Annotated in this window: 90 protein-coding genes, 7 tRNA genes, 3 rRNA genes and 1 pseudogene (2 of these 101 only partly in view); 58 read left to right on the forward strand and 43 right to left on the reverse strand. The window is 37.8% G+C overall.

Annotated elements, in window-relative coordinates:
• The 7 genes from HW279_RS08745 to HW279_RS08775 form a co-directional block, all read right to left on the reverse strand.
• Positions 1–298, reverse strand: partial view of a DUF4136 domain-containing protein gene (locus tag HW279_RS08745; RefSeq protein ID WP_009411802.1) — the 5' portion only. It extends 233 nt beyond the left edge of the window; 298 of the gene's 531 nt are visible here — the first part of the coding sequence; the start codon lies at positions 296–298; the stop codon falls past the left edge of the window.
• Positions 299–358: 60 nt separating this feature from the next.
• Positions 359–1,324 (reverse strand): polyprenyl synthetase family protein, encoded by a 966-nt coding sequence (locus HW279_RS08750; RefSeq protein ID WP_178958695.1) that lies wholly within the window; start codon positions 1,322–1,324, stop codon positions 359–361.
• Positions 1,325–1,367: 43 nt separating this feature from the next.
• Positions 1,368–3,026: a DNA repair protein RecN gene (recN, locus tag HW279_RS08755; protein WP_178958696.1), complete on the reverse strand. Its 1,659-nt coding sequence runs from the start codon at positions 3,024–3,026 to the stop codon at positions 1,368–1,370.
• Between the two features lie 5 nt (positions 3,027–3,031).
• Entirely contained in the window at positions 3,032–3,913 is an 882-nt protein-coding gene (locus HW279_RS08760) for a DUF4835 family protein (protein ID WP_178958697.1), read from the reverse strand.
• Positions 3,914–3,967: 54 nt separating this feature from the next.
• Positions 3,968–5,092, reverse strand: a complete 1,125-nt coding sequence (ribB, locus tag HW279_RS08765) for a 3,4-dihydroxy-2-butanone-4-phosphate synthase (protein WP_178958698.1) — start codon at positions 5,090–5,092, stop codon at positions 3,968–3,970.
• Positions 5,093–5,175: 83 nt separating this feature from the next.
• On the reverse strand, positions 5,176–5,721 hold the full coding sequence (locus HW279_RS08770) for a hypothetical protein (RefSeq protein WP_009418708.1): 546 nt from the start codon (positions 5,719–5,721) through the stop codon (positions 5,176–5,178).
• Entirely contained in the window at positions 5,721–7,256 is a 1,536-nt protein-coding gene (locus HW279_RS08775; protein WP_009411808.1) for a helicase HerA-like domain-containing protein, read from the reverse strand. The genes HW279_RS08770 and HW279_RS08775 overlap by 1 nt, the downstream gene beginning before the upstream one ends.
• Before the next feature lie 523 nt (positions 7,257–7,779).
• On the opposite strand from HW279_RS08775, the gene murB reads away from it, so the two are divergent.
• Positions 7,780–8,763: a UDP-N-acetylmuramate dehydrogenase gene (gene murB, locus HW279_RS08780; RefSeq protein ID WP_178958699.1), complete on the forward strand. Its 984-nt coding sequence runs from the start codon at positions 7,780–7,782 to the stop codon at positions 8,761–8,763.
• Positions 8,764–8,846: 83 nt separating this feature from the next.
• Complete coding sequence (locus HW279_RS08785; protein WP_178958700.1) at positions 8,847–9,854, forward strand: aldose epimerase family protein; 1,008 nt, start codon at positions 8,847–8,849, stop codon at positions 9,852–9,854.
• A 78-nt stretch (positions 9,855–9,932) separates the two neighbouring features.
• Here HW279_RS08785 and HW279_RS08790 read toward each other — a convergent pair whose 3' ends face one another.
• From HW279_RS08790 to clpB, 7 genes are all read right to left on the reverse strand, one after another.
• Positions 9,933–10,991: a nucleoid-associated protein gene (locus tag HW279_RS08790; protein WP_009418343.1), complete on the reverse strand. Its 1,059-nt coding sequence runs from the start codon at positions 10,989–10,991 to the stop codon at positions 9,933–9,935.
• A gap of 30 nt (positions 10,992–11,021) precedes the next feature.
• Entirely contained in the window at positions 11,022–11,531 is a 510-nt protein-coding gene (locus tag HW279_RS08795) for an IS1096 element passenger TnpR family protein (protein ID WP_178958701.1), read from the reverse strand.
• A 108-nt stretch (positions 11,532–11,639) separates the two neighbouring features.
• A complete protein-coding gene (locus HW279_RS08800) occupies positions 11,640–12,770 on the reverse strand; it encodes a peptidylprolyl isomerase (protein ID WP_178958702.1) in 1,131 nt (376 codons plus the stop codon).
• Positions 12,771–12,795: 25 nt separating this feature from the next.
• The gene (gene gldI, locus HW279_RS08805) at positions 12,796–13,368 is read right to left on the reverse strand and encodes a gliding motility-associated peptidyl-prolyl isomerase GldI (protein WP_178958703.1); all 573 of its coding nucleotides are present in this window, start codon (positions 13,366–13,368) and stop codon (positions 12,796–12,798) included.
• A 6-nt stretch (positions 13,369–13,374) separates the two neighbouring features.
• Positions 13,375–14,382: a DHH family phosphoesterase gene (locus HW279_RS08810; protein WP_178958704.1), complete on the reverse strand. Its 1,008-nt coding sequence runs from the start codon at positions 14,380–14,382 to the stop codon at positions 13,375–13,377.
• A 354-nt stretch (positions 14,383–14,736) separates the two neighbouring features.
• A complete protein-coding gene (gene dnaK, locus HW279_RS08815) occupies positions 14,737–16,641 on the reverse strand; it encodes a molecular chaperone DnaK (RefSeq protein WP_178958705.1) in 1,905 nt (634 codons plus the stop codon).
• A gap of 113 nt (positions 16,642–16,754) precedes the next feature.
• Positions 16,755–19,343 (reverse strand): ATP-dependent chaperone ClpB, encoded by a 2,589-nt coding sequence (gene clpB, locus HW279_RS08820; RefSeq protein WP_178958706.1) that lies wholly within the window; start codon positions 19,341–19,343, stop codon positions 16,755–16,757.
• Positions 19,344–20,255: 912 nt separating this feature from the next.
• On the opposite strand from clpB, the gene purE reads away from it, so the two are divergent.
• The 12 genes from purE to HW279_RS08880 all read left to right on the forward strand — a co-directional run bounded on the left by purE (position 20,256) and on the right by HW279_RS08880 (position 33,797).
• Entirely contained in the window at positions 20,256–20,741 is a 486-nt protein-coding gene (gene purE / locus HW279_RS08825; RefSeq protein ID WP_178958707.1) for a 5-(carboxyamino)imidazole ribonucleotide mutase, read from the forward strand.
• Positions 20,734–22,281, forward strand: coding sequence for a glutamine-hydrolyzing GMP synthase (gene guaA / locus HW279_RS08830; protein ID WP_178958708.1), 1,548 nt, complete (start codon positions 20,734–20,736; stop codon positions 22,279–22,281). Before purE ends, guaA begins: the two co-directional genes overlap by 8 nt.
• 60 nt (positions 22,282–22,341) lie before the next feature.
• Positions 22,342–24,270: a LysM peptidoglycan-binding domain-containing protein gene (locus HW279_RS08835; protein WP_178958709.1), complete on the forward strand. Its 1,929-nt coding sequence runs from the start codon at positions 22,342–22,344 to the stop codon at positions 24,268–24,270.
• Positions 24,271–24,289: 19 nt separating this feature from the next.
• Positions 24,290–25,279 (forward strand): aspartate-semialdehyde dehydrogenase, encoded by a 990-nt coding sequence (locus HW279_RS08840; RefSeq protein WP_009411842.1) that lies wholly within the window; start codon positions 24,290–24,292, stop codon positions 25,277–25,279.
• Between the two features lie 333 nt (positions 25,280–25,612).
• Positions 25,613–27,128, forward strand: a 16S ribosomal RNA gene (locus tag HW279_RS08845).
• Between the two features lie 142 nt (positions 27,129–27,270).
• Positions 27,271–27,344: transfer RNA gene (locus HW279_RS08850), tRNA-Ile, on the forward strand.
• Positions 27,345–27,415: 71 nt separating this feature from the next.
• Positions 27,416–27,489, forward strand: a tRNA-Ala gene (locus tag HW279_RS08855).
• A 208-nt stretch (positions 27,490–27,697) separates the two neighbouring features.
• Positions 27,698–30,540 (forward strand): 23S ribosomal RNA (locus tag HW279_RS08860).
• Between the two features lie 226 nt (positions 30,541–30,766).
• Positions 30,767–30,876 (forward strand): 5S ribosomal RNA (rrf, locus tag HW279_RS08865).
• The 16S, 23S and 5S rRNA genes sit together here with 2 tRNA genes alongside, the layout of an rRNA operon.
• Before the next feature lie 542 nt (positions 30,877–31,418).
• Entirely contained in the window at positions 31,419–32,255 is an 837-nt protein-coding gene (locus tag HW279_RS08870; RefSeq protein WP_178958710.1) for a tetratricopeptide repeat protein, read from the forward strand.
• Between the two features lie 53 nt (positions 32,256–32,308).
• Entirely contained in the window at positions 32,309–33,169 is an 861-nt protein-coding gene (locus HW279_RS08875; protein ID WP_178958711.1) for a DUF805 domain-containing protein, read from the forward strand.
• Entirely contained in the window at positions 33,144–33,797 is a 654-nt protein-coding gene (locus HW279_RS08880; RefSeq protein WP_178958712.1) for a hypothetical protein, read from the forward strand. Before HW279_RS08875 ends, HW279_RS08880 begins: the two co-directional genes overlap by 26 nt.
• A 21-nt stretch (positions 33,798–33,818) precedes the next feature.
• Here HW279_RS08880 and HW279_RS08885 read toward each other — a convergent pair whose 3' ends face one another.
• From HW279_RS08885 to HW279_RS08910, 6 genes are all read right to left on the reverse strand, one after another.
• Positions 33,819–34,766 carry a DUF4421 family protein gene (locus HW279_RS08885; RefSeq protein WP_178958713.1) on the reverse strand — a complete coding sequence of 316 codons (948 nt, stop codon included), beginning with the start codon at positions 34,764–34,766 and terminating at the stop codon, positions 33,819–33,821.
• Positions 34,767–34,867: 101 nt separating this feature from the next.
• Positions 34,868–36,259 (reverse strand): decarboxylase, encoded by a 1,392-nt coding sequence (locus HW279_RS08890; RefSeq protein WP_009422080.1) that lies wholly within the window; start codon positions 36,257–36,259, stop codon positions 34,868–34,870.
• A 421-nt stretch (positions 36,260–36,680) separates the two neighbouring features.
• Positions 36,681–37,136, reverse strand: a complete 456-nt coding sequence (locus tag HW279_RS08895; protein ID WP_009750439.1) for a DUF1569 domain-containing protein — start codon at positions 37,134–37,136, stop codon at positions 36,681–36,683.
• A gap of 89 nt (positions 37,137–37,225) precedes the next feature.
• On the reverse strand, positions 37,226–38,431 hold the full coding sequence (locus tag HW279_RS08900; RefSeq protein WP_178958714.1) for an acetate/propionate family kinase: 1,206 nt from the start codon (positions 38,429–38,431) through the stop codon (positions 37,226–37,228).
• A 62-nt stretch (positions 38,432–38,493) separates the two neighbouring features.
• Complete coding sequence (pta, locus tag HW279_RS08905) at positions 38,494–40,569, reverse strand: phosphate acetyltransferase (protein ID WP_178958715.1); 2,076 nt, start codon at positions 40,567–40,569, stop codon at positions 38,494–38,496.
• Positions 40,570–40,690: 121 nt separating this feature from the next.
• Positions 40,691–40,858, reverse strand: coding sequence for a hypothetical protein (locus tag HW279_RS08910; RefSeq protein ID WP_178958716.1), 168 nt, complete (start codon positions 40,856–40,858; stop codon positions 40,691–40,693).
• Between the two features lie 307 nt (positions 40,859–41,165).
• Between HW279_RS08910 and HW279_RS08915 the strand changes: the two genes are divergently transcribed.
• The gene (locus HW279_RS08915) at positions 41,166–42,140 is read left to right on the forward strand and encodes a deoxyhypusine synthase family protein (RefSeq protein ID WP_002671829.1); all 975 of its coding nucleotides are present in this window, start codon (positions 41,166–41,168) and stop codon (positions 42,138–42,140) included.
• Positions 42,141–42,252: 112 nt separating this feature from the next.
• Here HW279_RS08915 and HW279_RS08920 read toward each other — a convergent pair whose 3' ends face one another.
• Complete coding sequence (locus tag HW279_RS08920) at positions 42,253–42,774, reverse strand: hypothetical protein (RefSeq protein WP_178958717.1); 522 nt, start codon at positions 42,772–42,774, stop codon at positions 42,253–42,255.
• 100 nt (positions 42,775–42,874) lie between these two features.
• Between HW279_RS08920 and HW279_RS08925 the strand changes: the two genes are divergently transcribed.
• The 9 genes from HW279_RS08925 to HW279_RS08965 all read left to right on the forward strand — a co-directional run bounded on the left by HW279_RS08925 (position 42,875) and on the right by HW279_RS08965 (position 49,521).
• On the forward strand, positions 42,875–43,474 hold the full coding sequence (locus HW279_RS08925) for a SprT-like domain-containing protein (protein ID WP_178958718.1): 600 nt from the start codon (positions 42,875–42,877) through the stop codon (positions 43,472–43,474).
• 27 nt (positions 43,475–43,501) lie between these two features.
• Entirely contained in the window at positions 43,502–44,575 is a 1,074-nt protein-coding gene (locus tag HW279_RS08930) for a mannose-1-phosphate guanylyltransferase (RefSeq protein WP_178958719.1), read from the forward strand.
• Positions 44,560–45,012 carry a retropepsin-like aspartic protease gene (locus HW279_RS08935; RefSeq protein ID WP_002671846.1) on the forward strand — a complete coding sequence of 151 codons (453 nt, stop codon included), beginning with the start codon at positions 44,560–44,562 and terminating at the stop codon, positions 45,010–45,012. The genes HW279_RS08930 and HW279_RS08935 overlap by 16 nt, the downstream gene beginning before the upstream one ends.
• 67 nt (positions 45,013–45,079) lie before the next feature.
• Entirely contained in the window at positions 45,080–45,598 is a 519-nt protein-coding gene (locus HW279_RS08940) for a hypothetical protein (RefSeq protein ID WP_178958720.1), read from the forward strand.
• A 2-nt stretch (positions 45,599–45,600) separates the two neighbouring features.
• Complete coding sequence (gene dnaX, locus HW279_RS08945; protein WP_009418257.1) at positions 45,601–46,692, forward strand: DNA polymerase III subunit gamma/tau; 1,092 nt, start codon at positions 45,601–45,603, stop codon at positions 46,690–46,692.
• An 11-nt stretch (positions 46,693–46,703) separates the two neighbouring features.
• Positions 46,704–47,309 carry a DNA polymerase III subunit gamma/tau gene (locus HW279_RS08950; RefSeq protein ID WP_178958721.1) on the forward strand — a complete coding sequence of 202 codons (606 nt, stop codon included), beginning with the start codon at positions 46,704–46,706 and terminating at the stop codon, positions 47,307–47,309.
• 195 nt (positions 47,310–47,504) lie between these two features.
• Positions 47,505–48,269, forward strand: coding sequence for a DeoR/GlpR family DNA-binding transcription regulator (locus HW279_RS08955; protein ID WP_002671857.1), 765 nt, complete (start codon positions 47,505–47,507; stop codon positions 48,267–48,269).
• A gap of 27 nt (positions 48,270–48,296) precedes the next feature.
• Positions 48,297–48,638, forward strand: coding sequence for an arsenate reductase (glutaredoxin) (arsC, locus tag HW279_RS08960; protein ID WP_016479622.1), 342 nt, complete (start codon positions 48,297–48,299; stop codon positions 48,636–48,638).
• Between the two features lie 7 nt (positions 48,639–48,645).
• Positions 48,646–49,521: an outer membrane beta-barrel protein gene (locus HW279_RS08965; RefSeq protein ID WP_178958722.1), complete on the forward strand. Its 876-nt coding sequence runs from the start codon at positions 48,646–48,648 to the stop codon at positions 49,519–49,521.
• 349 nt (positions 49,522–49,870) lie between these two features.
• On the opposite strand, the gene HW279_RS08970 is transcribed toward HW279_RS08965, so the two are convergent.
• The 6 genes from HW279_RS08970 to HW279_RS08995 form a co-directional block, all read right to left on the reverse strand.
• Positions 49,871–50,707 (reverse strand): hypothetical protein, encoded by an 837-nt coding sequence (locus tag HW279_RS08970; RefSeq protein WP_178958723.1) that lies wholly within the window; start codon positions 50,705–50,707, stop codon positions 49,871–49,873.
• Between the two features lie 214 nt (positions 50,708–50,921).
• On the reverse strand, positions 50,922–51,413 hold the full coding sequence (locus HW279_RS08975; RefSeq protein WP_178958724.1) for a hypothetical protein: 492 nt from the start codon (positions 51,411–51,413) through the stop codon (positions 50,922–50,924).
• An 85-nt stretch (positions 51,414–51,498) separates the two neighbouring features.
• Positions 51,499–54,144: a hypothetical protein gene (locus HW279_RS08980; RefSeq protein ID WP_178958725.1), complete on the reverse strand. Its 2,646-nt coding sequence runs from the start codon at positions 54,142–54,144 to the stop codon at positions 51,499–51,501.
• Positions 54,145–54,220: 76 nt separating this feature from the next.
• Positions 54,221–57,073, reverse strand: a complete 2,853-nt coding sequence (gene carB, locus HW279_RS08985) for a carbamoyl-phosphate synthase large subunit (RefSeq protein WP_178958726.1) — start codon at positions 57,071–57,073, stop codon at positions 54,221–54,223.
• Between the two features lie 186 nt (positions 57,074–57,259).
• A tRNA-Gly gene (locus HW279_RS08990) sits at positions 57,260–57,332 on the reverse strand.
• A 201-nt stretch (positions 57,333–57,533) separates the two neighbouring features.
• Positions 57,534–58,268 carry a biotin--[acetyl-CoA-carboxylase] ligase gene (locus HW279_RS08995; RefSeq protein WP_178958727.1) on the reverse strand — a complete coding sequence of 245 codons (735 nt, stop codon included), beginning with the start codon at positions 58,266–58,268 and terminating at the stop codon, positions 57,534–57,536.
• A 93-nt stretch (positions 58,269–58,361) separates the two neighbouring features.
• On the opposite strand from HW279_RS08995, the gene HW279_RS09000 reads away from it, so the two are divergent.
• The 3 genes from HW279_RS09000 to HW279_RS09010 all read left to right on the forward strand — a co-directional run bounded on the left by HW279_RS09000 (position 58,362) and on the right by HW279_RS09010 (position 63,721).
• Positions 58,362–58,435, forward strand: a tRNA-Met gene (locus HW279_RS09000).
• A 398-nt stretch (positions 58,436–58,833) separates the two neighbouring features.
• Positions 58,834–61,593 carry a sodium-translocating pyrophosphatase gene (locus HW279_RS09005; RefSeq protein ID WP_178958728.1) on the forward strand — a complete coding sequence of 920 codons (2,760 nt, stop codon included), beginning with the start codon at positions 58,834–58,836 and terminating at the stop codon, positions 61,591–61,593.
• Between the two features lie 85 nt (positions 61,594–61,678).
• The gene (locus tag HW279_RS09010; protein ID WP_178958729.1) at positions 61,679–63,721 is read left to right on the forward strand and encodes a M3 family metallopeptidase; all 2,043 of its coding nucleotides are present in this window, start codon (positions 61,679–61,681) and stop codon (positions 63,719–63,721) included.
• 52 nt (positions 63,722–63,773) lie between these two features.
• Here the strand turns inward: HW279_RS09010 and HW279_RS09015 are convergent, their stop codons facing one another.
• The 10 genes and pseudogenes from HW279_RS09015 to HW279_RS09060 all read right to left on the reverse strand — a co-directional run bounded on the left by HW279_RS09015 (position 63,774) and on the right by HW279_RS09060 (position 79,512).
• Positions 63,774–65,312 carry a YifB family Mg chelatase-like AAA ATPase gene (locus tag HW279_RS09015; RefSeq protein WP_178958730.1) on the reverse strand — a complete coding sequence of 513 codons (1,539 nt, stop codon included), beginning with the start codon at positions 65,310–65,312 and terminating at the stop codon, positions 63,774–63,776.
• Positions 65,313–65,868: 556 nt separating this feature from the next.
• Positions 65,869–65,942, reverse strand: a tRNA-Arg gene (locus HW279_RS09020).
• A 67-nt stretch (positions 65,943–66,009) separates the two neighbouring features.
• A tRNA-Pro gene (locus tag HW279_RS09025) sits at positions 66,010–66,084 on the reverse strand.
• Positions 66,085–66,113: 29 nt separating this feature from the next.
• Positions 66,114–66,197, reverse strand: a tRNA-Ser gene (locus HW279_RS09030).
• A gap of 147 nt (positions 66,198–66,344) precedes the next feature.
• Entirely contained in the window at positions 66,345–67,478 is a 1,134-nt protein-coding gene (locus HW279_RS09035) for a DUF1735 and LamG domain-containing protein (RefSeq protein WP_178958731.1), read from the reverse strand.
• A 12-nt stretch (positions 67,479–67,490) separates the two neighbouring features.
• Positions 67,491–70,373, reverse strand: a complete 2,883-nt coding sequence (locus HW279_RS09040; RefSeq protein WP_178958732.1) for a SusC/RagA family TonB-linked outer membrane protein — start codon at positions 70,371–70,373, stop codon at positions 67,491–67,493.
• A gap of 103 nt (positions 70,374–70,476) precedes the next feature.
• A pseudogene (uvrA, locus tag HW279_RS09045) lies at positions 70,477–73,349 on the reverse strand (excinuclease ABC subunit UvrA).
• Between the two features lie 66 nt (positions 73,350–73,415).
• Positions 73,416–76,745 (reverse strand): transcription-repair coupling factor, encoded by a 3,330-nt coding sequence (mfd, locus tag HW279_RS09050; RefSeq protein ID WP_178958733.1) that lies wholly within the window; start codon positions 76,743–76,745, stop codon positions 73,416–73,418.
• A gap of 41 nt (positions 76,746–76,786) precedes the next feature.
• Positions 76,787–78,688: an ATP-dependent DNA helicase RecQ gene (locus HW279_RS09055; RefSeq protein WP_178958734.1), complete on the reverse strand. Its 1,902-nt coding sequence runs from the start codon at positions 78,686–78,688 to the stop codon at positions 76,787–76,789.
• Between the two features lie 5 nt (positions 78,689–78,693).
• Positions 78,694–79,512, reverse strand: a complete 819-nt coding sequence (locus HW279_RS09060; RefSeq protein ID WP_009420261.1) for an endonuclease I family protein — start codon at positions 79,510–79,512, stop codon at positions 78,694–78,696.
• A 214-nt stretch (positions 79,513–79,726) separates the two neighbouring features.
• On the opposite strand from HW279_RS09060, the gene HW279_RS09065 reads away from it, so the two are divergent.
• The 8 genes from HW279_RS09065 to HW279_RS09100 all read left to right on the forward strand — a co-directional run bounded on the left by HW279_RS09065 (position 79,727) and on the right by HW279_RS09100 (position 86,497).
• On the forward strand, positions 79,727–80,008 hold the full coding sequence (locus tag HW279_RS09065; RefSeq protein ID WP_178957495.1) for a hypothetical protein: 282 nt from the start codon (positions 79,727–79,729) through the stop codon (positions 80,006–80,008).
• Between the two features lie 437 nt (positions 80,009–80,445).
• Positions 80,446–81,153, forward strand: coding sequence for a UMP kinase (gene pyrH, locus HW279_RS09070; RefSeq protein WP_002671891.1), 708 nt, complete (start codon positions 80,446–80,448; stop codon positions 81,151–81,153).
• A gap of 76 nt (positions 81,154–81,229) precedes the next feature.
• Positions 81,230–81,784 carry a ribosome recycling factor gene (frr, locus tag HW279_RS09075; protein WP_009750469.1) on the forward strand — a complete coding sequence of 185 codons (555 nt, stop codon included), beginning with the start codon at positions 81,230–81,232 and terminating at the stop codon, positions 81,782–81,784.
• A protein-coding gene (gene prfB, locus HW279_RS09080; protein ID WP_157453576.1) for a peptide chain release factor 2 occupies positions 81,781–82,885 on the forward strand; the annotation gives its coding sequence in 2 pieces (ribosomal slippage) (positions 81,781–81,840 and positions 81,842–82,885; 1,104 coding nt in all). The genes frr and prfB overlap by 4 nt, the downstream gene beginning before the upstream one ends.
• A 41-nt stretch (positions 82,886–82,926) precedes the next feature.
• Positions 82,927–84,672, forward strand: a complete 1,746-nt coding sequence (locus HW279_RS09085; protein WP_178958735.1) for an alpha-amylase family glycosyl hydrolase — start codon at positions 82,927–82,929, stop codon at positions 84,670–84,672.
• A gap of 3 nt (positions 84,673–84,675) precedes the next feature.
• Entirely contained in the window at positions 84,676–85,434 is a 759-nt protein-coding gene (locus tag HW279_RS09090) for a Mur ligase (protein WP_178958736.1), read from the forward strand.
• A 27-nt stretch (positions 85,435–85,461) separates the two neighbouring features.
• Entirely contained in the window at positions 85,462–86,022 is a 561-nt protein-coding gene (locus tag HW279_RS09095; RefSeq protein ID WP_178958737.1) for a hypothetical protein, read from the forward strand.
• A 4-nt stretch (positions 86,023–86,026) separates the two neighbouring features.
• Positions 86,027–86,497, forward strand: coding sequence for a hypothetical protein (locus tag HW279_RS09100; RefSeq protein WP_178958738.1), 471 nt, complete (start codon positions 86,027–86,029; stop codon positions 86,495–86,497).
• On the opposite strand, the gene mnmE is transcribed toward HW279_RS09100, so the two are convergent.
• Together mnmE and HW279_RS09110 are read right to left on the reverse strand one after the other, a co-directional pair.
• Positions 86,459–87,877 carry a tRNA uridine-5-carboxymethylaminomethyl(34) synthesis GTPase MnmE gene (mnmE, locus tag HW279_RS09105; RefSeq protein ID WP_178958739.1) on the reverse strand — a complete coding sequence of 473 codons (1,419 nt, stop codon included), beginning with the start codon at positions 87,875–87,877 and terminating at the stop codon, positions 86,459–86,461. The genes HW279_RS09100 and mnmE overlap by 39 nt on opposite strands.
• 56 nt (positions 87,878–87,933) lie before the next feature.
• Positions 87,934–88,380 carry a helix-turn-helix domain-containing protein gene (locus tag HW279_RS09110; RefSeq protein WP_178958740.1) on the reverse strand — a complete coding sequence of 149 codons (447 nt, stop codon included), beginning with the start codon at positions 88,378–88,380 and terminating at the stop codon, positions 87,934–87,936.
• A 388-nt stretch (positions 88,381–88,768) separates the two neighbouring features.
• On the opposite strand from HW279_RS09110, the gene HW279_RS09115 reads away from it, so the two are divergent.
• From HW279_RS09115 to HW279_RS09215, 21 genes are all read left to right on the forward strand, one after another.
• The gene (locus HW279_RS09115) at positions 88,769–89,824 is read left to right on the forward strand and encodes a M14 metallopeptidase family protein (protein WP_178958741.1); all 1,056 of its coding nucleotides are present in this window, start codon (positions 88,769–88,771) and stop codon (positions 89,822–89,824) included.
• Positions 89,825–90,149: 325 nt separating this feature from the next.
• A complete protein-coding gene (locus HW279_RS09120) occupies positions 90,150–90,656 on the forward strand; it encodes an Lrp/AsnC family transcriptional regulator (RefSeq protein WP_178958742.1) in 507 nt (168 codons plus the stop codon).
• Between the two features lie 96 nt (positions 90,657–90,752).
• On the forward strand, positions 90,753–92,951 hold the full coding sequence (locus HW279_RS09125; RefSeq protein WP_255495811.1) for an McrB family protein: 2,199 nt from the start codon (positions 90,753–90,755) through the stop codon (positions 92,949–92,951).
• A gap of 33 nt (positions 92,952–92,984) precedes the next feature.
• Positions 92,985–93,680, forward strand: a complete 696-nt coding sequence (locus HW279_RS09130) for a class I SAM-dependent methyltransferase (RefSeq protein WP_178958743.1) — start codon at positions 92,985–92,987, stop codon at positions 93,678–93,680.
• Between the two features lie 191 nt (positions 93,681–93,871).
• Positions 93,872–95,494 (forward strand): ABC-F family ATP-binding cassette domain-containing protein, encoded by a 1,623-nt coding sequence (locus tag HW279_RS09135; protein ID WP_178958744.1) that lies wholly within the window; start codon positions 93,872–93,874, stop codon positions 95,492–95,494.
• Complete coding sequence (locus HW279_RS09140; protein ID WP_218975866.1) at positions 95,494–96,768, forward strand: DNA methyltransferase; 1,275 nt, start codon at positions 95,494–95,496, stop codon at positions 96,766–96,768. Before HW279_RS09135 ends, HW279_RS09140 begins: the two co-directional genes overlap by 1 nt.
• 3 nt (positions 96,769–96,771) lie before the next feature.
• Positions 96,772–97,470: an MjaI family restriction endonuclease gene (locus HW279_RS09145; RefSeq protein WP_178958745.1), complete on the forward strand. Its 699-nt coding sequence runs from the start codon at positions 96,772–96,774 to the stop codon at positions 97,468–97,470.
• Positions 97,471–97,498: 28 nt separating this feature from the next.
• Entirely contained in the window at positions 97,499–97,939 is a 441-nt protein-coding gene (locus tag HW279_RS09150) for a hypothetical protein (RefSeq protein WP_178958746.1), read from the forward strand.
• Between the two features lie 197 nt (positions 97,940–98,136).
• Complete coding sequence (locus HW279_RS09155; protein ID WP_178958747.1) at positions 98,137–98,790, forward strand: hypothetical protein; 654 nt, start codon at positions 98,137–98,139, stop codon at positions 98,788–98,790.
• 36 nt (positions 98,791–98,826) lie between these two features.
• Complete coding sequence (locus HW279_RS09160; protein WP_178958748.1) at positions 98,827–99,273, forward strand: GyrI-like domain-containing protein; 447 nt, start codon at positions 98,827–98,829, stop codon at positions 99,271–99,273.
• 43 nt (positions 99,274–99,316) lie between these two features.
• Complete coding sequence (locus tag HW279_RS09165; RefSeq protein WP_178958749.1) at positions 99,317–100,666, forward strand: tetratricopeptide repeat protein; 1,350 nt, start codon at positions 99,317–99,319, stop codon at positions 100,664–100,666.
• 3 nt (positions 100,667–100,669) lie between these two features.
• Positions 100,670–102,124 (forward strand): lipopolysaccharide biosynthesis protein, encoded by a 1,455-nt coding sequence (locus HW279_RS09170; protein ID WP_178958750.1) that lies wholly within the window; start codon positions 100,670–100,672, stop codon positions 102,122–102,124.
• A gap of 371 nt (positions 102,125–102,495) precedes the next feature.
• A complete protein-coding gene (locus HW279_RS09175) occupies positions 102,496–102,939 on the forward strand; it encodes a hypothetical protein (RefSeq protein WP_178958751.1) in 444 nt (147 codons plus the stop codon).
• Complete coding sequence (locus tag HW279_RS09180) at positions 102,936–103,457, forward strand: hypothetical protein (protein ID WP_009750493.1); 522 nt, start codon at positions 102,936–102,938, stop codon at positions 103,455–103,457. The genes HW279_RS09175 and HW279_RS09180 overlap by 4 nt, the downstream gene beginning before the upstream one ends.
• 81 nt (positions 103,458–103,538) lie before the next feature.
• Entirely contained in the window at positions 103,539–103,817 is a 279-nt protein-coding gene (locus tag HW279_RS09185) for a SemiSWEET family transporter (protein WP_009750494.1), read from the forward strand.
• Positions 103,818–103,982: 165 nt separating this feature from the next.
• Positions 103,983–105,458 (forward strand): SLC13 family permease, encoded by a 1,476-nt coding sequence (locus HW279_RS09190; RefSeq protein WP_015782940.1) that lies wholly within the window; start codon positions 103,983–103,985, stop codon positions 105,456–105,458.
• A gap of 1 nt (position 105,459) precedes the next feature.
• Complete coding sequence (locus HW279_RS09195) at positions 105,460–106,137, forward strand: SDR family NAD(P)-dependent oxidoreductase (RefSeq protein WP_015782941.1); 678 nt, start codon at positions 105,460–105,462, stop codon at positions 106,135–106,137.
• Positions 106,138–106,170: 33 nt separating this feature from the next.
• Positions 106,171–106,458, forward strand: coding sequence for a YciI family protein (locus HW279_RS09200; RefSeq protein ID WP_178958752.1), 288 nt, complete (start codon positions 106,171–106,173; stop codon positions 106,456–106,458).
• A gap of 15 nt (positions 106,459–106,473) precedes the next feature.
• A complete protein-coding gene (locus HW279_RS09205; protein ID WP_178958753.1) occupies positions 106,474–107,103 on the forward strand; it encodes a class I SAM-dependent methyltransferase in 630 nt (209 codons plus the stop codon).
• Positions 107,104–107,339: 236 nt separating this feature from the next.
• The gene (gene corA, locus HW279_RS09210; protein WP_178958754.1) at positions 107,340–108,428 is read left to right on the forward strand and encodes a magnesium/cobalt transporter CorA; all 1,089 of its coding nucleotides are present in this window, start codon (positions 107,340–107,342) and stop codon (positions 108,426–108,428) included.
• Positions 108,429–108,459: 31 nt separating this feature from the next.
• A complete protein-coding gene (locus HW279_RS09215) occupies positions 108,460–109,611 on the forward strand; it encodes a class I SAM-dependent methyltransferase (protein ID WP_009419742.1) in 1,152 nt (383 codons plus the stop codon).
• Here the strand turns inward: HW279_RS09215 and HW279_RS09220 are convergent.
• Positions 109,559–110,443: a DUF4421 family protein gene (locus HW279_RS09220; RefSeq protein ID WP_410493749.1), complete on the reverse strand. Its 885-nt coding sequence runs from the start codon at positions 110,441–110,443 to the stop codon at positions 109,559–109,561. The two genes, HW279_RS09215 and HW279_RS09220, sit on opposite strands and share 53 nt — an antisense overlap.
• Positions 110,444–110,570: 127 nt before the next feature.
• Between HW279_RS09220 and rsmG the strand changes: the two genes are divergently transcribed.
• Complete coding sequence (gene rsmG / locus HW279_RS09225; RefSeq protein WP_178958755.1) at positions 110,571–111,188, forward strand: 16S rRNA (guanine(527)-N(7))-methyltransferase RsmG; 618 nt, start codon at positions 110,571–110,573, stop codon at positions 111,186–111,188.
• Positions 111,189–111,244: 56 nt separating this feature from the next.
• On the opposite strand, the gene HW279_RS09230 is transcribed toward rsmG, so the two are convergent.
• Genes HW279_RS09230 through HW279_RS09240 form a run of 3 tightly spaced genes read right to left on the reverse strand, consistent with a single transcriptional unit; the run spans position 111,245 to position 113,915 of the window.
• A complete protein-coding gene (locus HW279_RS09230) occupies positions 111,245–111,769 on the reverse strand; it encodes a DUF2892 domain-containing protein (RefSeq protein ID WP_178958756.1) in 525 nt (174 codons plus the stop codon).
• A gap of 59 nt (positions 111,770–111,828) precedes the next feature.
• The gene (truA, locus tag HW279_RS09235) at positions 111,829–112,617 is read right to left on the reverse strand and encodes a tRNA pseudouridine(38-40) synthase TruA (RefSeq protein ID WP_178958757.1); all 789 of its coding nucleotides are present in this window, start codon (positions 112,615–112,617) and stop codon (positions 111,829–111,831) included.
• A gap of 38 nt (positions 112,618–112,655) precedes the next feature.
• The gene (locus HW279_RS09240) at positions 112,656–113,915 is read right to left on the reverse strand and encodes a tetratricopeptide repeat protein (protein ID WP_178958758.1); all 1,260 of its coding nucleotides are present in this window, start codon (positions 113,913–113,915) and stop codon (positions 112,656–112,658) included.
• Between the two features lie 741 nt (positions 113,916–114,656).
• Here HW279_RS09240 and HW279_RS09245 point away from each other — a divergent pair.
• A protein-coding gene (locus HW279_RS09245; RefSeq protein WP_009417753.1) for a M48 family metallopeptidase crosses the window boundary here: on the forward strand, positions 114,657–115,343 show its 5' portion. Its footprint extends 129 nt past the window's final position; only the first 687 of its 816 coding nucleotides appear in the window; the start codon lies at positions 114,657–114,659; its stop codon lies beyond the right edge, outside the window.

Consider the following 115,343-nt stretch of genomic DNA (forward strand, 5'->3'; position numbering starts at 1 on the left):
GAGAATTGTTATATACATCTACATTTTCTTGTTCACGAGTAAAGATATTTACTAAAACGTCTGGTTTTTCAGAAAGTGTTATTCCTTTAGAAGTTAAATTACGCTCAATAGCTCGTAAAATACGTTTCTTATCTAAATCTGAGATAGGAACTTTATCAATACCTTCTTTAAAGAAAGCAAATGATTTGTATGCAGAAAAATCGGCCTGTTGGTCATAATCTGTAGCTACATATACACTAGCACAAGAACTAAGAACAACAGCCATAATTAGGAGTATAAAAACAGTTGTTTTTTTCATATCATAAGTTATTTAAAAGGTTTTGAAATCTTGTTTTATAAGCACAAAATCTATACCGTTTTATATTTTTCTATTCATTAATTGTAGGGCAAAAGTTCTGAGGTATTCTCGTTTATCATCTCCTATAGTTATTTTCTCTAATATCATAAGAGCTTTTTGAGTATAATTTTCTATCAGCTGGCGAACTGCTTTGTCCGCATTTGTTATCTGAAAAATCTCACTTACTCTTGCTATTTTATTATCAACTTCATTTAAAGCATATGCTCTTAATAGTTCTTCACGTTGTTTTTCATTGCTTAGTGCTAAAGATTTTAAATAGAGTATAGTTTTCTTATTCTCTATAATATCACCTCCTATTTTTTTACCAAATGAAGCATCTCCAAAAGTATCCAAATAATCATCTTGTAACTGAAAAGCTATTCCTAAATTTAAACCGAAATTGTACATATTTATTTGGTTTTCATTAGTAGTTTCAGAGATAATACTACCCATTTGTAAGGCAGCTCCTATAAGAACTGAAGTTTTGTATGAAATCATTTGCATATATGCCTCAATACTTACCTCTTGTAGCTTTTCAAAATCCATATCCATTTGCTGTCCTTCACATACTTTAAGGGCTGTTTCACTTAATGTTTTTACTAATTCTTGAAATATTTTTGAAGGATAATCCTCTAATAATTTATAGGCAATGATAAGCATAGCATCTCCTGAAAGTATACCTACATTTGTATCCCATTTTTGATGTACAGTAGGTTTGCCACGCCTTAGAGAAGCATTATCCATAATATCGTCGTGGATAAGTGAAAAGTTGTGAAAAACCTCTATAGCAGTAGCTGCATTAAGTGCTTTGCGATAGTCTTTACCAAAAATATCGGTTGCAATAAGGGTAAGTATAGGGCGAATACGCTTTCCCCCTAAGTTAAGAATGTACTGAATAGGTTCATAGAGGTGAATAGGCTCTTTGGGAGTAAAAATTTTTTCTATATGCTGTAAAAAAGCTGTTTTATACTCTTCAATGGGAAGCATAATAATTTATTATTAGTTTAGAAAGTTAATACTTGTCTGTTTTTTATCCTTTTCTTAAAAGCTCTATTGCGTGATTACGAGCTGATTCGCCACTATTTTTTCCTTCAAGCATTTCTGAGAGTTCTGAAATGCGTTCCTGTTCGGTGAGCATTTTAAGATGGGTAGTTGTCTTACCTGTTATATCTTCTTTAAACACTTTAAAATGATAAGCACCCTTAGCAGCTATTTGCGGTAAATGGGTAATAGCAAATACCTGTCTGTTTTTACTCATTTGTTTCATTATATCACCCATTTTTTGAGAGATTTCGCCTGATACTCCTGTATCAATTTCGTCGAACATAATAGTAGGGAGTGCTGTATGTGCTGCCATTATAGCTTTTACAGCTAACATTATACGCGATAATTCTCCTCCTGAAGCTACTTTCTTTAATGGTCCAAAATCTCCTCCTTTATTGGCAGAAAATAAGAATGAGAGCTCATCATTTCCGTTATTAAAAAAATGTGAAGTAGGTGTTAGCTTGATATCAAAATGCCCATTAGGCATTCCTAATTCGTGCATAAAGTCCTCTAATTGTTTAGTGAGAGTAGGAACTACTTTTTCACGAGTTTTGTGTAACTCAGTTGCTTTTTTAGAGGTTTCTGCTTGTTGTTTTGCAACTAACTCTTGTTGTTCTTTAAGGTCGAAATCTGCGCTTTCAGTTTTAGAAACAGCCTTCTCTAAACGCTCTTGAATACTCATCAACTCTTCAACAGTTGTTACTTTGTGCTTTTGCTGAAGTGAGTAGATTTTATTGAGTTGCTTAGATATTTCCTCTAAATTTTCTGGGTCTGTTTCTATGTTTTCATCAATCTCAGCTACATCTCTACTCAAATCTTCTAAATCTAAGAAAGCTGAGTCAATGCGTTCGTATAATTCGCGGTATTGCTGTTTGTATTCTGTAAGATTTGAAAAAGCGCGACGCAGTTCACGCAAATTATTCAAGATACCTATGTTCTCATCGTTGAGCAAATATAAACTTTCAGCTACATTTTCTTTTATCTCTTCGATGTTAGAGGCTTCTTCATAGCTTTCTTCCAATTCCTCCAAAATGCCTTCTCCTAAAGTAACCGATTTCAGTTCTTTGAGTTGGTGCAGATTGTAATCGTATTCTTTATTAGCTGTCTGTTGGAAATCTATGAGCTCTTGTAGTTTTTTTTGTTCGTTTTTAAGTAGTACTAAAAGACGTTGGTATTCCTCTAATAAAGATTTATTTTCAGCCATTGCATCTATAATTTCAAACTGAAAAGCTGTGTCACTTAAAGAAAGCGTCTGATGCTGAGAATGAATATCTACGAGTACTTCACCTAAACGTGAAAGCACGTCTAATGTTACAGGAGAATCATTCACGAAAGCTCGAGATTTTCCCGAAGGAAGAATTTCACGACGTATAATAGTTTGAGGGTCATAATCTATTTCCAGCTCATTGAAGAGAGATTGAAATTCATAATTTTGCAAAGAAAATTCGGCTTCAATTACGCATTTTTCATCTTTATTCCTCAAAGCAGACATATCGGCACGTTTCCCCAATACTAAGGAAAGAGCGTCAAGCATTATAGATTTTCCTGAACCTGTTTCGCCTGTGATAATAATAAAGCCTTTAGGAAAGTCAACTTTTAGGTCATCAATTAATGCATAATTTTTTATAGAAAGAGTGTTGAGCATATTCCTTATTTTATTTCATTCCACTTAGTTACTTGGGTGGGAGCTAATTTCATTAAGGCTTCTTTTAGCATTTTGGTATTAAAAATCATTCCACCAGAGTAGATAGAGGCAATTTCATCAGTTTTTGCATTAAAAAACAATATCATCGCATAGGAGCTCAACCGTAGGCTCGGTATTTTTTCAAGTAAAATAATAGCATTTTGGATAGCTTCTTTTCCGCCTTTCTCATCGGTGCTCATTATATCTAAGCCCAAACGATGGTATTGGTATAAAGCTTTGTGATAATCAGTGTAATTTTCTGAAATGAGCTCATTTATTAACAAGAATCGGTTGTTTTTACCATTATCAGCCCAACCTGTATAACTACTGTTTTGTGCTATATTAGCAATTTGTTGTGCCTTTAAGAAATAAGGTCTCCCTGCATTTTCAGCAAACGTATCAGCATCGAACCCTAATAGCAAATAGGCATAATAAGCTATTACCGACGTGAGGTTCGACTCAAAGGCATTTTCATTGAAGGTAAGAGGGGCAAACTCTTGATAGTCAAAAGCTACTTCTTTATCTTGCAAGTTAAATACAGGAGATTGATAAGCTGAATTGTATACAGGACGAGAAGATTGCACCAAAAGACTTGCTTCATAGTGCGAATTTTCAAACTTATTAATCACCAGAGTAAAACTACAACGGATACGTTCGTTTTCGCGCACTTTCAAATCTGTCCAACGGGTTTGATTGATAAATTCTTGTAAAGATTTTTCTAAGGTCTTAAAGACTGAGCGATTACTTAAATTTACCTGTTGTGTATTGACCGTTACCACGGCATTCAACTCTTGTGAGAAAGAAAATGAGCTGGCAATTAGGGCTAAAAAAAGTATTATTTTTTTCATAATGATATGTGATATGTGTCATAGGTTAATTATTTTCCTATCTCCCCAATCTAATTAATATGGTATCTCTTCCGTAATTTCAAGACCGTAGCCCGACATTCCTACGTAATTAGAGGCATTTTTAGAGTTGGTAAGCAATCGAAGTTTTCTAATACCTAAATCGTTGAGTATTTGAGCTCCCATCCCAATATCTTTGGTATCTTTACCTACTTGAGGAAGAGGGTGCCCTGTTTGGTGTTCTTTGATTTCAGTAATGTGCTGTAACAACGTTTTCGAATAACCTTCTTTATTAATTACTATCACAGCTCCTTTGCCTTCCTCATTAATTTTTCTGAAAATGCGTTCAAGAGGGTTGTCCTTATCTCCTGCTATAACTTCCAGAATATCATTACTGATAAATGATGAATGAACGCGCGTAAGCACAGGTTCATCTGCTTTCCAAGTGCCTTGTGTAAAGGCTAAGTGTATTTGCTTGTTAGTAGTTTGTTCATAAGCGCGCAAGCGGAATTCTCCATAAGGGGTTTGCAACAAGAAATCTTCTTTCTTTATCACAAGTGTGTCTTTGCGCATACGATAAGCAATAAGGTCTTCAATAGAAATGATTTTAAGGTCGAATTTCTTAGCTACTTCCACCAACTGAGGTAATCGTGCCATCGTACCATCTTCATTTAAGATTTCTACTAAAATACCGGCAGGTTTTAGTCCCGCAATACGAGTGAGGTCAATAGTTGCTTCTGTGTGTCCTGTACGGCGAAGCACTCCGCCTTCTTTAGAGCGTAAAGGGAATATATGTCCAGGACGCCCTAAGTCGAAAGGAGTGGTCTTTGGGTCTACTAATGCTTGAATAGTTTTAGCTCGGTCGAAAGCTGAAATACCGGTAGTACAACCCTGACCTTTCAAATCTACTGAAACAGTAAACTGAGTTTCGTGCAGTACGGTGTTGTTTTGCACCATCATCGGAAGGTCAAGCTCAGCACAGCGTTTTTCAGTAAGAGGAGCACAGACTAACCCGCGACCGTTGGTAATCATAAAATTAATCATCTCAGGAGTTACCTTTTCAGCAGCAGCAATAAAATCGCCTTCATTTTCGCGGTTTTCATCATCTACTACTATAACGACCTTTCCTTTTTTTATGTCTTCAACAGCTTCTTCAATGCTGTTTAGTTTAATATTGTTCATCTTTATCAATTGATTTTATACAAAATGAACACGAGTGTATCACTCGTGTTAAAATTATAAATAATTATTAATCTTCGTTCAACTTAAAAATTAACTGTAATACGAGCGATTTTGGCACTTTCCTCAATATCTCCTTCTGAGATATTATCGGTAAGGTCAAAAGCTGTTTTAAGAGCCGATTTGTCGAAAGTAAAGTAGTAATTCTTTCCTTTTGGAGTAACCATTACGCTACTGATAGAGGGCTCAATTTCTAAATCGGGGTATTTGCTCTTTACGTCTTTAAAAGTACTCTGTAACGAAATCCCTTTTTCGGTAGCGTATTTATCGCACAATATCAATACACTTTCTACTATTTTATCCCCCTTATCATTGGTAGTGGGAGTAATTTCAAGAAGCTCTTTACCTTCTTTGTCTAAAATAGTAATGCGCTCAGCACTTGCATAACGCAACTCTCCTTCCATAGTCGAGTTTACTATAGAGTCCTTAGCAAAGATAGAATCTAACTTTTGTATGGGAGTGTCTTTTTGGAGCACTCCTACACTGTTATTAGTGATGAGGAACTCATTCTTTTTATTGTTACACGCCACAATAGTTAAAAGAACAGTAATGATGATAAAGTATTTTTTCATTATTTCTTGATAATTTTATTTAATATTCCTAAAACTCCTCTTACGAACGATGCACTTGTAACCATTTTTATCAAAGGATTAGTACCCGAACGCTTAGTAGTGGTTTTTTGTGTAGTGGGCTTAGGAGCAGAAGCTTTTTCGGCTTCCTTAGCTTCTTTTTGCTTCTCTTCCTCTTTCCGCACGTCCTCTATTTTCTTATTCAAGATTTCATAAGCACTTTCACGGTCGATAACTTCGTTGTATTTGCGCACTAACTCCGAACGCCCTACCAACGCTTCAATTTCACTATCACTAAGGATATCCATTCTACTCATTGGTGCGCGCATCATTGTGTCTACCAATGGAGTAGGTATTCCTTTTTCGTTCAGTACTGTTACGAGTGCTTCTCCTGTTCCTAAGGAAGTAAGCGTATCGGTAGTGTCGTAAAATTCTGATGAAGGATAGTTCTCTGCAATCAGCTTAATGGCTTTACGGTCTTTAGCAGTAAAAGCACGCAGAGCGTGTTGTACCTTCATACCCAGCTGAGAAAGTATCGCATCGGGGATATCGGTAGGGTTTTGAGTACAGAAAATAAGCCCCACACCTTTTGAACGTATGAGCTTTACAATGTTCTCTAATTGGTTGAGAAGCGTTTTGGAAGCCTCATTGAAAATAAGGTGCGCTTCGTCGATAAAGATAACCAACTTAGGTTTCGACATATCGCCTTCTTCGGGGAAAGTAGTGTAAATTTCAGCCAAAAGACTCAACATAAAGGTCGAGAACATCTTAGGACGGTCTTGAATGTCCGTAAGGCGAATGATGTTTACATAACCTTCGCCCTGTGCATTGGTTCTCATTAAGTCAGCTGGTTCAAAACTGCGCTCGCCGAAGAAAAGCTCAGCACCTTGATGCTCTAATTCCACAATTTTACGCAAGATAGCACTTGTTGAGGACTTAGAAACCGCTCCGTACTCTTTCTCGAAGTCGGTCTTTCCTTCATCAGTGGCATATTGAAGTATTTTCTTTAAATCTTTTAGGTCTAACAAGGGTAGTGCGTGGTCATCGCAGTATTTGAAAACCACTGCCAAAACACCTTCTTGCACATCGCTTAGGTCTAAGATGCGTGAAAGTAACACAGAGCCAAATTCTGATACAGTAGCACGCATACGCACACCCTTTTGCTCCGAAATGGTCAGTAGTTCGGTGGGGAATGCCTGTGGTTGAAAGTCTAAGCCTATCTTACCTAAACGCTCTAAGATAAAAGGCTTTACTTCACCAGATTCAGCAATACCACTGAGGTCACCTTTCAAGTCCATTAGCAATACAGGAACACCTTTTTTAGAAAGGTTTTCGGCGATAACTTGCAGAGTTTTAGTTTTACCTGTACCCGTAGCTCCTGCGATAAGCCCGTGGCGGTTAAGTGTTTTTAAAGGTAAATTTACCAATACGTTTTCAATAGGTTGCCCTTCGTAGATAGCCCCTCCTAAGGTAATGTAATCACCTTTAAAGGAGTATCCAGCGAGCATTGTTTCTTTAAAAGAATCTATTTTAGCCATTTGTTATTAGTTTTAAACTGTTAGTAGTGTTTTACTTATTCGATAGGTAGTTGGCATTTTCAAGGCACAAAGGTAGAAAAAAAAGTTGAAAACCCAAAATTTATTAGGTAACAAATTTATTTTTAGTGTAATAAAAAGGTTTGTTAATAACCTTATGAGGTTTACAGACTAAGAGCAAATAACGGTCTTTCCTTTCGTTTTACGTCGCTTTATTTCCCTCAAAACTACGGTTTTTCATTAACTCTTAACTCCTCATTTTAAATTATTTACATAGCTATTGTATACCAATCGTCCAAGATTCGTATAAGCTTCCTATAAGCTTCCTATAAGCTAAGCATACCCTCCTAATAACCTTTTTTCACCAAAATTCCCTTCAACCATCTTCCGAACCTCTCCGTTATATTCCGTTTCTTCGTGACCCTACTACTAAGCCATCAATCTCCATTTGCTAATTTACTAATTTTTCACATTTGCTAATTCATTTTTTTTGCATACCTTTGCACTTGTAAGTAGACCGTAAGTTATGCAAATACCTAACACTTTTAACCTTAAAGTTCAAGCTGAAAAATATATTCCTATCCATAGCGAGAAGGAACTCATCAGTGCGTTACAAGAGTATCACAATCCATTTGTTTTAGGGGGTGGAAGCAATATGCTTCTCACTAAAAATATTACGCAACCTGTGTTTCACATTTTGCTTAAAGGCATTAGTACTGTAAAAGAAACTGATGAATACATATGGCTTAAAGCACAAGCAGGAGAGAATTGGCACCAATTTGTGCGTTATACTTTACAACAGGGCTATGGCGGACTTGAAAATCTTTCACTGATCTACGGCAATGTAGGTACTACTCCTGTACAGAACATAGGGGCTTATGGGGTGGAAATAAAAGATGTGATGGAGAGTTGTGAGACTATTGAGGTTCATACACTGCAAAAACGCATATTCACAAATGCAGAATGTGCTTTTGCTTATCGAGAATCTATTTTTAAGGGGAAAGAGAAGGGCAATTACATCATTACTTCGGTTACTTTTAAACTTACTAAAAAAAACCACCAATTGCACACGCAATACGGAGCTATTCAGCAAGTCCTTTCAGAGCGAGGAATTACCAAACCTACCCCCGAAGAGTTGTCCGATGCGATTATTACCATTCGCGAAAGTAAATTGCCTAACCCTAATGTTTTGGGTAATTGTGGCAGTTTCTTTAAAAACCCAATTATTCTAAAAACTGATTACGAAAAGCTACAACAGCAATATCCTGAAATTCCTTGTTATCCAGTGAATGAAACCGAAGTGAAAGTGCCAGCAGGTTGGCTTATAGATCGCTCAGGACTCAAAGGTTATCGGAAAGGAGATGCAGGAGTGCACAAGCATCAAGCGTTGGTATTGGTAAATTATGGTGAAGCTACAGGTGAAGAAATTTTAGCAGTGGCTAATTACGTAAAAACTCAAGTGCAAGAAAAGTTTGGCATTGACTTGGAGTTTGAAGTGAATATATTTTAATGGATATACTTTATTTACATACAACTCAATCCAACTCTTGATTCGCATTATTTCAATATCTTTATCTAAAAAAATAATTATTGATGAAAAAAGAATATCATAAAGAAAAATTACAAACTATTGTACTTTCTAATAAGGGAGGTATGGAAGTAACTGTACTTAATTTTGGTGGTGTGATTAGCTCTATTAAAGTGCCTGTAAAGGGGAAAAAAGTAGAGTGTGTATTGGGCTTCGACACGTTTGAAGAGTACGTAAGTGAGGCTTACCGCAAAGAGTATCCGTATCTTGGTGCGATTATAGGGCGTAATGCAGGGCGTATAAAGTATGGAAAAGCTATTATCGATGGCAAGGAAATACAATTGAACTGCAATTTGGGAGAAAATCAAATACACGGAGGCTCAGTAGGCTTTGATAGTGTCTTTTGGGACGTAGTGGCAGTAAATAGGGGAGATGATAATTCTTCAGTAATCTTACAATATGTTTCTAAAGACGGCGAAGAGGGTTATCCAGGTGAGGTAACGGTGCGTGTAACCTATACGCTTACTTCCGATAACCGTTTGCGCATTGATTATCACGGCACCACCGATGCACCTACTATTTTAAATCTCACGCAGCATACGTATTTTAACCTCAATGAAAGCAATACCGATGTGCTTAACAATACCTTACAAATAAAAGCCGATAAGTACGTACCGTTAGAAGAAGGGTTCTTTACCCCTACAGGTGAACGCCCTCCTGTGGCTGGCACACGTTTGGATTACCGAAAAGGGCAAAAGGTATATGCTCATACTGATAACTCTTTTGTACGTGAGATTGCTCCTGAGGAAGTAATGGCTACACTTACTAACGGAGAAGGTTCATTGGCAATGGAAGTGCGTACCAATCACCCTGTGTTACATATCTATGCAGGATATTATTTACCTAAGTTGCAACCACCTCATCGCAAAACTATAGGGCAAAGCAGAGGGATTTGTTTTGAAGCACAAGGTTATGCCGATGCTACTAAACATCCACAGTTCGATAATGTAGTGTTAAGACCTAAAGAAGAATACAATTTCTTTACCGAATTTAAGTTTATACACCTTTCGTAGAAGGAATATAAGATACATAGAAACATAAAAAAAGAGTCTGTATTCAGACTCTTTTTTTATGCTATTGCCATTTAAAATCTAGCTTTTTTGTTCTTTATTGAAGTATACCAAATAGTAATACATTTGTTTTTCTTCGTCCCAACCTTTCTCAATAAACTTATCAGCTGATTCTGGATTGATAAAGTCCATACGTATCTGGATATTAGTGTCTAAATCAATCACATTTTTAATTTTTTTGCGTACGTCCGATACAGCCTTATTAACAATCGGAAAGGTTGATACATCTTCTATTTGGTACTTAGGTCCTTTCTCTACTTTGTAGTGCTTAAACTCTGGTATCAATTCAGGATTTTCAAACACTTCATTCATAAACGAGGTTTCTTCAAAATCATCATTCTTAGCGAAGTAATTAATCGCACGGTTCATAAATAAAACCTCTTCTTTTTTATCTTCAGCAGGCAAGATTACATCTTTGGCAAAGTCTTGGCTGAATTTTAAGTACTTTTTAGTATAGAAATTATCGTCTATTAACGCATCGACATTTAGAAAGTTCTCCAACCAATACTTAGTGTCATAACGATTGCTGTCGATGGAAAGTATTTTGTATCCGTCCTCTTTATTCACATTAAAGATAATACAACCTTTATCCAATCGGTGAATGTTCACTCCCTCTTGGATAATCATCTCCAACTGGTTAGCCTGTTCTTCAAACTGCAAAAAGCTGTTCCTCATCTCCGATTTGAAGATACCTACTGCTTTTACCTTTTCATTATCTAAATAACTATCGTGAAGAAGCGCTACATACACCTCTCCGCTTTTGATATGTGGGTGATTAGACTGATTGTACAAGTGTTGCGCAATCTTCTTAGATTGCTCGTGAATAGAGCTCTCGTCCTCAAAAATAGGAGTTACCAGCTGGTAAAGTTCATTGAACTCAACATCGGTATCGTGTACTAAGTGAAAGTAGTTTTCTTCTTTTTCACGGAAAGGTTTAAAGAAGTATTCTTTCAGCAGCCCTATAATCTCATCGTTTAGTGCATAAGGTTTTTCTGAAAGAAATAGAGGTTCTCCTTTGCTTAGATTACCTACCCTGTGAATAGAAAGTGTTTCAATGTTTGTTGTATATAAATTTAGCATAGTTACTTGTTATCTGTTACTATTACGTAATTAGTAGTATTCTTCTTCACTGAAACTTCCATAATCGTCTTCGTCGAGGTCAAAATCGTTAAATTCATCTTCAAACTCATCAAAATCATCAGCTACGAATGATTTCTCGGGAGCTTCAGCAGGAATAGAACCGTGAGCGTATATCAAAGCAGGATAAGAGGCGCCTGTTTCTTCTTCATCAATCTCTACTAATTCTACGAAGAACGTCCACATCGACATAAAGTCGTATACGTACAACAGTTTAGGATCTTCTTCACTTACTACCGATTCGATGGTTGTCTCTTCCATCAAGCGCATTTCTCCACTTTCTGATACATCAAAAAGGGTGATTTCCTCTCCCTGATTCCAATCCTCGTCGGTAAGATAGAAAGAAGCCATTTCGTCACCAGCAAAGCCAAATGATTGGTTGATTACATTGTGTAAATCTTCCAAAGTAGCTTCTCCTTGAATGATAATATCTCTAAAAACGTCTTCTTTAACGTCGAGTATCACTCTGAATTTGTATACCATTTTTAGTTTTTAGTTATTTTAGTTGTTAGTAAAAAACTTTGTCAAAGGTCTTAGCACGACAGACTGTTAGAGACTTTGACAAAGTTTGTATATCCTTATTTTTTATACTTATTTAGCTATATCTGTAATTTCAATATCGAAAATAAGATCGCTATTAGGTGGAATCACATCGCCAGCACCTCTTTCGCCATACCCTAAAGCAGCAGGAATAAATACGCGTATTTTATCACCTACTTTCATTGTAAGCAAAGCATCTCTGAAGCCTGGTATAAGTTGCGCAGAAGTGTTATAAGGCATAGGGAAGGCTTGGTATCCTCCTTGTTGTTCACGTAATGAGTTGTACTTACCGTAAGCCTCTTCAATTTCTTTTACGTTAGAATCGAAAAGGGTTCCGTTTTTCAAATAACCTGCGTAGTTTACCATTACTTGATGTGTGTGATTAGGTTGTTTGCCTTTGCCATCAACTAACTTAAAGATTTTTACTCCTGAAGGAAGTGCTTTAGCTTGTGGTTCCTGTACTTTTACTTCTTCTAAAAACTTAGCGGAAGCGGCTTTCGTCTTAGCTTCTTTTTCTCGCTCTCTCTTGTTGATTTCTTTGAAGTAATCTTCAAAAACTTTTACAGCATTGAAATTTTTAGCATCTTTACCATTGGCAATAATAGTAATCTTATTGATTTTGATATCCTTTTCAGGCTTGTCGTTCATTACTGTTTTAGTATTAGCAATAGCATCTATTACTTCTAAACCTTTCACCGTTTCGCCGAATACTGTGTGGCGACCATCTAAATGAGGAGTAGGCACTTGGGTAATAAAAAACTGACTGCCATTGGTAGCTGGACCTGCGTTTGCCATAGACAAGATTCCTTTTTTATCGTGTCTTAAAGTAGGCACTATCTCATCTTCAAATCGGTAACCGGGTTCTCCCATTCCGGTGCCGGTAGGGTCACCTCCTTGTATCATAAAATCCTTGATTACTCGGTGGAAAATTGTTCCGTTGTAAAACGGTTTACCTTTGTATTCAGCTTTTACGAAAGTGTTTTTACCTTCTGCCAAAGTAACAAAGTTGGCTACTGTTACAGGAGTTTCTTTGTAGTTTAGTTTTACAATAATATTTCCTTGAGTAGTTTCAATATCCGCAAATAAGCCATCGCCTAAATCTTTATAGGCTTTCTTTTGCGAATTGCAACTGAAAAATACAAACATTGCAGAAAGCAATGCGATAAAATTGAGTCGTCTCATATATAAAATTAATTAAAATTTCTACTTATTCAGGTCGTGGTTCTATTTTCTCTTTGTTCTTTTCAATTTTAAAAACCTCTATCTTGGCAATAATAGGCTGGTTGAAAGTTATTTTATCTTTATCACCACGATAACCATAGGCTACACTCGAGGGGAAAAAGAAAACACCACTTTCTTTCTCTTTTAACAATTTTAGTGCTGAACGCAACCCTTGGAATACCTCTTCTTTATCTACATTATACTTATAATCACCATCGGGTTTCTCTTGGTAGAGTTCGTTACCCCGCAAATCCGAAAGACTGTAATCATAGGTTACGATATCGCCAAACTGTGCTGTGTAGTCAGCATTAGGATTTTGGTTTAGGTAATAGAATTTAAAACCGTGTTGTGAATCTATAAAGGTGTGGAGTGTATCTTTTTTGATAATAGAATCAATAAGAGCTTCTTCTGAAGCTAATAGCGCTTTGTTTTTCTTAGCCGATTCCTTTAAAAAGGTACTTGTTTTCTTGGTTACAGGGTGGCGTGCTTGTCGGTCGGCACAGCTTATGAAAACTATGCCAGCTACCATTATTATTGCTATTTTTTTGAGTATATTCATTGTATTTTAAATATTCTTGTGAATAAAATCTGGCAAAACTTGTTTAAAATAAGTTACTGCTTCTTCCATTGTACCGTCAAATCTACCTCCTGCAGCATTGATGTGTCCTCCGCCGTTGAAATATTTGCGTGCAAACAGATTTACATCGTTATTACCTTTGGAACGCAACGACATTTTTATAAAATCGCCTTCTTGAATGAAGATTACTGCCAGCTTAGTGTTCTTAATGGTAAGCCCATAATTTACGAAACCGTCAGTATCTCCTTTTTGGCAGTCGTATTGTTGTAGTTCCTCGGAACTAAGCGTTGTGTAAGCCGTGTCGTACTCTTTTAAATACGTCATATTTTTCAGAACTACACTCAGTAATTGCAATTTGTTAAATGAATTATTATCAAACACATTACTGTTAATCTGATTGTTTTTAGCTCCTTTTTCGATAAGAAAAGCAGCTATTTTTAGCGTATTGCTAGTAGTGGTGGGGTATTTAAAATTTCCCGTATCGGTCATTATTCCTGTGTACAAACAAGTAGCTATTTCTCTATCTATTTGGTTTTTATCGCCCATTGCATTAATAAACGAATATACCATTGCGCAGGTAGAGCTGGCATTGGGGTTAGAGAAAGTTACTTTGGCATAAGCCTCAGGCGCCTGATGATGGTCAATCATCACAAATGTAGCTGCCGAGCTTTCTAATAAAGGTGTGAGTCCATCAGCGCGTTTAAGCGAATTGAAATCAAGCGTAAAGATGAGCGTAGAGTTTTCTATCTGTTTTTTTGCCCTTTCAGGAGCATTGTCATAGATGAGAATCTCATCGGCTGAGGGTAACCATTTTAAATAATCAGGAAAATCATTGGGCGACACCACCGTTACATCTTGGTGCAATTGCTTTAAATACAAGTATAGCCCCAAGCAACTCCCTATGGCATCTCCATCAGGGCTTTTGTGAGGAATAATACTTATTTTCAGCTGTTTTTTAAGTAGTAGCTTAACGTTTTCTATATCATATATATTCATAGGGTGCGAAAGTACGACATTAATTTGTTCTTAAAATTTTTCAGATATGAAAAATTTTAAAATTGAAAAAGAAATGATTAATTTGCAGGACAAAAGTAGTAATTAATTTTTAATGACAAAAAAATAATTTTGTTTTTTAATGGATATTCGTTGATAATGAACTCTTAGCGATAATAAGTAATTATCAATTGATGATAAAAAGAAATGGAGTGGGGGATAGGATTATTGCAGAATTGCAAGAATATTACACGAATAAAACTATTATATAGTATTTTTTCTGCAAAAGCTATATAAAGAACCCCACCTAATTATTTATTAGGTGGGGCTGTTATTCTTGCCTGCGGAGGCTCTCCGCTATTTTACTTCTTCGAAATCTACGTCTTGAACATTGTCTGTATTGACGTCTTGTGCTCCACCAGTGTTAGGTTGCTCTTGTGCGGTAGAGCTACCGCCTCCCTGTTGGGCTTTGTAGATGTCCTCAGAGGCTTGTTGCCAAGCAGTATTGATTTTGCTCAAAGCAGTTTCAATAGTGCTGAGGTCTTTGCCTTCGTAAGCTGTTTTAAGTTCGCTAAGAGCAGTCTCAATAGCGCCTTTCTTGTCGGCTGGAATTTTATCGCCAAACTCTTTGAGTTGTTTTTCAGTTTGGAAAATCATCGCATCAGCTTCGTTGAGTTTATCTACTTTTTCTTTGGCTTTCTTATCAGCTTCGGCATTGGCTTCGGCTTCGCGTTTCATCTTCTCGATATCTTCTTTTGAGAGTCCAGAAGATGCTTCTATACGGATATTGTGAGACTTGCCTGTACCTTTATCAGTTGCCGATACGTTGATGATACCGTTAGCATCGATATCGAAGGTAACCTCAATTTGTGGTACGCCACGTGGGGCAGGTGGAATGTCATCTAAGTGGAAACGACCGATAGTCTTGTTGTCGTTTGCCATAGGTCTCTCACCTTGCAATACGTGAATTTCCACACTCGGCTGATTGTCGGCAGCAGTTGAGAACACTTGCGATTTTTTAGTAGGGATAGTGGTATTGGCTTCTATCAGTTTAGTCATCACACCTCCCATAGTTTCGATACCCAAAGAAAGAGGAGTAACGTCCAAAAGCAATACATCTTTCACATCACCAGTAAGTACGCCCCCTTGAATAGCGGCTCCAATGGCTACTACCTCATCAGGGTTTACGCTCTTATTAGGTTTTTTACCAAAGAATTTTTCAACGGCTTCTTGTACGGCAGGAATACGAGTAGACCCACCTACTAAGATTACTTCGTTGATATCACTTACGCTGAGACCTGCATTTTCTAACGCTTTTTTGCAAGGTTCAATTGTGCGTTTTACTAGGTCGTCGATGAGTTGTTCGAATTTAGCACGGCTGAGCTTGCGCACCAAGTGTTTAGGACCTGAAGCTGTAGCAGTGATATAAGGCAAATTGATTTCGGTTTCAGTAGTTGAAGAAAGTTCAATCTTAGCCTTTTCAGCAGCTTCTTTAAGACGTTGTAACGCCATAGGGTCTTTACGAAGGTCGATTTGTTCTTCTTTTTCAAACTCTTCAGCCAACCAGTTGATGATTTTTTCATCTACATCATCACCTCCTAAGTGGGTATCACCATCAGTAGCGAGTACTTCAAACACGCCGTCGCCAAGTTCCAAGATAGACACATCGTGAGTACCACCACCAAAGTCGAATACAACAATCTTATGGTCGCTATGGTCTTTATCCAAGCCATAAGCCAATGCAGCGGCAGTAGGTTCGTTGATGATACGTTCTACTTTTAAGCCTGCGATTTCACCTGCTTCTTTAGTAGCTTGACGTTGAGCGTCGTTAAAGTAAGCTGGTACAGTAATTACCGCGCTTGTTACGGGTTGTCCTAAGAAGTCTTCTGCAGTTTTCTTCATCTTTTGAAGAATCATAGCTGAGATTTCTTGTGGAGTATACAAACGTCCGTCTATATCCACACGAGGAGTATCGTTGTCGCCACGTACTACTTTATAAGGTACACGAGCGATTTCTTTTTCCAATTCAGAAAACTTGTTCCCCATAAAACGCTTGATAGAATATACCGTGTTTTTAGGGTTGGTAACTGCCTGACGTTTAGCAGCGTCACCTACTTTTATTTCGCCACCTTCGGTAAAAGCTACCACTGAAGGGGTTGTGCGTTTACCTTCGGCATTGGTAATCACCACAGGGTCATTACCTTCCATTACAGAAACACAAGAGTTTGTGGTTCCTAAGTCAATACCTATAATCTTACTCATATTAATATTATCGTTTTTTTAAGTTCAACATTATTTTTGTAAGCCTTATGCTTACGTAGTTAGTAGCAGTCAATGATTGTGCCAAAGAGTTAAAAACTGACAAATTGTCATTTTTAACTATTCCTAAATACCAATTGGTTATCGAAAGCATCTAATAAGATGACAGCATCGCGTTGTACTGTGCCACTCAAAATTTCTTTAGAAAGCTTGTTAAGCACTTCTTTCTGAATGATACGTTTCACTGGACGAGCACCAAACTGAGGGTCAAAACCTTTTTGTGCTAAATAATCAATAGCTTCATCGGTAGCATCGAGCAAGATACCTTCTTTGGCAACCATACGGAACACTGATTGCAATTGCAAACGCACAATACTACGGATATCCTTGGCGTTGAGCGGTGTGAACATTATAATGTCGTCTATACGGTTCAAAAACTCAGGGCGTACAGTTTGTTTGAGGAGTTGTAACACCTCGTCACGTGACTCGTCGATAGCGCGCTCGGTATCCTTAGGATACTTCTCAAAAGTTTCTTGAATGATGTGGCTACCCATATTGGAGGTCATAATGATAATCGTATTCTTAAAGTCGGCGGTACGACCTTTGTTGTCAGTAAGCCTACCTTCGTCGAGTACTTGCAACAAGATGTTGAAAGTATCGGGGTGAGCTTTTTCGATTTCGTCTAAAAGGATTACAGAATACGGACGGCGACGCACAGCTTCAGTAAGCTGACCACCTTCGTCATAACCTACATATCCTGGAGGCGCACCTACTAATCGGCTAACAGCGTGTTTCTCTTGGTATTCACTCATATCTATACGCGTCATTGCATTTTCATCGTCGAATAGATATTCGGCTAAGGCTTTGGCAAGTTCGGTTTTACCTACCCCCGTAGTTCCTAAGAAAAGGAAAGAACCTATAGGACGACGTGGGTCTTGCAAACCAGCACGACTACGGCGTATGGCATCGGAAACAGCCTCGATGGCTTCTTCTTGACCTACTACACGGCGGTGCAATTCTTTTTCTAAGTTCAACAGCTTTTCGCGTTCGCCTTGTAACATTTTAGCTACAGGTATACCTGTCCATTTTGCTACTACTTCAGCGATGTCTTCGGCAGTTACTTCTTCTTTTACAAGAGCATTTTCGTGTGACTTGCTGTCTAAATTCTTTTGCAATTCCACTAACTTGTCTTCCGCTTCTTTGATTTTGCCATAACGCAATTCGGCTACTTTACCATAGTCGCCTTCACGTTCAGCTCTATCGGCTTCCAAACGGTATTTCTCAATAGCTTCCTTAGTGGTTTGCACTTCATCAATTACGCTTTTTTCACTCTGCCATTTAGCATTGATAGCGTTACGTTCTTCTTTAAGATTTGCCAAATCTACATATAGCATTTTGAGCTTATCCTCGTCTTTCTCACGTTTGATAGCCTCAATTTCTATTTCGAGTTGCATTATCTTGCGGTCGAGTACGTCTAACTCTTCGGGTTTAGAATTGATTTCCATACGGAGCTTGGCAGCTGCCTCGTCCATTAGGTCTATTGCCTTATCGGGTAAGAAACGATTAGTGATATAGCGTTCAGAAAGTTCTACTGCTGCGATAATCGCCTCGTCTTTGATACGTACTTTGTGGTGTGTTTCGTACTTTTCTTTGATACCACGCAATATTGAGATAGCACTTTCGGTATCAGGTTCGTCTACCATTACCTTTTGAAAACGACGTTCGAGAGCTTTGTCTTTTTCAAAGTACTTTTGGTACTCATCGAGAGTAGTGGCACCAATAGCACGAAGTTCACCACGCGCTAAGGCAGGTTTTAAAATATTAGCAGCGTCCATAGCACCTTCGCCTCCTCCTGCTCCCACAAGGGTATGGATTTCATCTATAAACAGAATGATATTGCCATCGGATGAGGTTACCTCTTTCACTACTGATTTGAGTCGTTCTTCAAACTCACCTTTGTACTTCGCACCTGCGATAAGGGCACCCATATCGAGGGAGTAAATCACCTTGTCTTTTAGGTTTTCAGGCACGTCACCTTTTACAATACGGTGTGCTAAGCCTTCGGCTATAGCCGTTTTACCTACCCCAGGTTCACCCACCAACATAGGGTTGTTCTTGGTACGACGTGAAAGAATTTGCAATACACGGCGTATTTCCTCATCACGACCAATCACAGGGTCGAGTTTCCCGCTATCAGCTAACTGATTGAGGTTTTTGGCGTATTTGTTGAGCGAATTATAAGTATCTTCAGCTGAAGCCGAAGTTACGCGTTCGCCTTTGCGCAATTCTTGAATGGCTTTCTCCAACTCTTTTTCACTCACACCTTGGTTTTTGAGGGCTTGGGCGATTTTACTGTTTGATTTGAAGATAGCCAATATAAGGTGTTCTAAGGATACATATTCGTCGTTCCATTTTTTAGCGATGTTAGCAGCTTCGTTGAGCATAGTGTTTGCTTCGCGTGAGAGCCCCATATCGCCACCGCTGACTTTGGCAAAGCCTTGCAAAGCAGTTTCTAACTGTTTATTTAATTGTTCGCGGTTGATATTCAATTTTTTGAATAGGAAAGGCAATACGTTCTCATCTACCTGCTCAATAGCTTTGAAGAAATGTTCGTTTTGCAATTCCTGGTGCCCATATTGTTGGGCAATTTGCTGAGCGGTTTGTACCGCTTCTTGTGCTTTGATAGTAAAGTTATTAAAATTCATATATTTTCAATTTAGTGTGTTCAACATTTTATGATTTGTTCACTCCCAATAGGGCAAGAGTTATGCCAACAGCTTTTAACTGACAAAAAGACAGTTTTTTAAAAGGATTTTTATACCAAATGTAATATTAAATAGAAATCTAAAAATAATTAACAATCTGATTATTATTTAATAATAACTACTTGATAAGAAATGTGTAACAAGTGACAAAATGTCGGTGACTAATTGAATCTCTGTTCATTAACGGTTAGGTGTTGATACCTATCTATTTTTGAGGCTAAAGAGTAATAGATCATCTGCTCTAAAACACTTACTGAAAATATGAGGTGGAATGAAAAAAGTTACTTGGCAGGTTGGAGAGTTCGGAAGATAACGGAGAGATTCGGAAGAGAAAATTTAGGTAAAAGGTAAAAAACAAGAGGTAAAGTAGCTGTTGAGAGGGTGGTGGTAGCTTATAGAGAGCTTATAGGAAGCTTATACGAATCTTGGAAGATAGATATAGAAAGGGTATATAAGTAGTTAATAATGAGGGGTTAAGAGTGAGTAGAAAAAAGAGATTTAAGCGGATTTAAAGTAGAAGAAAAACGAAAATAAGAGAAAGAAGTAATCTTTTTAAAAGGGGAGTGTGGCGATACAAAAATGTGAGATGAGCAAAGGTAAATAGAAAAATAAACATTCTTCAAGAGGAAAAAATATAGATAGCTATTAGGCTAAAAGACAAGGCTTACTAGAAGAAAGTACGAAGACGAATTTAATATTACAATACCCAAAATACTAATAATACCAAATTAATGACGAGTTGCGAATGGCGAATGACAAGGTTGCAGGGAAGTAGCACGGGGGAACAAAATATAAAGCCTTTATATTGCGAATTGATATTTTTTTGTACCTTTGCACCAAAATATAGACAAAATGAAAGTAGCTGTGGTAATGGGAAGCAAGAGTGATTTGCCTGTGATGCAGGGCGCTATTGATATCCTCAAGTCCTTTGGTATCACAACTGTGGTAGACATCGTATCGGCGCATCGCACGCCTGAAAAGCTGATGGAGTTCAGTAAGAACGCTCATAAAAAAGGCATTCAGGTAATTATTGCGGGAGCAGGAGGTGCAGCTCATTTACCTGGTATGGTCGCCTCGATGTCGCCTTTGCCTGTGATAGGTGTGCCGGTGAAAAGCAGTAACTCTATCGACGGTTGGGATTCTATCCTTTCTATCTTACAAATGCCTGGCGGAGTGCCTGTGGCTACCGTAGCTTTAAATGCTGCTAAGAACGCAGGTTTATTAGCCGTACAAATATTGGCAAGTGCCGACGCTGAGCTCTTGCAAAAAATGATTGATTATAAAGAAAATTTGAAACAAGCGGTGCTTACTGCCGCAGCAACCCTCGACGATGAATAAAGATACTTTTCAGGGCTCACGTCTTTTATTATTAGACTTTGGCTCGCAATACACCCAACTTATTGCACGCCGTGTGCGCGAATTGAACGTGTATTGCGAAATGCACCCCTACAACCATTTGCCTGAGAACTTAGAAGACTTCTCGGCAGTGATACTCTCAGGTTCGCCTTATTCGGTGCGTAGTGCAGAAGCCTTGCACCCAGACCTATCAGCACTGAAAGGTAAAAAGCCTCTTTTGGCAGTATGTTACGGAGCGCAGTATTTGGCACACTTTGGCGGTGGTGAAGTAGCCCCTTCGAACATACGAGAGTACGGGCGTGCTCACCTTACCTATATTAAGCCTAATGAACCTCTTTTTGAAGGGATTGCAGAAGGAAGTGTAGTGTGGATGAGCCATAGTGACACTATCAAACAATTGCCTACTGGGGCGGTTTGTTTGTCGAGTACTCCTGATGTAGTGAATGCGGCTTATCGCATAGAAGGAGAAGAAACCTACGCAATTCAGTTTCACCCCGAAGTGACCCACTCAGCCGATGGAATGAAGCTATTAGCTAACTTTCTTTTCAAAATAGCAAAACTTACCCCTAATTGGACGTCCGACAACTTTGTAGAGATGACGGTTGCCCAGCTAAAAGCACAAGTGGGTAATGAGAAAGTGATATTAGGCTTATCGGGAGGAGTAGACTCTACGGTAGCTGCTGTATTACTTAACAAAGCGATTGGCAAGCAATTACATTGTATTTTTGTAAATAATGGACTCTTGCGCAAAAACGAGTTCGAAAACGTACTGAAACAATATGAGGGTATGGGACTGAATGTGAAGGGTGTAGATGCCTCAGCGCGTTTCCTTACTGCCTTAGCAGGCAAAACCGACCCCGAGGAAAAACGCAAAACCATAGGGCGTGTTTTTATTGAAGTGTTTGATGGTGAAGCTCATAAAATTACTGATGCTCAATGGTTGGCGCAAGGCACTATTTATCCTGACGTGATTGAATCACTATCAGTAAAGGGACCTTCAGCGACTATCAAATCACATCATAATGTAGGAGGCTTACCCGACTATATGAAATTGAAAGTAGTAGAGCCTTTGCGTATGCTCTTCAAAGATGAAGTGCGAAGAGTAGGACGCAGTTTAGGCATCAGCGATGAACTATTAGGCAGACACCCTTTTCCAGGACCTGGATTGGCTATCCGCATTTTGGGAGATATCACTGCCGAAAAGGTAACTATTTTGCAAGAAGTAGATGCTATATTCATCAACGCTCTGAAAGAAAATAACCTATACGACAAAGTGTGGCAAGCAGGAGCTATTTTACTGCCTATCAACAGTGTGGGAGTAATGGGAGACGAACGTACCTACGAGCGTGTGGTAGCCTTGCGCGCTGTGGAAAGCATAGACGGTATGACGGCAGATTGGGTAGACTTACCTTATAAATTTCTGCAAAAAGTGTCTAACGATATTATCAATAAGGTGAAAGGCGTAAACCGTGTGGTGTACGATATCAGCAGTAAACCGCCTGCCACGATAGAATGGGAATAGACAATAAACAATTTTAGAATTATCAATTAACACTAAAAAATTAAATCATAAGACAATATTATGAAACAACTTTTTACATTAGCTTTGTTATTGTGCTTAGGAGTTGCCTATGCACAACCGCAAACGTACACAGCAAATAACTATGAAAGTATTGAAAATATAGCTAAGACCTATCGCTTTTCGCCCGCTGACATCTTAAAACTCAATCCAGGGCTTAAAGATGGAGTACAAAAGGGAATGACTATCAATATTCCTATCAGTAAAGTGAAGCATTACAATACCCAACGTCCTGTAGGGTTTACGACTCACTTGGTAAAAGGAGGTGAGACTTTCTTTGGTCTGTCGCAAAAATACAACATCACTATTGATGATTTAAAGCGTTATAATTTAGACCTCTATATAAGAGAGTTACAAGAGGGTGAGCGCATTACTATTCCGCTATTTAGCAAAACAGCTGAAATGGTACAGAAAAGCGTACAAGGACAAAAACGGTACGTAGTAAAGCCGCAAGAAACACTTTGGCGCATTGCTAAAAACCACAATGTGAGTGTAGAGGAATTGGAAAAGCTGAACAAAAACGAAAAAGGTTTCAACCCTAATAGTATAAGAGAAGGGCAAGAAATCTGGGTGCCAGCCTCTTCTACCGATAGTACAGAGCCTGAACCACCAGCTCGCCCTAATACTAAGAAAGAAGTGGTGCTTTACCTTGTGGAAAGAGGGGAAGGATTTTACAGCTTAGAACGTAAGTTTGGTTTATCGGAAGCTGAACTTGTGAAACTAAATCCTAGTCTTAAAGATGGATTAAAAAGCGATGCTCAAATATGGATACCCAAAGAGAATTACGAACACTATAAAAGTGCTTCGCAGAATAATACAGCAAACTACAACTTTCAGAATTCTAACAATACCTTGCGTTCAGCATCTTCACCAGCCAATGTGAAGGAGATATCTTATATTTTACCTTTTAAACTATCGGATGTCAGCACTGGGCAAGTTGCTATTATAAAATCTCGACTTACTGAAAACAAACTAACTCCTGTGGCTACCGATTTCTATTCAGGAGCTCTAATAGCTTTGGACTCTCTTCAAAAAATGGGATATAAGTTTAAAGTGAACGTATACGATAGTGAAGGTGACTTAAAGAAGATAGCTTCTAATGCCTCAGTACAGAACTCACAAGTGGTAATAGGTCCTTTTACCACCAAATCGTTTAATACTTTAGCGTCATTGGTTACAAGTAACAATACGATATTATTAGCTCCTTTATCTAATAAGAATATAACTCTCAATCCTAATGTGTATCAGACCTTACCGAACGATGAGGTGTTGCAAGCACAAATGATTGACTATCTTAACAAAAACTATTCAGATGAGAATATGATTATCTTAGCTGATAGCAAGAATAGTTCTTTGCGTGAGAAATTAGAGCGTTCATTCCCTAATGCTAAGGTAGTAACTGAAATGTCGGCTAATGGATTTGTTAATGCATTAAACTACAACAAGGAAAATGTGGTGTTATTACAGTCGAATGATATAGGTTACGTGTCGATGGCAGTGCGTTTGTTGCACAATGCGCTTAAATCTAAAAGGAACAATACCTTCCCTAAGATTATGTTGGCGACTGTGGATAGAGGTTCAGTATACGATTCTAATAATCTTTCTAACAACCAGCTATCCGATTTACGTTTTACTTATCCTACTGTAAATAAATATTCTAATGGTACAGATAGTTTTTCTGCGCGATATTTAAAGACTTATGGTATTCTACCTAATAAGTATGCTATTCGCGGGTTTGACCTTACTATGGATGCTGTATTGCGTTTGGGAGTATCGGGCAATCTTACTAGTGCCAATACACGTATAGGAGAGACTTCTTACTTAGAGAATAAATTTGCTTACCTAAAAAATTTCTATAAAGGTGGTGGCTATGAAAACCAAGGCGTATATATTGTACAGTATGACAATATGGAAGTAAAAGAATTAAAATAAAACAAAATTATAATTAAAAATGAGAGTAGCAGTAGTAGGCGTTACCGGAATGGTAGGTAACGTGATGTTAGAAGTACTTGCAGAACACAAATTTCCTGTAACCGAATTAATTCCCGTAGCATCAGAGAAGTCAGTAGGGAAGAAAATTACTTTTCAAGGAACTGAATATACTGTGATAGGCTTACAACAAGCCGTATCGCTCAAACCCGATTTAGCTCTTTTTTCAGCAGGAGCTACCGTCTCTAAAGAATGGGCACCTAAGTTTGCCCAAGTAGGGACAACAGTGGTAGATAACTCATCGGCGTGGCGTATGGACGACACTAAAAAGTTGGTAATTCCTGAAATCAATGCCGATGTGCTTACGAAAGACGATAAGATTATTGCAAACCCTAATTGTTCTACGATACAGATGCTCGTAGCTTTAGCTCCTTTACAAAAGAAATACGGTATCAAGCGTGTGGTAGTCTCTACTTACCAGTCGATTACAGGTACAGGAGTGAAAGCCGTACGCCAGTTAGAAAACGAATACAAAGGAGAAAAAGGCGAGATGGCTTATCATTACCCAATACACCGCAATGTGATTCCTCATTGTGACGTGTTTGAAGATAATGGTTATACCAAGGAAGAAATGAAATTGGTGCGTGAAACTAAAAAGATACTCCGAGACGATAGTATTGCAGTAACAGCTACAGCGGTGCGCATACCGGTAGTAGGCGGACATAGTGAAGCGGTGAATGTAGAATTGAAAAAAGATTTTAATATTGATGAAGTACGTGCGCTCTTAGCACAATCACCTGGAATTAAGGTACAGGATAATACTGATACGAATACTTACCCTATGCCACTGTACGCTCACGGCAAAGATGACGTATTTGTAGGACGTATCCGTCGCGATGAGTCGCAACCTAATACTCTTAACTTATGGGTAGTAGCTGATAACCTGCGCAAAGGAGCTGCTACTAATACCATACAGATTGCTGAGTATCTCATCGCACATAAACTGTTGTAGTAATGATGTATTTGAAAAGTATTAATGCTTAGAAAATATTAAAAAGTGTTACATTGATAATAAGAAAATAAAATATATAAAATTTTACAAATCTTATAATCAACCACTTACCAAAATACATAAAACTTTTTCAAAAAAAAGTATATAAAAATTTTGGAGGTAAAGAAAAAGGTTATACCTTTGCACCCGCAAAAGAGGAGAGTAGTGCCTTTGGAGCGGAAAGAACAACACGTACCTTGACATAATGTTGTACAGCACAAAGAAGATTTAAAGAATTGAGTGAAACCTGAAGTCAATAACTTAAGAATCGGTTAGAAGATATAAAAGATTTTAACGATGAAGAGTTTGATCCTGGCTCAGGATGAACGCTAGCGGCAGGCCTAACACATGCAAGTCGAGGGGGAAGTTACTTTCGGGTGACTGAGACCGGCGTACGGGTGCGTAACGCGTATACAATCTGCCTTTCACTGGGGGATAGCCCGAAGAAATTTGGATTAATACCCTATGGTATAAGAGCACGGCATCGTGCACTTATTAAAGCTACGGTGGTGAAAGATGAGTATGCGTTCTATTAGCTAGTTGGAGAGGTAACGGCTCCCCAAGGCTATGATAGATAGGGGTTCTGAGAGGGATGTCCCCCACACTGGTACTGAGATACGGACCAGACTCCTACGGGAGGCAGCAGTGAGGAATATTGGACAATGGTCGGAAGACTGATCCAGCCATGCCGCGTGCAGGATGACGGCCTTATGGGTTGTAAACTGCTTTTGTAAGGGAAGAATAAGGGCTACGCGTAGTTTGATGACGGTACCTTATGAATAAGCATCGGCTAACTCCGTGCCAGCAGCCGCGGTAATACGGAGGATGCGAGCGTTATCCGGAATCATTGGGTTTAAAGGGTCTGTAGGCGGGCTTGTAAGTCAGAGGTGAAAGCGCTTAGCTCAACTAAGCAACTGCCTTTGAAACTGTTGGTCTTGAATGGTTGTGAAGTAGTTGGAATGTGTAGTGTAGCGGTGAAATGCTTAGATATTACACAGAACACCGATAGCGAAGGCATATTACTAACAATTAATTGACGCTGATGGACGAAAGCGTGGGGAGCGAACAGGATTAGATACCCTGGTAGTCCACGCTGTAAACGATGGATACTAGCTGTTTGGAGTAATCTGAGTGGCTAAGCGAAAGTGATAAGTATCCCACCTGGGGAGTACGTTCGCAAGAATGAAACTCAAAGGAATTGACGGGGGCCCGCACAAGCGGTGGAGCATGTGGTTTAATTCGATGATACGCGAGGAACCTTACCAAGGTTTAAATGGGGACTGACAGGGGTAGAGATACCTTTTTCTTCGGACAGTTTTCAAGGTGCTGCATGGTTGTCGTCAGCTCGTGCCGTGAGGTGTCAGGTTAAGTCCTATAACGAGCGCAACCCCTGCCATTAGTTGCTAACGAGTTAAGTCGAGCCCTCTAATGGGACTGCCGGTGCAAACCGTGAGGAAGGTGGGGATGACGTCAAATCATCACGGCCCTTACATCTTGGGCTACACACGTGCTACAATGGCCGTTACAGAGAGCAGCCACTGCGTGAGCAGGCGCGAATCTATAAAGACGGTCACAGTTCGGATCGGAGTCTGCAACTCGACTCCGTGAAGCTGGAATCGCTAGTAATCGGATATCAGCCATGATCCGGTGAATACGTTCCCGGGCCTTGTACACACCGCCCGTCAAGCCATGGAAGCTGGGAGTACCTGAAGACGGTCACCGCGAGGAGCTGTTTAGGGTAAAACTAGTGACTGGGGCTAAGTCGTAACAAGGTAGCCGTACCGGAAGGTGCGGCTGGAACACCTCCTTTCTAGAGACGACCGATTTAATTAGCAAATTAGAAAATTTGGTAATTAGCAAATTGATAAAAAGGAGCCTCATTCTTTAAATCTTGCTGACAACAAAATAAAATTTGCAAATTTGCTAATTTACAAATTTGCTAATTAGAACAAAGTCTCATAGCTCAGCTGGTTAGAGCGCTACACTGATAATGTAGAGGTCGGCAGTTCGAGTCTGCCTGGGACTACAAAGCAGAGAAAAAAGAAGTTAGAGCTACGGGTGCTAACACCTAACCCCTAACCCCTAACACCTGAAAATGGGGAATTAGCTCAGCTGGCTAGAGCACCTGCCTTGCACGCAGGGGGTCAAGGGTTCGAATCCCTTATTCTCCACAACAGTTTCCCCACAAACACCCCTCCTTGGGAGGGGAAGGGGGAGGAAACCGTACATTGACATATTGGGATAAAGAGCATAAGAGATCAATAAGGATTTATTGATAATCTAACGAAAAAATATTAAAAAGAATCAAAGAGAACGAGAGGTACCTAGATAATTGTCAATTATCAATTGTTAATTGTCAATTGACTAGGACTACAAGCGCGAAAAGTTATGTAAGGGCGTATGGGGGATGCCTAGGCTCTCAGAGGCGAAGAAGGACGTGATAAGCTGCGAAAAGTTGCGTGGATTGGCACATACGAGTTGATACGCAAATATCCGAATGGGGCAACCCAGTACATTGAAGATGTACTACATCGTAAAGATGGGCAAACCCGCTGAACTGAAACATCTAAGTAGGCGGAGGAGAAGAAAACAAAAGTGATTCCCAGAGTAGTGGCGAGCGAAATGGGATTAGCCCAAACCCACTTTGTTACGGCAGAGTGGGGGTTGTAGGACCCAGATATAGGTTGTAAAGCTGGATTAGAAGTGTTTGGAAAGACACACCACAGAGAGTGAAAGTCTCGTATAGGCACAGTTTTATAAATCTTATGGGTATCCTGAGTAGGTCGGGGCACGAGGAACCTTGACTGAATCGGCCGGGACCATCCGGTAAGGCTAAATACTCCTGAGAGACCGATAGTGAACTAGTACCGTGAGGGAAAGGTGAAAAGAACCGTGAATAACGGAGTGAAACAGACCCTGAAACCATACGCCTACAAGCGGTCGGAGCAGCTTTAGGCTGTGACGGCGTGCCTTTTGCATAATGAGCCTACGAGTTACTGTTACCAGCGAGGATAAGTATTTCAGATACGAATCCGCAGCGAAAGCGAGTCTGAATAGGGCGTTAAGTTGGTAGTAGTAGACGCGAAACCTGGTGATCTACCCTTGGGCAGGTTGAAGCGCTGGTAACACAGCGTGGAGGACCGAACTGGTTGTCGTTGAAAAGACTTCGGATGACCTGAGGGTAGGGGTGAAAGGCCAATCAAACTGGGAAATAGCTCGTACTCCCCGAAATGCATTTAGGTGCAGCGTTGATTTGAGTTTAATAGAGGTAGAGCTACTGATTGGATGCGGGGGTTTCATCGCCTACCAATTCCTGACAAACTCCGAATGCTATTAAATGCTCATCAGCAGTGAGGGTATGGGTGCTAAGGTCCATATCCTAAAGGGAAAGAACCCGGACCATCAGCTAAGGTCCCCAAATATATGCTAAGTTGACCAAACGCGGTCTGACTGCACTGACAGCTAGGATGTTGGCTTGGAAGCAGCCATACATTTAAAGAGTGCGTAACAGCTCACTAGTCGAGCGGTTGGGCATGGATAATAAACGGGCATAAGCATATTACCGAAGCTATGGGGTAGTACAGAAGTACCTACCGGTAGGGGAGCATTCTATAGGCGTAGAAGCTAAAGTTGTGAGACATAGTGGAGCTTATAGAAAAGAAAATGTAGGCATAAGTAACGATAAGGCAGGCGAGAAACCTGCCCGCCGAAAGATCAAGGTTTCCTCAGCTATGCTAATCAGCTGAGGGTTAGTCGGGGACTAACGCGTACCCGAGCAGGGGAAGTGGATGTACAACAGGTTAATATTCCTGTACCATTAATCTGATAAAAGTGACGGAACGAGATAACTACCGCGTACTGACGGAATAGTACGTTAAAGGAGCTGTTATAGCTTTGATAGTACACTGAGGCTTCGGCCGAGGTGATAGAGTGGTGACAACGTTTCCAAGAAAAGCGAAGATTAATGCCCGTACCGTAAACCGACACAGGTGATTGGGAAGAGAATTCTAAGGCGCTCGAGAGATTCATGGCTAAGGAACTAGGCAAAATAGACCTGTAACTTCGGGAGAAAGGTCGCCTATCGTAAGATAGGCCGCAGTGAAAAGGTCCAAGCGACTGTTTATCAAAAACACAGGACTCTGCAAAATCGAAAGATGAGGTATAGGGTCTGACACCTGCCCGGTGCTGGAAGGTTAAGAGGAGAGCTTAGTGGCAACACGAAGGTTTGAATTGAAGCCCCAGTAAACGGCGGCCGTAACTATAACGGTCCTAAGGTAGCGAAATTCCTTGTCGGGTAAGTTCCGACCTGCACGAATGGTGTAACGATTTGGACACTGTCTCGGCCATGAGCTCGGTGAAATTGTAGTATCGGTGAAGATGCCGATTACCCGCAGTGGGACGAAAAGACCCTGTGCACCTTTACTATATCTTCGTATTGGTCTTGGATAAGTGATGCGTAGGATAGGTGGGAGACTAAGAAGTGGCTATTCCGGTAGTTGTGGAGTCATTGTTGAAATACCACCCTTTGCTTATCTGAGGTCTAACCCTACAAAGAGTAGGGGACAATTCGTGGAGGGTAGTTTGACTGGGGTGGTCGCCTCCAAAAGAGTAACGGAGGCTTCTAAAGGTTCCCTCAGCACGCTTGGTAACCGTGCGAAGAGTGCAATGGCATAAGGGAGCTTGACTGAGAGACCTACAAGTCGATCAGGTACGAAAGTAGAGCATAGTGATCCGGTGGTTCCGTATGGAAGGGCCATCGCTCAAAGGATAAAAGGTACGCCGGGGATAACAGGCTGATCTCCCCCAAGAGCTCACATCGACGGGGGGTTTGGCACCTCGATGTCGGCTCGTCACATCCTGGGGCTGGAGAAGGTCCCAAGGGTTGGGCTGTTCGCCCATTAAAGTGGCACGCGAGCTGGGTTCAGAACGTCGTGAGACAGTTCGGTCTCTATCTACTGTGGGCGTTAGAAATTTGCGTGGATCTGACTCTAGTACGAGAGGACCGAGTTGGACGCACCGCTGGTGTATCTGTTGTCTTGCCAAGGGCATAGCAGAGTAGCTAAGTGCGGATGGGATAAGTGCTGAAGGCATATAAGTACGAAACCCGCCACAAGATGAGATTTCTTTTAAGGGTCGTGGGAGATGACCACGTTGATAGGTTACAGGTGTAACGGTGGTAACATCATAGCCGAGTAATACTAATCACCCGTAGACTTTTCGCGCAGCATTCTTTTTTATAGATAAGAGTTAAGAGATAAGAAGTAAGAAAGTGTAATACTACTTATGTTTTATCAATTATCAATCTCTTAAGAAGTTGTTAGTTAAAAATATGTTTTTTATCCCTATATGTTAAAAATATGATTAGGAATTGGTATTTTAGGTTAAGATACAAAAAGGAGTTTTAAAAAGCTCTTATCTTTTACCTCTTACCTCTTACCTAAAACGATTTAAGGTGGTTATAGTCAAAGGTCTCACCTCTTACCATTCCGAACAGAGCAGTTAAACCTTTTAGCGCAGATGGTACTACGGTCACGTGGGAGAGTATGTCGCCGCCTTCTTATAAAGAGCAATTCTGATAAAGAATTGCTCTTTTTTATTGTTTGAAGTTGTGGGACTGCTTGGAAGGGGAAAGACTACTTGGAGGGAAAGTAGGAGAATTAACAAAGCTGTTGGAAAAGCTGAGAGAGGCTTAGCTTATATGAACCTTATATGAATCTTGGACAATTGTTATATAAAGAATATGTAAAAAGTTAAGAGTGAAAAGTTTTTGATTGAGTAGGGAAAAAAGCTTGTGAGGTAAGTGATATACTTGAAAATTAGGGTTTATTCGAAGGAAGAGCGAAGCTAAGATGAAGAAAAGACGAACAATAAACGAAGAATGAACGAAGAATGAACGAAGATTTAATAAAGATAAAATATACTAAAAAGATTCCTTTATTTTATATGTTATGATATATTGCCTATTTTTAAGAGGTGTGTAAGAAATAATCAAAAAAACTTGTTTTGTATAAAATAATGTTTTATCTTTGCCATCGAATAAAATATAATGTAAAACTGACTTCTTCACTATCATTATTATTAACTTTTAATTCGCTGACATATGAATATAATATTCAACTCAAAAGTATTAAAAAAACTGAACAAACTTTGCTTTAAAGCTTGGTTTGTGTGTTTGCTATTTTTCTTTGGTATGAGTCATGCTCAACGGGAAGACTTTAAGACTTTGGTAGAGAAAGCCACAAAGGGCGATATGGAAGCTCAGGTGCGTTTGGCAACTAATTATGAAAAAGGTATTGGAGTACCTCAGTCCTTTCCTAAAGCTGTTTCTTGGTATGAAAAAGCAGCAGAACAAGGTGATGTAAAATCACAGACGAAATTAGGACTTTGTTATTACTATCGGAAAGGAGTTGTACAGTCTTATGAAAAAGCAGCTTATTGGTTTCAGAAAGCAGCTGAACAGGGGTATGCTGAAGCTCAATCGAAATTAGGTGTGTGCTATCACAAAGGGCAAGGAGTAAAACAATCGGATGAACAAGCTGTATTGTGGTTTCAGAAAGCAGCTGATCAAGATTTTGCAGAGGCACAGAGTTTTTTAGGATATTGTTACTATAAAGGTTTAGGAGTGGCACAATCGGATAGTGATGCGGTATTTTGGTATGAGAAAGCTGCTAATCAAGGTGATGTTGAGGCACAACGCAATTTAGGTTCTTATTATTTCAAGGGGCAGGGAATACCTCAGTCGTATACTAAGGCTATCTTTTGGTTTGAAAAAGCAGCTAACCAAGGAGACAAGGAAGCTCAAACTATTTTAGGATTTTGCTATTATGCCGGTACTGGTGTGGATAAATCACAAAAAAGGGCTATTTACTGGTTTGAGAAGGGATGTAGGAATAATAGTCCTAAAGCTTGTGAGTATTTAAATGCTATTCAGCAGTAATAACTATAAAGTTAGGAATAAGAAAGATAAGGTAATTATAAAATTAGTGATATATGTTTAAGAATATCTTTCTTTTTGAAGGACGTATTAGGCGAACAGAGTTTGGACTATCTATTATTATAGATTATTTTGCTCTTATATTTTTGGGTGTAATAGATGCCGTAGTAACTCTAGGAATAGTGATAAAGTTTTTATTCTTTACATTATTGTTTTGGTTTATTTTAGCTCAATCAGTGAAACGCTTACACGACTTGGGACAAAGTGGCTGGTATGTGTTTTTACCTTTCTATAATCCTTTCTTTTTACTTTTTTCAGAAGGTGTATTGGGAAAAAATGAATACGGAGAAGATCCTAAAAAGAGAGTAAATTTTTTCAATGCATCAACCTCTTCTTCATCTATTTTACAACCGCCCTTAGTTAGAGCATATCAACCCATAGTAGAAGATATTTCTGAGGGTAGTACTTCTTGTAGGTATCATTTTGTAGTTACAAAAGATGATACTGTTTTGAAGAAATGGCTTGATACTGAGGTAGAGTCTATCAATATGCTTGCTGACCCAATACTTAATAAAGTGAGTATTATAGGAAGAGATGTATTTTATGGTTGCAATAAGCTTATTTATATTATTTTCTCAGAACATCTTAACTTTATTAGTGATTTTGCTCTTGACGATTGTGAGCATTTGCGTTCAGTGACTTTCCCCAGTGAATGTTTACATATAGGTAATTGTATTTTTGGTAAGAATTGTCCAGAAAGTATAACACTTGAGGCTAAAGAACCTCCTATATTGGATGGTTATTTGGCATATGATGATGAGAAATTGAAAGCTATTTATGTACCTATTGAATTTGTAGAAAAATATAGGGTAGCTAGAGCTTGGGATAAATATGCAGATATTATTCAAGGACATTAATCAAACAACAATAAAGATTATGAAACGAGTTTTATTATATTTATGTATATTTTACTTTTGGGAAGTAAACGCACAAAAGACAAGAGAGGTTTATAAGGACTTAGATTCGTTATATTTGTTAATTCAAACAGAGTACGATTTAATTACCAAGGATTATGAAGAACACATTGCTGAGTTCGACTTCAATAGAGTGATCAGAATAAGAGAACAAATAGCTTATTATCTCTCTCATATTGATAAAAGAGCAGATTTAAGTAATATAAAATTATTGAGTGATTCATTGAAATCATATCCTGATACTGAAGAAATGTTTTTAAGTATTCGCTCTCAAAAAGCAAAACAACATCAGCTGACCACTTTGAAGCAGGCTTTTGACGCATTACAATTTGAAAAGGTATTAAACTTAGTAGCAATATATAGTGAAAATGGTTATATACCTTCTTATGAATTGGCGTATTATAAGGTTATGTCAGAATATAGATTGTTTTTAAAATCTTCTAATAATAAGCAAGAGAAAGAAGCACTAATACAACATTTGACTACTTATCAAAAGGAATATTTAGGTAAGAGTAAAATTTATGACCGAGTAATAGATGATACTATAAAAAATGTGAAAAGAAGAAGATAATCTTCTACTCTTAAATTAATTTTACATTCCTAAATAGCGAGTTACTTTGTTACTACGGCGAGTAGAGAATTTGATTTGTTTTATGTATGTAAGTTTAAAATTCGCAGTATTGATACCCAGTAAATCAACATCTTTAAAGTACAAATTCTTGTTGTTGTAAAGAATTGAAAAGGCAAGCGACCAGTCTTTTTGTGTATAAGACAAAGAAGTATTAAGCCTAAAGTTTACGTACTGATTAAACTTCATTTTGCTTAGTGGATTAACTTCACCTCCAAAATAGAATCCCATACCAGCTAAAGCTGTAAAGGTAAAGCGTGGCAATATTTCAATACCTCCTGAAACGCCTCCACTGAAGCCTCCTTGTATATGTCTAAAAGTATCCTCATCAAGTGAAATAGCAGGAATTGCTACTTTGTGATAATAGACCCCAGCTCCTGCGTACCAAGTAAAAGTAGGTTGCAATGGGTCTCCATCGGGGTTGAAAATATTCTTTACTGAAAAGTTTTTTAAGTTGAAGAAATATAACATTTCAGAACCTATTTGTTGTATACGAGTATCTGCCAATATCTGAATATTATTCTTGCCTTCTTCATAGTAAAAACCCTTATAACTTTGATAATAGAAATCAAGTAAAATCTTTTGACTTATAAATGAATGTAATTGAAAATCGAAATATCTTGTTTTTCCGTATTTGCTCTCATTGCGCAAAGGGGCAACACTCTGAGCATAATCAAGGTTAATATAAGTATTGTGGATACCAAATCCTAACCCAACCGTAAGTGGGTAGTTGGGCAATAACGACTTATTTTTCAAAGCAGGATTTAATGGTTCATCTTCTATATCTATTGATAGATAATTGATACTTAAAGAAGGTTTTATCCACATTTTATAGTAATGCTTCTTAGTGGAAGTGGTATCTTGTGCCCATAGAGTAGTGATTGATAAGAAAAATAATATTATGTATTTCATTTTGTTAGATATTTAGATTTTAAGAACTAGGAGTTAAATGTTTAGGTATTATTAGAAATACTTTGTCAAAGTCGTAAGACTTTGCAAAGTATATACTGCATTTAGTAGCCTAAAATCTTTAGCATTTCGTCAGCTTTTTGTTGCTCCATAAAGAGACGAGAGGTTAGGTTCCCATTTTTATCTTTATCAATAAGTACTATTTTAGGTTGTGGAATCAAACAGTGTTGTAAGCCTCCTACTCCTCCAATACTATCCTGATAAGCCCCTGTGTTGAAGAAACCTATATACAATGGCTTATTTTTGTTGTATTTTGGTAAATAGATAGCGTTCATATTCTGTTCGCTGTTGTAATAATCGTCACCATCACAAGTGAGTCCACCGAGCAGTACGCGTTCGTATTCATCGTTCCAGCGGTTAATAGGCAATAGTACAAAACGCTTGTTGATAGCCCAAGAGTCAGGTAAGGTAGTAATGAAAGAGGAGTTTATCATATCCCATTTTTCACGATCGTTTTGTTGCTTTTGATACATTATCTCATAAATAGCCCCTCCAGCTTCGCCTACTGTAAAACTACCAAATTCAGTAAAGATATTTGGTACAGGCACTTTTTCTTGATCACAAGTGATTTTTATCTGACGGATAATCTCGTCTACCATATAAGCATAATCGAATTCAAAAGCCAACGAGCTCTTGATAGGAAAACCACCGCCTATATTGAGGCTATCGAGTTCTGGAGCAACCTTTTTGAGTTGGATATACACACGTAAACACTTGAGGAGCTCATTCCAATAGTAGGCATTGTCTTTAATCCCTGTATTGATAAAAAAGTGCAACATTTTGAGTTGTACTTTAGGGTTGTCCTTAATCTCACGGTTGTAAAAAGGAACAATGTTTTTATAACCAATTCCCAAACGACTGGTATAAAACTCTGAACGAGGGTCTTCTTCAGAAGCAATACGAATACCTATACTGTATGAACCTTTTATTTTTTCTTCAAATAAATTAATTTCCTCATAGTTATCAATGATAGGAATACAGTTGTGGTAGCCACGATTGATAAGGTCAGCTATGCCATCGATATAAGCATCGCGCTTGAAACCGTTGCATAGAATGTGAGTCTCTTTACTAATAAGTCCGTCATTGATAAGATTATTGATGATATTGATATCAAAAGCTGAAGAGGTTTCCATATGAATATCGTTCTTCAATGCTTCTACCATTACGTGTTTGAAATGCGAACTTTTAGTGCAATAACAATAGTTGTATGCTCCTTTGTACTTGTGCTTCTTGATAGCCTTTTCAAACCATCTTTTGGCGCGCTGAATATTCTCGGATATTTTCGGAAGATACATAAATTTAAGCGGTGCTCCATACTTGCGTACGAGCTCCATTAAATCGATATTGTGAAAGCGAAGTTCATCACCATCTAAGGTAAATTCGTCTTGTGGGAAGTAATAGGTTTGGTCAATTAGGTCGATATATTTATTTTTCATTTGTACAGTGTAATTTAAATAATGAGTAATTTTTTAGTGAAAAAATATTCAGATAACATCTTGGCTATCTATCCATATTACCTAATTACACCTGATTCAAATACGAAGCGGTGAAAGGCTCTTAGCCTTAAACTTAATTTGCAAGGAATGAGTACGTGCAGAGTGAAAATAACTTAAAAATAAGATGTTCATTTTCAGCAACCAAAGGTTTTTAGTAATTAAATTATTTTATAGTTCGGTGATAGTGTATCATTACTTATCAGAATGCAAAAGTAATTATTATTTTTAAATTACAAATACATTCGATGGAAAAAAGTATTGTGAACCCATTCTAGAACCGATTTCTATTTTTCTATTTTTATATATCCTTCATCGGTATAAAAAACATTTTACCATAGTTTGCGCTTCTCTACCATTGATTTTATACTCCAAACTGTCTCAAGTGGTGGTCGAAGTGTTTCCATTGAAGAATACCCCATTCATCAGGAGAAAGTTTTCCAAAAAAAGAATGTGGGTGAGTGCTACATTTTTCTTTTCCATTGGTGTAGAAAAGGGTGATGAGTTCTTTAGTTTTTTGCTTTTCCCTGTCAAAATCATCAATAGAAATATTGGTAACGACATACATTTTATCGGTTGGAGCGTTTTTTGCCATTGGTTGGTCGTTTAGAAACTTTTTCTTCATCAATTTTCCTATGATTCTACCAATGAACATTCTCTTCGGAAAGTTCTTACCTAAGGGTGTTTCTATAGAGGCGTTCAAATGGGCTAACATCTGTACAATGTTCATTTTTCCCCATTGACGCTCAGCATCTACTTTTAAATTTTCTAAACGATGTAGTATTTCGTTTTTATCGACTTCGTTATATAAGTTTTTCATTACTGAGAGTTGTTTTAAAAAGCTTTGCCAAAGACACGAATTGCCTATGCGACTCGTTCCTTTGGCAAAGTATATAGTCTAATTATTAGTTATTTTACCAAATCTACTATCTCATTTACTATTTGTAATTCTTCATTAGTAGGGATGATAAGTATCTTTACACGGCTATCAGTAGCTTGAATCTCTACGGGTTTAGTAGGATGATTGAGCTCTTCGTTTTTCTTCTCATCGAGCTTGATACCAAAGAAATCTAAGTGCTTACAAGCAAATGAACGTGTAAGAGCATCGTTTTCGCCCAAACCTGCGGTAAATACAATGCTGTCTAAACCGTTAAGTGCTGCTGTGTAAGCGCCTATAAACTTCTCAATGCGGTAGCCGTACATCTCGTAGCAAAGGGCTGCGTTGGCATCACCTGAACGATATAGAGCTGCCACATCGCGAGCGTCAGAGTGCCCTGTAAGTCCAAGCATACCACTCTTCTTGTTGAATAGTGTTTTCACTTCTTCATAACTCATACCTAATTCTTGCCCCAAGAAAAAAGCTACTGAGGCATCTATCTGCCCAGTACGCGTTCCCATAATGAGTCCATCGAGTGGTGTAAGTCCCATTGAAGTGTCTACACATTGTCCTTTTTCGTTTACAGCAGCCATACTTGCCCCATTGCCCAAGTGAATGGTAATGTTCTTGATATGTTGATTATTAAGGTGTTTACGAGCCTGTGCATCTACGTACTTATGACTAGTGCCGTGGAATCCATAAGCACGCAATCCGTATTTTTCATAGTATTCATTAGGAATGGCATAGCGGAAAGCTTTGGCGGGCATTGTTTGGTGGAAAGCAGTGTCAAAAACGGCTACGTGAGTAGCTTTATTAAACAGTTTTTGTGCTACGCGTATCCCTTCTAAATGTCCTGGGTTGTGCAAAGGCGATAGCGGAATGAGGCGTTTGATTTCGGCTACTACCTCATCAGTAATTACAGTAGGTTGTACAAACTTCTCACCTCCGTGTACTACGCGGTGTCCTACCCCTTTAATATCGCTAGGGTTGTGGATAACGCCTACTTCGGGGTCTGTAAGAAGTTCAGCTACCAAATTCATACCCACTTCGTGAGTAGGGATAGGTTGTTCTTTCTTCACTTCTATCTCTTTGCCGTTTTTTACAGCCACATATTTCACATAGCTACCGTCAATATTTATGCGGTCTACAATTCCTTTTGCTTTTGATTCTCCTGTTTTAGAGTCGATAAGCTGATATTTGAGAGATGAACTCCCTGAATTAATGATTAATATTTCCATTTTAGTCTTTTGTTATTAGTCGTTAGTTTTCCCCTCCTTGGGAGAGGGGGTAGGGGAGGATACTAAAACTCTGATTGTATCGCAGTGATAAGTACAGTGTTGTAAATATCCGGGATAAGAGCCCCACGACTGAGGTCGTTTACGGGTTTCTTTAATCCTTGTAGCATAGGACCTATGGCTAAACCGCCTGTTTCGCGTTGCACCGCCTTATAGGTGTTATTACCGGTGTTAAGGTCGGGGAAAATAAGCACATTGGCTTGTCCTGCCACAGGTGAATTTGGCATCTTTTGTTTTCCTACTTTTGGGTCTACCGCAGCGTCATATTGTATAGGTCCTTCTACGAGTAACTCTGGGCGACGCTCTTTTACAAGTGCTGTTGCTTCACGCACTTTGTCTACATCGGCACCACTACCTGAGTCTCCAGAAGAGTAGGAGAGGAGTGCTACCTTAGGTTCAATACCAAAAGCAATAGCTGAGTCCGCAGAGCTAATAGCTATATCGGCTAATTGTTCAGCAGTAGGGTTAGGCACTACGGCACAGTCGCCATATACTAGTACGCGGTCGTGCAAGAGCATAAAGAATACTGATGATACCGTGTTCACCCCTGGTTTGGTCTTTACAAATTGCAAAGACGGACGGATAGTGTGGGCAGTAGTATTTACAGCACCTGATACCATACCATCAGCATCGCCTAAGAATACCATCATTGTACCGAAATAAGACGAATCAAGCATTAAGTCTTTGGCTTGCGAAAGCTCCAATCCTTTGCTCTTGCGCAATTCGTATAGTTTTTCGGCATAAGCCTCATATTTATCACTCTCGGCGGGATTGATAATACTGATACGTTCTTCGTTCCATTTCAAGCCCAAAATGTTCTTAGCTCGTGTTTTAATCGCTTCGGGTTCTCCCAAGATAGTGAGGTAAACGAGTTCGTCCTCTGCCAATTGAGAAGCCGCAGTAAGAATACGGTCGTCAGTACCTTCTGGTAACACAATGCGTTTTTGTCCTGCACGTGCTTTTTGTACCATATTGTATTGAAACATACGAGGGGTAATAGTTTCCGATTTAAAAGAGGCTATACTGCTGTTGAGTTTCTCAGCATCTACATTTTCATCAAATAGTTGAAGAAGCATTTTTACCTTTTCAGTATTTTCAGGATAGATGCTTGATTTTGTATTCCCAATGATATTAGCAGTTTCAAAAGTATCTGTTTTAGCTATCATTATAGGAATGTTCTTTTGGATACCATCTAAAATCTTACTCATTGAAGGGTCTGGGGTTAAGTCGCCGTATAGTACTACCCCTTTGATATTAGAGAAATTGGAATAGTTAGCCACCAAAGAACCTGCTATGAGGTCAATACGGTCAGTAGGGAGTACAGCCAAAGTATCTTCGTTTAGTTTGGCTAAATAGTTAGAAAGTTGCATAGCTCCCACAATGGTACGTTTGGTGGTAACGTCTATATTGTCGCCTTTGTAAAGAAATTCAACGTTGAGTGCATTGGCTATCTCGCGGATAGTAGGGCGTGAAAGCTCTTCTTTGCGCGGAATCAAAGTGAAGGTTATATCTTTAAAGCGTTGTTCTAATTTGCTAAGCGTATCAGCAGTGGCATTGGTAGCCTTGTTTACAAATACGCTAAGTACGCGCAAATCTTTTTCCAAGAAGTTGTTAAGATCTGCCTGTACTTGGTTCACCAATTCTGCTTCTGATGAAAAGTTGTCTTTAAGTACTATCAAAGCAGGAATGTTGAGACTTTGTGCTACCGAAGCGTTAAAGTTTGGGTCGAAATAGCTATCGTCTATAGTACTTGAACTATCCACTAAAACAAAGTCGAATTTGCTTTCTAAGGCTTTGTATTTTTTGATGATAGTGTCGTATACTTCCCCTATATTGCCTTCGTTTTTAAGAGCGATAACCTCCTGACGTGTGTAGGCATAGGCTTCATCGTAACTCATATCGAGCTGAAAGTGCTCCAAGACAGTCTCGATGAAAGTGTCTTTTTTAGATTTACTTTCTACAATAGGTCTAAAATAACCTACCTTAGCAGTGTTGCGCATAATCATTTGCAACACACCCAAACTCACCACCGACTTACCGCTGTGTGCATTGGTAGCGATGATATAAACAGATTTATTCATTTTTTTATTTACTTTTTAGTGTTTATATATTAAGTTGCAAAGGTAACAATATAATTTAAGAAAGCAACATAAAAAAGATATTTTTATTTTTAATACCTCAATAATCAATATCTATTCTTCTTTATACTCCTTGCTGTTGTTCGGTGTACAAATCCTTGTCTATTCTGCTTTTAGAAATTCCCAAAGTCTTAATTACTTGATTATAAGCCTGCACGTTCTCTTGAGCTTTTACAACATAAAGAGTAAAGTAGTAGACTTCTTTGTTTTTCTTTCGTTTTATTACCCTCAAAATTACCTTTTTTCTTCACTCTTAACTTCTTATTATCAACTATTTACATACCCTTTCTATACCAATCGTCCAAGATTCGTATAAGCTTCCTATAAGCTCCCTATAAGCTAAGTATAAGATTTTTTCTTCCAAAAGTACATTTCCTTGTTATTTATAATTTCGTTTTCTTTTCTTATTTCTTATGCCTAATTTTGCCCTATACTATTAAGCTCGTTTTCATCATTATAATATTTTTGTGCGTGATAATTTGTCAGTAAATTTAAATGTATTATCTTTGCACCAACAATTTAGATTTTAAAGTAAAGAAATGAGTAAAGGACCTATTTCTCAATTTATCGAGAAAAACTTTTTACACTTTAATGCAGCAGCTTTAGTTGATGCTGCCAAAGGATATGAAACCCATATCACTGAAGGCGGAAAAATGCTCGTAGCACTTGCTGGAGCAATGAGTACGGCAGAATTAGGTATTTCGCTTGCCGAGATGATTCGCGCAGGAAAAATAGATATTATCTCTTGTACAGGGGCGAACCTCGAAGAAGATGTGATGAATCTTGTAGCACACTCTCATTACAAGCGTGTTCCTCATTACCGCGACCTCACTCCTGAGCAAGAAAGAGAGCTCCTCGACGGTCATTACAACCGTGTAACCGACACTTGTATTCCTGAGGAAGAAGCTTTCCGTCGTTTGCAAAAACACTTAGAAGACGTATGGCACGCAGCCGAAAGTAAAGGTGAACGTTATTTCCCTCACGAATATCTATATCAAGTAGTGAAATCGGGGGTATTGGAGCAATATTATGAAATCGACCCTAAAAATTCTTGGATATTGGCAGCAGCCGAAAAGAACTTGCCTATCGTATGTCCAGGTTGGGAAGATTCAACTACCGGTAACATCTTCGCCGCCAATGTAATCAAAGGAAACTTGAAAGCCTCTACTGTGAAAACAGGTATCGAGTATATGATTTATCTCACCGAATGGTATCGTGCCAATTCAGCGGGTAAGGGCGTAGGTTTCTTCCAAATAGGAGGCGGTATTGCTGGTGATTTCCCTATCTGCGTGGTACCTATGATGTATCAAGATTTGGAATGGGAAGGCGTACCTTTCTGGTCGTATTTCTGTCAGATTTCCGATTCTACCACCAGCTACGGTTCTTATTCAGGAGCAGTGCCTAATGAGAAGATTACTTGGGGTAAATTAGATATTGACACCCCTAAATTTATAGTAGAATCCGATGCTACCATTGTAGCACCTCTTATTTTTGCTTATCTTTTAGGTAAGTAATTTAAACTAAAAGGTAAAAGGGAACAAGTGCCGCTATACTTGTTCCCTTTTACCTTTTACTCACATATCCAGCTATGAGCCCTCGCTGGCTTTACCTTTTACCTTTTATCTTTTATCTTATATAGAACCCTTCTTTCCCTTGTTCTCTTCTTATGAAAATATAGCCTTGGGAGTAGACGTCTATATACACCGTAACCCTTTCATTAGCAGTAAGAGCTTGCCATAGAGAGGCTTTTCCTTTTTGGTAAATATTGTTGATGATAAGAATACTATCGTTGTGCATATAATTTAGATAAATACTTAAATCTTCTTTGGGGTAATTGATAAAAAGCAAGTCGTATGTAACAGATAGTTGCAACTGAAAGCTAATGTTACAGGTTTCTTTTATAGCAGTTATACTATTTAGCATATCTTCATCAGTGAAAATAGTTTTTACCTCTAAATAACGAATAATCTTCAATAATAACACCAATTGTCTTTTGGATAGGGTAGGAGGAAAACCCTTGATTTCTTGACGATTTACTAATTGTTTATTGTACAAGCAACGAGTTACAAAGTTGTAGACAAAAGGAGAGTGTACCCCGTGCTCATTAGTAGATTTTAGAAGGAATTTTAAATAACTCTTAAATTGCATTTTTTCTTTTCTTCAAACAAACACGGCAAAGGTAGAGAAAATTAGTAAATTGGCAAATTTTATTTGTGGGTATAAAATATTATTTGTACATTTGCAGGCTATGAGAGAAATTCTTGTTAAATATTTACCTGATAACGCAGTAACACCTTGTTTTGAACTGATAAAAGTAAACAACATCTATTTGAGAATTGTAAACGAACGAAAAACAAGGCACGGCGACTATCGGCAACTTCCTAACGGGCAACATCTCATCACAATGAATGCTACTGCTAATAAGTATCGTTTCTTGATAACTTTTATTCACGAAGTGGCTCATCTGGTAGCTTTTGAACGCTTTGGACGGCTTATCAAACCTCACGGTAACGAATGGAAATACACTTTCCAACAACTGATGAAACCTTTTATCATCCCTGAGATATTTCCTCAGCAATTATTAGGAGTATTACAACGGCACTTTCTCAACCCTATGTCTACTAGTGATGTAGACCCCGCATTGACAATCGCCCTAAAACAGTTTGATATCAATGAAAATATGAGCTTTATTTATGAGATTCCTTTAGGTAGTACGTTTCGTATCAAAGACGGACGCATATTTCGCAAAGGACAACGCCGTGTGAAATGTTATGATTGTGTGGAACTCGGCTCAGGCAAGAAGTATATCTTTCAACCTCACGCCGAAGTAGAGCTCATAAAAACTTAAAATCTTGAATTAAAATATTACAAATATATGGTGAACAATTATTATGCAGTGATTATGGCAGGAGGCATAGGTTCGCGCTTTTGGCCTGTAAGTACAACTGAATATCCTAAACAATTCCACGATATGCTCGGTACAGGGCAAACGCTTTTACAGCGCACTTATTCCCGCTTGCAGAAGTTTATTCCGCAAGAGAATATTCTCATTCTTACTAACGAACGTTACAAAGAGATTGTAGAGGAACAAATTCCTAATATATTGCCTAAAAACTTGGTATTAGAGCCCTATATGCGCAATACAGCTCCGTGTATACTCTATGCCGCAATGAAAGTGAACAAACGCAACCCCAATGGCGTAATGATAGTAGCCCCCAGCGATGCGTGGATTGAAGACGAAAAAGCTTTTATGCACAATGTGATTACTTGTTTTAATGCTGCACAGAAAGCTGACAATATTCTTACTTTGGGTATAGTACCTACTTTCCCTAACACTGGTTATGGTTACATTCAGTATGACAAAGACGATAATACTAATATCAAAAAAGTAAATCAGTTTCGTGAAAAACCTGATTACGATACCGCCAAAGAGTTTTTAAAACAAGGTAATTTTTTGTGGAATGCGGGTATCTTTATATGGAGTACACAAACGGTACTTACCGCTTATAAAACCTATCAACCGGTGATGTATGAACTCTTTGAGAAAGGTAAAGCTACTTATAATACTGAAAACGAAGTCGATTTTATAGCCAAAGCCTATCCGAAAGCCGAAAATATATCGGTAGATTACGCTATTTTAGAGCCGTCTACTAACATTTATGTGCTCCCTGCTAATTTCGATTGGAACGACTTAGGTTCTTGGGGCTCTCTACACGACAAGACCCCTAAGGATAGTGCCCAAAATGCCGTAATTAATGCAAGAGTATTACTCAAAGATGCCGAAAACAATATTATCCGCACCGAAGGTGATAAATGTGTGGTAATAGATGGGCTCAAGAACTACATAGTGGTAGATAGAGACGATGTATTGTTGATTTATCCCAAGGCAAAAGAGCAAAACATTAAAGAGATAGTAAACGAAGTAAAGAATAAATGGGGATTACATTAAAGAAGTTACTCACCGAGAAGGGATACACCTCTGTTCCTCTTGAATTTACGCTTACCAAACACTTTGTTCTACAAGCTAAAATCAATGGAGTAGAAGGACGTTTTATTTTGGATACGGGGGCTTCTAACACCTGTGTAGGAGTAGAGTGGATAACCTATTTTAATCTGCAAGCCGAAGCCTCCGAAATAAAAGCAGCAGGAGCAGGAGCAAGTGGTATGGAAACACAAGTTGCCGCAAAAAATCACTTAGAGATAGGAGGAATGAGTATGCACAAACTTCCTTTAGTACTTTTTGATTTAACTCACGTAAACGAAGCATTAGCAGAGTTTCAAACACCCCCTGTTCACGGTATTATAGGAGCTGAAGTACTCCAAAAGAGAAAAGCTGTGATAGATTATGCAAAGAAAAGGCTGTATCTCTATTTCGCTCCTAAATAGCAAAATGTATTACCTCTTGTTGTAGGTTCATATTTTTTTCGTACATTTGCAAAAACATTTATACTTGATGAGTAAAAAAACACTTTATTTAGCCTTTATGATAGGTTTATTTGCAATAGCTTGCAATGATGGTAATTTGGAAGTAGATACCATTTCATTTGAAAATTCTGATGTGCTATCTTGTACGACCAATGATACTACGGCTACTTTTTTATTCAAATATAGTCAAAAGCAAGCACTTATTCTTAATTTACCTGCTAATATTTTAGAAAATAAAGAAAAGACAGTTTCAGGCACTATACCCACTAATTTTAAACTTTATTACCGTACTTTCAGCGATGCGGTAAATACCAATTATTTTTGTAATACTTATCCTCCCGCTACCCCTAATGTTACTTCGCAAATTGAAGCCACAGGAGGTACTGTTACAATTGTCTCACGTCCCATTTATAATGAAACAACAGGTGCTTTGTTGCGTTATGACCATCAAATAAGCATCACTGATTTGGTACTCGTAAATCAAGAAGGCAATAAAATAGTAGATTCTAATTTTGTTTTTGGGACTTATCAAACTAACAAACAGTAGAAATGAACCACTTTGTAGTATCAGCACGCAAATATCGCCCACAATCATTTCGTGATGTAGTAGGACAGCAAGCTATTACTAATACCCTACTCAATGCCATTGAAAATAATCACTTGGCACAGGCACTTCTCTTCACAGGTCCTCGTGGAGTAGGAAAAACTACTTGTGCCCGTATTTTAGCGAAAAAGATAAATGAACAAACTTCTGGGGTAGAAGATGAAAACGATTTTGCTTTTAACGTCTTTGAGTTAGATGCTGCCTCTAATAACAGTGTAGATGATATTCGCAAACTAATTGAACAAGTGCGTATTCCGCCTCAAGTAGGCAAATATAAAGTGTATATCATCGATGAGGTGCATATGCTGTCTACAGCGGCTTTTAATGCTTTTCTCAAAACATTAGAAGAACCTCCTAAACACGCTATCTTTATCTTAGCAACTACTGAAAAGCATAAGATTATTCCTACCATATTGTCACGTTGCCAGATATTCGATTTCAAGCGTATTACTATCAATGACATTCGAGAATACCTAAAATATATTGCAGAACAACAAGGAATTGAAGCAGAAGATGAAGCTTTGCAAATCATAGCACAAAAAGCCGACGGTGCAATGCGTGATGCCCTTTCTATCTTCGACCGTGTGGTGAGCTTTTCAGGAGAAAAAATAACACGACAAGCTACTTCCGAAATACTGAATGTGTTAGACTATGAGGTCTATTTTAAAGTAACTGATCTTATTTTAGACAATAAACTCCCTGAACTATTGATAGCATTTAATGATAGTATTGCACAAGGTTTTGACGGTAATCATTTTATTGCAGGCTTGGCAAGCCATTTTCGTGATTTAATGGTATGCAAGAATCCTACAACCATTTCCTTAATGGAAGTAGGGGAGGAGACCCAGAAGAAATATGCTGAACAGAGTGTTCGTGCTACTGTACCTTTTTTAATGGAAGCTATCGCTATTGCCAATGACTGCGACCTAAAATATCGTACCAGCAAAAATCAGCGTTTGTTAGTGGAGGTTGCCCTAATGCAACTCGCTTCTCTGACCTATGAGGGGGATAAAAAAAAAATGATGGACGCTTCATAATTCCTGCTTATGTGTTTAATGGGCAAAGTCATACAACAGAAGTACAGCTCAACTCACAAACACCTATTGTTGCCTCTCCTATAAATTATAAAAATACTACAACAACTACGCTTAATCCTAATATACCTATTATTAGTAAAACGGAACGTACAGAGGCTGTTTCTAATTTTTCAATTAAAAGTGTACATCTAAAAACAGAACATCAAAGGAATTTCAAAGAGGTGGTAATAGATCCTAATACGCTACCTCGTGAGAGTTTTTCAGAAGAGACCTTTAATCAGTTTTGGGAACGTTATATAGATGAATTACTTGTTAAAGGTGAACGCATACAGGCATCTATTCTTAAAATTGCAATATTAAGATTAGAAGGAACTACTATTCATTTGGAAGTATCAAGTAATACAGCTAAAAATGATATTGTTCAGATGGAGCATAAACTTTTAAATTATTTGCACAAATCTTTGCAGAATTATGATCTTACTATTGAGATAAGTGTAAATGAAGAAATAGCTAAAAGAATAGTAGTAACTCCCGAAGATAAATACGAGAAATTATTAGAAGAAAATCCTATCTTACAAGAGTTTAGAAGAGCTTTTGAACTAAATTTAAAAGGATAGAAAAACAGTATTTTTAAAACTCAGTGCTACATAATTTATAGTTAGTAGTGTTTTTTATTTTCTAATTCTTTTGTTTTTTTCAATATAATGCCTAATTTTGCCGAAAATAATCTTAATAAGATGTTTTGTCTATGGTTAGATAAGTATAGACAAGAGGTACATTAAACAGTTGAATATTAATAAAATTAATAAAATATGAAAGTACTTAATGAACGACAATCAAAGATTTTAGAGAGCTTAGAAACTAAAAAGTACGTCAGTGTAAATGAATTGAGTGATAAGCTTAAAGTTTCGGTAGTTACTATACGTAAAGACCTTAATCTCTTGGAACAGGAAGGCTATTTGCATCGTACTCACGGTGGAGCTAGTAAGCAAATGCGTTATGTGTTTGAGCAAACAATAACTGAGAAAGAAACTCAAAACGTAGAAGAGAAAACGCGTATTATTACTAAAGCGTTGGACTTTATTAAAGAAAATGAGTTTATCATACTTTCATCAGGAACTACAGCTAATCTTTTAGCTCAAAAAATTTATGGTATACGCAACCTTACAGTACTTACTCCTTCCCTTAGAGTAGCTTTAGAGGTCTGCAAAAATCCTAGTGTAAATACTATTCACTTAGGAGGAGAAGTTCGTAAAAACTCTACCTCCACTATTGGCGTACTTGCTGAAGAAACTCTTAGTAACTTCTCTTGTACTACTTTATTTTTAGGAGTTGAAGGTATTGACCTTGATTATGGATTAAGTTCTACCAATGTAGGAGAAGCTCATCTAAATCGGAAGATGATGGAACGTGTAGATAAAACTATTGTTTTAGCCGATTCCTCTAAGATTCACAAACGAGGCTTTGGTTTTATCTGTTATGTAGAGAAAATAGATATGCTTATCACTGATGCAGGTGCTGACCCTGAGTTTGTAGAAGAACTTGAAAAACGCGGTGTAGAAGTAATTATTTGTTAATTATCAAAATGATTGACACATATAAGAATGATAACTATATATCACAATCCTAAATGCTCCAAATCACGTTGTGGTTTGGAGCTTTTAAAAGATTCGGGGAAAGAATATCAGATAGTAGATTATCTTAAAAAAGGTATTTCTAAAGAAGAACTAAAAAATCTCCTCACTAAGTTACAGATGTCTCCTATTGAATTAGTGCGTACTAAAGAAAATATTTGGAAAGAGCAGTTCAAAGGAAAAACGCTTACTGATGATGAGGTTATAGAGGCAATGATACAATATCCTCAACTCATTGAGCGACCTATCGTAATAGTCGGTGATAAAGCTGTGATAGGGAGACCTACTGAAAGAATAAAAGAAATTATATAAAATAAGAATGAGAAGAACGCTATTAGGCGCTATTGCTTTCATTTTTGGAGCAACAGCTATGTACTCGCAGGCATATCTGTCTGTGAGTGGAGGGTATGGTTTTAAAACCCACCAGAAAGTATTGGGTAGAGATGCTACTGACCCAACAGCTATAACCGACCTAAAAGGGAGTTATGGAGAAGGATACCAAGCACAATTACGAGGAGGATATTTTTTTCATAAGCGTTGGGGAGGTGAATTAGCTTTAGGATATCTTCATGGTGAAGATATGGACACTAATAAAAACCAAATATTGAATATGAAAGGACATGGGAGGGCTTTTGGAGCTTCTCTTTCGTTAGTATTTAATATTACTGATAATTTATATCTGCGTGCTGGAGGTGTTACCAAAATAGGGGGCAGAACAGAAATACAAACAGAGCTCAATGCTTTTGGTTTACCCTTGAGCTTGTTTAATCCAACAGCACCAGCTGGGTCAACTGTAGATATAAAAGCTAATTTTCAAAACAATTTTCACGGTAAAATTCCCTTTGGTTTTATAGGAGGGATAGGCTACCGCTTTAAGGTTAGTGATAAAGTAGCTTTTTTTATAGAAGGTGAATATCTCAATATTAATGTACCTCGTAAGGAATCTAAACTTAAGGATTTTTCGGCTACTCGCACAGTAGCGGGAACATCTGTAGCACTTACACTTCAAGAATTTAAAAGATATATGTTAGCCTTACAAAATGTACCAGCATCCCCTAGAACAGAACGCCTTAAACAATTGGCTACTCAAGTAGCACCATTACTTGAAGATAGTTATAGTTGGGAAGGTAAAGGAGCTCCTGATGCCCCTTATTCTTCTATAGGGTTTCACTTTGGAGTTACTTATATGTTTTAAAAATATAACTTTTCTAAAAGAAAAAAAACAAATTATAGATAACAAAAGGAACTCCTCTTTTTATTTAAAGAAATCTTATATTTAGCTTATACAAACCTTATACTAGTCTTTGATGATTGTTATGGATGTATGTGTATGATTTATTTATGGATTACACTTTAAGGAAAAGACAATGTAATACAAAATAAAGCAGTCGTAACACGACAGATATAAAAGCGTACTTGTACTGCCGTAGGAAATGGAAGAATAATTAATATTTTGTTATATCGAACTTGATATTAAATAATTAATATTGCCCCAAAACTTTTGGGGCAATATTATTTTATGCTCTTATTTCTTCTTTTATTAGCTAAAATCTAAAAGTTCCTCCTATACCTAAAACAGTTTCAAAGAAGAAGAAATCATGTTTGGCTTTATCGGCAATATCATAAGTAGTTCGAACGTCATACATATTAATATAACCTCCTTTGAGTTCACCAACTATAAGGAAGTATTTAAAAAAAGTGAGGTGCAAACCTGCTTTAGCATTTACGCCTGTCCCTGCAATGTGAAACTCGTCATAACGCTCTTTATTAAGTAACTTAGTATTCGTTTTTGGATACAGTGCTCCAAAACCAAGACCTTCAGTAAGATTTACCTGTAATATATCGGTGTTGCTAATACCAAATAAACGAGAAATATCGTCTATACGAGCTCCTTCAACTACTACATAGTTCAGACCGTCAGTATGCTCAAAGGTGAGAAAATCTTCGCTAAGTAACTTGTCAGTATTGTTATAAGTACCATCATGAGAAGTGTTAGAACCATTGATGTAACCGTTCATTTTTACAGTTTGTCCATTTTTCATTACGTATTTCATATGGTCTACGCCTGCAGAAATCGTATAATGGTCGGAAATATGGTAACCAATATGGAAGTTAGTTTGAGGAATGGTCATCCGCAAAGGATTAATATAATCTATATGCCAACCTTTCGGTTTATCTACAGCCTCTACATCTTTGATGGTAAAGTTGTAATTGTTACCCGAAAAAGTAATATCGGAATTGGTATAATAGGCACGATTACCGCCCCAATAGAAGAAAAATTTACCCTTATTGTGGGTAGTGTAACGCTCAGTAGAAGCGTTTTGTGCAAAAGTAGTTAGTGTGCTAATGCCTAACAACATAGTGATAAAAATTTTTTTCATTAGTGATTATTTTTTTAGTTTTGAGGGCGCAAAAGTAACTATTAATTTTTTATTCACCAAGTTGTGTTTATTTTTTCTTTTCTATTTATCTAATTCTTCTTAGGGTTAAAAAAAATCTCTCCAAAAATGCAACTAAAAACAAAAGAGCAAGTTCACACTTGGTTTGGCTTTTTTTGCTTGCATTGACTGCTTGTAAAGAAATACTGCTATTTTTCTAAATCTCCTCCCATAGGATAAAGAAATTCATATACAGTTCCTTAGCAGAAAGTTTAGGATACAGATAACAAATGAGCTTTTTAGTAAGTTTCCCTTTGCTCATTCCTGCAAAAATAAGTTCATCACCCTTATAGATTGTCAGTTGCTTGGTTGCTGTTGAAAAATGCAAGGTAAGCATTTCATTTCCGTTTGCATAGAAAAGGAAACTACTTACTACATCGTTCAATAAAGGATATTCTTCTTTATAAACTGTTTTATCTTGCAATATTTTAAACAATCGTTTTCCTTTTGATAGAGTGAGAAGTTTTCGTTCTTCAGTGATATGTTCTTCTTCAGGAGCACCAAGCCACGAAGTTTCTTTTGTCCAGCCCGTACGATGTATAACTGCGACACTATCTATTTTACCCTGATAGAGTTTGCTAAAATCCATCGCTTTAGGATATTGCGCTAATGCGAGACAAGGAAGGAGAAATAAGAATAAACGGAGCATAATAATTATATTTTTATCCTATTCTACTTTTAAGTTTTAAGGGGTTTATAACTTGATAGGTAGGTGATATAGTTTGCTTTCTCTATTATATCTTTCCAAATAACTGTAATTTTTCTTTTAATATTTTCTCAAATTCATCCTTTAATGCTGTTTCAAACTTTTGTAAATTAGAAACTTCTTCTTTATTTTTATCAATAGTATATTTCCTCTTATAATTAAATACTCCATCAGGAATAGGTTTATTAGTTAAGGCACCTGAAAAATTCATTGTAACTTCATAAAGCCCTGATATTTTCTGAAATACATATTTATATTCTATTACAATTTCTTCTCCAAGTATTATTTCTTTTATATTATCTTCTTGTACTTCTTTTATTCCCTCTAAATTTGTCCCTTTAAAACGTATAGTGCATTCTTTCCCTTTCTTATCCAGACATTCAAGAGGAAGTTCTTGTGTTTCATCATACATATATTTAAAAGATTTTACATTAGAAGCTTTAAATATATTTGATGAATCTGTATCAATAAAACTAAATAGGAAATTTATTCTATCTTTATTTGCAAAATCTGAGAATTTAATTTCTATAGCTTCTTTTTCAATTTTATTACGTTCAAGCAGTTTTTCATATAACTGTTTGACAATTCTTTGGGCTAAAACTCTAGCAGGAGTTGAATTATATTCTTTATTAATTTCTATTTTTTTTGTCTCTGAATTAACTTTAGCTGAAACTTTAGCTGTACTAAATGTAGTACTGACCAAAGCTTGCTTATTAGGATTTTCTTCTTCTAAATTTAAAAGATATTCATAAATTCCTTGATTATTATCTGGCAACTTTTGCTCCACAGAAACTATTTTAGCCTTTAAATCTTTTTCTAATAAAGTTCTATTAATCATATTATCAGAAAAAAGATTTACTATTTCTTGATTTTCATTTGTTAAAGCAAATTGCACAAAACTTGAGCTTGGAAGATTTTCAGAAATATTAACAATTTCAATAATAGATTCCATATCAGTAGGACTAAACAACATACTTGTCATCAATTGTACTATTTTTGTTTTATCTGCTGTTTTAAATAAAACACCTTTGCTCTTTAAAAAAGTTTTTAAATCTTCTGATTTAATAGCATCTGAATTTAAGAAAGGTTTTATTGAATCTCCATATGGAAGATATTCAGTAAGATAAGATTGAATTTTTAGAGAACTTGCAGTAGCTTCTCCAGCATTCTCATTTATTATAGTTGAAGACTTTTCAGTTATAAAAGAAATTTTTCTTATAGAATCACTTAATTCTAATCTTCTTACTTCCAATCGTTCTCTCAATTCCGCATTTTTATAACTACGAATTATTTCAATTACTTCATTATAATGAGAATCTTCTTCGTAATCTGGAAAATATATCTTATATTCATTAGCCAGTCCGCTTGTTAATCTTATTAATAACCATATTATTTTTTTTAATCTTTCGCGATTATAAGAATCAGAGCAAAAAAGTAATACACTTATTTTATCTTTATCTTCCTTAATAATAGGTAGAATAGAAGAATTAATATATTGAGGAGGTAAGTATGTTTCTCTTTTTCCTATTTTATCATTTTTTGAGTTATCTTCTGTTATTGGGTATAGAAACTTTGTTTCTATACCCTCTCTATATGCATTTGCAGTAAGGACTGAACTTATTATAAATAAAATTTGTTTATTATCAACTGTATAATAGATTATATCCTTATTTAGATTAGCCCTTTTAAAATTATCTGATAAATTAGGCATTTTTATACCTTGTTCAGATTCTTTGAATGATAGCACAAACTGAATGTAATGCTCTATAAGCTTCTTTGTTGATATTTCTTCATCTTCAATAAGTTGTTCTCTTACTTTTTCAAAAGCATAAATATCCTTTTTTAGTTCTTTCTGATAGTCTACAATGGGATATTGATTATATATATCATAATTAATATATATAACATCCTCCATATTGTTTTTCAAAGGACTTTCTCTAGTTCCCCAAAAATCTATTTCAAACTTTTCATAGCTATCTAATTTTTTATTAAAAACACTTACACTTTTCTTTGAAGTAAGTAGATTCTTCCAACCAATCAATTTTAATATATTTTTAATAATAGTATTTTCTATAGTATCACTATTATTTTGAGTAGGTAGAATTATATGAGAATATAAGTTATTTTCTGAATATTTTTTTAAGTTCTCAAGTTTTTTTAATAATTTAGATTCAAATTCTTCTCTATTAACCTCTTTTCCTTTTATAGAGTCCTCTAATATTTCATGATTTAAAGAATTAATAAATAAAGTTCCTGTATTTGAATCAATAGGGGATATATTTTTTGTTTGAAAAAAAGAATTCAATCTACTATAAATAATATCTTTAAAATCACTAATACTATATGATTTTTTATTTATAGTAACTCCTTCTACTTCTTTTTTTATATTATTATCAATTTCACCTATGAGAAAAAGCTCGTATTCCTTTGCATCTAAAGTTCCTAATCTTAGTTCTCTTGCCCATTTTCTAATTTTTGACAGAGTCATTCTATTTATAGAGGACTTAACTTGCACAACTTTTTTACTCCCATCAGCATAAGTCCATCTGATGTCAACTTTTTCAGATTCATCATTAGGTTCAACACTAATCGTTAACCAATCACCATTGAAAGACTCTAATAAAGCAACTAATGATTGTAATATATATCCTTTTATAGCAAATTGTCCACTCATATTTTTAAATCTAAATTTTCTGCAAATATACAACTAAAAACCAAAAAGGCAAGCCCGTGCTTGCCTTTTTAATTCTTTATTTTGAAAGATACATCTTCCTCCTCGTATAAATCTCATAGAAAGCATCATCTTTAAGACTATCTATAAACAAGATGCTTTCGCCGGTAGATTTCATTTCAGGGCCTAGTTTCTTATCTACATTCGGGAATTTGTTGAACGAGAACACAGGTTGCTTAATAGCAAAGCCCTCTAAGTGCGGATTGAAATGAAAATCAGTGAGCTTCTTCTCGCCCAGCATTACCTTGGTAGCATAGTTCACATACGGCTCTTGGTAGGCTTTAGAGATAAACGGCACTGTACGAGATGCTCGTGGATTTGCCTCAATAATATACACTACATCGTCTTTTACGGCAAACTGCACATTGATAAGCCCTACCGTATTGAGTGCTAAGGCTATTTTATGAGTATGGTCTTTTATTTGTTGGAGTACAAACTCACCCAAGTTGAACGGCGGTAAGGTAGCGTTACTGTCGCCTGAGTGAATACCACAAGGCTCTATATGCTCCATAATACCAATGATATACACATTTTCGCCATCGCATATCGCATCGGCTTCAGCTTCTATGGCACCATCAAGATAATGGTCGAGTAGGAGTTTGTTATTAGGTATCTTGCGCAATAGGTCTACTACGTGGGCTTCCAATTCTTCTTTGTTAATAACAATCTTCATTCCTTGTCCGCCTAATACATACGAAGGACGTACCAATAGCGGGAAATCCAATTCATCAGAGAGTTTGAGCGCCTCATCGGCCGTTTCAGCTACTCCAAAACGCGGATAAGGAATGTTATTCTCTTTCAGCAGAGTTGAAAAACTACCTCTATCTTCTGCCAAATCCAATGACTGGAAGCTAGTACCTATAATTTTAATACCGTATTTATCTAATTTTTCAGCCAATTTCAAGGCTGTTTGTCCGCCGAGCTGTACAATAACTCCCTCTGGTTTTTCGTGCTGAATGATATCATAAATATATTCCCAGAATACAGGCTCAAAATAGAGTTTGTTAGCCGTATCAAAGTCGGTGGAAACGGTCTCAGGATTGCAATTAATCATTATGGTTTCATAACCGCACTCTTCAGCAGCTAATACCCCGTGCACACAGCAGTAGTCGAACTCAATCCCCTGCCCTATACGGTTAGGGCCTGAACCGAGTACTACCACCTTTTTGCGGTCGGTTACTACACTGTCGTTGGCTACGTATTCCTTGCCGTCAGCAGTGCGGATAGGCGCCTCAAAAGTAGAATAATAGTAAGGAGTTTGCGCCTTAAACTCAGCAGCACAAGTATCTACTAATTTAAATACACGGCGTATATTCAGTTCCTCGCGTTTTTTGTGTACTTCACTCTCCCAACAGCCCAGCATATAAGCAATTTGTCGGTCGGCAAAGCCTTTTTGTTTGGCTTCAAATAGGAGTTCTTTAGGTAGAGTATCTATTTTATAGCGCGATATTTCTTTTTCGAGCGCACATAATTCTTCGTATTGCTTGAGGAACCACATATCTATCTTGGTAATTTCGTGTATACGACTCAGCGGAATACCCATCTGTATCGCATCGTATATCACGAATACCCTATCCCAGCTCGGGTAAGTAAGTTTCTCGATAATCTGTTCGTAATTTTTATAGCCTTTGCCATCAGCTCCTAAACCATTGCGCTTGATTTCGAGCGATTGGGTGGCTTTCTGCAATGCCTCTTGAAAAGAACGTCCTATACCCATTACCTCACCTACCGACTTCATTTGCAAGCCAATAGTGCGGTCAGAGCCTTCAAACTTGTCAAAGTTCCAACGCGGTATTTTCACAATCACATAATCTAACGTAGGCTCAAAGAAAGCAGAGGTAGATTTGGTGATTTGGTTTTGCAGTTCGTCTAAATGGTAACCGATAGCCAGTTTGGTAGCAATCTTAGCGATAGGATAACCTGTAGCCTTAGAAGCCAAAGCCGAAGAACGCGATACACGTGGGTTGATTTCAATAGCGATAATATCTTCTTTTTCATCAGGCGATACCGCAAACTGCACATTGCAACCGCCGGCAAAATCGCCTATACTGCGCATCATCTTAATAGCCATATCGCGCATACGTTGGAAAGTGCGGTCAGATAGAGTCATCGCAGGGGCTACGGTGATAGAATCCCCTGTGTGGATACCCATAGGATCCATATTTTCAATGGTACAGATAATCGCCACATTGTCGTTTTTGTCGCGCAAAAGCTCAAGCTCATACTCCTTCCAGCCTAAAAGCGCCTTATCAATAAGCACCTCGTGGATAGGCGAGGCTTCCAAACCGCGATTAAGGAGCATATCAAAATCCTCTTTTTTATAGACGATAGAAGCTCCTGTACCGCCCAAAGTAAAGGACGGACGTATTACGAGTGGAAAACCAAAGCGTTGCGCGATTTCTTTCCCTTTGAGGAAAGAAGTAGCTGTTTCAGACGGTGCCATAGGGATACCAATTTCATCGAGCAGCACGCGGAACTTCTCGCGGTCTTCAGTGATTTGTATGGCATCAATATCTACCCCGATGATTTCTACCCTAAAGTCTTTCCAGATACCTTTCTCATAAGCCTCAATACAGAGGTTAAGGGCTATTTGTCCGCCCATTGTAGGGAGAACAGCATCTATTTCGGGGTGAGCTTTTAGAATTTCCACTAATGATTTAGTGGTGAGAGGTTTCAGATAGACCACATCCGCCATAGAAGGGTCTGTCATAATGGTAGCAGGGTTAGAGTTAATAAGTATAGTTTTGATACCATCTTCGCGCAAAGAGCGCAACGATTGCGAGCCTGAGTAGTCAAACTCGCAGGCTTGTCCGATGATAATAGGTCCTGATCCTATGAGCAGAACACAATGTAGGTCGTTTCTTTTAGGCATTTTTATATAGATATTGTGTGTTTCATTAAAAAAAAAATAGCTACATTTTTCAAAAGAAAAACACAGCTATTGTATTATTAGAAAAGAATATCCTATTGTATCTCTTGAGAGTACTGCTTAAAGGGGTACAAGGGAGGGCTTGTGGCGTGATATTCATTTAACAATTAATAATTGGAAATTAAAAAGAGCGAAAAACGGGTCTCGAACCCGCGACCTCAACCTTGGGAAGGTTGCGCTCTACCAGCTGAGCTATTTTCGCTTATCTTGTTTTAGTAAATTTGCAACTGATTTGTTTTTCATTTACGGGGGCAAAGGTACAAATTATTTTAAGAAAAGCAAAAAATAGGTAAGAAGAGGATAACAAAAAGGGAAAAACTGCTAAACTATGATAAAATTAATGTTAAATCAAGTAAAGCTATTGTCACTCTCATATATTTTATTTGTTAGAAGTAGAAAGAATTTAGTATAATAAAGTTATTTCTTTAAGAGAAAAAGTCTTTATAATTCTTTGTTCCGTTTCTACAATTAATTTTCCAGAAGGTTCCACACCTCTTATAATGCCTGAAAAGTTCTTTTCTTGGCAAGAACGGAAAACGGATATTCTATTTAGTTGGAATAGGTACTTCTGGTAAATAGTATAAATGCTTTCGAAAGACTGTTGAGGAAGTGTAAAAAGGTTTGATTTTAATTCAGAAAAGATTAGTTTCATCACTTGTTCTACTTGAAAATCTTTGCCAGTTAATTTTTTTAAAGAAGAGGCTTTAGGTAAGCCATTGAAATTTGTTTGGTTAAGATTGATCCCAATACCGATTACACATTTCTCAATTTTAGTTTTTTGAATGGTATTTTCTATTAATATTCCGCCTATTTTGTAACGTTGAGAAAGGATATCATTAGGCCATTTAATATTTATATTAGGAATGTTTAATTTCTCTAATACTTTCATTATTGCAATAGGTACAAGCATATTGAGCAAAAAAGCATCTTTTAAATCTAAATGCTCAGGAAGGAATAAAACACTAAAAGTAAGATTCTGATAGGGTTCACTTGTCCATTTTGTTCCATATTGTCCTATACCTGCAGTTTGTTGAGGAGTCCAGACTACTAAAAAATTAGGAAGAGAATCCTGAATATGTATTAAATCTTTTAAGTACTGATTAGTAGAATCAACACTTTTTAAGGTAATGATGTTCATAAAAAGTAAAAAATAGTTATAAAAATTTGGTAGTATAAAAAAATGTAGTACATTTGCACCCGCAAAGTCAGAATAAGACATAACAAAATAGATGGCGAGGTAGCTCAGGTGGTTAGAGCGTTGGATTCATAACCCAAAGGTCACGGGTTCAAATCCCGTCTTCGCTACTAAGATTAAACAAAAGAAAATGAGTGGTTTAATTTATAAATCACTCTTTTTTATGTCTGAATAATTTAGTGAAAATTAAGAAAAAAAGCTCTGAAAAACAAAAGTCTCTACACTAAGACCTGAATTTACAATGCTAATAATGATGCAACCACTTTGGTAGTGGGCGGAATCAAAAATCGTGCCATCCAAGTAGTTACGAAAGAGTATGATGATTAACTTTCTTAATGATATTCTGCAGACTATGTTTTATATGATGCTATGAAACAAAAGAACAACTAGATTATAGGAGCAGTATTTGATAGTAGACCAGGTGTACTAAAAAAATCCTTTTTTATTTTTTCGTTACAATTATCTTTCGTACTTTTACGCCCTAAATTTAACTAATTATAATATTTGTATGGATAAAATGATGTTATATTTACCGTTAGTCCTTGCAGTTCTTGGACTTATCTTTATGATTGTGAAGGCTTCGTGGGTGAACAAACAAACCACAGGCAATGAGCGAATGCAAAGTATTTCCAAAAGTATCAAAGAAGGGGCAATGGCATTCCTCAATGCTGAGTACCGCATTTTAGGTATTTTTGTGATTATTGCTTCTATTGCTCTGTTTATTGTTTCTCGTATGGTTGAAACTTCTCACTGGCTCATTGTTGTAGCTTTTGTGTGTGGGGCTTTTTTCTCTGCTTTAGCGGGAAATATAGGAATGCGTATTGCTACCAATGCTAACGTACGCACTACCGAAGCGGCTCGCACTAGCTTGCCAAAAGCTTTGAAAGTGTCGTTTGGAGGTGGTACTGTGATGGGATTAGGAGTGGCAGGTTTGGCAGTATTAGGCTTGAGCTTGTTCTTCATCCTCTTTGTAAACACTTTTGTAGTAGGAGGCAAATCGTTTTATGACGAAATGACTCTTGTACTCGAAGCCTTAGCAGGTTTCTCACTCGGTGCTGAGTCTATTGCTCTTTTTGCTCGTGTGGGAGGGGGTATTTACACCAAAGCTGCCGACGTAGGAGCTGACCTCGTAGGTAAAGTAGAAGCTGGTATCCCTGAAGACGACCCTCGTAACCCTGCTACTATTGCCGATAATGTAGGTGATAACGTAGGTGACGTGGCTGGTATGGGTGCTGACTTGTTCGGTTCGTATGTGGCTACTGTACTTGCTTCAATGGTATTGGGTAACTACGTGATTAAAGATATGGCAACTGCCAATGGTGGTACATTTACTGATGCCTTTGGTGGTTTAGGACCTATCTTATTACCATTAGTAATTGCCGGTGTGGGTATTATAGCTTCTATCATTGGTACTTTCTGTGTAGGCATTAAAAACAACGATGCTAAAGAAAAACAAGTACAAAGTTCACTAAATACAGGTAACTATGTAGCTTTAGCTCTTACTTTAGTAGCTTGCTTCTTCCTTATTAAATATATGTTGCCCGAAACTATCCAAATGAGTTTCTTTGGAGAAGGAGTAAAAGAAATTGCAAGTATCAATGTATTCTACGCAACTATCGTAGGTTTGGCAGTAGGCTTGCTCATTTCAGCTATTACTGAACACTTTACCGCTTTGGGTAAAAAACCGGTATTGAATATCGTACGCAATTCATCTACTGGAGCTGCTACCAACATTATTGCAGGTTTGGCAACTGGTATGAAATCAACTTTTGGTTCTGTACTGCTTTTTGCTGTAGCTATTTGGGGTTCTTATGCCTTAGCAGGTTTCTATGGTGTGGCGATTGCAGCATCAGCAATGATGGCAACTACAGCTATGCAATTGGCTATTGACGCTTTTGGTCCTATTGCTGATAATGCTGGGGGTGTAGCCGAAATGAGTGAATTGCCAAAAGAAGTGCGTCAACGAACTGATATTTTAGACTCAGTAGGAAATACTACTGCTGCGGTAGGTAAAGGATTTGCTATTGCATCAGCAGCTCTTACCGCCTTAGCCTTGTTCGCTGCTTATGTGACCTTTACAGGCATTTCTGGTATCAATATTTTCAAAGCAAACGTATTAGCTGCCTTGTTTATCGGAGGTATGATTCCAGTAATTTTCTCAGCCTTGGCAATGCAATCAGTAGGGAAAGCTGCTATGGATATGGTGAACGAAGTACGTCGCCAATTCCGTGAAATTCCTGGTATTATGGAAGGTAAAGGTACTCCAGAGTATGGTAGATGTGTAGATATTTCTACCAAAGCTGCTTTGCGCGAAATGATGTTACCTGGTGCCATTACTATCATCACTCCTATAATCATCGGTTTTGTGATGGGTGCTGAAGCTCTTGGCGCTTATATGGCTGGTGTAGCTGTATCAGGGGTTGTATGGGCTATCTTCCAAAACAACGCTGGTGGTGCTTGGGACAATGCTAAGAAATCATTTGAAGCAGGTGTTGAAATCAACGGACAAATGACTTACAAAGGTTCTGACGCTCATAAAGCTGCCGTTACTGGTGATACTGTAGGTGACCCATTCAAAGATACTTCAGGCCCTTCAATGAATATCCTTATCAAACTCACTTGCTTGGTAGGTTTGGTAATTGCTCCTATCTTGGGTGGACATACTGCCGATGCTTCAGGTACTCCTATAGAAGCTCAAATTCGTCAAGGTGAAGGTGAGGGAGTGATGCCTGTGGAAGAAGTAGTAGTTATTGAAGAAGGTAAGCTTAACGCCGATGGTGACTTCGAGTACAATGTAGGTGATTTATTCCAATTGAGCCTTTTTGACAATACAATGTTAGAAGTAGGAAAGAACTCATCTGAAGCACACCTCGTGAAATTGATAGAAGATAAAAACCTTACTACTCCAGAACAGTTCAAAGATAACTGGATTACTTTGGATAGAACTTACTTCAAAACGGGTAGCGATGAACTTACTGAAGGTTCAGAACAACAATTAAAGAACATTGTAGCTATTTTGAAAGCTTATCCTAAAGCTGCTATTCGTTTAGGAGGTTATACTGATAATACGGGTAGTGTTGAAGGTAACAAAAAACTTTCAGAAAGACGTGCTAATTCAGTGCTAAACAAATTGGTAGCATTGGGTGCTAACAAAGCTCAATTGAGCGCTCAAGGTTATGGTGCAGAACACCCTCTTTGTCCTGCTAACGATACTCCTGAGTGCAAAGCTAAAAACAGACGTATCGACATACGTTTGACTGCTAAATAACAGTATTTTAGTTACTATATAACCTCAAAAGGGGTGTTTGAGGAACTTCTTCCTCGAACACCCTTTTTATAATCATCTAAAAACTATGAAATTACCTTTATTTTCAGCAGCTATATTGCTCACTGCTTTGGTAGCCTGCAACGACTCAAAGACTTCAAAAATGACAGAAAACACAGAGAACAATCCGCTATTGGTAGAAAGTACTTTGCCTTATGGAGCTCCCGACTTCTCAAAAATTAAAGACGAGCATTACCGTCCCGCCCTGCTCAAAGGAATGGCTTTGCAAAACGAACGTATTGCAACTATTGCTAATAGCAACGAAGCGCCTACTTTTGAGAATACAATTATCGCTTTAGAAAAAAGTGGAGTAGAATTGGAACGTGCTTCAGTGGTATTCAATGCCTTAACTGAGGCAAATACTAATGATACCTTAAAAGTATTGCAAAAAGAATTATCACCTAAGTTTGCCGAGCACGCCGACGGCATTCACCTGAACGAAAAACTCTTTGCGCGTATCAAAGCCTTATATGATAAACGTGATAGCTTGAATTTAGATGCTGAATCGCTTAAATTGTTGGAAAATTACTATGAAGATTTTGTAGTAGCAGGTGCTAACCTATCGGCTACTGATAAAGAAACTCTTAAAAAGTACAATAGTGAGTTAGCTTCTTTAGAAACTGATTTCAACCAAACGCTTTTAGAAGGTTCATTGGCAGCCGCTCAAACTATCAATGGTCAGAAAGTAGAGATTGTGAATACTACCCAGCAACCGCTTCTTAGTGAATTGGCTGATCGTAACGCACGTAAACAACTATTTGAAGCAAGCTGGAATCGCACTGATGGGGGAGCCCATAACACTAATGATATTCTAAAACGTATTGCCATACTCCGCGCTAAGAAAGCTGAGCTTTTAGGCTTTAAAAATTATGTCGAATGGAGTTTGCAACGCACTATGGCAAAAACACCTGCTGCTATTGCTCAATTCTTTAAAGATTTAGTGCCTGCTTCAGTAGGTAAAGCCAAAGCAGAAGCTAAAGAAATACAAGCACAAATCACTAAAACGGGAGGTAATTTTACTTTAGAGCCTTACGATTGGAACTTCTATGCCGAACAAGTTCGCAAAGCTAAATACGACCTCGATGAGAATGAAATCAAACCTTATTTCGAACTGAAAAATGCTCTTGAAAATGGTGTATTCTATGCAGCTACAAAACTTTATGGCATTACCTTTAAAGAACGCAAAGATATACCCGTATATCACCCCGATGTATTGGTGTATGAGCTTTTTGAAGAAGATGGTACGCCATTAGGACTCTTCTATGGTGATTTCTTTGCTCGTGAGAGCAAACGCGGTGGTGCGTGGATGAGCAACTTTGTAAACCAATCGAAGTTATTAGGCACTAAACCTGTTATTTACAATGTGTGCAACTATGTAAAACCTGCCGAAGGCAAACCTGCTTTACTTACTTACGACGAGCTTACAACGCTCTTCCACGAGTTTGGTCACGCATTGCACGGTTTCTTTGCTAACCAACAGTATGCAAGTTTATCAGGAACAGCAGTAGCACGCGATTTTGTGGAGTTTCCTTCACAATTCAATGAACATTGGGCTTTGTATCCTGAGGTACTTAAAAACTATGCAGTACATTACGAGACCAAACAACCTATTCCACAAGCACTTATTGATAAGATAAAAAAAGCGAGTACCTTCAATGAGGGGTATGCTTTTACCGAAGTTTTGGCTGCTGCCAATTTAGACTTGCAATGGCATACTATTCCTTCGGATACTATCATCAATAATGTAAGTGATTTTGAGAAGACTGCTTTACAAAATACAGGCTTATGGGTAAAAGAAGTACCTCCAAGATATCGATCATCTTACTTTGCTCATATTTTTGGCGGAGGCTATGGAGCAGGTTATTATTCTTACCAATGGACAGAGATGCTTTGCCACGATGCCTACCAATGGTTTGAAGAAAATGGAGGGCTTACTCGTGCTAATGGACAACGTTTCAGAGATTTGATACTCTCCAAAGGCAATACAATGGATTACGAAAAAATGTATTTAGCCTTCAGAGGGAAAGCTCCTGCTATTGAACCATTACTCAAAGCACGAGGATTGAAGTAATAAAAAAGCAGGTTACAATAACCTGCTTTTTTGTTTTTTTATAATACTACTTTTATCCTCCAAACCAACCTTCACGGTCTAAACTGCGATATTGAATAGCTTCGCCTATATGATGAGGTTGTACTTCTTCTGACTTTTCTAAATCGGCTATTGTACGCGCTACTTTTAAAATACGGTCATAGGCACGTGCAGAAAGATTGAGACGCGTCATAGCATCTTTTAGTAGGGTTAAAGAATCTGTATTTACTTTACAGAATTTCTGTATTTGTTTAGTATTCATTTGAGCGTTATAGTGAATATGTTCATATTCTTTAAAACGTTCTGTTTGGATATTTCGAGCATCTATCACCCGTTTGCGGATATCACGACTACTTTCACCTTTTCTATCATCTGAAAGTTTTTCAAAGGGTACAGGATTTACTTCTATATGAATATCTATTCTATCTAATAGAGGTCCTGAAATTTTACTTAAATAGCGTTGCATTTCAGCAGGTGTAGAAGTAACAGGAGCATCGGGGTCGTTAAAATACCCGCTTGGACTTGGATTCATACTTGCTACCAACATAAATGAAGCGGGGTAAGTAACTGAAAACTTTGCTCTAGAAATAGTAACTTCTCTATCTTCTAAAGGTTGTCGCATTACCTCGAGAACAGCTCTTTTGAACTCTGGTAACTCATCAAGAAAAAGTACTCCATTATGTGCGAGAGAAATTTCACCTGGTTGAGGATAAGTACCTCCTCCTACGAGAGCTACATCAGAAATGGTGTGATGAGGACTACGGAAAGGACGATGGCTCATTAAGCCTGTGTCCTTAATGCGTCCTACTACACTGTGTATTTTAGTAGTTTCAAGAGCTTCGTGAAGTGTCATCGGAGGAAGAATGCTGGGTAAACGCTTAGCGAGCATTGTTTTTCCTGAACCAGGAGGGCCTATTAAAATAACATTATGCCCACCAGCAGCAGCTATTTCCATACAACGTTTTACAGTTTCTTGTCCTTTTACATCAGCAAAGTCAAATTCAGGAGATTCTAAATCTCTGTAAAACTCTTTGCGCGTATCTATTTCGATAGGTTGTAATTCTTTTTCTCCATTAAAAAAATCTATAACTTCTTTTATATTCTCCACACCATAAACGTCTAAATTATCTACTATAGCAGCTTCTTTAACATTTTGCTTGGGGAGAATAAATCCTTTGAATCCTTCTTTGCGTGCCTGAATAGCAATGGGTAGCGCCCCTTTAATGGGTTGCAAACCGCCATCTAAGGATAGTTCTCCCATAATGATATATTTTTCTAATTCTTCACTTTGTATTTGCCCGTTAGCTGCTAAAATACCAACTGCAAAACTTAAATCATAGGCAGAACCTTCTTTGCGCATATCGGCAGGAGCCATATTGATGGTTATCTTTTTACCTGGAATTTTATATCCATTGTTTTGCAGAGCAGCTGCTATACGATAATTACTTTCTTTAATAGCTATATCGGGTAATCCAACCAAATGATAGCCAATACCTTTATCGATATTTACTTCAATAGTAATTGTGCTGGCTTCTACACCAAATACAGCACTTCCGTAAATCTTTACTAACATTTCTGTGGCTAATTTTTGCACAAAGGTAAAACATTCTTTGTAAATGAGCAATTTTATTTCAAAAAATAATCTGCAATATAGTTAACAAAAGTTCGAGATAAGAGAGAGTATAGCTCTTGCACTACAGGAAGCAGTAGCATGGCAAGGAATTACAAGGTAGATTAGAACTTTTACCAAAGATAAGAAAACGAAAATATAAACAACAGAGAAAGACGCTTTTTGGTTGATGGAATCTTATGGTTAGCTTATACAAAGCTTATAGGAACCTTGGACGAATCTTGGAAGATTGGTATACAAATACTATGTAAGTGACTAAAAATGAATAGTTAAGAGTGAAGAATTAGTGGTGATTTTAGAGTAATAAAACGAAATAAAAGCAAAGAAAAGATGAAGGAAGATTTCTTAGATGAAAATTGTAGCAACGCAAAGGAGATTGAAAAATAGTAATTTGTTGTTTAGAGCTGACGTTAAGTAAGTATATAAACAAAATAACGCAGGAGGTAAATCCTGCGTTATTCCGAACATAAATTTTAATACAAAATGAAACAAATTCTCGTGATCACGACAGGATTCGAACCTGTGACCGTCTGCTTAGAAGGCAGATGCTCTATCCAGCTGAGCTACGTGACCTCTATTCCAAAAAAAATATTTCAAAAATGCCACACAAAAGGAAACATTTATGAAATACCTTATTTTGTCGGGGCGGCAGGATTCGAACCTGCGACCTCCTGGTCCCAAACCAGGCGCGATGACCGGACTACGCTACGCCCCGAATTTATATCTAACAATTTGTATTAGATGCGGAGAGACTGGGACTCGAACCCAGGCGACGGTTACCCGCCGACAGATTAGCAATCTGCTCCGTTACCACTCCGGCACCTCTCCAATTTTGAAAGCTCCTTTGCTTTTGCGGTTGCAAATGTATAACATCTTTTTATTATGCACAAATATTTTAGAAACTTTTTTGCACATTTTTTATCAATCTAATAATTATCAAACACTTAAAAATAGTAAAATCTTCTTTATATCCGTTTATCTAGGAGGAAAAACAATACCATAACCTGTACCGTTATTAAAAGTTGCTCCTGAGGGAAGTTCCATTGAGGTGCCTGTGGGAGACCAATCCCATAGTTTTGTTTCATCATCTGTAATGGTGTTAGAAGTTTTATTATATTTCTTACCATTGAGAGGATAATAAAGCAGTAAATCATTTGTAGGTTTAAGAGTACTCCACAACTGTAATTGTATTTCTTTTTGGGTTAGGGCTCGTTTCCACAAACGCACCTCTCTGAGAAGATCATTAGATCCCGCAAACCATAAATCTTTTACATAAATTCTACTATTAGTTTTTGCTGTTTTAGAACCGACCTCTTTTCCTTCTACATATACACGCAGGGTATTGCCATCACAGGTTACTGCAATAGGATACCATTTATTAGTTTGTGCCTTAAATACCTCAGCAGGTATTAATATTGAAATACCCGAAGTTTTTACGTCTAATTGATTGTTTGTAAAGCCTATTTCAACTTGATGAGTATTAGATGTCACTCCTACTATTGGGTTGCTTCCTATGAGATTTGAGCAATTAATTGTAGCTTCAAAAGTCCATTGAGGAAGCTCGTTATTAGATAAAACTTCTCCCGTAGTAGCTTTTGTGGTTGCTATACTCAATACCTTTGTCCTTGTTTCTTTATGTACTACTAATAGCAAACGGTCTTGTCCTGCAATAGCTTCAATATTATTTCTACCTCTTATTTGTATAGGTAACGCATACACTTCGTTGTTAGGAAACGTTAGTTCACTAATGGTAATATCAATAGGAGTTTCTGTTTCATAAGTATTGAAGATAGCATTTTCATCAATACTATACTTATCAGTAGGTAAGAGTTTGTAGTCCGTACCATATTGTGCATTATAGTCGGCTAAGGTTTGAGCATCACCTGTAATAAGCTGAGCTGATACTATCTTACCAGCAGCTCTTATCAGTTTCACCTTTAAGTTTTGAATCTTGTTATCTTGGTATTCTTGTACGTACACTTCAACGACGTTATTGCCATCGAGAAATACTCCCTGATATACATTAGGAGCTTGAGGCGTTTTGTCGGTAGTTTCCTCTTGGCAAGCTATTACACTTAGTAAGCCAAGTATTAAAAGTATCTTTTTCATCTTTGTAGAATTTTAGAATTGCATTTTCACACTAAGTCCATAGCTTCTTACGGAAGGCAACATAAACTTGTCGTACCCACTGCCATAAGTACCTACAGAAGGCACTATTTCGGGGTCAAAAGGTGCTTTGTTATAGAGCATTAGCAGATTATTACCTACTAATGATACACTGAGGTCTTTTAAGCCTTTTACAATGAATCCTTCCCTAAAATGATAGGTAAGAGCGACTTCTTGTAAACGAATATTGGTAGCCGAATACTGATAATCAGAAGCTGTTCTATTAGCTATGAAAGTAGCGTAGTTAGCTCGGTTATCGGCAGAGGCTTTAGACACTCCATAGCGATCGAAATAGCGTTCAGTATCTGAGAAGGCAATACCTCCGAGACGAGCTTTGAACAAGAAATTCAAATCGAAATTCTTATAGCTCATCTTTCCTTGCCAACCTAATAGCCAATCAGGATTGGTAGAGCCTAATTTGTTGCCATTCGCATCGTATATATCGCCTATTTCACCACCTTCACGTAAGGTATACATACCGTTGGCTATCTCGTGAGGTAAACTCACAATCTTGTTCTTATTAGTAGAAACAACAAGCTGAGTTTCCCAATTTACCCCTTTAGAAGTATTAGGATAAGTATACCTTAAAGCAACTTCTGCTCCTTGATTTTGCACTTCACCTGCTTGTTGCCATACAACAGGTACTAATTGATTATTAGTACGAGTATGATAGAAAGTAGCGTTAAAAGAAAGATTGTTAAACCATTGGGTATCTAAGCCTACTTCATAAGAAGTAGTACGTTCTAACTGTAAATCAACAGGGTAGTTAGGCAAACTATACGCATCACCTAACCAAGCGCGAGACGTTTCAGCTACCCCTAAGCCCGCATAACTCATAGGTGCTGCTACTTGGCTGTAACCACCACGCAATTTTGCAAAACTTAATATGCTTTTATCTATACCTATAAATTGATGTAGCAATACCGAAACACCTACTGATGGACTGAAGACCATATTTTTACTTGTAAAGGGATAATCGGACGGTTTATCGGAACGACCAGAGAGGGAGAGATAAACCTTAGATTTCCAATCTATTTGCGCCATTGCAAAGAAAGCCGTATTGCTTCTTTTTCCCCATAATGGATGGTTTATTGCTGCAGGAGTAGAAATATTACTTTGGGTAAAATTGTTTACATTTATCAAATTACCTCTATAACCCTCTACTTGAGTATCATAACCTTCATAAGAAGCTCCTATATGAGTATCTAAACCAAAATCAGAAAATCTTTCATTATAATGTACAATTACATCGGCATATTGCTGTTTGAAAGTTTCTTTCCAATGTGCATAATAGCCATTAGTTCCTGCATAAACAGGAAGTGTAGAAGCATAACGCTTGTCGTCCATAGTAGAAGAAGTATTATCCATACGGAAACGAGCCGCTACTTCTAAATTATCTACAATTTTATAGCTCGCTTTAGCTGAAAACATATAGCGATTTTTTGTAGCTGGACGCAAATTGCGATACGCAATCCAATAAGGATTTTGGATATTCTCACCTAAGTTAGCAGGGGTATCAGGGGTACCAGAACCTGCGATCCAATATTGTTTAGCATAACCTGCAGCAGCATCATAGCGTTCAAAATAACGCTCTTGAGCAAATTGTTCACCTCTTGGATATAAATATAAACCTACTATAGGATTGAAAGCAATACCCGAAGCAACCTGATTACGCTCATACTGGTGAATGTAGTTACCTGAAAGGTCTATCCGTAAAGCATCATTTAGCAAAGATGTGTTATTGTGCAAGTAAGCGTTATAGCGGTTGTATACACTATTAGGTACTATACCTCCTGATTGTAAAGAAGCTAATGAAGCATAAGTTCTATTATTACCACCTTTAAAATTCAATCCGCCTGAAACATTTAGTGCATTTTGGTATATGTGACCAGTTCTATAAAAATCATTGATGTTAAAAGAAGTACCATTAGGTAAGGCACGAGTAGAGAGGGAAGTGTATTGACCTAACTCATTGCCATAAGTTTCTTGAAACTCAGGTTTTGTTAGTTTATCTACAAACTCTACTGAGGAAGATAGGTTAATATTGAGTTCATTGTTATTAGCCTTTTTAGTACGAATGAGTAGTACTCCATTGGCTGCCGATGCTCCATAAGGAGCAGTAGCTTGTGCTCCTTGTAATACCACTACCTCTGCAATGTCTTCAGGATTGAGGTCAGATATACCTTCGCTGGTATCTCTGCCATTACCCCAAAACCCTCTTTCAGCTTGGTTAGCTATAGGCATTCCATCCACCACGTAGAGCACATTGTTATCGCCAAAAAGCGAACGAGCACCACGTATAGTAGCTTTAGTAGCCCCACCGATGCCCGTAGCACTGCGCTGAATATGCAAACCTGCAATTCTACCATCAAGACTATTTACAAAATTTGCTTGTTTGACTTGGGTAAGATCTCTATCTAAAACTTTTTGTTGTTGATAAGATAAAGTTTCTTTTCCTTTGTATATTTCTAAAGCAGTAGGTTGAAGAATGGGAACGTACATAGTACATACTATTAGTTCCTCTCTAGGTTTTAAGACTACCTTAAAATTGATGTTCTTATTTTTACCCTCTACTTTTCTTTTTTGGGTTTCATAGCCTAAAAAACTAAACTCAAGTACATCACCTACTTTGGCTTTGAGTTCAAACTTACCATCGATATCAGTTGAAACACCTTTAGTAGCTTTTGTTGAACGTGTGTTTTTAATAATTACTGCAACCGATGGCATAGGTTGATTGTTCTCATCGAGAACTTCCCCTGTAATGTTTTTCATCTGGGCGTGAACCACTCCTGCAAATAAGAATAGCAAGACTAACACAAGTTGTATTTTCTGTTTCATAGCGTTTACATATAAATATACCCCGCAAAGGTACAACTTTTATTCACTTATACAAAAATTTTACACATTTTTTTAATATAAGTTCTATTGCTAAATACGATTTTCAGAGGTAGAATAAAGAAAGTAAGAGAGTAAGAAAACTAATCAGATACTCGGCAGTGAAACTCTTCTTATTTTTAGCCACTTCTTCGGGAGTACCAAAGGCTATCACTTCACCTCCTGCCTTTCCTCCATCGTGCCCTATATCTATGATATAATCTACTTTTCTGATAACATCGAGGTTGTGCTCTATCACCAGAACAGTATTGCCTTTATCTACCAAACGGTCGAGTACTTCGAGGAGTACCTTCACATCGTCAAAATGTAGTCCTGTAGTAGGTTCATCTAATATATAAAAAGTATTACCTGTGTCTATTTTAGAAAGTTCTGTAGCTAACTTCACCCGTTGGGCTTCCCCTCCTGAAAGGGTAGTAGATTGTTGCCCTAAAGTGATGTAGCCTAAACCTACCTCTTCAATAGTTTTTAGTTTGCGGTATATTTTAGGGATAGGTTCAAAGAATTTTACTGCCTCACTTATGGTCATATCGAGTACATCAGCAATAGATTTCCCTTTGTATCTCACTTCAAGCGTCTCGCGGTTGAAGCGTTTTCCTTTACAAGTTTCGCAAGGCACATAGACATCGGGTAGGAAGTTCATTTCAATCACCTTTAAGCCTGAGCCTTCGCAAGTTTCACATCTACCGCCTTTCACGTTGAAACTAAATCTACCTGGTTTGTAGCCACGTATTTGCGCTTCGGGTACTTGGGTGAAGAGGTTGCGTATTTCACTGAAAACACCTGTGTAGGTAGCGGGATTTGAACGTGGAGTACGTCCAATAGGAGACTGGTCGATGTCGATTACCTTATCAATATGTTCTAAGCCCTCAATGCTTTTATAAGGCATCGGTTTTTTTACGCCATTAAAGAAGTGAGCGTTTAAGATAGGATACAGTGTCTCGTTAATAAGCGTTGATTTTCCACTTCCCGATACACCTGTTACCCCTATCATTACTCCTAAAGGGAATTTTACGGTTATGTTCTTCAAGTTGTTGCCCGTACAGCCTTTTAAGATAATTTCTTTGCCATTGCCTTTGCGCCTTTGGGTAGGTATTTCAATCTTCTTTCTCCCACTCATATAGTCGGCGGTGATGGTATTTGCTTTTAGCAACTCTTTAGGCGTTCCTTGGAAGATAATATCCCCTCCATTTACGCCCGCTTTAGGTCCTATATCTACTACATAATCGGCTTCTTGTATCATTTCTTCATCGTGTTCTACCACAATTACTGAGTTACCAATATCTCTAAGTGATTTTAGAGAGTTGATAAGCCGTTTATTATCTCGCTGATGCAAACCAATACTAGGTTCATCGAGTATATAGAGTACTCCAGTGAGTTGTGAACCTATCTGTGTTGCCAGTCTGATACGCTGTGCCTCCCCTCCAGATAACGATTTAGAACTTCTGTTAAGAGCTAAATAAGTAAGCCCTACATCTATGAGGAATTGGAGTCGGGTGGTGATTTCTTTGATAATTTCTTCCGCTATTTTGCGTTGTTTGGTAGAGAGATGCTCAGGTAATGATTTGAACCACGCCAATAAATCTGTAATATCTAAGGCAGATAGTTCAGCTATATTTTTATCAGCTATTTTAAAGTAAAGCGCCTCTTTGCGCAAGCGAGTGCCGTGACATTCCTCACAAGGAATGGTATCCATAAACTCTTCAGCCCAGCGCTTGATAGCTGCCATATCAGCATTTTTGTACTGACTTTTGATGAAGTTGATGATGCCTTCGAAATCAATTTCAAAATTGCGCGTAATGCCTAATACATCCGATTTGATAGCGTATTTATCTTTACCACCATAGAGAATAATATCCATCGCTTCTTTAGGAAGTGTTTCAATAGGGTCAGAGAGTTTATGACCGAACTTTTGTACAATGAGCTCTAATTGTTTGAATATCCAAGTGTTCTTTTGCTCTCCTACTGCTGTAATCCCGCCGTTCTTGATAGAGATAGAAGGGTCGGGGATAATTTTTGAGAGGTTGATTTCTTGTACTTCACCCAACCCATTGCAGTGCGGGCACATTCCTTTAGGAGAATTGAAAGAGAAGGTATTAGGTTCAGGAAGAGGATATGAAATGCCCGAAGAAGGACACATCAAATGTCTGCTGAAATAGTGAGCTTTCTTTTGATCGTGTTCTAAAACCATTAGCACATCGTCGCCGTAGTTCATTGCAATTTTGATACTTTCTTGCAGGCGTTTTTGGGTGTCGTCAGTATCATCAATTTGCATACGGTCGATCACAATTTCAATATCGTGTGTTTTGTATCGGTCGAGCTTCATACCTTTTTCGATATCACGAATTTCGCCATCGGTACGCACCTTTACAAAGCCTTGTTTAGCAATCTGCTCAAAGAGCTCGCGGTAATGTCCTTTTCTCGATTGTACCACAGGAGCTAATAGGTTAATGCGTTTGCCTTTGTATTCTTTGGTAATGAGTTCCTGAATTTGGTTATCGGTATAACTTACCATCTTTTCGCCCGTTACGTAGCTATAAGCATCGGAAGCACGGGCAAATAGCAGGCGCAAGAAGTCGTAGATTTCGGTGATTGTACCCACTGTAGAGCGCGGTGATTTGGAAGTAGTTTTCTGTTCGATAGCAATTACCGGCGAGAGCCCGTCGATTTTATCCACATCAGGTCGCTCTAATCCCCGAGAAACTGGCGAGCATAAGCCGAGAAAGTCTCGATATAACGGCGTTGTCCTTCGGCATAAATAGTATCAAAAGCCAATGAAGACTTGCCACTACCTGAAAGCCCTGTGAAGACTACAAGCTTTTCGCGAGGTATGGAAAGGTCTATATTTTTGAGGTTATGCACCCGTGCGCCTTGAACTTCAAGTACATCAGTGGGAGCTACATTATTCGTTTTCTTTTTCATTTAGTGACTGTTATAGAGGCTACCATAAGTAGCCTATGATTAAATAATTAGGTGATACTAATCTTTCTATGCATCTAATAACTGCATTACTTTTAAGGCTTGATACACAGTATTGATTCCTTCAAAAATAAGGAGCAAACGCAACCCGTTACGGGTTTCTTTCTCTTGCATACGACACTTGTTAGGGTAACGTTGTACAAAGAGTAGCACCTTTTGAAAACGCTCACTTTGGTAAAATGGACTGTTTTGGTCGGAGATAAAATAGCCTGTCATCTTACCGTTTTTCATCACGAGCTTTTCAATTCCCATACGAGTAGCTATCCATTTCACTCGCACGCTGTTGAGTAAGTCGATAGCTTGGGGAGGAAGTTTGCCAAAACGGTCGGTAAGATTGTGTTGGTACTGCTGTAAAGCTTCCTCATTGGGTAAATTACTCAGTTCGTTATAAAGATTGAGTCGTTCTGCCACTCTATTGACATAGGTATCCGGAAAGAGGAGTTCAAAATCAGTGTCTATTTGAGTATCGGTGAGGTAAGTTTTATCTTCTTCGGAAGTGTGATATAGTTCTGAGAACTCATTTTCTTTGAGCTCTACTATAGCTTCTTGCAATATTTTCTGATAAGTTTCGAAGCCTAACTCATTGATAAATCCACTTTGTTCCCCGCCTAAGAGGTCTCCAGCTCCACGAATTTCTAAATCCTTCATAGCAATATTTAACCCGCTTCCCAAATCAGAGAACTGAGCTATAGCTTCAATACGCTTGCGGGCATCATCACTCATCGCTACCAACGGAGGGGTGATGAAGTAACAAAATGCTTTTTTATTACTTCTACCTACACGTCCACGCATTTGGTGTAAATCGGATAAGCCGAAATTATGAGCGTTATTGATGAAGATAGTATTAGCATTGGGTACATCTAAACCATTTTCAATGATAGTAGTAGCTACCAATACATCGTAAGCACCATCCATAAAGGCTAACATTGTTTCTTCTAATTTTTTTCCGTCCATTTGTCCGTGACCAATGGCTATACGAGCATCAGGTAATAGGCGTTGAATCATACCTGCTACTTCCTGAATATTCTCTACACGGTTGTGCATAAAGAACACTTGTCCACCTCGCTGGATTTCATAACGAATGCCATCGCGTATTATCTCTTCGCTGAAAGGAACTACCTGAGAATCGATAGGGTAGCGGTTAGGGGGTGGTGTATTGATTACTGATAGGTCGCGGGCTGCCATTAAGCTGAACTGTAAGGTTCGGGGGATAGGTGTAGCAGTGAGGGTGAGCACATCGAGGTTTTCTTTGAGGGTTTTGAGCTTATCCTTTACGCCTACACCAAACTTTTGCTCTTCGTCTACTATCAGTAGACCTAAATCTTTATAAGCTACTTTTTCGCCTACTATCTGATGAGTTCCGATGATGATATCTAACTGACCATTTGCCAGTTCTTCTAAGATGATCTTCTTTTCCTTAGCTGTGCGGAAACGGTTAAGATAATCGATGCGCACAGGGAAGTCTTTCATACGCTGGCTAAAGGTTTGAAAGTGCTGAAAAGCGAGTACCGTAGTAGGTACCAATACCGCTACCTGCTTGCCGTTGTCTACCGCTTTGAAGGCAGCGCGAATAGCTACTTCGGTTTTTCCAAACCCAACATCGCCACACACCAATCTGTCCATAGGTTTTGGGCTCTCCATATCAGCTTTTACTTCGGCAGTAGCTTTGCTTTGGTCGGGTGTATCTTCATATAGGAAAGAGGCTTCCAGTTCGTTCTGCATATAGCTGTCGTGAGAGTATGCATATCCTTTAGATTCCTTACGTTTAGCATACAACTGAATTAAGTTGAAGGCTATTTCCTTCACTCTTGTTTTTGTCTTCTGCTTGAGCGCCTTCCAGGCTCCAGAACCTAATTTGTATATCTTGGGTGGCTTGCCGTCCTTACCGTTGTATTTAGTGATTTTATGTAGGGCGTGAATGCTTACGAATAGGACATCGCGGTCGCCGTAAATCAGTTTGATTGCCTCTTGTTGCTTGCCTTCAACCTCTATCTTCTGTAATCCAGCAAACTTACCAATACCGTGGTCGATATGGGTTACATAGTCGCCTACTTCTAATTGCATTAACTCTTTGAGCGTGATAGCTTGCTTTTTAGCATATCCGTTCTTCAGCTGGAATTTGTAGTAACGCTCAAATATTTGATGGTCAGTAAAGACATTCAGCTTGTGCTCATTATCTATAAAGCCTGCGTGTAGAGAAAACAGTAGCGTTTGGTAATGCACTTTTTGTTCCATCTCCTCAAAGATGTCGTGGAAGCGTTTGGCTTGTTGCTCAGTGCCACAGAGGATATAGTTTTGGTATCCCTCAGTATGTTTATCGTTTAAATAACTGATAAGAAGTTCGAATTGCTTGTTGAATGAGGGCTGTGGTGTAGTGCGGAAAACAATCTCTTTTTCACCTTTGGAGAAAGATGAGGGAAGATTTATATTTATTTGCTGAAATCTCCCCATTTGGTTTAATAAATCTTCTGATTGACAATACAGCACATCGGGTGTACTGTGTTTTACTTCATTAGAGAGCTTTTCGTAAATGTCAGTAGCTTTAGTGAAGAGCTTGTCAATTTTTGCTCCAAAAGTAGATGTTTCCTTAGATATTAAAAGAGTCTGTTCGCTGATATACTCTAAAAATGATTGACGTACCTCATTACCTTCTTTGTTTTCGACGTTAGGGATAATAGTAATCTTAGAAAGCTGTGTTGTTGAGAGCTGTGTTTCGACATCGAAGGTGCGAATACTTTCTACTTCATTGCCAAAGAATTCAATGCGGTAAGGTTCGTTATTTGAGAAAGAAAAAACATCAACAATCCCTCCGCGTACTGAAAACTCGCCAGGTTCGGTTACAAAGTCAGTACGATTGAAATTATAGGAGAAAAGCACTTCGTTCAAGAGCTCAATGGTTAGCTGGTCTCCTTTGCTAATCTTTAAGGTATTTTGCTCTAATTGCTTACGAGTGATAACTTTCTCGAAGAGCGCTTCGGGGTAGGAGACTACTATCAGTGGTTGCCCACTATTGCTCAGCTGATTGAGTACTTCAGCACGTAGTAACACGTTGGCGTTATCGGTATCTTCAATTTGATACGGGCGGCGATAGCTATCAGGAAAGAAGAGAACTTGTTCGCCTACTAAGGTCTCTAAGTCGTTTAACAAATAGGCACTTTCTTCTTTGTCGGGCAAGAGCACCAATAGCGGACGCTTGGTATTATTATAAACATTAGCTATGAGTAAGGACAGAGAAGCCCCTGCCAAACCATTGGCAACGATACTATGATGTGCTTTAATTTCAGTTAATAAACTTTTATAAGTACTATTTTCTGCGAATAATTGTAATAACTCTTTCACAAATAGGGATTATGATTACAAAGTGCAAAGGTACGCATAAATTAGGAATTAACAACTAATTCATTACAGTTGTTATAAGCTATTTTTTGCATATACAAAAGTTCTTCCAAAACCTTATTGATATCTTTTGCAGGGAAAGGCAATGCGATAAGGAGCTCATTGGGAGTTATAGGTTTAGACTTCAATAAACTCCAAACTGCTTCTTTAACCTCTTTTTTATCAACTTTTGGAGGAGGTAGTTTGGCAATACAATTTGAACATACTCCACAAGGCTTTTCGGATTTTTCACCGAAGTATTCTAAGAGCTGGATGTTGCGACAAGTATCCTCATTTTGAAGATAGCGGAATACTGCTTCTTGCAAGGTTAGCTTGGTGTGATTGTACTCTTTTAAGTTTTTAGAAATACTATTAATAGTGCGGTCATCATCACGAGGCACATTAAAGACAATTTGAATATCAGAAGCTTCGTTTTTTAAGATAGCCATTCCATCGTTGTGCAAATGTTCCAAATTCTTGATGATATCACGATAGTCGAGCTCTGTGAGTTCAGTGATTTTTTCCATCTCCAAAGTTATAGGTTGACTGTAGATAAGAGGATAAGACCTTATGAGATAGATAACAAGGTTTTTTAGATAACGATGCGTTTGTAAATAAGTAATAAGTTGAGGGGCAGGTGCTGTAATATGCAAAGTAACCTTCTTGTAAAATTGCTGGCTGAGTGAAATAATAGACATTCGGTCTAACACTTGCAAACCATTATAAGACTTTATGGGTGATAGCTGATAACGCTTCCAGAAGTCGGGGAAGAAGAAACTGAATACCCCTTCTTGTCCTTCACCTATTGCTATTTGAAAATAAGCATTAAGTTTCGCATAAAGTAGCTTGAGAAAAGGAATGTCTACCAAGTAATCTTTTAGCAGTTTATTAGCATTTTCAACGTCGATTTTACCATAGAATAGGATAGCTTCGGCTGGATTACCATCGCGACCTGCACGTCCAGCCTCTTGAAAATAGTCCTCTAAGGTTTGAGGTATATCCCAATGAATTACAAAGCGCACATCAGGTTTGTCTATCCCCATTCCGAAAGCATTGGTAGCTGCCATTACACGCACATCGTTCAGCAACCACATACTCAGCTTTTGATTCTTTTCTTCAGCAGGAAGACCTCCGTGAAAATAGGCTGCTGAGATACCGTGATTCTGCAATAGTTCAGCCAATTGTATGCAACCATTTCTGCTGCGCAAGTATACGATAGCACTCCCTTCGGTCTTTCTTAACAGTTGTAGTAACTCGTGCCATTTATCGGAAACCTTATACACTTTGTAAGCGATATTAGGGCGTGCTAGAGAAGTACTGATAATAGTAGCATTTTCTATACCTAAATGATATAAGATATCTTGCTGTACTTGATGCGTTGCCGAAGCTGTGAGTGCCAATAATGGGACGTTAGGGAATTCTTCTTTCAGCCATTTACACTGTAAATAAGCAGGACGAAAATCTTTACCCCAATGTGATACACAATGTGCTTCGTCTATCACTATTAAGTTAATAGACATTGCTTTGAGATAGGAGCGCACCAATTCCTGTTGCAGACGTTCAGGGGACAGGTATAAGAATTTATATTGCCCATAGAGAGCATTGTTTAGCAAGCGTTCCAACTCAGGGTAGGGGAGACCTCCCGATAACGATAGTGCACGTATTTCTCTATTTTTAAGCGCCTCTACTTGGTCTGTCATTAAGGCTACTAAGGGAGAAACAACTATACAGATGCCTTCTTTCATCATAGCAGGCACTTGAAAAGTAATAGATTTTCCTCCACCCGTAGGTAATAAGGCTAAGGTATCTTTTCCGGATAATACCGAGTTGATAACAGCTTCTTGAGAGTTGCGAAAACCGTCGTAACCCCAATACTTTTTGAGTATGTACAGAGGTTCATTCTCCATAAATACTACTGCTTATAACCTTTGTATGCTGGACGCACCAATTGAGGAAAATCAATAAATGGATTACGGTTGCCTTGTGCCTTTTCAATCACATTGTTACGCTGACGTTCAAGGTCAGAAACGGGATCTTCGTCATTCCATTTTAGGAGAACTTGAAGTCCTCCTAATACAATAACATCGTCTATTCTGTCGTGATATCGTAAGTTGATATACATAATCATTCGTGCAACATCTCCTTTCCATTCGTCTCCTGGATACCAAGCGCCTTTTGTACGACCAGCTTTCCCTTTACCATCGGTAAAAGGAATATTTCCTCTACTACCATTTAGTTTACTATCACAAGCTTTTAGATGATGTAAATCACCTTTAGCATCTCCCTTATACTTTGATTGTGGATAGATGTGTTCTGTATTGAATGTTTGGGGTTTATAAGTGTTACTTCCACTATTGTACTCTCTCCAGAAACGTTCTTCTCCTGTATAAACCAGTACAACATTTTGTGGATTTTTAAGGCTTGCATCGGCTTTATAAAGATATTTATGGCGCTCACCATAGCCTAATTGATTTTTATGCTTAGCGATAGTAAGAGCTGCCAAATCATCATACAAAGCTGTCCCCGTTTTAGTGAAATCAAACCCTTTATAGTAAGTTTTTAACTCCTCGGGTACTGTAATCTTTACAGGAGGAATGGGCTCCTCAGTAGTGGGAGTAGTGGTGGTAGGAGGGTTAGGAGCAGGAGGTACAGCAGGGAGAGGTTGTGCTTGGTCATCATTCTTGCAAGCTAACAAGAGCATTACGAATAATAAAACATAAATTCTTTTCATATGTATTTAATTTTTAGTTATTTGTTTACACGAAAAAGCTAACTTTAGCATTAGTAACGTTTTTCAATAGTACATTCTCATCTTGATGTATAATATCAGTACTGAAAACAGACTGTTGCATTATACTTCTTTATTTCTTATTTTCATTAAATGATAGTGCAAAGGTACGAAGTAATTATTAAATAAGCAAATATTGATTAATGGTTAATGGTTAATGATTAATGGTGAAATTAAGAAGGCTTATAGGATAAACGAACAACAGGCGAAGGGAGAGTGGGTCTACAGTGGCTCTACAGTGGCTCTACAGTGGCTCTACAGTGGTTCTACAGTGGCTCTACAGTGGCTCTACAGTGGCTCTACAGTGGCTCTACAGTGGCTCTACAGTGGCTCTACAGTGGCTCTACAGTGGCTCTACAGTGGGTCTACAGTGGGTCTACAGTGGCTCTACAACGAACAAAAGACGAACGATGAACGAAGGAACAACGAACCTAAATAGAAGGAAAGTTGAAGCTAAGGCAGAGATAAAAAGAAGGTTATTAGTGGATTTCAACTTTGCCAAAGATTTGAAACTTTGGCAAAGTTTATACAAATGACAGTACGAGCCACACGGGCACATAAAATTAGTAGATGAGTTAATTAGCAAATTAGCAAATGAGGGCGGGAGAATAAAATAATGTAGATATAGAGAGATTATAGGAAATACGAACAAATAACGGTGCGAGCCACACGGGTAGATAGAGGAAAGACGAAGAAAAATTAAGAATAAGAAGGGGACAAAGTGGAAATGAAAGAAAAAAAGAACGCATTTTGCAAATTTAATTCTTAATGGTATGTTGTTAATTGTTAATTAATCATTATCTTTGCCCCCAAAATAAGTACGTATATACGATTTGTTATAAAACAGACTCTTTAGATAAAATACATTTTTCATATATGAAATACAAACGAATTTTACTAAAACTCAGCGGGGAAGCCCTTATGGGAAGTCGCCAGTACGGCATTGACCCCGCACGTTTAAAAGAATACGCTGCCGAAATTAAGGAGGTAGTGAACCAAGGCGTGCAAGTGGCCATAGTAATTGGCGGGGGGAATATCTTCCGCGGGGTAGCTGGTGCCAGCAATGGTATGGATAGAGTGCAAGGCGACTATATGGGTATGCTGGCTACCGTTATCAACTCGCTTGCCCTACAAAGTGCCTTAGAAGACGAAGGACTTTTTAGTCGCTTGCAAACAGCTATCAAGATGGAAGCTATAGCTGAACCTTTTATTAAACGCCGTGCAGTACGCCACTTAGAAAAAGGACGCGTAGTGATTTTTGGAGCGGGAACGGGTAATCCTTACTTTACGACCGATTCGGCAGCGGTACTTCGTGCTATCGAAATCAATGCTGATGTAATCCTTAAAGGTACTCGTGTAGATGGTATCTACAATGCCGACCCTGAAAAAGACCCTAATGCGGTGAAGTTCGACCATATCTCTTTTAATGAGTGTATTGATAAAAACCTTAAAGTGATGGATATGACGGCTTTTACCCTTAGCCAAGAAAACCATTTGCCTATCATCGTATTCGATATGAACAAAAAAGGCAACCTCGCTAAAGTAGTAGCAGGCGAGAACGTAGGAACGACGGTCAATGATTAATGGTTAATGGTTATATTGCGATGCTTCTTTAACAATTGAAGGCTAACAACTAACAAATAATTAAAAACAATATACAATGAACGAAGAAATTAATATTATCTTAGAAACTACAAGCGAAGCGATGCAAGAGGCTTTGCAACACTTAGATAAGGCTTTAGCCAATATCCGCGCTGGCAAGGCGAGTCCGCAAATGGTAAGCAGTGTAATGGTGGACTATTACGGGGCGCAAACTCCTCTTAGTCAGGTAGCCAATGTATCAGCTCCCGACTCACGTACTATCTCTATTCAACCTTGGGAAAAGAAAATGATTCAGCCTATTGAGAAAGCTATCCAAATAGCTAACTTGGGCTTTAACCCAATGAACAATGGCGAAATGGTGATTATCACCGTACCACCACTTACCGAAGAACGCCGTAGAGAGCTCGTGAAACAAGCCAAAGGTGAAGGTGAAGACGCTAAAATAAGTGTGCGCAACGCTCGACAAGACGCTAATAAAGAGATTAAAAAGGTAGAAGCTTCGGACGATGTGAAGAAAGAAGCTGAAGAGCGTGTGCAAAAGCTCACCGACAAATACATCAAGAAAGTAGAAGAAGTATTAGCCGTAAAAGAAGCTGAGATCCTAAAAGTATGACAAACAACGAACAAGTAAAGGATTTAGTGAATCGCCTGGGTGCGTTAAGGAGGTATCTTTGACGTAGATGCCAAACGCATTGAAATAAGCAACGAAGAAGAAAAGACTTTTGCACCTGATTTTTGGGATAATGCCAAAGAAGCTGAGAAAGTGATGCGCGAGCTTCGCACTAAAAAGAAATGGGTGGAAGACTATGAGGAAGCCGAAAATCTTACCTCGGATATAGAAGTTCTACTTGACTTTTTTAAAGAAGGTGAAGCTACTGCGGAGGATGTAGACCAGCAATACGCCCAAGCCTTACACGCTATTGAAGCATTGGAGTTCCGCAATATGCTTTCGGACGAGGGCGATACGATGAGTGCGGTATTGCAAATTACGGCAGGTGCAGGTGGTACTGAAAGCTGTGACTGGGCATCGATGCTACTACGTATGTACACGATGTGGTGCAATAACCAAAAATATAAGGTGAAAACACTTAACTTCCAAGAAGGTGATGTGGCAGGAGTAAAAACGGTTACCATAGAGATTGAAGGCGAATACGCTTTTGGCTACCTAAAAGGTGAAAATGGCGTACACCGATTGGTACGCATCTCACCTTTTGATAGTAATGCTAAACGCCATACTTCTTTTGCCTCGGTATACGTGTACCCTTTAGTAGATGATACTATTGAAATAGACATTAATCCCGCTGATATTACCTTTGAGACGATGCGCTCCAGTGGTGCTGGCGGGCAGAATGTAAACAAAGTAGAGACAGCTGTGCGTTTGCGTCACCACCCTACGGGTATCATTATTGAGAATTCCGAAACCCGCAGTCAGTTGGATAATAAGAACAAGGCGTTGCAACTACTCAAATCGCAGTTGTATGAGATAGAGCTCAAAAAGCGTCAAGCCAAGCGTGATGAGATAGAGGCAGGAAAGATGAAGATAGAATGGGGCTCACAAATACGCAACTATGTAATGCACCCCTACAAACTTGTGAAAGATGTACGTACCAATTATGAATCTACTGATGTAGATAGCGTAATGAACGGTGAATTAGATGAGTTTCTCAAAGCCTACCTAATGCTTATGGGTACCAGCCGTACGGGCGATTTGTAATGGTTAATGATTAATTGGTTAGTGGTTAATACTTTTGGAATATGGGGGTAATGAATGATAATAAAATAGTAGTTTATCAAGTACTTACAAGGCTTTTTGGCAATACTAATACCACTAATAAACCTTGGGGGACGATAGAAGAGAACGGTGTAGGTAAGTTTGCTGACTTTACTACAAAAGCTCTTGAAGAACTCAAAGCATTAGGAGTAACACATATTTGGTTTACAGGGGTGTTACACCACGCCCTTACTACTGACTATACGGCTTATGGCATCAGTAACGACTTTCCCGCAGTGGTAAAAGGTCGTGCGGGTTCGCCTTATGCTATTAAGGATTACTACACTGTAAACCCCGACCTTGCCGATGATCCTACACAACGCTTGGAGGAATGGGAAGCTCTCATCGCCCGTACCCACCAATGCGGACTGAAAGTAATAATGGACATAGTGCCTAACCACGTGGCGCGTCGGTATGAGAGTATAGCCAAACCGGAAGGCACACGTGGTTTTGGCGAAGACGATGATACCACCGTACAATATGCGGTAAATAACAATTTCTATTACAATCCTAATGAAGCTTTTCAGTTGCCTGAGGGTATTTATGGCGAGTATCACGAGTTTCCTGCCAAATGGACGGGTAATGGCGCACGCGCTTCTAAACCCGACCGCAATGACTGGTATGAAACGGTAAAACTCAACTACGGGGTACGCCCTGACGGCACTAAGGATTTTGCTGAACTACCTGCAAGCTTTGAGAATGAAGATAGTGAAGCGCATTACCACTTTTGGGCTCATAAAACAGTGCCTGACACTTGGAGAAAATTTAAAGATATAGCCTTGTATTGGCTCGGGAAAGGAGTAGACGGCTTCCGTTATGATATGGCTGAAATGGTGCCGGTGGAGTTCTGGAGTTATCTCAATTCGGCTATCAAGCACCAAAATCCAAAGGCATTTTTATTGGCTGAAGTATACAATCCTAATGAATATCGTCCTTATCTGCATTTGGGCAAGATGGACTATCTATACGACAAGGTGCAACTGTACGACACTTTGCGCAATATTGTGACTCACGGACATAGCACCGATGCCATTGCCCCTATACAGCACAACCTTGCCGATATTGCACATCGTATGTTACACTTCTTGGAAAACCACGACGAACAGCGCATAGCTTCGCCTGAGTTTGCGGGATATGCTGAAAAAGCTAAACCCGCGATGACAGTCTCTACGTTTATTAGCGAGTCGCCAGTGATGCTGTATTTTGGTCAGGAAGTAGGGGAGAAAGCAACAGAAGTAGCAGGATTTGGTAGTCCGTCGCGCACGTCTATTTTTGATTATATAGGTGTTCCTGCACACCAGCGTTGGGTGAATAACAAACGCTTTGACGGTGGTCAGTTATCAGAGGCAGAACGTTCTTTACGCAATTTCTACCAGCGATTGCTCAACTTAAAAGTGAATGGGGCTTATATTGATTTGCACCAATACAATCGACAACATACTGATTATTACAACGATAGGGTGTATAGTTTTGCAAGAGGCAATGAGGAAGAACAGTGGGTGATTGTGAGCAACTTTAGTGAGCACGACTATTTTGGTTTTGACTTGCAGTTGCCAGATTACTTGTTGGGTAGTTGGTTCTTAAACGATGGTACTTATACGCTTACCGATGCTCTTTACAATGAAAAACACACTACCTTACAGATTGCAAATGGTAAAGGAAGATTGCGAGTAGATATAGCGCCTTTGGAGTCTTTAATATTCAAAATTAGCAAATTAGTAGATTCGTAGATTATGAACATTCATTTTATAGTAGCTCCCAGTACGCATTTGCGTCCGTTAATGGCTGAGCTACACAAAATACATCATATCACTACACTCCCCGAAGAGATGACGGCTACAATTGATTACGTGGTGGTAGACCCGCATCTTTCGCATACACACCCAGACTTATTACAAGCGCAACACTTAGGACTTAATATTCTATCGCCTATCTCTTTTCTATACGAATACTTTAAACACAAAACTCGTGTAGTGATTACAGGTAACAAAGGAAGAAAAGAAGTATTGGCAAGGGTGCTCCACACTATGGATTTTTGTAATCAACCAGTTAGCTACTACTTTGAAAGTCCTATCGAAGGGAAGCAAGTGCATTTTGCTGATACTGAATTTGTGCTTATAGAAGGTAATGAAGAGAGAGCTATGTTGCACCCCACAGTAGCTCTTATCAGCGATATGATAGAAGAAAATAAAGATATTTATAAACAATTTATAGAGGGGATAACCAAAGGAGGAATACTCATTTACAACGAAGAAGACCTGCTATTAAATGAGTTAGTAGGAAGCAATGAGAGTCCTATTCGCAAGATGGAGTATGGTATTCCAGCGTTTGAAACTCATAATGGTGAGACTTACCTCATTACCCCCGAAGGCGAATTACCCTTAGGTGAAACAAGTGCTGAACAATTGAGCTATATAGAAGCAGCCAAATGGGTATGCCAGAATATGGGCATAGATGAAGCCGATTTTTACGAGGCAATGGCAGGTATTTAATAAGATAATAATTAAAAATTTAGATATATGAAGTTTTATTTTTCACTCATAGTTTTAGCTTTAAGCTTTTTTACAGCTTGTAATTCGAGCAATCAAATAAGTAAAGATGAGGTATCTAACCTTATTGCTGATTATTTAGAAGAGAACCCTTTATTTGAGACAGGGAAATTTAATACCAACAAGCAGAAGTTAGACAGTACCAAAGACAAAGATTTGTTAATTACTATACAGGAATTAGCAGATGAGGGGCTTATTGATATTAATAATGAGAAAAGTAGGAAGAGATGGTTTTCAAAAGATAGTGTATATGTGATTTCTCCTACTCTTACTAAAGAAGCACTTCCTTACCTTGTGAAACAGAACAAGAACAGTGCTAATGTTAAAACAATCATTTATAAATTAAATGATAAAGGCATTACTATTGAGAAGAGCTCAGAAAAGGTGGTTATTTGTAATGTAGTATTAGATAAAGAGAAAACACCTTTTTATAATTTTGGTAAAGACCCGTATCCTAATACAACCTTTATCACTCAGAAGTTTAAGTTGAAATACAATGAGAAAAATGGCTGGAAGATTATAAAGAAATAAACTTATGAAGAACGTAACTATACTTGGTTTGGCACAAGCATTATTAAGCCTTATATCTGGGGTTTTAATATCCAAAATGTCGTTTATAGGGAAAATAGGCATAAGTACAATGTACCGTGAGTATACCATTTTCAAAACTTGGTGGAAAACGGCTCTTTTATTATTGGTAATACAGTTAGTACTTATTGCTGTATTACAACTGTTTAAAGCAAAAGTAAGCGTATCGTTTAGTAGATTATTAGCCTTTTTACTTATTGTTCTAGGAGGAATAGGAGCTTACTTTACTTATATTGATTTCACAACTACTTCACACAAAATGATGAGATTAAGCTTTCATTTAGGGTTTTATCTCTTTTGGGTAGGGTGGTTTATCACTTGCTTTTATTATTTGTTGTTCAAGAATAAGAAAAAAGAGGATAATATTCAGCAAGATTTCTTATTTGCCGATGCAGAAGCGGGAAAAGATGTTTCCTAAGACCTCATCATTGCTTACAGCTCCTGTGATAGTACCTAAATGATAGAGAGCTTCGCGGATATCGATAGCTAATAGGTCACCTGAAAGTTGTAATTGTAATCCTTGTTCTATTCTTTCAATACTTTGTAAGGTATTGTGTAGAGCTTCGTAGTGGCGGATATTAGTAATAATAGTTGCTTTACCTGTATTATTAAGACTTTGAGCATAGTGAGAGAGAAAATCTTTAAGGGCTAAAATATTATTTCCTTCTTTAGCTGATATTCTCAGTAGTGTATCGGTATAGTCTTTCAAGGATTGTAAAATCTCATTATCAAAAAGAGTTATATTACTTTCTGTAGATAAGTCAGTTTTGTTGTGTAATAGTACAAATTTAGTTCCTTCGCGGTAATTTTCTTTTACAAAAGAAATAATCTCTTGGGCAGAGCTATCTTTTACATCGAATAAGTAGAGCACAATAGAGGCTTTTTCTATCTTTTCTTTAGCTTTTTGTACACCTATAGCCTCGATTTGGTCTTGAGTATCGCGAATACCTGCGGTATCAATAAAACGAAAAGCGATACCTCCTATATGAAGTGTTTCTTCAATAGTATCGCGGGTAGTACCTGCAATATCCGATACAATAGCGCGTTCTTCGTTCAGAAGGGCATTTAATAAAGTAGATTTGCCTGCATTAGGCTTGCCTACAATAGCCACAGGAATACCATTTTTTAGTACATTACCTACTGAAAATGATTGTAAGAGAGATAAAACAGTGGTTTTAATAGTGCTCAAAAGCGCTTTAAACTGAGTTCTATCGGCGAACTCTACATCTTCTTCCGAAAAGTCTAATTCAAGTTCTATTAATGAGGTAAAGTTCAATAATTCTTGTCGTAATTCTTCTATCTCAGAAGTAAACCCACCTCGCATTTGCTGTAATGCTACCTGATGAGAAGCTTTACTATCGGAGGCAATCAAATCGGCAACGGCTTCGGCTTGATTGAGCGCTAATTTGCCATTGAGAAAAGCACGTTTGGTGAACTCCCCAGCATCGGCTAAACGAGCTCCTTTTGCCAAGCACAGCTTGATAACTTCTTCTACGATATAATTACTTCCGTGACACGAAAACTCAACTACGGGCTCACCTGTATAAGATTTAGTTCCTTTGAAAATAGTAGCCAAACACTCGTCGATTACTTGGTCTTTACTTTCGAGAGTTCCTAAATGAACTGTATGTGACGGAGCTTCAAGTAAAGATTTTCCAGTATAAGGTTTGAACACCGAGTCGGCTATGGCTATGGCTTCTTTTCCCGATAGGCGAATTACAGCAATGGCACCGACCCCTGAAGCAGTTGCCAAAGCTACAATCGTATCATTTATATATAAAGAATTATCTCTCTTCATTCTATGTTATTGAAAATTGGTGCAAATGTAGTGATTTTTTCATTACTATCAATTTACTAATTTTCAAAAACCTCAAAGCGATTATCTTCATAAAAGAAAATAATTCGTTTAATATGCTTATTAGTGAGTAATGGTAAGGCTTTTGGCTCTACTTGCTTTTCTTTTATTGCAACAGAAGGTGGAGCAGGAGTAGGGGCTTGCATTTCTATTTCGGGAATATCACTGAAAAGGTCAGGTTGTTGCGTTTTTTTAGCACTGGCAAGCTCTTTATCTTCCTTACGAGGGAAACTTCCTTTTCCTTGTGTAATCCAATACATATCTACTTCAGGAAATTTTTCGATGAGCTTTAGGATAAAATCCAAGCTCGGTTTGTTGCGTTCTGATAAGAGATGAGAAATCCCTGAGCGCTGAATCTCTAAGCTATCAGCAAAGGCTGCAGCATTTAAACCGTAATAATCCATCACTTGTTGTAAGCGAATGGCAAAATCTGATGTGTTTAACATTGTAACATTTGTTTATTTTCCTAAGAATGCACAAATGTAAATCAATATTTTGAGATATACAAATATAAACAAGGATATTTTTTGTCACATTAAAGTGTTTATTTATGATTGTAATGTAAATTATTAGTATATAGGATTATACAAAACTACTATAAGAATAATCTATAAGTGTAATCATTATGAAAATGGTATTTCAGAATAGAAGGGAAAGTCTTTTTATAAAACATAATAATCGTTAATTAGTATATTTAGCATTATTAACAATTTTACAATTGTAAAACACTAAGTAATACAAATGTAACGCTTAAATATAAGGAAACTTTTACTTTATTACAGGTTGTACTTTAATGAATATTTATTACTTTTGCTTTTAAATATTAATATACAGATGAAAAAACAGCTTTCTGGGCGTTATATCACTTATCCGATGATAGCCCCACTTTTAGATAAATACCCTTTTGAGGAGGTAATATCCTTAGGTACCTCAGTTAAAGGGACACCTATTGACCTGTACAGAGTAGGGAAAGGCAATAAAAAGATACTTATGTGGTCGCAAATGCACGGTAATGAATCAACTACTACCAAAGCGCTTTTTGATGTTTTAAACGAGCTTAAAACAGCTGATTTCTTATCGGAATTAAGTGTCTATTGCATTCCTATGCTTAATCCCGACGGTGCTGAGATGCTTACACGTGTAAATTACAACGGTATAGACCTTAACCGTGATGCCGATGAACTTACACAACCTGAGAGCAAGTGTTTACGGAAAGCTTATGAACTTGTACAGCCTAATTATTGTTTTAATCTGCACGACCAGCGCACTATTTTCAGTGTAGGACAGACAGCTTTGCCAGCTACAGTTTCTTTCTTAGCACCTGCTTATAATGAAGAGCGCAGTATTAATGAAGTACGCCAGAAGGCAATGGAAGTGATTGTAGTAATGAACAGCACTTTACAGCACTATATACCTAATCAGGTAGCGCGTTTTGACGATAGTTTTAATATCAATTGTACGGGAGATAAGTATACACAATTAGGTACTCCCACTATTCTTTTTGAAGCAGGGCACTTTTCTAATGATTACAATCGTGAACAAACGAGAGTATATATTGCTATGGCTATATTTAGAGCTCTACAATATATAGCCACTTGTAATGTTACAAATGTGAACTACAAAGATTACTTCAGTATACCTGAAAACGATAAGTGTTTTTACGATATTATTTTAAGAGACGACTCTCATTGTGGTAATGATGTAGGTATTCTTTATAAGGAAGTTTTGGAGAATGAACAAATATCGTTTGTGCCTTATATTGCTGAGATAGGTGATTTATCTAAAAAATACGGACATAAAGAAGATGTTTTATCAAAGTTTATAAGTTCAGCCATTGATAAAGATTATATTAAAAATCACTTGGATTTATCGGCATTGAAAATAGATTAATGGTTAATGGTTAATGGTGAATGGTTAATGGTTAATGATTAATGGTTAATTAGATGGGGCTTATAAGAAACTTATAGGATAGACGAACAATGAGTGGCTCTACAGTGGGTCTACAGTGGGTCTACAGTGGCTCTACAACGAACAAAAGACGAACGATGAACGAAGGAATAACGAACCTAAGTAGAAGGAAAGTTGAAGCTAAGGCAGAGATAAAAAGAAGGTTATGGGTAGATTTTAACTTAAAAAGTATGTTGCAATTTGGAATATACAAAAAAACATTGTTACTTTGCGCTTTTAAAAAAAAGAACTCGTAAACTTAATGTAGATGGCAAAGTATAGATTAGATGAAATGGATCTTAAGATATTGGATATTCTTATAGAAGATGCACGAAAACCCTATATAGATGTTGCTAAGGCACTTGATATATCGTCGGGAACAGTGAATGTACGGATAAGAAAAATGGAAGAATTGGGGATTATAAAAAGTTCTGCCATTTCAGTAGATTACGAGAGAATGGGGTATACTTTTATTGCTTATGTGGGTATCTTTTTGGAGCGCAATCATCAAGCTGATTATGTTTTGGAACGATTAGAGGCTATCCCGTTTGTAACAGAGGCACACATTACTTCAGGGAAATACAATCTGTTTTGTAAAATTAGGACAAAGGGGGTGAAACACGCTAAGGAAGTTATTTATATGATAGACGACATTCAAGGCGTGTCGCGCTCAGAGACAATGATATCAATGGAAGAGGCTTTTAACGATAAGAGTCGTTTGCTTCATAAGGCTTTCCGAGAATTGGATTTATATGATTTTTTAACTACTAAATAAGAACTTTTTAAAAGGGCTATCTGAATGAAAAATCGGGTAGCTCTTTTTGTTTATACAGAAAATTGAGTAATTTTGTTGCGCAAAAACTGAAATACTATGAATGAGAAAATACAAGCACTCATAAGCAATTACATTCGTTTCTTACAAGAAAAGCCTTCTAATCCTGATAAAGTGTACAAATGGCAGGCAATAGAACATTTTGAGCAGCATTGGGATATTAATGCCCCTGATTTTTACGAAATGTTTAAAGAGGCTTTTCGGAAAAAGGACAATTTAGTAGATTACCGTCCTTTTGGTATATTGGAAGCGTTAGGAGAAAACTACCCAACGAAATTAAAGGAATTGTTGGGTATTGTTTATGGGGCTGATGATTTCTATACCAAATTGGGAAAATGCAGGACTTTTACTGAAAATGTTATTGATGACTTAAAAGAAAAAAGCAATACAAATTTTAGTACAAAAATTGATGAGCGTACCCTTTCTTTTTTACTGACGCTGAAATTCCCTAATGAGCATACTTTTTATAAAAGGGATATTTATACTAAGTTATGTGAGTATTTAGGAGAAGTTTCTCGAAAAGAACGCAAATTCGAGCATTTTATTGAGTTACTTACCGAAATCACGACTTATTTTAACAATCCTGAGTTAAAACAACTCACGAGCAACTTTATTCCACAAGGTTTTGATGAACCTTTGCTATTGGCTCAGGATATTGTGTACCAGAATATGACAACTTCTTCAGAAAAAGCATTTAGAAACGTATTGGATAAGATTCCTAAGCATTGGGCATCTGTTTTCTTTTACAAATTAGGAAATATTATAGAGGATTTAGCATTAGAAGATACCGAAAATCAAGTGTTCAGTGTTAGATTAGATGAAAAATCACTTCGTTATCACATAGGGAAGAGGATTTGTTTAAGTGTAAGTCCCAAAGAATTTCTTTTTATTACAGGAAGGGAAGTAGATATCCCAAAACTGAGAAGGGAAGAGTTTGAAAGACCTAACAATGCTTTTCTTTATTATCAGGGAACCCCACAACATATTGAAACATATTACCCTGATATCAAAAATGCTGTCAAAGAAGAGATAGCACTTGATAAGGAAACCTATTCTAAAAGTTATGACAATAGTTATTTCAGAGAATATGTTTTTGAAAAGAAATACAAAGTAGAATTTGAAACCATAGAAAACAATATGACAAATCAAGCGATTAAGCCTACGATTATTGACCTACTACATTACAAACACCAAATCATCTTACAAGGTCCTCCAGGCACAGGTAAAACCCGAGAAGCCAAGCGTATTGCCAAACAACTATTAGGTTTGAATGACAATGATAGCTTAGAGGGGAATGAGCAGTTTAAACTCATTCAGTTTCACCCCAGTTACTCTTATGAAGATTTTGTAAGGGGTATTGTTGCCAAGCCTAATGAAGAGGGAGACGGGATTATCTATACAGCTGAAAATAAAGTGTTAGCTGAGTTTGGAGAGAAAGCTTTGAATAATTGGAATAAAACACAACAAAGTACTCAAACTCTAGAAGAGCAGGACATTTTTGAGGCTTTTATAGAACATATCAAAGAAGAATTAGCTCAAAGTGAAGACTACAAATACCCACTAACTGAAGCCGTTTATCTTTTTGATGCTGATGACAAACGATTTAAATACAAAGGCGATAATTGGGTTGCTCATTCCAAAGGGTTAAATATGAAATTTTCAGAGATAAAAAAGATTATAGAGTCTGGAGCTGAAGAAAGACAAGATATTATGAAAAATCCTAATCTTGAGGCTTTAACTCATACATCATCAACTTATTTCTTAAAAATAGTAGAAGAATACTATGAATTTAAACAAACATATAAACCTATTGTAACGGATATACCCCTTAAAAACTACGTTTTCATAATTGACGAAATCAACCGTGCGAACCTTTCAACAGTATTGGGGGAACTCATCTATGCCTTGGAATATCGCGGGGAATCCGTGGAGAGTATGTATGCCATCGATGATGACAATAGTTTTACGCTACCGCCTAACCTCTACATCATCGGTACAATGAATACGGCTGACCGCTCGGTAGGGCATATAGATTATGCCATTCGTCGGCGCTTTGCCTTTGTGAATGTGTTACCTAAGGAGTTAGAAGGGAATTTTGATAAAAACTTGTTTAAAGCAGTAAGTAAGCTCTTTATTGAGAACTATGATGAATATATTAACAATACAGATACTGAATTAAAACGTGCCAAAACCTTATCACCTGAATTTAAACCAGAAGATGTGTGGCTGTTCCATTAATCATTAACAATTAATCATTTATCATTAAAAAATATGTCACAATTCTACAATAGTATCGCTGAGAAATACGATGCTATCTTTCCACTATCGCCCGCACATAAACTCTTTTTCGCTGCCGAAGTGCACGGCAAGACAGTTCTTGATGTAGGAGCGGGTACGGGCAACCTTACCGCCTATCTGCGCGCACAGGGCTATGATGTTACGGCTATCGACCTCAGTAAAGCACTTATTGCTCAGGCTACTGTCAAGGGTATTGAAGTGCAAGAGCTTAATATGCTTGCTATCGATACTTTACCTATGTTCGATACCATTATAAACATAGGGAACACGCTTCCACATTTGGATAATAAAGACGAAGTGCAGACTTTTCTTAAAAAGGCTTATAACCAACTCGACCAAGGAGGCAAACTTATCTTGCAAATGGTAAACTTTGAGAAGTATTTTGCCCAGAAAGAAGGTAATTTTCTCGGTAACCTGCCTTTAATAGAGAACGAAAAAGTAAAGTTTGAGCGTTCTTATCACTTAAATAGCGATAACAAGGTAATATTTAGGACAGTTTTGGACGAAACTATCGCTAATGAAGAGCTTTTACAGCCTATTTTTTCCGAAGAACTCACCCAATGGCTCTCTCAAATAGGTTTTAAAGACCTTAAACTATACGGTAACTTCAAAAAAGAGCCTTTTAATCCTGAAACTTCAATGGCGCTTATTGTAATAGCTCAGAAATAACTTCTCTATACAATTGCTATTATTTTCATATCTCACAAATATTCCGTACTTTTGCACTTTAAAACAATACATTATGGCACGATTAGGAATATTATGTGCTTTAAACAAGTAACTCAACGTTATATTTATAGTAGATATTTAATTTAAACATTTATCATTAAACATTTATCATTAAACATTAATCATTAACAATGTTATCAGTATCCAATTTATCAGTACAATTCGGCAAGCGCGTCCTCTTCGATGAGGTCAATGTAACCTTTACTCAAGGCAACTGCTATGGCATCATCGGTGCCAATGGAGCAGGCAAATCTACCTTCCTTAAAATCCTTTCAGGCAAGCAAGAACCTACTTCGGGTCGTGTGATCCTCGAACCAGGCAAGCGTATGTCAGTACTCGAACAAGACCACTACGCTTACGACAACTACACTGTGCTCGACACCGTGATTATGGGCAACAAAGTCCTCTCCAAAGTCAAAAAAGAGATGGACGATCTCTATGCCGACTATTCCGATGAGCACGCCGAGCGTATAGGTGAGCTACAAATACAGTTCGATGAGATGAATGGCTGGAATGCCGAGAGTGATGCTGCTGCTTTGCTCTCTAACTTGGGTATTGTTGAGGATATGCACTACACTATGATGTCCGAAATGGATGGCAAACTCAAAGTGCGTGTACTTTTGGCGCAAGCCCTCTTTGGCAACCCCGATGTACTCATAATGGACGAGCCTACCAACGACCTTGACTTTGAGACTATTGGTTGGCTGGAGAACTTTTTGGCAAACTATGACAATACGGTGATTGTCGTTTCCCACGACCGCCACTTCCTCGATGCCGTTTGTACTCATATCTCGGATATTGACTTCGGAAAAATCAATCATTATTCGGGTAACTATACTTTCTGGTACGAAAGTAGTCAGCTAGCTGCCCGTCAGCGTGCACAACAGAACAAAAAGGCGGAAGAGAAAGCCAAAGAATTGCAGGAATTTATTGCGCGCTTTAGTGCCAACGTGGCAAAATCAAAGCAGGCAACCTCTCGTAAGAAGATGTTGGAGAAACTCAATATCGAGGAAATCAAACCGTCCTCTCGTCGTTACCCTGCCATCATTTTCGACCGCGACCGTGAGGCGGGCGACCAAATCCTACACGTGGAAAACCTCGCTGCGTCTATCGACGGACAGGTATTGTTCCAAAATGTAGACATTAACCTTGCCAAAGACGACAAAGTAGCCGTGATTTCTAAGGATTCGCGTGCCACCACTGCCTTTTATGAGATTCTCAACGGCAACCTTAAGCCCGATGCGGGTACTTTTGCGTGGGGAATTACCACTTCTCAGTCTTACCTGCCCGTGGATAACTCCGATTTCTTCACTCAAGACCTTTCTTTGGTGGATTGGTTGCGCCAATGGGCAAAAACAGAGGAAGAGCGCGAGGAAGTATACGTGCGCGGGTTCTTGGGCAAGATGCTTTTCAGTGGCGAGGAAGCCCTCAAAAACTGCAAAGTGCTCTCAGGAGGCGAGAAAGTGCGCTGTATGCTCAGCCGTATGATGATGTTGCGCGCCAATGTGCTAATGCTCAACGAACCTACCAACCACTTGGATTTGGAGAGCATCACCGCCTTCAACAACTCGCTGAAAAACTTCAAAGGCACCGTGCTTTTCACCACCCACGACCACGAATTTTCACAAACCGTCGCCAATCGTATCATCGAGCTTACCCCTAGTGGCATTATCGACCGCTATATGACCTTTGATGAGTATATGGACGACAAGAATATTCAGGAATTGAGGGAAAAAATGTATAAACAATCATAATGACAAAAAAAACACTACATACAATAATTAATGGTGATAGCCGTAAAATGACAGAGGTACCCGACCAAAGCGTGCACCTTGTTATTACTTCACCTCCGTATTGGCAACTGAAAGACTATGGTACTGATGAACAAATAGGCTTCAATGATACCTATGAGGATTATATAAATCATCTGAATTTGGTATGGAAAGAGTGTTATCGTGTGCTTCATAATGGTTGTCGTCTCTGTATCAATATAGGAGACCAGTTTGCTCGCTCGGTATATTACGGTCGTTATAAAGTAATTCCTATACATTCGGAGATTATCCGCTTTTGTGAGGCGGTAGGTTTTGACTTTATGGGGCAGATTATTTGGCAGAAAGCTACGACTATGAATACTACAGGGGGAGGGGCTGTAATGGGTAGTTTCCCTCATCCTCGTAATGGAATTGTAAAGCTTGACTTTGAGTATATTTTGCTCTTCAAAAAGCAAGGTAATGCCCCCAAGCCAACCCCCGAACAGAAAGCCCAATCAGCAATGACCAATGAGGAATGGAACACCTACTTCAACGGACATTGGTATTTTAACGGAGCTAAACAAGACAAGCATTTGGCAATGTTCCCCGAGGAATTACCTAAGCGCCTTATTAAGATGTTTTCTTTCCCTCAAGAGACCGTGTTAGACCCTTTTATGGGTAGTGGTACTACGGCTACAGTCGCCAATACATTGGGTAGAAACTCCATAGGTTATGAAATCAATCCCGATTTTATACCACTTATCCAAGAACGTATCAAAGGAGATTTGTACAGTGCTCCCATTATAAAACTTGTCAAACAAGAAGGGGCTATCAACTTTAAAGAAGAAATGCAACAATTGCCCTATCAGTTTGTTGATACTCATAAGATAGATAAAAAGATAGATGTAAAGCAATTGCAATTCGGTTCAAAGATAGATGCTGAGAGTCCATCCGAGCGGCAAGAACTCTTTACAGTTACTAAGGTTGTTTCACCCGAATTATTACAACTCAGTAATGGTTTGTTTATTCGTCTTATAGGTATCAAAGAAAAGGAGGAAAGTAAAGAAGAAGCCATTGCCTTTTTGCAAACTAAGTGCAAAGGGAAAAAGGTATTTCTAAAATATGACCAACAGAAATATGATGCTAACAATCACTTGTTGGTATATTTGTATTTAGAAAATAAAACTTTTATCAATGCTCACCTATTAAAACAAAAATTAGCCTTTGTAGAGAAAAATATGGAGTATAAAAATAAACAAAAATTTCTAAATTTGTAAGTTATGACGAAAGAAAATACAAAAAAATATTCGTTGGAGTTTGGCAAAAAGGAAAAAGTATTGAACTATGCTTGTCAGACATACCAATTATCACGTCCTAATAAGGTAGGAGCGGTAATGGCACTTATCAGAGAGTGCCAACCACAGACTTTTGAACAGTGGGAGACATGGTATTTTGAAAATGCAGTTACCGAAGGAAAGAATTCTTTTAGAGTTACTAAAGAAAGTCTGACAGAACTTGGCGAAAGATTGTATGCAAAAATTACAGAAGTAGTAATCCCTGAATGGATAGAGGCATTTGAAAATCTAACCGAGGAAGATTGTGTAGCTTATATTTATAATCTTACAATTAACCGTACTTATGATGGTTATCTTCGAGAAAAATCTGTAGTAAATGACGGATTGGCAAAGCAATTTCCAAATCTCACTTTCGAAGAGAGTACTCCTGAGTTAGATCACGCAGGAGATATTGACTATATTGCTAAAGTAGGAGAAAAAGCTATAGGGATACAGATAAAACCTATTACTGCCAAAGCTAATTTTGGTTCTTATTCTCTTACAGAACGAATGAAAGCTAGTTTCGATAACTTTCAAGAACTATTTGGGGGCAAAGTATTTGTCGTTTTTAGTTTAGATGGCGAGATTGCTAACAAAGAAGTGATTGGAGAGATACAAAAAGAGATTGAAAGACTTAAGAGGTAAAATAATAATTATATAAAAAGATTCTAATATGAGAAAAATGTTTACATTAAGAGGAGCAAGTTCCTGTGGAAAGTCTTCTAAAATTAAGGCAATAGCAGAATGGATTAGAGATAATTATAATTTAGAAGTTTCAGGAATCAATTTTGATGATTCGGATATTTTAGGAGTCTTACAAGTAGGAAAACTCAAAATAGGTTTCGTTAGCGCAGGTGATAGTGAAGAATGTGTTAAGGGAGCTGATGAAATTCTACAACAATATCCTGATATTGATATAATTATAAATTGTTGTAGAACTAAAGAAAAGAGCTATAAATATATTAATTCTACATATAACTATGCTAATGGTTGGATAGGTAAATACATTGATGTTGAGAGATATGAAGCTAATGAAAAAATAAAACAACAACAAAGAGATAATAAAATTATAGAAGAAATAAAGAGTTGGTTGTTTGGAATAGAAAAACTATAATACTTTTCAATAATAATTATAACTAAATTTAGGTACAGGCAACCTAATATTGTGTTCAGGCAATACAAAATAAAGTGTAGGCAGTACAATATGAAGCTCAGGCAACTCAATATTAAGTATGAGCAATGCAAAATAAAGCATCGGCAGTACAAAATTAGGTAATAACACATCAAAATAATTAAAAAAAAAGTAAAGTTATGAACAGATTTCACATCTCATTTGAAAAATTCAAGAATTATTCCTTCATTTTTGAGAATATTTCCAAAAATGATGTCCTAAAAAAGGAATTAGCTGAGTACGGCTATGGCGATAAGGAAATCGCACAAGGCAAAGCCCTATACGATACCGCCGCCCAGATGTACGAAACCAACAAGCGCGAGACCTCCGAGGAAGCTCTCGCCTATAACGAATTCTCTAAAAAGCTCGAAGCCTTCAAAAACGTTTATGCTACCGACCGCAAGAAGGCTAAAATCATCTACAAAGAGGAGCCTAAAATCCTTATTGCCCTTCATATCAAGGGAGTGGCGCCTTTGCGTACCAATAAGCTCCTTGAAGACATCGAGGCGTTCTACAAAGAACTCAAAGCCAAACCCGATTTGCTCACTCCGCTCAATAAACTCAAAATCACCGCTGAGCATATCGAAACCCAGCTCACCGCCCTCGCCGATGTAAAGCAAGCCGAAGCCACTTACGTCCTCGAAAGAGGTGAAAGTCAGCAGACTACTAAGGACAAAGACACCGCTTTTGCCGCCTTCGAGAAGTGGGTACGTGAGTTTTATGCCATCGCTAAAATCGCTTTGGAAGACAAACCCCAACTTTTAGAGAGTATCGGCAAGTTTGTAAGAAGTTAAAGAGAATTTATTAAAAACGAATTAAATACAAAGAAAATGAAAATCATAGGAATTAGTGTGCGCACTACCAATCAGAACGGACAAGCGATGCAAGACATAGGAAACCTTTGGCAACGCTTTTTTAGCGAGCAAATTTTGGCAAAAATACCCAATAAGGCAAGCGATGCTATTTACAGCATCTACACCGATTACCAAAAGGACTATAACGAGCCTTACACTTGTATGATAGGAGTAGAAGTTACCACGCTCAGCACGATTCCCGACGGTTTAGAGGGTAGGGAATTCCCTAAACAAACCTTTCAAAAGTTTGTAGCCAAAGGCGCAATGCCTCAAGCAGTAGGGGCGATGTGGCAACATATCTGGGACAACGACGCCACGCTTAATCGCACTTATATATATGACTATGAGCGCTACACCGAGAAGTCTCAGCAAGGTGATGCCTCCGAAGTAGATATTTTTATAGGCGTAAAAGATAACAAATAGCGAACTTAAAAATAGAGGATTGCCAACAAACCTCTTAACTAAAATGATGTTACCAGAAGAAGAAAACTACGCGGTTACCAAATTCGAATTGATGCTCAAAGAGAATAACATTCTCTTTTTCGACGTTGATGAATTTGAAGAAATCGTAGAATATTACTTAGAATACGGACGCATTAGCAAAGCGAAACGTGCCTTGGAAATCGGTTTGTCACAACATCCCGATGCTTCATCACTTAAATTGCTAAATGCAGAACAATTGGTGTTTGAAGACCGCTTAGAAGAGGCTTCGGAACTCCTCAATGAACTGTTGCTCATAGAACCTATGAATGCTGAAGTGCACGTGCAACAGGCTAATCTGTACTCTAAAATGAATAAACATCATCGCGCTATTGAGTTGCTACAATACGCCATCACACTTACCGATGACGTTTCGAATATCTATGCCCTAATGGCAATGGAATACCTCTATACGGAGGATTATACTAATGCCAAAAAGTATTTTACCAAATGTTTGAAAGAAGACCCTCAGGATTATACCGCGCTCCAACAGTTGGTGTTCTGCTATGAGGTGTTGGGAGAAGTGCAAGAGGCAATCGACTTTCTAAACACTTACTTAGACCAAAATCCTTATTGTGAAGTTGCTTGGTATTACCTCGGTAAGCTGTATTTATCCATTACCGACCACAAAAATGCCTTGCGTTGCTTTGATTTTGCTATCATCAGCGACGATACTTTCACGGGGGCTTATTTCGAGAAAGCTCGTGTGCTCGAAATGATGGAAGATTACCAAAAAGCTATTGAAAACTATAAGATTACTCTTACCTTAGACGACCCTTCGGCTTTAGCCTATCTGCACATTGGGCGTTGTTATGAGAAAATGCGTAATGATGCCAAGGCAGAAGAGTATTATTTCAGGGCTACTCACGAAGACCCTCAACTCGACAAGGCTTGGATTACCTTAGCTGACTTCCATTACTTGCGTCACAATCACGCTAAGGCTCTAAAATACATTAAAAAGGTACTTACTTTTGAATCTAATGAGCCTTATTATTGGCGCCGTTATGCCGAGCTGAATTATTATCACTTTCAGAACCTAAAAGAAGCAGAATACGGCTATCGGAAAGCGGTACAAAACGGCGATTATTCTTATACTACCCTCATCGAATGGATTGACCTACTATTGCTCTCTCAAAAATACCGAGAAGCCTTATCTATCATTGCCGATATAGTACAAATCTACCCGCACGAACTGGAGAATTACTATCGTATTGCTTTGGCTTATTACGGATTAGACGATTTAGAGGAGGCTACTCATTATTACCACTTAGGCTTACAACACGCACCTGAATGGCAGTCGTTTTTTGAACACAAATTCAACTTTAAAATACAATAGTTTATGGGGATAGTGCTCCGTCAATCGTTTAAGAATATGATGGCTACCTATTTAGGGTTTGCCATAGGGGCACTGAACACCCTTTTCTTGTTTACTTACTTCCTCTCCAAAGCTCAGTACGGATTAGTGAGTTATGTTACTTCCACTGCCACCATTCTGTCCCCTCTTATCGCCTTTGGGGTGAATAATACCTTGGTGCGTTATTATACCGCTTATCGAGATAAGAAAGAGCAAGCGCAATTCAACCTGATGCTTTGCTTTTTGCCTTTGCTCATCATTGTGCCTGCCACCTTTGTCGGGGTAATTGGGTACGAACAGATTGCACAATGGCTTTCGGCTAAAAACGAAGAAGTGCGCGATTACGTTTTTCTCATCTTCCTCACTTCCATAGCGATGGCTTACTTTGAAATTGCTTATGCGTGGACGCGTGTACAGCTAAAAACCGTCTTTGGCAATTTTCTTAAAGAGGTATTCCATAGGGTAGGAGTGATGCTCCTACTATTAGCCATTTATTTGCAGCTCATCGACTTTCGTCAACTGATATGGGGCGTATTTTGGGTGTATGCCTTGCGTATGCTCTTGATGTTCATTTTTGCTTTCTATGTACGCCGACCGGAATTTGCTTGGGGATTGCCTAAGAACAAGAAAGAAGTTTTTTTGTATAGCCTTTTTGTGATTTTATCAGGCTCGGTAGCTTCCGTATTGATGGATATTGATAAGTTTATGCTGAACCAATACTTGCCTATCGGTGAGATTGCCGTTTACAATGTAGCCATTTTTACAGCTACGGTGATTGCCATTCCGTATAGGAGTATGTACCAGATTGTGAGTCCACTGACGGCACAATTTATGAATCAAAGCAAGCCAAAAGAGCTATCCGACCTGTATAAGCGCAGTACCGTGAATACTTATTTTGTGAGTATGGTGATTTGTGTGCTTATCATCGTCAACGCCCAGCAGTGTTATGCCCTCTTGCCCGATAAGGAATACAGCACAGGACTTACGGTGCTTGTCATCATATCGATAGTAAAGCTATCGGACGCCTTAGTGGGCTTCAACAACGCGGTATTGCTCAATTCACCTTACTATCGTACCGTGCTGTTTTTGGGTGTTTTTTTGGTCATAGGCACTGTTTTAATGAATATGTGGCTCATACCGCTTTACGGCATCAATGGTGCGGGATTAGCAACCCTAATCGCTTTTAGTTCGTATAACCTACTCAAGTCGGTTTTTGTGTATCGCAAATACAACTTACAGCCTTTTTATAAAGAAACGTTACAGACCACCTTCTTTGGTAGCGTAGTCATAGGAGGTTTCTTCTTTTGGGATTTTCCGTTTCACCCTCTTGTAAATATCAGCTTAAAATCATTACTCGTAGGGGGAGTCAGTGTATTTTTTCTTCTTAAATTGGGAATTTCGGAGGAGTTAATAAAGCTTATTCGCCGATTTAGTAATTAGTAAATTAGTCTTTGTATTCGCTTTTCGTATAGAGTAGACCCACTGTAGACCCACTGTAGACCCACTGTAGACCCACTGTAGACCCACTGTAGACCCACTGTAGACCCACTGTAGACCCACTGTAGACCCACTGTAGAGCCACTGTAGAGCCACTGTAGAGTCACTGTAGAGCCACTGTAGAGCCACTATAGGTTCGTTCTTCCTTCACTTATTATTCGATGAAACTTTATACTAAGTATGTTTGTATAATTGTTATGAATTTGTTCATCATAAAAGATATCCCAAAATATCTTTGTATATGATACTTTTTTTCTGTATCTTTGTCATTGGATTTTAGTAACCATAAAATGTACTAAAAAAATAAATGTAATATGCATCCACGTATAAAAAACATTCTTGAAAATTACACTTATCCTATTATCAAATCTATTACTTACCCTAATGGTGATATGCTTGTTTTGGAGGGACAATGGATTAAAGAGAAGTATCATCTAAGAATTTTGTGCAAATCTACCTTAGATAGTTATTTTTCTTATAACGAAGAGGATTATGTCTCTAATCTCTATCCGAAAATTATGGTAGAGAATGCCCAATATAAAATTTATGGAGGTGAATGTAGTTGGGAAGGAGATGGTTTTATTTACATTATCAATAAAGAAAAAGGGAAACTTTTATGGTTTTTGTTTTTGGATAATAGCGAGTATTTTAAGGAAGCCTATTTTGAGGATACAAACCATATAATCGCTCGTTCTGAACTTGGCTTACAACTAAGAATTCCTATTAATGAACCTGAAAAACTAAGTGTAATAAAATGACTTTAGAAGAGATAAAAGCAATTGTCTATTACATTCAAGGCTTACAAGCCCTTTGGAAAGAAGGCTATAATGCTAAAAAAGTAGGGGATTATACTTCCAATTTTATATGCAAAGACTTCAGAGACTATAATACCACAAATGAGCTGTGGGAGGTTATCAATGAGTTACGGCTTATGGGAGAAGGAGAAGAATGGGAAAAAACTAAAGAAGAAGTAGAAGCTCTCATTCAAGAGAAATTAGGAATTAGTATTTGCGAACCTATCAGTATACTTTCTTACACAACTAACTTGTTTATAAAGCAACTTACCAACGATTTCTTAACCGATTCACTAGTTTTATCATTTATTGAACAGATAAAAGAGCTTATTACTTATCAAGAATATACTTTGGCATTGGAAAACTTACTGAAAAGCCTTTTGGAAAAATGTATTTTTATTCCAAGAGATACTTTAGCTATTTTGGATAACATAGAAGATACTCAAATTCAGCGATTACAACAAGCATTATGGGGAGTGTAAAACGAAAATTTTTCTAATTATTTTTGATGTTTTTTGTAAAATGCATAAATTATCTATATCTTTGCAGAAAACCATATTATTATGAACAAAAAAAGAAATATTAAGCAAAAAATTAACTTATTCATAGGTTCTATTGGAGCCTTTATAGGAGTAATGGTATTTATAGCCTATATTCCTCAAATTATAGCAAACTTAGAGGGGCATAAAGCGCAACCTTGGCAACCATTGTTTGCAGCAGGGTCTTGTCTTATCTGGGTGGTGTATGGCTGGACAAAAGAACCTAAGCCAGATTATATTCTCATTATTCCCAATTTTGTAGGAGTGGTTTTAGGATTTTTAACTTTTATTACTTCTCTTTAAATACATTGAGTTATAGGATATATTTCAATTAAAACAAAGAAAGTAAAATATAAATAAATCCATCAATAAAAAACTATCGTTTTTCTTTGGTGGATTATTCTTTTTTTATACCTTTGTCATTCGTTTGTTAAATAGCAAATAACTTTTTAAACTTACCAAAATATTATGTCTAAAGAATTAGAAAATGTAATGACCAATCACTTTGAAAAAAAACACCTTATCGCTTTGATATGTATAGTGATTGTAACCGCTGTAGTGTGGAATTTACCTACTGAGGTGTTTCATATTAGCGGACTAACGGTGGTACATCAGCGAATTATCGCTATTTTTGTGTTTGCCACTCTTATGTGGATTAGTGAGGCTATCCCTTCGTGGGCTACTTCGCTGGGTATCATCACCCTAATGTGTTTAACGGTTTCTAACCACAGTCTGTTCTTCTTTAAAGGAGAAGAGAACGAGATTTTCGGAAAACTACTCAGCAGTAAAGAGATTATGGCTACCTTTGCCAACCCTGTAATTATACTCTTTTTAGGTGGTTTTTTCTTGGCTATTGCCGCCACCAAATCGGGGTTAGACGTCTTGCTTGCCAAGAATTTGATACGTCCGTTTGGGAATAAAAGCGAGAATGTGTTATTGGGTTTCCTGCTCATTACGGGTATTTTCTCAATGTTTGTGAGCAATACTGCTACGGCAGCTATGATGCTCACTTTCCTTACACCTGTTTTTGCAGCATTGCCTGCAAGTGGCAAAGGACGTACCGCACTCACGATGAGTATCCCGATTGCTGCTAACTTGGGCGGTATGGCTACCCCTATTGGTACACCCCCTAACGCTATTGCTCTACAAGCTCTTAATGACCCAAAAGGACTGAATATGGGCGTTGATTTTGGCGAATGGATGTCGTTTATGTTCCCATTGGTACTTTTGTTACTCTTCATCTCGTGGCGACTTATATTAAAATTCTTCCCTTTTACTCAAAAAACAATTAACTTACATATTCTAGGAAAAGTACACCAAGGTTGGCGTATGTGGGTAGTAAGTGGCACTTTTATCGTTACCATTCTTTTATGGCTACTCCCCAGTGAACTAACGGGTATTGATGCCAATACCGTTGCCTTAGTGCCTATGGGTATTTTTGCAGCAACAGGCGTGATTACCGCCAAAGACCTACAGTCCATCAATTGGAGTGTTATTTGGATGGTAGCAGGAGGTTTCGCTTTAGGTTTAGGTATCAATGAATCGGGCTTAGCCGAACTTGCTATTGATACTATTCCATTTGGGTCGTGGTCGCCTATAATAGTATTGATTGCCTCAGGACTTATTTGTTATCTTCTCAGCAACTTTATTTCCAATACTGCTGCGGCAGCCTTGTTAATTCCTATTTTGGTAACTATTTGTCAAGGAATGGGAGAAAACCTAAGCGCAATAGGAGGTACCTCTACAGTGCTTATTGGGATAGCTTTGGCAGCATCATCAGCGATGTGTTTGCCTATTTCTACCCCTCCAAATGCCATTGCGTACTCTACAGGCTTAGTAAAACAAAACGATATGCTGAAAGTGGGGCTTATCGTAGGGCTTATCAGTATGGTGATAGGGTACCTTGTTTTATTTATTGTAGGAGAAACACATCTCTTAGGCTAATATGAAGAACATTATCATAACAGGTACCAGCAGAGGTATAGGCTTTGCGCTAGTACAACAGTTGGCTGCGGAAGGGCATAACATTTTAGCCCTTTCGCGGCATACTGCTACTATAGAGGCACTGCAATTGCCTAATGTGCATTGTTTCCCTTTTGATATTACAAAAACAGAAGACATACAAACGGTAGTCACTTATTTGCAACAATGGCAGTGCGTGGATATACTCATTCATAACGCAGGAAAACTCATCAATAAACCCTTTGAACAACTTACTGAAACTGACTTTTTAGAAGTGTATAAGGTAAATGTATTCGGAGTGGCACAACTCACTCAGAAAGTATTGCCTTTTATGAGGAATGGCTCGCACGTGGTAAGTATCAGCAGTATGGGAGGGGTACAAGGGAGTTTGAAGTTTGGCGGTTTGGCAGCGTATAGTTCCTCCAAAGGTGCTCTTATTACCCTATCGGAACTTTTAGCCGAAGAATACAAAGAGCGCGGTATCATCTTCAACACCTTAGCCTTAGGTGCGGTACAGACCGAGATGCTCACTGAAGCCTTCCCTGATTATAAAGCTAATATCACCCCACAGCAAATGGCACGCTACATTGCCGATTTTGCCCTTAATGGTAGTAAGGTATTCAATGGAAAAGTATTACAAGTAGCCAATACAACTCCATAAAACAATTAAAAACTAACGACTAATAACTAAAATATGTACATCATTATTTTAACGTATCAAAAAGACCTTTCAGAGGTTGAAAAACATTTAGAAGCACATCGCGCTTATTTAGATAAGCATTATGCTTCAGGACATTTTGTCGCTTCAGGAGCACAAGTACCTCGTGTAGGTGGGGTAATTTTGTGCAAGGGCGGTAGTAGGGGAGAGGTAGAAGCTATCATTGCCCAAGACCCTTTTTATCAGCACCAAATAGCAACCTACCAGGTCATTGAGTTTACTCCTACCAAATTCTCTGAGGAGTTCGGTAAGGTACTCTCTTAAAACCACAATTAACAAGTGAAAATTATTTTTCTAACAGCCCTTACTTTCTCAATCTTAATACTCCTGCTTTATTACCTAATTCAGCAGTCTAAAAAGCCTTCGGGTTTTGTAGGTGTAATAATGATGAGACTTTTTAATCGTGTTTATATACCAATGGTACAATGGGCATTAGGACTTTATAAACCGTCAGAATCTCCACGAAAAATATTAGATATAGGAGTAGGAAATGGCAAATCAACTGTCCTGCTCACTGAATATTTTCCTCATAGTGAAGTTTGGGGAATTGAAATATCCGAAATTGCTATTAAGGAAGCAAAGAAGCTTCATACAAGGGCTATCTTTCAGTTAAAGAACATTCGGCATACCTCATTTGGTGATAAAACTTTTGATTTGATAACTGCTTTTCAAACACATTTCCATTGGCAAGACCTCAAAGAGGCTTTTTTGGAAGTCAAACGTATACTTTCAGACAAAGGCATTTTTCTCATTGCTTGTGAATATGCAAAGATTAGTTATTACCTTCCTAAGCTAAAAAGAACAGAAGATTTTAGTCAATTTTTAAACTCAGTAGGACTATCCTTAATACAAGAAGAAAGAATGCAAGGTTGGGTGTTTTATAAGTTAATAACTACTGAATATAAGTAACTTATGATAAAAATGTAAACCTTTTATTTAATTTATATTCTATAAAGTATCTATTTACTATGTATATAAATGTGAAAATAATCTAATAATCAGTATATTAACCACCAATTTAAACAAAAGTAACAAGCATTTATTACGCTTACTAATGCTTTCGTTTTTGTTATGATACTTACACTTTAGCTTTAAAATGTTTTAATAAAATATTAATAACCAATATTTTAATATAATAATTATATATGAGTAAAAATATAGTCTCTACTACCAGGAGGAAACGCAAGGCAAATCGCTCCAAAAAGGTAGGTTTGCCTGCCGGTAGTCTGGTGTATTTCGGTAATAAAGAGAAGCCTCTCAATATAGAAGTCTTTGCCTATAACGAGCATTCTTGTGAGGTAAAGAAAGTTTCTTCGGCTGAGGAAGCCCTTAAATTTATAATCGATAGCCGTATCACCTGGGTGAATGTAAATGGCTTAAACAATATTGAGGAAGTAAAAAAGTTAGGTGCTTATACTCATTTAGATAACCTATTTTTGGAAGACGTACTCGATACCGAACACCGTCCGAAAGTAGAAATCCTCGATGAACATATTCTTGTGATCATTAAAATGCTGTACTACGGCAAAGATAAGCAACTCATTTCAGAGCACTTAGCATTATTATTGGGTAAAAACTACCTCATCACTTTTCAAGAAAGTGAAGACGAAGACGTGTTTGACCCCGTACGCAAACGTTTGCAAAACGCCGATAGCAGTCTGCGCAAACGCCCCGCTGACTATTTGCTATTCGGACTCTTAGATGCTATTGTAGACAACTATTTTGTGATTTTGGATAAAGTAAGCGATAAGATTGAAACCATTGAAGATGATATTATTATTCACCCTCGTGAAGATATGATTTCCGAAATCCAGTTGTTGAGAAAGAGTGCTATCTTTTTGCAGAAATCAATTACGCCCTCGCGTGAGGTAGTAAACAAGATAGAGAAAACCCCTCATCATCTTATCGACACCGATACCAAGCATTATTTCCGTGACCTCCACGACCACACGGTGCAAATTGTGGAAACACTCAGCACTTACCGCGATATCCTTTGGGGGCTTACTGATACCTATATGGGGGCAATGAGTAACAAGATGAACAACATTATGCGCTTGCTCACCCTTATTTCTACTATATTTATTCCGCTCACTTTTATTGTAGGGGTATACGGTATGAATTTCAAGTATATGCCTGAATTAGAAGTATGGTGGGCATATCCGTTAGTATGGTTGGTGATGATAGGTATTTCAGTAACAATGATTTTCTACTTCAAACGCAAAAAATGGCTTTGATTTTTGTGAAAATGCACTATCTTTGCGCGCTATGAATTTGTTAGACGAGAATGTACAACGCTTTATCAGGGAATACGAGGGGACAACTACAACATTGCTCCTTAAAAAAACTGTGTTCAATGGCATTTCTAACAAAGAATTAGTACAACAGATTGAAGGCAGACGTACAGCAGCTAAAAAACTCCCTTTTTTGCTTACTGCGGAAGGTATATTGTTTCCCCCAACACTTAATTTAGAGCAAACCTCCTCCGAAGCAACCGCTCAGTATAAGGCACAAGGCTTACACGGAGAACGTTTTTTAGACCTTACTTGTGGGTTCGGTATTGATGCATTTTTTCTTTCAGAGAAGTTTAAAGAAGTTACGTTGGTAGAACAAAATAAGGAACTTCTCAGTAAAGTAGAGCATAATTGGCAGGTTCTAGGGCGCAAGGCTACATTTATAAATGGAAGCGCAGAAGCTTTTTTGAAAGCCACAACAGCACATTACAACCTTATTTATCTCGATCCTGCCCGTAGAGACATACTCAAACAAAAGAAGTTTCTCTTAGAAGACCTCTCACCTAATATCTTAGAGTTACAGTCTGTACTATTACAAAAAGCAGATAAAGTGCTTACCAAACTTTCACCTATGATAGACATTAGTTATCTGTTGCATACGCTACCCAAGATAACACACATTCATTTAGTAGCTTTGCGCAATGAAGTAAAGGAGGTATTAGTAGTACAAGAACCTAAAAAAGAAACGCAAGTACAAATACATTGTGTGAATTTGGAGACTGAAGAGCCTATTTTGCAATTTACAGAAGAAGTGTTGCATAGTTCTCAAGCGGTATATAGTGTGCCTAAACAATACTTGTATATTCCTAATAATGCTTTGTTGAAATCAGGAGCTTTTAATTATATAACGCAGTATTTTGAGGTAGAGAAGTTGGACGTAAATACTCATCTATACACTTCCAAGCAGCTAAAAAAGCCCTTTGCCGGACGTGTTTTGCAGGTAACTCCTATCAATCCTAAAGAGTTGAAGAAAGGTAGTAAATATTGTATTCTCTCTAAAAACTATCCGTTATCGGTAGCTGAAATTAAAAAGAAATACCATATCGTGGAAGGTGGTAATGAATATCTTATCTTTACCCGTTCCGTTGAGGGGTTGGTCGTACTTTTAGGGAAGGTAATCGAGTGAGAAAGTTTTTTCTTTTGAGGTAAAAATGCTTAGTAAACGATAGTTGTACACTGGGAGTAATCAAGCGAATAGGTTTATTATCCGTAGGATAAACTGACTTGTTATTAAAGATTCCCGATAAGGCTACTGTCCAATCATCTTTCAGATATACAAACGAAAAGCGTGTCACAGAAGTAGGATAAACCTTAATATTCAGCTGTTGCAGTATGTCCATTTGGTTACCAAAATTCAGTCCACCGATAAACGCCCCTGTAAGTAACCAGTGTTTGCCAGCTACCCACGAATAGCCATAGCCCACGTGAAAACCTATTTGGAAATTCTCAAAAGCCTCGCTACTCACATTCTCTGTTTTAGCATCAGGCTCTATGCGATGCCAATAGAAACCACTGCCAAAAAGCAAACTCCCCGCCGATTTCACTTGGCGTTCGCTTTGTTCAAAGGCAGCTCGTGCCGAGAACTTGTCTGCACGCCATACGTAAGTGCTTTCTACACCTATTTGCTGGGTAGAAAGGGTAGGGAAGAGGGTGTAATTCCCTTTACCTCTATCGATATAAAATCCTGTATAGTCTTGATAATAAGCATCTATAAGAATGCGTTTACCGTATTTATGTGCTTGTATATCAATACTGCGAGTTTTTAGATTTGTTTCATTTTTTAGTCGGAATAAGTTCTGTGCATAAAGTACGTTAAGCCCTAATATCTTGCGCAAACCTATTCCAACTCCTAAACTAAATGGGGAGTTGGGTGAATAAACCTCTTTCCCTTGCGTAAGTATGAGCATTTTGGTAGGAGTATATGCTCTGAGCCATATTTCTTGCGGATAAGGTTGAATGTAGGTAGTATCGCGCTATTGTGCAAAGAACGAAAGGCAACTTCCCCACAAAAAAATCAATAATAAGGCTCGTAAATTCATTATAATATATAAAAACGGGTGCAAAAGTAATACATTTTTAGCAACTATGAAAATCATACTCAAATACTTTCCCTCACTTAGTGAGTTGCAACAACAACAATTTGCAGAGCTCAAACCGCTGTACGAAAAGTGGAATGCTCAAATAAACGTCATCTCGCGCAAAGATATAGACGATTTCTACGAGCGACACGTGTTGCATAGTTTGGCTATTGCTAAGCGCATTCAGTTCGTTGATGGCACGGTACTATTAGATGTCGGTACTGGTGGAGGCTTTCCTGGCATACCTTTGGCTATAATGTTTCCTAACTGTCAGTTTACATTGGTCGATTCTATCGGAAAGAAAATAAAAGTAGTACAAGAAGTAGTAAAAGCTTTAAGGCTCACCAATGTAACGGCTATGCAGATAAGAGCCGAAGAACTAAAAGATACTTACGACTTTGTGGTAAGTCGTGCCGTTACTCAAATGAAGGACTTTATGCCTTGGGTAAAAGGAAAGTTCAAAAAGACTTCTAAAAACGACCTCCCTAATGGTATTCTTTACTTAAAAGGCGGTGACCTTACTGAGGAGTTAGCACCTTTTCCTAAGGCAGAACTGACTGATATCAGTAGTTATTACGATGAACCTTTCTTCGAGACTAAGAAAATAGTGTATTTAAAGGGATAAAATATTAGAACCAAATCATAAAAAAGGCTGTCTAAAACGACAGCCTTTTTTATGATTTAAATTTTCTTGAGTTGTTGTTGCATCATCTTTATTTGGTCGCCCATTAAGTTTTGCTTATCTAGCTTTTTAGCCTCAGTGAGGAGCTCCTGTGCTTCGCGTTTTTTGCGCTTTTGCATCATAATACCTGCCAAACTCAATTTTGCCATCGCTACGTCATAACTCATCGTAAGTCCCAATTGTAGAGCTTTACGAAAGTATTTTTCTGCTTGAGTAAGGTTCTTTTGCGAGTAGATAATACCGTACATATAGTTGTAATAGCCTTGTTGTTTGCGGAGTAAAGCTGTCTGAGGGTCTGCTATTTTGCCGAGCCATTTTTCCATTCCTGCAAAGTCTTGCTTGCGCAAACGTAAGAATGTGAGAAGTATAAATTCGTTGCGAAAATAGAGTAAAATAGGAATAAGAGAAAGCAAAATAAGCGCTATACCATTTCCTATATTCCCCTGTGTGAACTGATATACCGCCCACGCTATGATAAGCACGGCTATAACTATCTTTAAATATTTGTTCTGTAAATATTTCATTTCTGTTTTTGTTTTAAAAGTTTGCAAAGGTAGTAATTCTTCTTGAATAATGCTAATATTTAATCCTTTTTTTCAACAAAGAGACTTTCGGAGTATTCTATATGAGTGAGATATAACCCACAAGCGGGAACCGATGCTCCTGCTTTACTGCGTTTCTTACTGAGGATAATATCTTCAAAATCTGTAAGCGAAAGTTTCTGTAAGCCTACATCTATAAGTGTTCCTACAATCGCCCGTACCATATTGCGCAAGAAACGGTCGGCGGTAATAGTAAAAATGAGTTGGTTCTCCACCTTATCCCAATGCGCTTCGTATATTTTGCAATTATATGTCTTTACATCGGTATGTGTTTTAGAGAAGCACTGAAAATCACTATAATCAAAAAGTATTTGAGCCGCTTCATTCATAAGCGCTACATTTAACGGAAGAGTAAATACCATCGCATAATCATAAGCAAAAGCATCTTTCTGAGTGCTAATATGGTACTGATAAGTGCGTTTCAAAGCGTCAAAACGGGCGTGGGCATTAGGCTGTACTTCATATATATGATGAACAGCTATATCTTTTGGAAGAAAAGCATTTAACTTGTGAACCAGAGTAGCGGGCAACGCTTCTGTCACATCAAAGTGAGCATACATCTGCAAAGCGTGCACACCACTATCCGTGCGACCTGCTCCCACAACTTCTATAGGCGTTCGCAAAAGAGTAGAAAGAGCCTTCTGTAAAACTTCTTGCACTGAAATAGCTTTGGGCTGGGATTGCCAGCCGTAATAGTTTTTACCAAAGAAAGAAAGTTCTATAAAATAACGCATTTTTATCTTTATAAAAAGTAAAAGGTAACAGAGCATAACTCTGTTACCTTTTAACTAACATCTTATACAAATTATTATTCACCCAATAGTTTTTTAATACGTTGGAAGTTAGCACTGTCGCTCAAAGCTCCATAAATGCTCTTTAGTTGTTCCAAGATATTTTTATCGTTGCCATTAGCTTTCACGTAGCTTTCTAATACTTCAGCAGCTTTTTTAAACAAAGCTTCTTTTTGGTCTCTAAGTTCATTGAATTTCTTAGTATCAGCAGCCGAATTGCCTAATGAATTCATTTGCTCTACCAAAGCATTACCTTCATTAATGTAAGTAGTCGAAAGGTTCAAGGTAGCATCAGCATATTTAGGTTTAATTTTAAGTGCTTGTTCAAAAGCTTTACGAGCCTCTATATTGTTACCTTGTTGCATATTGATAACCCCAATATTGTAGTGAAGGTCAGCATTATTAGGGTCAAGCTGTGCAGCTTCTTGCATTAGTTGTTTGAATTTTTCTTTATTGTCTAATTGCAAGTAAACATTGGCTTCAGCAAGAATGATGTTAGCATCTTTAGGATAAGCTTTTCTTGCTTCTGCAAAAGCTTTTAGAGCCTCATCAGTCTTGTTTTGCTCTACGTAAATAAAGGCAATATTCTTCACGATATCAGCACGTTTTGAAGGCGTTTTTTCATTTCTAGCTTTTTCGTGAGTACCTGCTTTCACCATCAAATCACGCTGGTTTTTATCAGGGAAAGTTTCCTCTTTTTTAGTTTGCTTATTAGTAGCCAAATAAAGTGTTTCAGCACCGTCATAACCTAAGTCTTTCAACTCTTTATAAAGTTTCACAGCGTTGTCATAATCTTTATTTTCAACCGATACTACTGCCGCATTGTACAAAAATACAGTATCACGCGGACTGAGGCGGTATACTTGTTCAAAAGCAACCGAAGCATTCTTGTAGTTTTTACGCTCGTAATTGTCTTGTGCTTGCTTAGCTGCAATATTAATAGCCTCATCAGCCAAAGTTTGCAACTGGTTTGTGTATTTGCCTTTACCTCCTTCTAATTGTCTTACTTTGGCAAAAGCTGAAGAAGCCGCTTGCAACGAAGGCAATACATTTTCATTTTTCTTAGCAGCCTCCACATTCACTTGTGCTTCCAAGAAATAGAACTGAGGTGCAAATTCAGTACCCTCAATAGAACCTTTAATGGAGTTTAATCCGCTTTTGGCAGTTGTTAAATCTCCTTTACGGATTTGTTTTTCAATCTCTTTGAGTTCTTTTTTTTGTCCGAACGCCACTGCCGAAATCAGTAAGGCAGCAGCCATTAATAATGGTTTTCTCATATTGTTTTGCAATTTTAACGCAGTTTTTTGTTTTATGTACTAATTTGAAGTCGCAAATGTAGCACTTTATTTTTAAAGCACCAAATATTATCAACTTTTTATTTAGCAACAAAACTTGTGCCAACCGCATTCTTCTGACAATTAGTCCGTTGAAGTTCCTCAAAAGTTACATCTTCTTATCTTCAATTCTCATAAACATTCCTCAAAAGTTACTCACACTAAAAATTGCATTTTTTTTGCCAAAATCACGTTTTTATGATTTTTTTCTCAATAACGTAAATACCTCTTTCTACCAATTGAGATTCAACTTAGTAACCTCTTTCCTTCGTCTTTTGTTCGTCTTTCCTTCGTCTTAGGTTCGCTCTTCCTTCGGTTAAGATACATCTAAAAGGTAAGATAGGTATATTTTCTATCTAACTGATATATAACCAATTATTATTTTTAATTCACTAAAAGATGAAAAAGAATTTTATTGTCTTATTTTAAAAAAATATGCTCTATTTTAGAAATTTTAACATTTTTTTCTCAGCTTCTCCAAAGTCATATAGTGCTTACATTAATCAACCTTCATTTTCTTTTGATTTTAAAATCAATTTTGTTTAATTTCTGTCACGTAGTCTCACTGTAAAAAGAATACTTTTAACCTATTATATTATTGTTTTTTATTAACAATAAAATTTATAAGGTATTACTATTGTATTTCCAATTATTATTTGTATCTTTGCACTCAAATAAAATCTTATGAAGAAATTAACTTTAATCGCATTCCTTTTAATTGTCTTTTCTTGTAAGACAAACCCTTTTACAGGGAAGAGTACCCTTAACTTTATGCCTAATAGTCAGGTATTCCCAATGGCTTTTAGTGAGTATTCCACCTTTTTAAAATCTAATAAGGTAGTGAAAAACACAAACGATGCCGCTATGGTAAAACGCGTAGGCGAACGCATAGCCAAAGCTGCCAAACTATGGCTTGATACCAATGGTTATAAAGGCTATTTAGATGATTATCGTTGGGAATATAACTTGGTAGATAGTCCCGAGGTAAACGCTTGGTGTATGCCAGGGGGTAAGATTGTGGTTTATACGGGAATTTTACCTATTACACAATCCGAAACAGGTTTGGCAGTGGTAATGGGGCACGAGGTGGCTCACGCTTTAGCCGACCACGGGGCACAACGTATGAGTGCTGCTACCTTACAACAAATAGGTGCTATTGCAGGTTCAGTAGCCTTGCAAACTAGCAAATACGCTGCTTATACCGACCAGTTTATGCTCGCTTACGGCTTAGGGTCTAATTTAGGAGTAATGTTGCCCTTTAGTCGTTCCAACGAAACAGAAGCCGATGCCATAGGTATCCAGATTATGGCAATTGCTGGTTATGACCCCGCTGAGGCTCCTGAGCTATGGAAGCGTATGAGTGCCAAGAGT

The organism is Capnocytophaga sp. oral taxon 903 (genome assembly GCF_013394785.1).
In the GTDB taxonomy this organism is placed as follows: Bacteria; Bacteroidota; Bacteroidia; order Flavobacteriales; family Flavobacteriaceae; genus Capnocytophaga; species Capnocytophaga ochracea.

Coding starts and splice junctions, on each gene's coding strand:
- HW279_RS08750 (WP_178958695.1), bottom strand. CDS start 1,324: ATGCTTCCCATTGAAGAGTATAAAACAGCTTTTTTACAGCATATAGAA.
- recN (WP_178958696.1), bottom strand. CDS start 3,026: ATGCTCAACACTCTTTCTATAAAAAATTATGCATTAATTGATGACCTA.
- HW279_RS08760 (WP_178958697.1), bottom strand. CDS start 3,913: ATGAAAAAAATAATACTTTTTTTAGCCCTAATTGCCAGCTCATTTTCT.
- ribB (WP_178958698.1), bottom strand. CDS start 5,092: ATGAACAATATTAAACTAAACAGCATTGAAGAAGCTGTTGAAGACATA.
- HW279_RS08770 (WP_009418708.1), bottom strand. CDS start 5,721: ATGAAAAAATACTTTATCATCATTACTGTTCTTTTAACTATTGTGGCG.
- HW279_RS08775 (WP_009411808.1), bottom strand. CDS start 7,256: ATGGCTAAAATAGATTCTTTTAAAGAAACAATGCTCGCTGGATACTCC.
- murB (WP_178958699.1), top strand. CDS start 7,780: ATGCAAATACCTAACACTTTTAACCTTAAAGTTCAAGCTGAAAAATAT.
- HW279_RS08785 (WP_178958700.1), top strand. CDS start 8,847: ATGAAAAAAGAATATCATAAAGAAAAATTACAAACTATTGTACTTTCT.
- HW279_RS08790 (WP_009418343.1), bottom strand. CDS start 10,991: ATGCTAAATTTATATACAACAAACATTGAAACACTTTCTATTCACAGG.
- HW279_RS08795 (WP_178958701.1), bottom strand. CDS start 11,531: ATGGTATACAAATTCAGAGTGATACTCGACGTTAAAGAAGACGTTTTT.
- HW279_RS08800 (WP_178958702.1), bottom strand. CDS start 12,770: ATGAGACGACTCAATTTTATCGCATTGCTTTCTGCAATGTTTGTATTT.
- gldI (WP_178958703.1), bottom strand. CDS start 13,368: ATGAATATACTCAAAAAAATAGCAATAATAATGGTAGCTGGCATAGTT.
- HW279_RS08810 (WP_178958704.1), bottom strand. CDS start 14,382: ATGAATATATATGATATAGAAAACGTTAAGCTACTACTTAAAAAACAG.
- dnaK (WP_178958705.1), bottom strand. CDS start 16,641: ATGAGTAAGATTATAGGTATTGACTTAGGAACCACAAACTCTTGTGTT.
- clpB (WP_178958706.1), bottom strand. CDS start 19,343: ATGAATTTTAATAACTTTACTATCAAAGCACAAGAAGCGGTACAAACC.
- purE (WP_178958707.1), top strand. CDS start 20,256: ATGAAAGTAGCTGTGGTAATGGGAAGCAAGAGTGATTTGCCTGTGATG.
- guaA (WP_178958708.1), top strand. CDS start 20,734: ATGAATAAAGATACTTTTCAGGGCTCACGTCTTTTATTATTAGACTTT.
- HW279_RS08835 (WP_178958709.1), top strand. CDS start 22,342: ATGAAACAACTTTTTACATTAGCTTTGTTATTGTGCTTAGGAGTTGCC.
- HW279_RS08840 (WP_009411842.1), top strand. CDS start 24,290: ATGAGAGTAGCAGTAGTAGGCGTTACCGGAATGGTAGGTAACGTGATG.
- HW279_RS08870 (WP_178958710.1), top strand. CDS start 31,419: ATGAATATAATATTCAACTCAAAAGTATTAAAAAAACTGAACAAACTT.
- HW279_RS08875 (WP_178958711.1), top strand. CDS start 32,309: ATGTTTAAGAATATCTTTCTTTTTGAAGGACGTATTAGGCGAACAGAG.
- HW279_RS08880 (WP_178958712.1), top strand. CDS start 33,144: ATGCAGATATTATTCAAGGACATTAATCAAACAACAATAAAGATTATG.
- HW279_RS08885 (WP_178958713.1), bottom strand. CDS start 34,766: ATGAAATACATAATATTATTTTTCTTATCAATCACTACTCTATGGGCA.
- HW279_RS08890 (WP_009422080.1), bottom strand. CDS start 36,259: ATGAAAAATAAATATATCGACCTAATTGACCAAACCTATTACTTCCCA.
- HW279_RS08895 (WP_009750439.1), bottom strand. CDS start 37,136: ATGAAAAACTTATATAACGAAGTCGATAAAAACGAAATACTACATCGT.
- HW279_RS08900 (WP_178958714.1), bottom strand. CDS start 38,431: ATGGAAATATTAATCATTAATTCAGGGAGTTCATCTCTCAAATATCAG.
- pta (WP_178958715.1), bottom strand. CDS start 40,569: ATGAATAAATCTGTTTATATCATCGCTACCAATGCACACAGCGGTAAG.
- HW279_RS08915 (WP_002671829.1), top strand. CDS start 41,166: ATGAGTAAAGGACCTATTTCTCAATTTATCGAGAAAAACTTTTTACAC.
- HW279_RS08920 (WP_178958717.1), bottom strand. CDS start 42,774: ATGCAATTTAAGAGTTATTTAAAATTCCTTCTAAAATCTACTAATGAG.
- HW279_RS08925 (WP_178958718.1), top strand. CDS start 42,875: ATGAGAGAAATTCTTGTTAAATATTTACCTGATAACGCAGTAACACCT.
- HW279_RS08930 (WP_178958719.1), top strand. CDS start 43,502: ATGGTGAACAATTATTATGCAGTGATTATGGCAGGAGGCATAGGTTCG.
- HW279_RS08935 (WP_002671846.1), top strand. CDS start 44,560: ATGGGGATTACATTAAAGAAGTTACTCACCGAGAAGGGATACACCTCT.
- HW279_RS08940 (WP_178958720.1), top strand. CDS start 45,080: ATGAGTAAAAAAACACTTTATTTAGCCTTTATGATAGGTTTATTTGCA.
- dnaX (WP_009418257.1), top strand. CDS start 45,601: ATGAACCACTTTGTAGTATCAGCACGCAAATATCGCCCACAATCATTT.
- HW279_RS08955 (WP_002671857.1), top strand. CDS start 47,505: ATGAAAGTACTTAATGAACGACAATCAAAGATTTTAGAGAGCTTAGAA.
- arsC (WP_016479622.1), top strand. CDS start 48,297: ATGATAACTATATATCACAATCCTAAATGCTCCAAATCACGTTGTGGT.
- HW279_RS08965 (WP_178958722.1), top strand. CDS start 48,646: ATGAGAAGAACGCTATTAGGCGCTATTGCTTTCATTTTTGGAGCAACA.
- HW279_RS08970 (WP_178958723.1), bottom strand. CDS start 50,707: ATGAAAAAAATTTTTATCACTATGTTGTTAGGCATTAGCACACTAACT.
- HW279_RS08975 (WP_178958724.1), bottom strand. CDS start 51,413: ATGCTCCGTTTATTCTTATTTCTCCTTCCTTGTCTCGCATTAGCGCAA.
- HW279_RS08980 (WP_178958725.1), bottom strand. CDS start 54,144: ATGAGTGGACAATTTGCTATAAAAGGATATATATTACAATCATTAGTT.
- carB (WP_178958726.1), bottom strand. CDS start 57,073: ATGCCTAAAAGAAACGACCTACATTGTGTTCTGCTCATAGGATCAGGA.
- HW279_RS08995 (WP_178958727.1), bottom strand. CDS start 58,268: ATGAACATCATTACCTTAAAAAGTGTTGATTCTACTAATCAGTACTTA.
- HW279_RS09005 (WP_178958728.1), top strand. CDS start 58,834: ATGGATAAAATGATGTTATATTTACCGTTAGTCCTTGCAGTTCTTGGA.
- HW279_RS09010 (WP_178958729.1), top strand. CDS start 61,679: ATGAAATTACCTTTATTTTCAGCAGCTATATTGCTCACTGCTTTGGTA.
- HW279_RS09015 (WP_178958730.1), bottom strand. CDS start 65,312: ATGTTAGTAAAGATTTACGGAAGTGCTGTATTTGGTGTAGAAGCCAGC.
- HW279_RS09035 (WP_178958731.1), bottom strand. CDS start 67,478: ATGAAAAAGATACTTTTAATACTTGGCTTACTAAGTGTAATAGCTTGC.
- HW279_RS09040 (WP_178958732.1), bottom strand. CDS start 70,373: ATGAAACAGAAAATACAACTTGTGTTAGTCTTGCTATTCTTATTTGCA.
- HW279_RS09055 (WP_178958734.1), bottom strand. CDS start 78,688: ATGGAGAATGAACCTCTGTACATACTCAAAAAGTATTGGGGTTACGAC.
- HW279_RS09060 (WP_009420261.1), bottom strand. CDS start 79,512: ATGAAAAGAATTTATGTTTTATTATTCGTAATGCTCTTGTTAGCTTGC.
- HW279_RS09065 (WP_178957495.1), top strand. CDS start 79,727: ATGATTAATGGTGAAATTAAGAAGGCTTATAGGATAAACGAACAACAG.
- pyrH (WP_002671891.1), top strand. CDS start 80,446: ATGAAATACAAACGAATTTTACTAAAACTCAGCGGGGAAGCCCTTATG.
- frr (WP_009750469.1), top strand. CDS start 81,230: ATGAACGAAGAAATTAATATTATCTTAGAAACTACAAGCGAAGCGATG.
- HW279_RS09085 (WP_178958735.1), top strand. CDS start 82,927: ATGGGGGTAATGAATGATAATAAAATAGTAGTTTATCAAGTACTTACA.
- HW279_RS09090 (WP_178958736.1), top strand. CDS start 84,676: ATGAACATTCATTTTATAGTAGCTCCCAGTACGCATTTGCGTCCGTTA.
- HW279_RS09095 (WP_178958737.1), top strand. CDS start 85,462: ATGAAGTTTTATTTTTCACTCATAGTTTTAGCTTTAAGCTTTTTTACA.
- HW279_RS09100 (WP_178958738.1), top strand. CDS start 86,027: ATGAAGAACGTAACTATACTTGGTTTGGCACAAGCATTATTAAGCCTT.
- mnmE (WP_178958739.1), bottom strand. CDS start 87,877: ATGAAGAGAGATAATTCTTTATATATAAATGATACGATTGTAGCTTTG.
- HW279_RS09110 (WP_178958740.1), bottom strand. CDS start 88,380: ATGTTAAACACATCAGATTTTGCCATTCGCTTACAACAAGTGATGGAT.
- HW279_RS09115 (WP_178958741.1), top strand. CDS start 88,769: ATGAAAAAACAGCTTTCTGGGCGTTATATCACTTATCCGATGATAGCC.
- HW279_RS09120 (WP_178958742.1), top strand. CDS start 90,150: ATGGCAAAGTATAGATTAGATGAAATGGATCTTAAGATATTGGATATT.
- HW279_RS09125 (WP_255495811.1), top strand. CDS start 90,753: ATGAATGAGAAAATACAAGCACTCATAAGCAATTACATTCGTTTCTTA.
- HW279_RS09130 (WP_178958743.1), top strand. CDS start 92,985: ATGTCACAATTCTACAATAGTATCGCTGAGAAATACGATGCTATCTTT.
- HW279_RS09135 (WP_178958744.1), top strand. CDS start 93,872: ATGTTATCAGTATCCAATTTATCAGTACAATTCGGCAAGCGCGTCCTC.
- HW279_RS09140 (WP_218975866.1), top strand. CDS start 95,494: ATGACAAAAAAAACACTACATACAATAATTAATGGTGATAGCCGTAAA.
- HW279_RS09145 (WP_178958745.1), top strand. CDS start 96,772: ATGACGAAAGAAAATACAAAAAAATATTCGTTGGAGTTTGGCAAAAAG.
- HW279_RS09150 (WP_178958746.1), top strand. CDS start 97,499: ATGAGAAAAATGTTTACATTAAGAGGAGCAAGTTCCTGTGGAAAGTCT.
- HW279_RS09155 (WP_178958747.1), top strand. CDS start 98,137: ATGAACAGATTTCACATCTCATTTGAAAAATTCAAGAATTATTCCTTC.
- HW279_RS09160 (WP_178958748.1), top strand. CDS start 98,827: ATGAAAATCATAGGAATTAGTGTGCGCACTACCAATCAGAACGGACAA.
- HW279_RS09165 (WP_178958749.1), top strand. CDS start 99,317: ATGATGTTACCAGAAGAAGAAAACTACGCGGTTACCAAATTCGAATTG.
- HW279_RS09170 (WP_178958750.1), top strand. CDS start 100,670: ATGGGGATAGTGCTCCGTCAATCGTTTAAGAATATGATGGCTACCTAT.
- HW279_RS09175 (WP_178958751.1), top strand. CDS start 102,496: ATGCATCCACGTATAAAAAACATTCTTGAAAATTACACTTATCCTATT.
- HW279_RS09180 (WP_009750493.1), top strand. CDS start 102,936: ATGACTTTAGAAGAGATAAAAGCAATTGTCTATTACATTCAAGGCTTA.
- HW279_RS09185 (WP_009750494.1), top strand. CDS start 103,539: ATGAACAAAAAAAGAAATATTAAGCAAAAAATTAACTTATTCATAGGT.
- HW279_RS09190 (WP_015782940.1), top strand. CDS start 103,983: ATGTCTAAAGAATTAGAAAATGTAATGACCAATCACTTTGAAAAAAAA.
- HW279_RS09195 (WP_015782941.1), top strand. CDS start 105,460: ATGAAGAACATTATCATAACAGGTACCAGCAGAGGTATAGGCTTTGCG.
- HW279_RS09200 (WP_178958752.1), top strand. CDS start 106,171: ATGTACATCATTATTTTAACGTATCAAAAAGACCTTTCAGAGGTTGAA.
- corA (WP_178958754.1), top strand. CDS start 107,340: ATGAGTAAAAATATAGTCTCTACTACCAGGAGGAAACGCAAGGCAAAT.
- HW279_RS09215 (WP_009419742.1), top strand. CDS start 108,460: ATGAATTTGTTAGACGAGAATGTACAACGCTTTATCAGGGAATACGAG.
- rsmG (WP_178958755.1), top strand. CDS start 110,571: ATGAAAATCATACTCAAATACTTTCCCTCACTTAGTGAGTTGCAACAA.
- HW279_RS09230 (WP_178958756.1), bottom strand. CDS start 111,769: ATGAAATATTTACAGAACAAATATTTAAAGATAGTTATAGCCGTGCTT.
- truA (WP_178958757.1), bottom strand. CDS start 112,617: ATGCTCTGTTACCTTTTACTTTTTATAAAGATAAAAATGCGTTATTTT.
- HW279_RS09240 (WP_178958758.1), bottom strand. CDS start 113,915: ATGAGAAAACCATTATTAATGGCTGCTGCCTTACTGATTTCGGCAGTG.